We start from the raw sequence: 112188 nt of genomic DNA, 5'->3' as shown, positions 1-112188 counted from the left end.
GCGCTGGCGCCCTATGCCGACTATCTCGTGTGCAACGTCTCCTCCCCCAACACGCCGGGGCTGCGCAACCTGCAGGGCCGTACAGAACTGGCTGGGCTGCTGAAGCGCGTCCAGGACGCAATCGCCGCCAAGCCGGTGCCGCTGGTGGTGAAGATTGCACCGGACGCGACCGAAGACGATCTCGACGACATCGTCGCCGTCTGCCGGGAGCTCAGGCTCGACGGCATCATCGTCGGCAATACGACCTTATCGCGGCCAGCGTCGCTGCAGTCGCCCCGACGCAACGAGACCGGCGGCCTGTCCGGCGCTCCGCTGACCAGCCTGTCGACGGAAGTCCTGCGCCGGACGGCGCAGCGGGTCGAAGGGCAGTTCCCCTTGATCGGCTGCGGCGGTGTCGGCTCCGGGGCCGACGCCTATGCCAAGATTCGTGCCGGCGCGACCCTCGTTCAGCTCTACTCGGCCATGGTTTTCGAGGGGCCGCCGCTCATCCGGCGCATCAAGGACGAACTTGCGGCTCTTCTGTTGCGCGACGGCTTCTCGTCCGTCGAGGCCGCCATTGGCGCCGACCTACGCTGATGCCTCGTCGAGGTACTGGCCCGCATCGAATTTGACGTAGGCGCCTGCTTCGTCGAAGGCGACGCCCATTGGATCGCCACCGCCGGCTACGATGTCGATCTGCTTCTGGAGCAGGATACGGAGCATCGACACGCCCTGATCCGATGACATCAGATGCTCCTCGGAATGGAAGGTGATGGGTCCCTGTCCAACCTGGGCTTCGACATCCCCGGGAAACTTCTGGTGCTCGGCGGCCGTCAGCTCGGCCCAGGCCTTGCCGTTGTAGCGCGACTTGAATTTGGCCAGTTCGCCCTTCTCGCGCACGCGGCCGGCGACATAGATGCGGTAGTGCGTATCGTCGATCGGTAGCGTCCAGCCGATCGACTCGACCATGCCGTACTGCGCCACCCTGGGGTTCGGCACGACGCGCAGGGTCGGCACGACGGCTTCGGTAACGCGGCGGAACCTCTTCCCGTCCGGTCCCGGTCGGATCGACGTCGATTTGACGCCTTGGCGGCCATACTCGAATTTTACCTTGGGAAATGCCGCCATCTGCTCCACGAACTGGGGGCCGCTGAAGGTCCCGTGCAGGATCGGTACATGGTAGGGATCGACAACATTCTCGAAATGCTGCAACCAATTGCACGGCGCGATGACGATGCCGCCGCTGCCGATACTCGAATCGTCGGCTTCGACGAACTCTCCCGGCTCCAACGTCTCGAGGCATTCGTAGCGTGGCAGGACTGGCCTTTTGTCGGGCGGTCCGAGATAGGCGAAAACCAGGCCATAGCGCTCTTCGACCGGATACCAGGGCTGCCGCACCCGCTGGCACTGCGCGCCGGTCGGATTGGGCTCGCACGGCATTTCGAGGCAATGACCTTCGATGTCGAACAGCCAGCCGTGGTAGCAGCAGCGGATGCCGCGCTCCTCGACCTTGCCGTAGTAGAGCGTCGTGCCGCGGTGGCAGCAGCGTGGGTAGACCAGCCCGGCTCGCCCCTGCCCATCGCGGAAGAGGATCAGTTCCTCGCCCAGGATCTTCACAGGCCGTGGCGTATCGGCGGCATCGCTGCTCATGCCGACAGGATGCCAGTAGCGTCGCAGCAATTCGCCCATGGGCGTGCCGCGACCGACTTCGGTCAGCCTCGCATTGTGGGTCGGAGGCTTGAGCGAATAGGCCGAACCGATATCAGTCGTGCTCATGCGGCTTCGCTCCCTACTCGACCTTGGCGCCGGATTGCTGGATCAGCTCCGCCCAGATCGGCGTCTCGCGCTTCAGTACGGCGGTGAGTTCGGCCGGTGTCGATCCGATGGGTGTCTGTCCCTGTTCCACCATCTTCTGGGCGACAGCCGGTTCGTCGATCACGGCCCTGATCGCCTGCTGCATCCGGTCGACGATGTCGATTGGTGTGCCGGCCGGCGCATAGGCGGCAACGAACAGGCTGAGATCGAACCCCGCGACCAGTTGCTCGGCAAAGGTGCTGACGTCGGGTACGGACGCCGAGCGCTTGGCACCGGCAACCGCGAGCGGCTTCACGCGGCCCGCCGCAATCTGTGGCTTGGCGCTGGTCGGGCTCGCCCAGGTAATATCCAAGCCACCATTGGCAACATCCTGGAGCGCCGGAACATCGCCGCGATACGGGACATGGCTATAGGCGCCACCCAGAGCGCGCTCGAACATCAGGCCGTAGAGATGACCGCTCGAGCCGATGCCCCAGCTTCCATAGGTTGCCGGTCGACCGAGCGCCTTCACCCAGGCGCCCATGCCGCGAAGATCGTCGAACGGCGCATCGGCCTTCACCAGGACAAGGATGGTGCCCAGCGATACCAGCGACACCGGGACCAGATCCTTGGCCGGATCGAACGGCAGCTTGGCGTAGAGCGATGGATTGTTGGTGTGCGTCGAGTTGGTCGTGATCAGGAAGGTGTAGCCGTCGGGCGGTGCCTTCGCGACGATCTCCGAACCGACGATGGTATTGGCGCCGGGCTTCGGGTCGACCAGCACCTGCTGGCCGAGCTTCGTCGAAAGGCCGTCGGCAATGACGCGGACCAAGGCGTCGATGGCGCCGCCGGGATTGAACGGAACGACGATGCGGATGGGTTTGGTCGGCCAGGTCGCCTGCGCCCTGCCCGCTGCTCCCAGGAAGGGAGCGGAAAGCGCCGCTCCGACGAAGGCTCGCCGACCGACTGCTTTCCGCTGCATCTTCGCCTCCCTAGATGTCGACGAAGGTGTGGCTTTCCTTCTTCGCCCCGGGATGGGTCACTGCCCCGTCGACCGCGGGGCCGACCAGCTGTGCATACTTCCAGAGCGCGCCCGCCGTGTAGCCGTTCTTCTTGGGCTTCCACGTCTTGGCGCGCTTTTTCAGTTCCTTCTCGGAGAGATCGACCGAAAGCCTGCCCTTCACGGCATCGATGGTGATCATATCGCCATTCTTGAGCAAGCCGATTGGGCCGCCGACCTGGGCCTCGGGCCCGATGTGTCCGACGCAGAAGCCGCGCGTTGCGCCGGAGAAGCGGCCGTCGGTGATCAGGGCTACCTTCTCGCCGACACCCAGGCCGTAGAGCGCGGCCGTCGTCGACAGCATCTCGCGCATGCCCGGGCCGCCCTTGGGGCCTTCGTAGCGGATGACGAGCACCTCGCCTTCCTTGAATTTGCCTTTCACGACGGCATCGAAGGCTGCCTCTTCGCTGTCGAAGCAGCGCGCCGGGCCAGTGAAGACGAGGCGCTGCATGCCGGCGACCTTCACGATCGCACCGTCCGGCGCCAGGTTGCCCTTGAGACCCACGACACCGCCGGTAGGCGTGATGCAATCCTTCACCCGATAGACGACATCCTGGTTCTCCGGGAACTTGATGTCCTTGTGGTTCTCGGCCAGCGTCTTGCCGGTCGCCGTCAGCACGTCGCCGTGCAGCAGACCGGCATCGAGCAGTTCCTTGATGACGACCGGAATGCCGCCGATCCCGTAGAGATCGAAGGCGACGTACTTTCCGCCGGGCTTCAGGTCGGCAATGTACGGCGTCTTCTTGAAGATACGGGCGACGTCGTGCAGGTCGAACTTGATGCCGCATTCATGGGCCATCGCAGGTAGATGCAGGGCGGCATTGGTCGAGCCGCCGGTTGCCGCGACGACGACCGCGGCATTCTCGAAGGCTTCACGGCTGCAGATGTCGCGCGGGCGGATGCCGAGGCGCAAGAGGTTCATCGCTGCCTCACCCGAGGCTTCGGCATACTGATCGCGCGTCTCGTAGGGCGCCGGCGCACCGGCCGAGCCCGGCAGCGCGAGGCCGATCGCTTCGGAGACACAGGCCATGGTGTTGGCCGTGAACTGGCCGCCGCAGGAGCCCGCCGACGGACAGGCGGCACATTCCAGCTCGTGCAGGTCGGCATCGGAGAACTTGCCAGCCGCATGCATGCCGACGCCTTCGAAAACGTCGACGACCGTAACGTCCTTGCCGCGGAACTTGCCCGGCAGGATCGAGCCGCCATACATGAACACTGACGGCACGTTGAGGCGCAGCATTGCCATCATCATGCCGGGCAGCGACTTGTCGCAACCCGCAAGAGTCACCATCGCGTCGTAGCAATGGCCGCGCATGGTGAGTTCGACGGAGTCGGCGATCAGGTCCCGGCTGGCCAGCGAGGACTTCATGCCCTGGTGACCCATGGCGATGCCGTCGGTCACGGTGATGGTAGTGAATTCGCGAGGCGTTCCGCCGCCGCGATCCACGCCGATCTTCACGGCCTGGGCTTGGCGATTGAGCGCAATGTTGCAGGGCGCCGCCTCGTTCCAGCAGGTCGCGACGCCAACGATCGGCTGGGCGATCTGCTTCTCGGTGAGGCCCATGGCGTAGAGATACGACCGATGTGGCGCCCGCTCGGGGCCGACCGTCGTATACCGGCTCGGCATCTTCGACTTGTCGAAGGTCGGATTGGGATGGAGCGTGGGTTGCTTCTTCTTGGCCATTTTCACCTTGTCTCCGCCTGATCTGAACCGGCCGGAACTCTAGCGACGATGGCGGCTGATGCCTAGCTCAGCTCCGTGGCCGCGTATTCCCCTTGAACGAGCAGAACACCAAAGCCACCGCTCCCGAATCACGAACCTGGGCACCATGCTGGGCATAGTCGCTGGGGGTGATGGTTGTCCCACCGGCCGCAACAAAGGAGACCTGGGCCGGCAGGAGTTCTTTCGCTCTCTGACTGGGTGCCGTCGTCACCCTCCCGGTCCGCTCAGATTCCAGAACGGTAATGCCCTGAACCGCGCCGGTACGGTCTACCTGCGGTCCACCTGACATGCCCCCCAGCGACCCGGTTGAGGAAGGCGACCGTGCTTGTTCGGCCCAAACCCAGCCACTGACGATCGGCGTCCCAAGGCGGCCGGGCCGGATCCGTGCCATGCCGACGAAGCGTGTGTAGAGCGACGACGGGATGCCTCGCGGGAAGCCATAGTGAAAGCCTTCCTGGTCCATCACCGGGAGGCGGTCGGTCAGCCCGATTTGTGGCGCGTTGTCGGGTTGAGAGGACGTGATCACGGCCACGTCCGCGACGTCGTGCATCCTGACGCTCTGGATTTCCTGCCACTTGCCCTGCACCCGGATAAACGACCGCTTGCAGGTGTCGACGACGTGCCGCGCCGTTATCCAGGTCCGCGGCGCGACCTGAAAGGCGGTGCCGATCGAGTCGCCCTGCACCGTCGCATCCTGCACACGGATATCGAATGCCGGTCGCTCCGGTGTCCGCCCGGTCGGCGGCGGGGCCGGCGTCGGATTCGACCAGGGCGGTCGTTGCGCCGAAGGTGGCGGCAATGGTCGTCGCGGACCGTCGAGATCTTCGACCTCGACGATCTTTGCAATCGCATAGAGTGCGGCAACGATTGCGATCCAGAGCAGGAACCGCTTCAGCGTATCGCTCATCGCAGCCGGTCACCCGGCAATGGCTGCTGCATTGATGATGGCCACCGAAAGATGCGTCGCGCCCAGCGCTGCGGCCGAGGCCATTTCACCCCTTTCGATACGCGCCACCAAATCGTGAAAGACCAGACGCGCCACGAAGAAGGTTCCGAGCTGGACGATCAACGCGACGACGCCCCAGACGATGATGTCGGGAATGCTGACGCTGCGCGCCAGACACATGCCGAGCGGCAGGGCCAGCGACAGGATGGCTGCGCCGAAGGCGACGCCGGCCGCAGCGTTATTTTCGCGGATCAGCCGACCTTCCTTCTGGGGCGTCAGGGCCTGATAGACGAGCACTCCGGCGACCAGGATAAGCAAGGTCACGGCAAGGTGAGCCGCGAAGACCGGCAATGCACGGATCGCGCTGCTCAGGATCGTGTCGAACATTCTCTCGTCTCTCCCAAGCCCGGCAGCCAGTGTTTGCCGCATCGCGGAAAACTATGCCGCAGACGCGGCGCGAACGACACCATACACTCGCCCGGTTAGGGGGAAACGCCGTGCCGCTCTGGATACCGATCACGATCGCTGCAGCCTTGTTTCAGAATATCCGGACGACGATGCAGCAGAAGATTCGTGGCGTGCTGAGCGTCGATGGCGCGAACTTCATTCGCTACCTCTATGGCGCCCCGCTGGCTCTCTCCATGCTCGCCTTTCTGGTCTGGGGCACGGGCCGGGAGATGCCGCCGCTGTCGCTGGCCTTCCTGGGTCTGGTCACGATCGCGGGCCTCGCCCAGATCATCGCGACGTCGCTGATGATCCACGCTTTCTCGCTGCGCAACTATGCGGTCGGCACGGTTTATTCGAAGACCGAGACGGTGTTCGTAGCGCTGTTCGCGACCTTCATCGCCTCCGAGCCGCTGCATTTCTGGTCGTGGATCGGCATCCTGATCTGTCTCGCCGGCGTGGCCATCCTGAGCGTGCGCGGCTCCTTCACGAACATCCGCAACGTGCTTGCCGACCTCACCCACAAGGGCGCGCTGTACGGCATCCTCTCCGGCCTGTTCTTCGCCATCGCCGCCGGCACCATCCGCGAAGCCTCGAAGTCGCTACCGAGTGGCGACTTCATGACCCGCGGCATCACGGTGCTCGCCTGCATGAACACCATCCAGATCGTCCTGATGGTGGTCTATCTCAGCCGCAGCGATCCCGGCCAGTTCCGCAAGATCGGCGTCAATTGGAAGTCCTCGATCTGGGTCGGTATCTTCAGTGTGCTGGGTTCGGCCGGCTGGGCACTCGCCATGACTTTGGAGAATGCAGCTCTCGTGCGGGCCGTCGGCCAGATCGAGCTCGTCTTCACGTTCATCGCCTCGCATCTCGTCCTCAAGGAGCGTCCGTCCATCGGTGAATGGCTCGGTAGCATCCTCGTGGTGGGAGGCGTCGTTCTCATCCTTGTAGCCAGGTGACATAAATGAAAGAGAGTTCACGGCCGCTCGAAGGCCTGCGTATCCTCGACTTCTCGACGACGATTGCCGGCCCGCATTGCAGTCGGTTGCTGGCCGATATGGGTGCCGACGTCATCAAGGTCGAATCGCCGGAGGGCGACCTGATGCGCAGCCGCCCCGTTCAGCGCGACGGCGCCAGTACGATGTTCGGCCAGCTCAACGCCGGCAAGAAATCGATTGTGCTTGACCTCAAGCGACCGGAGTCCATCGCGGCGATCAAGAAGCTCGTCGCCAGGGTCGACATCCTGGTCGAGAACTATCGGCCGGGCGTGATGAAGCGGCTGGGGCTCGACTATCCGGTCCTCGCCGCCCTCAATCCCAGGCTCATCTATTGCGCGATCTCGGGCTATGGCCAGACCGGGCCGGGCGCCGGCCGGCCGGCCTATGCGCCGGTGATCCACGCCGCCACGGGCTACGACATGGCCCACCTCTTCTATCAGCAGGGCCGCGAACGGCCGGACAATTGCGGCATCTTCGTCGCCGACTATGCCAGCGGCGCCTATGCGATGGGCGCGATCCTGGCGGCACTGCATCAGCGTCACTCGACCGGCAAGGGCCAGATGGTCGACGTCTCGATGTTCGAGACTCTGGTCGGCATGCTGTTGGGCGAGGTCAATCGTGCGCAGTTCGATTTCGAGATGCCGTCGCGGCCGATGTATGGGCCGATCGAAGCCGGCGATGGCTACGTCATGCTCGCAACGGCGAGCGAGCGCACCTTCCAGGATATGGCGACGGCTGCCGGACGGCGCGACTGGCTGACTGATCCCCGCTTCGAAAAATACGCCGACCGGCGCATGAACTGGGGCCTGCTGATCGACGAGCTGGAACAGTGGTCGAAGAAGATGACCGTCAAGGAGGTCGTGGCAGCGCTGGAAAAGCACGGCGTGCCCTGCTCGCCCTACCTCACGGTCACCGAGGCGCTTCAGGATCCGCAGGTCGAGCATCGCGGCTCGCTGTGCAGCATCGAGGACAGTGGCGGATCCTATAAGTCTCCCGCCCCGCCTTTCCGTTTCTCCGGCTCTCCCCTGCAGAGCGGCCCCAAGGTCGCGAGCCTGGGCGCGGACACTGAAAGCGTCCTGACCGAAGCCGGTCTCAGCGCATCCGAAATCGAGGCCCTGCTGAAATGATCGATCCGCGTACCCCCATTCTGGTCGGCGCCGGCCAGCTGACCGACACGACCGGCAAGCCGTCGAGCGAGCGCTCCCGCGTCGCCTTCTCCGCCGAAGTGGCGAAGGCAGCCCTTGCTGATACTGGCGCGGCAATCGGCGCCGATGCGCTCGGCCGCAAGGTCGACGCGCTGGCCGTGATGGAGTTCTTCTCCGACATCAGCCCGCGCTTTGCCTCGCCCTATGGCCGCTCGAGCAATCCGCCAAAGAGCGTGGCCAACCGGCTGGGGGCCACCCCTCGGCAGCTCCTCTACAGTCACTCCGGGGGCAACATGCCCCAATACCTCGTCAACCGCTTCGCTGAGGAGATCGCGCGCGGGGAAACCGACCTGGCACTGGTCTGCGGCGCCGAGCTGCTGCGCAGCACCCAGAACGCGCGCCGTGCCGACATGAAGATCGACTGGAACGAAGATCCAGGTGGTGGCGAGCCGACACGCGTCGGCGATTCCCGCTTCGGCTTCAGCGAAGAAGAAGCGCGCCATGAGCTGCGGGCCGCGATCCATTTCTATCCGCTGCTGGAGAATGCCATCCGCGGCGGACTGAAGCGCGACGTCGACAGCCACATGAAGGCGATGGGCCGCCTTTTCGAGCGCCTCGCTGCGGTGGCCAGGGCCAATCCTCTGGCGACGCGTCGCGAGGGCTATAGCGCCGAAGCCCTGTCGACGATCTCCGACGACAATCGCTGGATCTGCTTCCCCTACCCGCGCCTGATGAACGCCAATGCCATCATCGATCAGGCGGCGGCGGTGCTGGTCACGTCGGTCGAGAAGGCTCGCGAATGGGGCATCCCGCAGGATCGCTGGGTGTTCCTGCATGGTTGCGCCGACGGTACCGACACCTGGGTCGTCTCGGAACGCGACCAGCTCGACGCTTCGCCCGCGATCCGCGGCTGTGCCCGCATCGCGCTCGACATGGCGGGCAAGAAGGTGGCCGATATCGACGCGTTCGATCTCTATAGCTGCTTCCCCTCGGCCGTCGAGGTGGCGATGAAGGAGATCGGCATTCCCGAAGACGACAAGCGGCCGATCAGCGTCACCGGCGGCCTCCCCTTCTTCGGCGGTCCCGGCAACAACTACGTCACGCACTCGATCGCCGAGATGCTGAACGTCGTGCGCCGCAAGCCCGGCTCCTTCGGCATGGTAACGGCCAATGGCAACTACCTCACCAAGCATTCGGCAGGCCTCTACTCGACAGAACCGACGAAAGGCTCGTGGCAGCGCCAGGATCCGAAGAAGTTCCAGGCGGAACTCGATGCCGGCCCGAAGCGGAAGGTCGACACCAAGCCGAGCGGCACCGGCACCATCGAGACCTATTGCGTCACCTACGGCAAGGAAGCGCCGGAGCGGGGCTATATTCTCGGGCGCCTCGATGCTTCGGGCGATCGCTTCGTCGCCATGACGCCGGACGAACCGGCCATCGTTGCCGACATGCTGACGAAGGAGCAGCTTGGGCGTAAAGTCACGATCAGTGAATCGGGCGGTCGGAACGTCTTCCGCCCGTTGTGAGGAAACCATGCCGAACGTCCTGAACGCGGCGCAGGTCGCCGAGTACAACGAGAAGGGCTTCACCTACGCGCGCGGCCTGTTTGCGCCGGACGAGGTGAAGCTGCTGACGCGCGCGATGGAAGAAGACCCTGCCGTACGCGACAGCATTCTCGATCGTCGCGACAGCGAAGGCCGTTCGACGCGCATTGCCTTGTGGAACCGGGCCGGCGACAGCGTCTATGGCCTCGCCGCCCGCACCCACCGCATGGTCGATACATCCGCTGCCCTGTTAGGCGGGCCGGTCTATCATTTCCAGTCGAAGCTCACGGCCAAGGAACCCGAAGTCGGCGGCGCCTGGGAATGGCACCAGGATTACGGCTACTGGTACTATAATGGCTGTCTCAGGCCCGACATGCTCTCGATCATGATCGGCCTCGACCGCACCAAGCGCGAGAATGGTTGCCTTCAGATCGCGACCGGCTCGCACAAGCTCGGCCGCATCGACCATACGCCGCTGTCACCGACCCAGAACGAGGTCGATCCCAAGCGTATGCCGCATATCCTCGAAAAATGCCCGATCGAGTATTGCGAGCTGGAAGCCGGCGATGCGCTGATCTTCCATTGCAACGCGATCCACCGTTCGGACGCCAACCGCTCGGCCAACCGGCGCTGGACCCTGCTGATCTGCTACAACAGGGTCGACAACGATACGATCACCCGGGCCGACGACCGCTACTTCGTGCCGCTTGACGCGGTGGACGACGAAGCCATCCGCCGCGCCGGCCTGCGCTTTGCGCGCGGCGACGGCCAGGAACACTTCACCAGCAAGCCGTACGTACCGGACCTGCGGAAAGCGTCATAGCTGGCCGAACCGACTATCTGCTTGCCTGATCGCCACCGAAGACAGACCGGTAGTTTGGCATTGTGCCGCACCCTCGTCGGCTGGCCACCGATAGGTCACACGGCGAAGGTTCACAGCAGCGACGACCTCGTGGTGTGCTTGCTGGATTGATCTCCCATCAACTCCAGCCACGAGGCGAGCAGCGAAATGACCAACGCGTCGAACCTCATGCGCATGAAGAAGATCGGCCTGATCTCGCGCATCAAGGACTTCCTGCGCCCCTACAACGTCTATCTTCCAGGACGAGCCCCGGTACCGTCGTGGCAACAGTCCTTCCGTGTTCTCGAACGTTACGAGTTTCGTCCCAATACAGTGTTCGACATCGGCGTTGCCTACGGGACCTACGATCTCTATCGCGCCTTCCCCGACGCCTATTATCACCTGATCGATCCGACGCGAGAGTCACTCCACTACATGCGGCTGCTCGAACAGCAACTCCGGTGCGAGGTTCATCACATGGCCCTGGGCCATCACGATGGCAGCGTTGATATCGAGATTCGGCCGGACATCCAGGGAGCCACCCTGCTGGAGGATGTCAGCGAGCGCGAAGTCCTGCGCTACGACCGCGTGCCGATGCGGCGTTTCGACTCGCTGATCGGCGAAATCGACCGACCGTCGCTGTGCAAGATCGATGTCCAGGGGGCTGAGCTGATGGTGCTCGAAGGGATGACCGGGCGGCTCGACAGCATCGACGCCCTCATCGTCGAGACCAGCACCATCGCCAGCCTCAAGGGAGGGCCGGAAGTCCACGACATCGTGCACTTCATGCATGGCTACGGCTTTGCAGTGGCCGACGTCGTCGGCATGGCACGCCGGCCACTCGATGGCGCAACTGCCCAGCTCGACCTGCTGTTCCTGCCAGAAAACTCACCATTGCGTCGCGACAGGCGGTGGGCGGCGACCTGAGCCGCCTCCCATGGCAACGCAGGCTTCTCTCAGCTGCTCAACCGCTCCAGCGCCGCGCTCAACCGAGCGCGGGTCTGCTCGGCCTGGGTGCGGCGTTCGCGCTGCTCCTCGACGACCTCCTCCGGCGCACGCGACACGAAGGCCGCGTTGCCGAGCTTGGAGTCGATCTTGCCGACCTCGTCGGCCAGCTTCTTGATTTCCTTTTGAAGACGCGCGCTTTCGGCCTTGAGGTCGATCACCTCGCCCACCGGCAGCGCGTAGGTCGCCTCGCCAACAACGATCTGCAGCGACGCCTTTGGCGCCGATGCCGCGGCCTCGACGCCCTCGATGCGTGCCAGCCGCTCGATGGCGGCGCGGTGGGTCTCTAGACGGCCCTTGGTCGTGTCGTTGGCGCCGATCACCAACAACTTCAGCTTGGCTCCGGCCGGGACGTTGAGTTCGGCTCGCGCCGAGCGGATATCCTGGATCAGCTTCACCAGCCACCCCATCTCGGCATCGGACGCCGCATCGATAGCGGTCGGCGCGGGCCAGGGCTGGCCGATCAGCGCGCCGTGACGGGCACGATGGCCGAGCTTATCCCACAGCTCCTCAGTGATAAACGGCATCACGGGATGCAGCAGCTTCACAGTCTCACGCAGCACGAAGGCCGTAACCGCCCGGGTCTCGTCCTTCTCGGGTCCGTCGACGCCCTGCAGAATCGGCTTGGTCAGCTCGACATACCAATCGCAGACAACGCCCCAGATGAATTCGTAAAGCGTGTTGGCCGCTTCGTTCAGCCGGAATTCCGTCAGCGCCTTGTCGATGGCGAGATTGGCGCGAGCCAGTTCGCCCAGCATCCACTTGTTGACCGTAAGCTTCGCCGAAGCCGGATCGAAGTCCTCGGGCAGTGCCGCGCCGTTCATCTCGGCAAAGCGCGTGGCGTTCCAGAGCTTGGTCGCGAAGTTGCGCGAGCCCTCGACCCGCGACGTTGCCAGGCGCAGACGGCCTGCCTGCGAAGCGGCGAGCGACGTCATGGTGAAACGCAGCGCATCGGCGCCATACTTGTCGATCAGCTCCAGGGGATCGATCACATTCCCCTTGGACTTCGACATCTTTTGGCCCTTCTCGTCCGTCACGAGGCCATGCAGGTAGACCGTGCCGAATGGCACATCGTCCATGAACTGCATGCCCATCATCATCATGCGGGCGACCCAGAAGAACAGGATGTCCCAGCCGGTGACGAGCACGCTGGTCGGATAGTATTTGGCAAGCTCCGGCGTCTTGTCCGGCCAGCCCAGGGTCGAGAACGGCCACAGGGCGGAGCTGAACCAGGTGTCGAGCACGTCGGGATCGCGCTCCAGGGCAACATCCTTGCCGTAGTGCGCGCGGGCCTCGGCCTTGGCCTCCTCCTCCGACAGCGCCACGAACACTTTCTTGTCCGGCCCATACCAGGCCGGAATCTGATGGCCCCACCAGAGCTGGCGCGACACGCACCAAGGCTCAATGTTCTCCATCCACCGGAAGAAGTCGTCGCGGCCACGCTCGGGCACGAACTTCACGCGGCCGTCGCGTGCCGCCGCAATCGGCGCCTCGGCGAGCTTCTTGGCGTCGGCATACCATTGCTCGGTGAGATAGGGTTCGACCGGCACGCCGCCACGGTCGCCATAGGGCACGGCATGGGTGTGCGGCTCGATCTTCTCGACCAGCCCCAGTTCTTCCATTTCGGCCACGATCTTCTTGCGGGCGTCGAAGCGATCGAGACCGCGATACTTCTCCGGCGCGTTCTCGTTCACGCGCGCGAACTTGTCGAAGATGTTGATGGCTTCGAGCTGATGGCGGCGGCCGACCTCGAAATCGTTGAAGTCGTGCGCCGGGGTGATCTTCACCGCCCCCGATCCCTTCTCCGGATCGGAATATTCATCGGCCACGATGGCGATCCGTCGCCCGACCAGCGGCAGGATCGCGTGCTTGCCGATCAGGTGTTTCCATTTGGGATCGTCGGGATGCACGGCAATGCCGGTATCGCCCAGCATCGTCTCGGGCCGCGTCGTGGCCACGACGATATGCTCGTCGCTGCCTTCGACTGGATACTTGAAGTACCAGAGATGCCCCTTGACCTCGCGCGATTCGACCTCGAGGTCGGAGATCGCCGTCAGCATCTTGGGGTCCCAGTTGACCAGGCGGTTGTCCTTGTAGATCAGACCCGCCTTGTAGAGATCGACGAACACCTTGAGGACGGCACGCGACAGGCCTTCGTCCATGGTGAAGCGTTCGCGGCTCCAGTCGCACGACGCGCCGAGCCGCCGGAGCTGGCTGGTGATCGTGCCGCCGGAATAGGCCTTCCATTCCCAGACCTTGGCCAGGAACTGCTCGCGATTGAGCAGCGTCTTGTTGGCGTCCGCCTTGGCGGCCCCTTCGACAGCAAGGCCGATGCCTTCCTGTTCGAGGTTGCGGACCACGACCATCTGGGTCGCGATGCCGGCATGGTCGGTGCCGGGCTGCCACAGCACGTCGTCGCCCTTCATGCGGCGCCAGCGGATGAGCACATCCTGCAGGGTGTTATCGAGCGCATGCCCCATGTGCAGGCTGCCCGTCACGTTCGGCGGCGGGATCACGATGCAGTAGGGCTGCTTCGGCGATTCCGGATGGGCGCGGAAAGCTCCGGCCTGCTCCCATTCGGGGTAGCGGCGGGCTTCGATCTCCTTGGGGTCGTAGGTCTTGTCGAGCATCTCTTTGCCTTATAACGAAAAACGCCACGGTCGCGGCGCCGTGGCGTTCAATTGACGGGTGGCGCCTGGGGTCAGCGGCGTGTCAGCCGGGAAATTTCGCGTTCAACATAGCGCTCGACCATCGGCGGCAGATTCTTGTCGAGCCATTCCTTCAGCATCGGCCGCAGCATTTCCTTGACCAGATCCTCGATGGTCTTGCTGCCATCGCCGAGTTCGGGGCCAGGCTCAGGCGCCGCGGGCGGCGGAACGCTATCCTGCACGGCCTGGTTCAGGCGGGCAAAGGCGGTGGTCGCAACGCCGGCGACTCCCGGCCCGACCAGCGAGCCATCGGAGGGCCCTTCGACAGACGGCTGTGGCATATCTGCGGCCTTGACTGGATCTATACGCGGTGGGCTCGGCGGGGCACCGGACGAGGTTTCCTGCCTCTTGGTGGGCTCCTCGACGAGGTCCGTCAGCAGCAACACGTCGTCGTGCGGCGGCGACTGACGGGGCACTGGCGCGACGCTGGGCGAATGCGGCGGCGTCCCCATTTTCTGTCCGGAAATCTGTGCGCGCGCTTCGTCGTCGGAAATAATCTTGCGAATGGACGCCAGGATGTCGTCCATCGAGGGATCGTTGCTGGGGTTCTTTGCGGCGCTCATCGTGGCGTATTTGAGCGCGGTGGTGAGCCCTGTGGCGGCGCACTGCCAGCCACACCCGTAGGATTGGCCGATGGCAAAATGTTGCCGGTACCCGATTCGCCGCTGCTGCCCCAGCCGATCCACCGAGAACCGACGTCTTTGTAGTAACGCTCCTCGTCGTAGTACTCGACAGGCAACGCAAGAGTGCGGGCCGTCAGGCGGCCGATGCCGGCGAGCACGCCATAGTAGGACACCTGCGTGTCGCGGCGTGCCTGGATCAGGTTCACCTGAGCGTTCAGAAGTTCCTGTTCGGCGTTCAACACGTCCAGCGTGGTGCGCGAACCGACCAGCGCTTCCTGCCGCACGCCGTTCAAGGCCACTTCGTTGGCTCGAACCTGGGATTCGTAGGACGTCACGCGCGAACGCGCCGAGTCGAGCTGACGCCAGGCGCGAATGACATTCTCCGCCACGGCCCTGCGGGCGCTGTCGAGTTCGTTACGGCGCTGAGCCACCAGCTCCCGGGCCGAACGGATTCGCGACCATTCGCTGCCGTTCTGGAAGATCGGAATCGTCGCCTGCAGGCGCAAGGCATAGGTGTAATACTTGTCGTTGGGCACCTGCAGGTCGAACTGCTGCTGCAGGGCGCCGACGAGGTTGACCTGGGGCATCAGGTCGCCAACGGCGTTGTTCACGCCATAATTTGCAGCCGTTATGCGATACGCAGCCGAGACAGCCCGGGGGCCGGCGTCCATTGCGAGGCTGACCGCCTCCTCTTCCGACGACGGCAGCCCGCCGATCAGCGGGATTTCGCCGAGCTTGCCCGGTCGCTTGCCGATCGTCCGTTGGAATGCTGCCTCGGAAATACGGACGTTGGTCTCTGCCGCGACGAGGTCGGCCTTCGCCGCCTCGAGACGCGCCTCGGATTGCGACACGTCTGTGATCGTGAGCTCGCCGACCCGGAAACGTTCGCGCGTCGCGTCGAGCTGCTGGACCAAGACGCGCACGTTGTTGCGGCGCGCATCGGCGATGCCGATGTTCTGGACCAGGTCGGCATAGGACGTCACCGCGGATAGAAGCGTCGTCTGCTCGGTGTCGGCCAGGGCTGCCCGCTGGGCCTGGATGTTGGCCTGTGCCTGCTTGGTCTCCGCGACCGTCTTGCCGCCGCGAAAGATTGGCTGAGTGACCTGCAATGTCGTGAACTTGCCATTCAGGTCGTAGAAGGTCGGCGCCACGCCCGGGCGCGCCGTGTAGGAATCCTGCTGAACCTTGTTGAATTCGACGTTCAACGTCACGCGGGGCCGCCAGTTGGCGACGGCCTGCGACAGCGTCTCGTCGGTCTGGCGCAGGATCGCCCGGCTCGCCAGCAGGTCGGGATTGCTGTTGTACGTCGTCGAAAGCGCCTCGATCAGGCTCTGCGACCACGCATTGGACGCACCACCGAGCCCGACGGCAAGGGCGCACGCTACCGCGCGGCGGGCGTGCCTCAACCTGGGCCGGATACGCATCATTCTCCCCTCATATCTGGCCAGTACCCTAACATCGGCCTGAAGAGTTTTGATAGTCCCGTTCGATACAGGAATCCGGCGGACTGCCTAGAAAGTGAACCTGGGTGGCGGAGTAAAGCCCGGCAAAAGCGGGGTGCCGGCATCGAAGAGCGGACGCCCCGAAGTAACGCCGCCCTGCTTCACGAAAAGCTGGGCAACGCCCAATGCGCCGCTCGGATCGGCCAAAACCGTTGCCAATCGGCCACCTTCGGCCAATTGGCCCGTGATCGCGGGCGGAACTTCCTGCACGGCACCTTCGATCAAGATGACGTCATAGGGGCCCGAAGCCGCGGCGCCCTGGTCCGGCGGTCCGGCAACCAGCTGGATATTTGTGACCTTCAGGTCACGCAAAGTCTGCTGAGCAGAGGCAGCCAGGTCGGCGTTATTCTCGACAGCCACGACCGAACCGACCAGCCGGGCCAGGATCGCAGCGCCGTAGCCTCGCCCTGACGCCGCCACCAACGCCTTATCCTCAGGCTGCGGCTGCAGACTCTGGATGAGGCGAGCCAGAACCATGGGCTCCATCATGTAGCGGCCACTGCCCAGCGGCACATCGTCGTCGGCATAAGCGACCGATTTCAACGCATCGGGCAGGAAGCGCTCCCGTGGCAGCTCGCCAACGGCCGCAAGAAGCGCGGCATTGGTGACCCGATTAGGCCGGAGCTGGCCATCGACCATATTGCGTCGCGCGAGCGCGAAATCCGTCATGGGCTGCCTCTACATGTAGCGGGTCCTATATAGGCAACGCCCGGTGACGACGCAAAGGGCAGCGAGTCGCGGTCGGCTTGACCGCTCCATCGCAGCACGCGTATAGCACCGACCGCAACTTGTGCGGCCTGGTGGCAGAGTGGCTATGTAGCGGACTGCAAATCCGTCAATGCCGGTTCGATTCCGGCCCAGGCCTCCACAAATTCGCGGTCGAAGGGCCTTGCGTGTCCAAACATGCTCTGCCAAAACACCGCGCCTTCGCGGAGCCTTGCCGTTACCGCGACGAAGTTTTTCCGGAGTAGCTCAGCGGCAGAGCAGGCGACTGTTAATCGCCGGGTCGCAGGTTCGATCCCTGCCTCCGGAGCCAATTAAGGGCCGCTCCCTCCTTGGGAGCGGCCCTTTTCGCTTGCAGGGTGCATCATGGCGATTGTCCCTCTCCCCACCGAAAAAGCCGAACTTATCGAGCGCACCGTCGCTTTCCGGGGCTATTTCCGCGTCGCCCAGTACCGCTTTCGACACACGCTGTATCAGGGTGGTTTGAGTGGTGAGGTGAAGCGCGAGGTTTTCGAGCGTGGCGAGGCCGCGGCGGTGCTGCCCTATGATCCCGTTCGAGACGAAGTCGTCCTCATCCGCCAGTTCCGTGCTGGCTCCTACGCCGCCGGCCGCCATCCCTGGGGTTGGGAGACCGTGGCTGGCATCATCGAGGAGGGCGAGTCGCCCGAAGATGTGGCCCGTCGAGAGGCCGTCGAAGAAGCAGCCGTGACGATCACCGACCTGTTGCCGATGGGCAGCGTCGTGCTGAGCCCCGGCGCCTGCTCCGAGACCTGCACCAGCTTCCTTGGTCGCACGGACACGAAAGGTGTCGGTGGAATCTTTGGCCTCGAATCGGAAAACGAGGACATCCTCGTGAAAGCCGTGCCGTTCGTCGAAGCCCGCGCGATGCTCGAACGTAACGAATGCGACAATGCCGTCGCGGTCATGGCGCTGCAGTGGCTCGCCCTGCATCGTGACGACGTGCGGAACCGCTGGCGCTGATCTTGCCGCAAGCGGGTTGCGTGGCCCCCTGCTCCCTGTCTACCGTCCGCTCGGGAGCGAGCGCAGGGTTAGAAGAGCGAGCAGGTCATGAACGTTCGGATGGGTTTTATCGACAGCATCGGCAATACGCCGCTGATCAAGCTGCGCGCCGCCTCTGCGGCAACGGGCTGCAACATCTATGGCAAGGCTGAGTTCCTCAATCCCGGCGGCTCGGTCAAGGATCGTGCGGCGCTGGCGATCATCGAGGATGCCGAGAAGAGTGGAAAACTGCGGCCCGGCGGCGTGATTGTCGAAGGCACGGCTGGCAACACCGGCATCGGCATCGCGCTCGTGGCAAACGCGCTCGGCTACCGTTCGGTCATCGTGATGCCCGAGACGCAGAGCCAGGAGAAGAAGGACATGCTCCGCCTCTGCGGCGCAGATCTTCGATTGGTGCCCGCCGTTCCCTACGCCAATCCCAACAATTATGTTCGCTACTCGGGCACCCTTGCCGAGGAACTCGCAGCCAAGGAGCCGGCCGGCGCCGTCTGGGCCAACCAGTTCGACAACACGGCAAACCGTGATGGGCACTACCGTACGACCGGCCCTGAAATCTGGGACCAGACCGATGGCAAGGTCGACGGCTTCACCTGCTCGGTCGGCAGCGGTGGCACCCTGGGCGGCGTGGCGCGGGCGCTGAAGGAGCGCAACCCCAACATCAAGATTGCATTGAGCGACCCCATGGGATCGGCGCTCTACAACTGGCACGCCAAAGGTGAACTGAAAGCCGAGGGCAATTCAGTTACCGAAGGGATCGGCCAGGGACGAGTCACTGCCAATATCGAAGGTACACCCATCGACCTCGCCTATCAGATCACCGACGAGGAGGCCCTGCCTATCCTGTTCGACTTGATCCAGCATGAGGGTCTTGTGCTGGGTGGGTCGACGGCCATCAACGTCGTGGGCGCCATGCGGCTCGCGCGTGACCTCGGGCCGGGCAAGACGGTCGTGACCGTCCTCGCCGACGGGGGGCAGCGCTATCAGTCGAAGCTCTTCAATCCGGTCTTCCTGCGCGAGAAGAACCTGCCCCTGCCGCCCTGGATGAAGTGAGTCGCCCATGAGCCGGGTGGTCGTCTGCGGCAGCCTCAACATGGACGTGGTCGTGCAGAGTGCGCGCCTGCCCGAGGCTGGTGAAACGCTGCTGGGCGCCGAAGTTACCTTCCTGCCAGGTGGCAAAGGCCTCAACCAAGCCATTGCCTCGGCTCGGCTCGGAATCCCGACGGCCATGGTGGGCGCTGTCGGCAACGATTCCTTCGCCAACAGTCTGCGTGGATTTCTCGCCGACAACGACGTGGACAGTTCGGGCGTCAGGGAAATCGACGGCCCGGCAACAGGCGTCGCGCTGATCCAGGTTGCCGATGGAGATAACTCGATCACCGTAGCCTCCGGCGCCAACATGCATTTCAGGGCGGAGATGCTGCACCAAGCACCGCGGCGCGATGAAGTCTGGGTCGCCCAGTTCGAAACGCCGCTCGCCGCCACGGGCGAGATTCTTGCCCGGGCGCACAAGGCCGGAGCACGGACGGTGCTCAACCTGGCGCCTTATACGCGCCACCCTGCGCGACTGCTGAAATCGGTCGATGTTGCAGTGCTGAATGAAATCGAACTCGGCCAGGCTACGGAGTCGAAGCTCACTTCGAGTAGTTCGCAGCGCAGCCTCGTTGCGGCCTGCGAGAGCTTACGCCAGCGCGGCGCACGCGCCGTGATCGCAACTTTGGGCGCCAAAGGCGCGCTCGTAGTGAGTGCCAACGGTGTCGAGGCCATCCCCGCCTTCAAAGCCAAAGTCGTCGATACCACTGGCGCCGGCGATTGCTTCGTGGGCGCCCTGGCTGCCCGCATGGCAGTTGGTGCATTCCCCACGGAAGCGGCCCGCTACGCCAGTGCTGCAGCCTCCTGTGCCGTCGAGCGTCTCGGTGCCGCACCGTCGATGCCGACGGCCCGCCAAGTTGCGGCCCGGCTGGCGAAAGCCTAAATCCGGTTCATGGTCGAAGAACTCTTCAGGCAGGATGCCTACCTCAAGGAAGCCGATGCCGTCGTGACCGCTCTCGAAGACCGCGGCGTGCGACTGGACCGCTCGATCTTCTACCCCACAGGTGGAGGACAGCCCGGCGATACCGGCGTGCTGCGCTGGGATAGCGGCGAAGCCAAGGTCGTGGACAGTGTCAAGGCCGATGGCGGCGACGTGCTGCTCGTGCTGGAGCCCGATGCGGCACGCCCGGCTGTGGGGGCCTCGGTGCAATCCGCGCTCGATTGGGAACGCCGTCACCTGCATATGCGCATGCACACCGCACTGCATGTCATGTCTGCCGTCATCAAGGGCAACGTGACCGGCGGCCAGGTCGGCGTGGACAAGAGCCGACTCGATTTCAATCTCGAAGGCGAGGTCCCAACCAAGGAGTGGGTGACCGAAGAGGTCAACAAGCTGATCGCCTTGGACCGTCCGGTCACGCCGCAATGGGTGACCGACGAGGAGCTGACGGCACGTCCCGAACTCGTGAAGACCATGAGCGTGCGCCCGCCGATGGGTGCCGGTCGGGTCCGCCTGCTGTCGATCGAGGGGATCGACCTGCAGGCCTGCGGCGGCACGCACGTCGCGCGAACCGGCGAGATCGGCCGCGTCGAATGCATCAAGATCGAGAACAAGGGAAAGATGAACCGGCGTTTCATCATCTCACTGTCATCCTGAGCGCAGCGAAGGATCTCATGCCGGTTGCGAGCGGCGATGAGGTCCTTCGGCTTCGCCTCAGGACGACAGAAACTAGAGTGCCGCAGTAGAGAGCAGGAAACGGATTATGGATTACGCAAGACCCGATGCCCTCGTCAGCACCGAATGGCTGGCTGCCCGGCTCAACGCGCCCGACGTGCGCATCGTCGATGGCTCATTTTATCTGCCGGCACAAAAACGGAATCCCAAGGCCGAGTTCGCCGAGCAGCATATCCCCGGCGCCGTGTTCTTCGACATCGATGAGATTGCCGATACCGAGAGTCCCCTTCCCCACATGCTGCCCTCGCCGGAGAAGTTCTCCTCGCGCGTGCGCAAGCTCGGCCTCGGCGACGGTTCCAAGATCGTCATTTACGACACGACGCCGATGACCGGCGCCTGCCGCGTCTGGTGGATGTTCCGCGCCATGGGATACAAGGACGTGTCGATCCTGAATGGCGGTTTGCCGAAGTGGCTGGCCGAAGGCCGCCCGGTGACCGACGATCCGACGCCGCCGCGCGATCGGCACTTTACGGCGCGTCTCGACAATACGCTGGTGCGGTCGATCGACGACGTACGCGGCCTGATCGAGAGCAAGCGCGAGCAGATCGTCGACGCCCGTGCTGCCGGCCGCTTCCGGGGTGAGACGCCGGAGCCGCGCGCCGGCCTGCGCGGCGGTCACATGCCGGGCGCTTTCAACCTGCCCTACAATGAACTGCTCGACCCCGAGACCGGCACCATGCTGCCCGCCGACAAGCTGGTGGCCCGTATCGCGGCCTCGGGTATCGATCCGGCGAAAAAGGTCACGGCGAGCTGCGGCTCGGGCGTCACCGCCTGCGTGATCGGCCTTGCCCTGTACCTCACCGGTTCGCCGGAGGCAGCGATCTACGATGGCTCCTGGACCGAATGGGGCGGCCGTGCCGACACACCGATCGTCACCGGCGCCTGACCTGTTCGCGCATCAACCGCCACCGCGTGCCGACGGACACCTCTCCGTCACGATCACCCATCTCGAGATGGCGCCGTCCGACTGGACGCGCCGTGGTTTGCCTCCCCAGGTTGACGTCACAATCGAGCATGCGGCGGCTCCCGCGGCTGCGCTCTATCGCGAACTGTACGATCAGATCGGCCGGCCATGGCTCTGGTACGAACGCAGGCTCCTCTCCGATGAGGCTCTGCAGGCGCTGCTGAACCAGCCAGGGCATGAACTTCACATCGCACGCGATAGCGGCAACCTCGTCGGCTTCTTCGAACTGGGCGACGAAGAACTCGTCTTCTTCGGCCTGACGCTCGACTATATCGGCCAACGCATCGGCCCTTGGCTACTCGACCGTGCCATCGAGCGCGCCTTCGCCCTCGGTTGGCGGCGGCTGCTCCTCAACACCAACACGCTCGATCATCCGCATGCCCTCGCCACGTATCGCAAGGCGGGTTTCCATCCGGTGCGAACCGAGGCGAAAGAGCTGCAGGACCCGCGAGTTCTATGGCCTGACGTCTATCGCTGGCCGCCAGCTTGATGCCTGTGTCATAGTCTAAATCATGACCGCTAAGAAAACTTATACCCGCCCCGACACAGTTTTGGCCGTGTCAGGCCGCGATCCCGACAGCAACTTCGGCATCGTCAATCCGCCCGTCTATCACGCCTCGACGATCCTCTCTCCGACCATGGAGAAGTTCGAGAACCGCATTCCTTTCGAGGGCTTCGGTTACGGACGCAACGGTACGCCGACCCAGAAGGCGCTTGAAGACGCCGTTGCCGCCATCGAAGGCGCGCATCGTTCGATCGCCGTTCAGTCCGGTCTCGGTGCCGTCACAGGCGCCATCGTGGGATTCCTCAAGACCGGCGACCACATGCTGCTGACCGACAATGCCTACGGTCCGGCGCGGCGCTTCGCCAACACGACGTTGAAGAACTTCGGCGTCGAGACGACCTACTTCGATCCGATGATTGGCGCGGGCATCGAGAAGCTGATGCGGCCCAACACCAAGGTCGTCTATCTCGAAGCCCCCGGCTCCCAGACCTTCGAAGTGCAGGATGTCGATGCCATCGCCGCCGTCGCCAAGAAGGCCGGCGCCGTGGTGATGATCGACAACACCTGGGCAACGCCGCTCTACTTTAAGCCGTTCGAGCATGGTTGCGACATCTCCATCCATGCCGGCACCAAGTACATCGTCGGTCATTCGGACGCGATGATGGGCATCATCTCCTGCGCCACGCGACCGCTGTTCGAGGTCGCGAAGACGGCATGCCAATCCTTCGGCTTCCATGCCGCGCCCGACGACTGCTATCTCGCCCTGCGTGGCCTGCGCACGATGGGCGTGCGGCTCCGCCATCACGAGAAGAGCGGCCTCGAGATCGCCCACTGGCTGAAATCACGGCCCGAGGTCGACAAGGTGCTGCACCCCGCCCTCCCCGACTGCCCGGGCCACGACAACTGGAAGAAGCAGTTCAAGGGTGCGTCTGGCCTGTTCTCGTTCACCCTGCGCGACGGCTACAGCAAGAACGCGCTGGCGGCGATGCTGGACGGCATGGACATCTTCGGCATGGGCGCAAGCTGGGGCGGCTATGAGAGCCTGATGATCCCCGCCCATCCCGATCAGTACCGCACGGCCGTGCCGTGGCCGCAGGGCAAGCACCTGCTGCGCGTCCATATCGGCCTCGAGGATGTCGAAGATCTGAAGACGGACCTCGCCGAAGGCTTCGAGCGCCTCAATCGGGCGCACAACGCCTAAGCCGAACTCAGGTCTTCCGGCAGTCGGCGCAGAGGCCGGTTACTTCCAGAGTCATGTCGCGCGCGGCGAAGCCGCGGCGCTGGGCGTCGGCGGTGATGGCCTCGGAGAGACCTTCGCCGTCCAGTTCCTCCGCATTGCCGCAGTCGCTGCAGATCAGGAAGAAGCCGCGATGCGACTCACCTGGATGGCTGCAGCCGATGAAGGCATTCATGCGTTCGATACGGTGGATCAGGCCGTTCTCGATCAGAAAGTCGAGGGCGCGGTAGACAGTCGGCGGAGCCGAGCCAAGATCCTCGTTACGCAGCTTGTCGAGCAAGGCATAGGCGCCGACCGGCTTGTGGCTCGACCAGACGAGTTCGAGCACGCGGCGGCGCAGCGGCGTGAACCGCAGGTCCTTGGCGGCGCAAAGCCTCTCCGCGGCGGCCAGCGCATCCTCGACGCAGTGCTTGTGATCGTGTGCATGGGCAGGAGCATGTCCTGCGGGGGCGGCTTTGGCCGGTTTCTTCACGAGCTTCCCGATTTGCCAAGCGATGTTGTGGCGATTATACGCGCCGTTCCCCTCGAAGGCCAAGGCTCGCCATGTCCACCACCTACGCACAAGCCGAGATCGACGCGGCGCTGGCCGCCATCAAATTCGATGCACAAGGCCTCGTTCCGGCCATCGCGCAGCAGCATGACAGCGGCGAAGTGCTGATGATGGCCTGGATGGACCGCGACGCCGTGGCCGAAACCATGCGCACGGGCCGCGCGTGTTACTGGTCGCGCTCGCGCCGCGCTCCGTGGCGCAAGGGCGACACGTCGGGCCACGTCCAGACGCTCGTCGACCTCCGCGTCGATTGCGACGGCGACACGCTCCTCGTGCTGGTCGAGCAGACCGGCGTTGCCTGCCACACAGGGCGGCACAATTGCTTTTTCCGGGCGATCCGCGACGGCGCTCTCGAAGAGATCGCGCCCGTCATCGTCGATATGGACAAGATCGGGAAGGACTGAGTTTGACCTGCAGTGCTGGTTTTTCGCGACGTGCCCTTCTCGGTGCCGGCCTGCTCCTGCCGCTCGGCGCCTGCGACCAGAACCTCTTCGGTCGCCGCAAATCGAATACGCTGTCGCCGCGCGGCGATCGGCTGGTGCGGCTGATCCAGAACACCGGCACCGACAACATGATGGCGCCCGAGGCTCTGGCGCTGATGGGCATCACCAACGAGGGCCGCGACATCCCGGTGCGCCAGCTCGCCGCCGACGGCCGCGACGGACGCTACGTCGTCAGCCTGGTGAACATCCGGAAGATCCACGAGTTCGTCTTCCACCGCCGTCAGGGCGACATGCTGATCCTTCACCTGAGCGACACGCGCTTTGCCCGTCTGCAGAGCGTGCGCTATCCGCGCAACGGCAAGCCTTCGGTCATCACCGACACCGCCTACGCCGAAGACGACTTCCAGCAACAAGTCGCCTTTTGGTTCGACCGTATCCCGGGGCGCTAGTATTGTGACGGCGAGATGACAGTCGCCGTCTCTTCCTCGCCGACCGCCCGCAGGACGCTCACCGTCTGCGGTGGAGCGCATGCTCTCCACGATGGTTTCACCGACCTTCTGAACGTCCTCTATCCGCTGCTGCAGGCGCAGTTCGGCCTGAGCTATGCCGCCATCGGCGCCCTGAAGACCGTCTATTCCGGCGCCATGGCGACCGGGCAGATTCCCTCCGGCATGCTGGCAGAGCGTTTCGGTGGCGTGCGAGTTTTAGCACTCGGGACAGCGCTGATCGCCGTCGGTTACGGCGTCGCCGGCCTTTCGGGTTCGCTCTACGGTGTGATCGCGGGATTGCTGCTGGCAGGCATTGGCGGCAGCACGCAGCACCCGATCGCGTCGAGCCTGGTTGCCGCCATGTATCACGGCCAGCAGTCGCGCACGGCACTCGGCACCTACAATTTCACGGGAGATGTCGGCAAGGTCCTGCTCCCTGCGCTGTTCGCCATGGTCGCCGCGTCGCTCGGCTGGCAACAGGCTATGGTCGTGATGGCTGCCCTCGCCGTTCTCGGCGCTGGCGTCATCATCGCCTCGCTGAAGCCGATCGTCCTGCACGGCAAAGCCGAACTCTCCAAAGTAGTCGCCGGCCAGAACCGGCCGTGGGCCTACTGGCTCCTGTTCTCGATCCACATCGCCGACGACCTCGTGCGCACCGGCTTCCTCATCTTCCTGCCCTTCCTGCTGCGCGACAAAGGCGCGGACCTGCCGACGATCGGCCTCGGTCTGTCGCTGCTCTTCGCCGGCGGCGCGGCGGGCAAGCTGGTGATGGGCTGGGTCGGCCTGCGGCTGGGCGTCGTCCCCTCGGTCGTGCTCACGGAAGTCGCGACGACGCTCTTGGTTCTCGCGCTTCTGCCCCTGTCGCTGGATATCGCGCTGATCCTGCTACCGGCCGTCGGCCTGATGCTGAACGGCACGTCCTCTGTGCTCTACGGCACCGTTCCGGAGTTCGTGAGCCCTGAAAAGCGCACGCGCGCCTTCGCGATCTTCTACACCGGCGGTTCGGTGGCCGGCGCCACCGGCCCATTGCTGTTCGGCCTGCTGGGTGACGTCGTGGGCCTGGCGACGGCTCTCGTTGCCGTCGCCTGCGTCGCTCTCACCACCGTGCCGATGGTGTGGGCGCTGCGGCCTGCCTTCCGCGACGGCTAGGCGCCGTTCCAGACCGGCCCCATCGGCCGGAGCTTGATGCCCTTGCGCAGGTACTTGTAGGGCATATCGACCGGATCGGTGATGTGCGCGCCGGTCGACCGCACGACGAGGATGGTCTCCGCGATCGGCTGGAAGTCGGCCCGGAAATGGACCGTCGACTTGAGGCCGAGGATCGGCACCTTCGACGGCTCGACGCCGACATGGCGGAACATCTCCTGGTCGGCCGCCTGCACGCGCTTGGCCGCCAGCACGGCCGAAACGCCGCTCGCCTCGTCTGTGACCAGCGCCATCGGCCCGATCTGGAACTTGGCGCCGCCATAGAACGGACCCGTGCCCGTGAACTTGCCGTCGCCGACCTTGACCACGCGCCAGTCGGCCTCGACCGGCGTTTCGCCGCCATATCCCACGACGGCGCCGATGCCGCGTCGCATGATATTGCCTTCACCAGCCTCGGCCGCAGCCTTGGCGGCCTCCTCGTCGACGATCATGCCGATCACCGCGCCCTCTGCCTTGTGGCGCATAAGGGCCGCCAGCAGGCCAACGGTATCCGACGTTCCCCCGGCGCCGGGATTGTCCTGTACGTCCGCCAGCACGATGGGCTTCTTCGCGCCCTTCGACAGCTCGATGGCACGAAGCGCCGCTTGGTCTGGATCCAGCAGCTCGCCGTCGAAGGCCTTTTCGTGCGCCTTTACGGTTGCCGCCAGTTTGTCGGCCGCCGCTTCGACAGCTTCCTTGTCGTGGCCGTAGACCACGAGCGCGGGGCCGCACTGGGCGATGTCGGCGGGCGGGAATCCCGGCGTATGGGTAACGCTGACGATGCCCTGGTTGTGGCTCTTCTCGCCGGCTTCAAGCTCGCCCACGAGATCGAAGATGCCTTTGGCCGGCTCGATGAAGGTGCACTGCCAGACCAACGGGATCAGGAAGTCGAGCTGGCGGTAAGCGCGATAGACCGGCCGCTTCTCCTTCAGAAGCTTATCCAGCAGCTCGATGGCGCGGCTGCCTGTCACCGCCATGTCGATATGCGGATAGGTCCGATAGCCGACCAGAGCGGTGGCCAGCTTCGCCATCTCCGGCGTCAGGTTGGCGTGATAGTCGAGACTCGCCACGATCGGCAGTTCGTTGCCGACGATGCCGCGGATGCGCCGCAGCAACTCGCCTTCGCCGTCCTCTGTGTTCTCGGCGACCATTGCGCCATGCAGGTCGAGGTAGACCGCGTCGAACGGACCATGCTTGCGCAGATCTTCGTCGAACAGCTTCCACATCCGCTCGTAGGCATCCTTGGTGACGTAGGAGGCCGGCGCCGCCGCTGCCCAGGCCAGCGGCACGATCTCGTGGCCAAGCTCCGCGAGCTTCTTGACCGCACCTGCAATCGGAATGTTGTAGCCTTCGACGCCTGCGATCATTTCCTGCCCGCGCAACAACGGCGGCCAGGCGTCGGCGCGGACAAACTCCTCCCAGGTGGCCTGCTGCGGCGCGAACGTATTGGTCTCGTGCTGAAAACCGCCCACTGCAATCCGCGCCATTGCGCTCTTCTCCCCTTCACATGAATTCTGTCGGGGCCGACCATAGCACCAGCAATCGAGCCAAGGAGCGTGCCAAAATTTGCATCTCGCCCGAGCAACATTGAGCCTTGTGACGGTCCTGTGCGCCACAGCCTGCGGACCGCCCGGCTCGTGGCAAAGGGCCGGTACCGGCAGTACCGCGACCGCCGCCGATTGGGCGCAGTGCAAGCAGGTCGCCAAAGAGGAAGCGGACCGGCGCTACGTCTTCAGTTTCCCCTTCCCCTATCCACCGGGCTGGGGCGGACGTCAGCCGAGCTATCTCGAATGGCAGCAGCGCTTCGAGGCGGTCAAATCGCAGGAAGAAAGCCGCCTCGCCGACACGTGCATGCGCGAGAAAGGCTATGCCCGCGCCGCTTCGTGACGAAAGGCCCGACTCGCCGCTTCCGCGAAGGCCTTGAGTGTCGAGGCCTTGGCGCCATCACGTGCCGCCGACGACATGCCTGCGAGGGCAATCACCAGCAGGTCCGCGAGTTCGTCGGCCCGTGTGGGAAACTCCGTCGCGATGAAATCGCGGATGCGGGCGCGGCCGGCCACTTTCAGGGCCGCTACCAGAGCACGAGCCTCCGGATCGGTACTGTTGCGCGCGCCGTCTATCACCAGACAGCCCGCCGTGCCGTCCCGCTCCGGGTAAATCCGGGCTGCTTCGAGCAATGTCCGCTCGATCACCTCCGCCACGGACCCGCCTTCGAGGAGTGCGTTGTTGAAGACATTGGCCTTGCTTGCCGTGTAACGCTCGAGAGCCTGCTCGAAGAGACCAGCCTTGCTGCCGAAGGCGGCGTAGAAGCTGGGCGGCTTGATACCGAGTTCGCTCCCAAGCTCGGCGACGCCGACCGCGTCGTAGCCGCGCCTGTGGAACAGCTTCACGGCCCTGTCGACTGCTTCGTCTATGTCGAAAGAGCGAGGCCTCCCGCGTGGCTGGGCTTTTTTTGTAGCGGTCACTAAAAATAATCCTTGCGTGCCGGTCGCTGGATTAATATATAGCGACCACTAAATAATACAAGGAGGCCGACATGGCCGATTTTTCCGGCAAGAACATTCTGATCCTGGGCGGCAGCCGCGGCATCGGCGCCGCGATCGTTCGCCGCTTCGCGGCAGGCAGTGGCAGGGTCGCGTTCACCTATGCCGGCTCCAAGGACGCTGCCGAGGCATTGGCCAAGGAGACGGGAGCGGAGGCCATCCTGACCGACAGCGCCGATCGCAAGGCGCTGACAGCCACCGTCGCCGGCCGTGGCGCGCTCGATGTACTGGTCGTCAATGCCGGCATAGCTATTTTGGGAGACCCGCTCACCATCGAGCCGGATGCGGTCGACCGTCTCATCGACGTCAATGTACGTGCCCCCTACCACGCAGCAGTCGAAGCCGCGCGGAAGATGAACCGCGACGGCCGCATCATCGTGATCGGTTCGGTCAACGGCGACCGCATGCCCTTTGCAGGTGGAGCTGCCTATGCCCTTACCAAATCCGCCGTCCAGGGAATGGTGCGCGGCCTCGCCCGCGATTTCGGCGACCGCGGCATCACGGTCAACAGCGTGCAGCCTGGCCCGACCGACAGCGACATGAATCCGGCCAACGGACCGATGGCGGGTCTCATGCACAGCTTCATGGCGGTGAAGCGCCATATCCGCGCCGACGAGGTTGCGGAACTGACGGCTTATCTCGCTGGCCCATACGGCGCGATGATCACCGGCTCGATGCAGACAATCGACGGCGGCTTCGGGGCTTAGCCTTTGCCGGCAGCGTCTTCGATGGAGCGCAGCAGGACGGGCCAGTACTCCTCGCCATGGCCCAGTTCCACGGCACGCTCCATCAATTCGCGAGCGACGTCGGCGCCCAACGCCGGCACGCCGGTCTCATCCGCCATTTCGATGGCGTAACTCAGGTCCTTGAGCGCGTACTTCGTCGAGAAGGCACGCTCGGGGAACACGCCCGGCAGCATCGCCTTCATGCCGTGATTGCGCAGCGCGAAGGAGTCCGCCGAGCCTTTGGTCAGGGTCTCGAACAGGACCTTGCCATCGACATCGTTAGCCCGCGCGATAGACAGGGCCTCGCCCAGCGCCACGACGGTCTGGAACAGGATCATATTGTTCAGGATCTTGACCGTCTGCCCGGCACCCGCCTCGCCGCAATGCGTGACCTCGCTTGCCATGTGGCGCAGCAACGGCTCGATGCGCCCGAAGGTTGGCGATGTCGCCCCCACCATGATCGACAGCGTGCCGTCGATGGCGGCTTGCCGCGTGCGGGCGACGGGCGCGTCGGCGAAGGCCGCTGCCCTGCCCTCGAACTCGGCATAGAGCCGCCGCGCCAGACGGGGCGGCGCCGTGCTGAGGTCGACAACGGTCCAGCCGAGCTTTGCCTTGGTCGTGAGCCCGTTCGGGCCGAGACAGATCTCCTCCACTTCCTTGCCCCCCGGCAGCGACAGGAAGATCGTGCGGCAGCTCTCGGCGATCTCGTCGACCGAGGCCGCCTTCACGCCGTCGGCAGCCAGCCGTTTCAAAGGTGCTTCGTCGCGATCGGCCGCCAGGACCGTCATGCCGCTCTTGCGCGCCAGGTTGCGGCACATCGGCTCTCCCATGGTGCCGACGCCGATGAATCCGATCATGTCCGTCATGTCAGTCCACTATGAAAAGTTTGGCGCCCTTGTCGGTGCGCGAACGGTGGGCAAGCGTGCCATCGGCCACCTGGTAGCTCTGGCCGGCTTTCAGGACGACAGTCCGCCCATCCGCCAGTTCGGTCGACAGCTCGCCTTCGAGCACCAGCAGGACATGGCCCTTCTGGCACCAATGGTCCGCGAGATAGCCCGGTGTGTATTCGACCATGCGCACACGGATGTTGTTGAAGTTTCGCGTGCGCCAGAACGCCTTGCCGGTTTCGCCGGGGTGTTCCGTGCGCTCCACGCCGTCCCATTCGGTCGTCCCGAAGGGTATGTCGAACATCAGCATGGCCAAACCTCTAACATGGAATCGACGATCAGCCCCAGTTCGCCAACGCTTGTTTGAGACTTTCCGGGCCGCGATAGAGCATGGCCCGCCAGCCGCAGGCACGCGCCGCGTCGACGTTGGCGGCCGAATCGTCGACGAACAGAATCGACTGAGCCACGGTCACGCCCATCCGGGCCTGGGCGTTGGTGAAGAACACCCGTTCGGGCTTCGGGACCCCCAAGGCCGCCGAATAGATGATCTCGTCGAAATGAGCGCCGAGCCCTACCTGGTCGCGCAGGTAGGCGACGCGATGGTGCTCCTGGTTGGAGGCTGCGAAACAGCGCCCGCCGGTACGCTTCCGCCAAGCATCGGCCTGGGCCAGCACCTCGCGGTCGATGATGGCATCCTTCTCGAACCAATAGGCGACGAACTCGTCCAGGCGATCCGCAAGGCCCTTCGCTTCGAGGTAGTCGTGCAGGGCGACATAGAGATCCAGACGGCCGCGAACGACCTCCCGGAAATCGCGATGGAAGAAATCCCGCGCCATCTCATCGTGATCGAAGCCCCAGTCGGCCTTCAGGGTCGCGTACCAGGGATGAGGGGCGCCGGGGTAGCCGAGCGAAATGACGCCGTCGATGTCGAGGGCGAGGACGGGACTGGAACTCATAGGCGAGCATGCTACAGCAAGGCTTCGGTCCGCAGGAAAGTCCTTTGCAACTCGTCGTCCCCTCCCTGGCCTATCTCGGCGAGTATGTCGCCGCTCTGAAGCGCGGCTGGTCGCCGGACAATATCAACCCTGAAGAAACGGCACGGGATGAACTCGAACTCATCGAGGAAGGTGCTGCGGCGTTCGTCGCCTTGCTCGATGATCGCGACGCCAAGGGTGGCCCGATCGCCTTGCCGGACGGAACGTTCGTGGCCAGACTTCCAGGCTATCGGCGTTGGATGTGGGACGACGGCTTCTGCGGCTCGATCAGTTTTCGCTGGCAACCCGGGACACCAGATCTCCCTGCGCATTGCCTCGGCCATATCGGCTATGCCGTTCCGGCCTGGAAGCGCCGGCGCGGCTACGCGACCAGGGCACTCAGGATGCTGCTGCCGGAAGTCGCCAAGGAGGGTCTGCCCTACGTGGAGTTAACGACGGATTTGGACAATCTGCCGTCGCAACGGGTCATCACGGCCAACGAAGGCTACCTAGTGAAGCGCTTCACCAAGATCGCGGCCTATGGCGACAATGTCGAGGCGCTGCTGTTCCGGATCGCCCTACCTGCCACCTGAGCGCACGACCGTTTCGGCCATGGCGGCGAGAGCCGCGAGGCCGCGCGCCTTCAGGCCACGCGACGAATCACGGCCTCCAATTTCGCCCTCCAGCACGAGGGTGATGAAGCCATGCATCGTTGCCCAGGCAAAATCTCTCATGCGCTGACGGACCTCGCCCGAGACCTGCGTGTCGGCCGACTGAAGGGCAGCGTCGACGGCGGCAGCCTGCAGGCGGCGGATCTCGGAAGCTCCCTCGGCCACCTCGAGGCGATTGGCCTCCCGGCTGAACATCAGCTGGAAGAGGACGGGATTGGCCGCGGCAAAGGCCATATATCCAACTCCCAGGCCGACGAGCTGGGCTGTACCGTCACCGCCGGCCCGTTCGGACTCGGTTGTCATGGAGGCGCTCAGTTCCTTGAAGCCTCGCATCGCGAGCTCCGCCAGAAGGTCGTCCATCGAGGCGAAATGATGCGCTGGTGCTGCATGGGATACCTCGGCACGCCGGGCGCATTCACGCAGCGTGAAGCCGCGAACGCCTTTCTCCTCCAGGAGCTTGCGGCCTGACGCTACCAGCGCTTCGCGCAGGTCGCCATGATGGTAGCCTCGGGTCTTAGGACGGTTCATTCGGCCTCCGGCAAGATCGTAAGCCGATAATCTTGACGATGGAAAGAGGCCAAATTCCGGCTGACGCCTCAATCTATACATGGCTTGATCGCCGAAATCTGTGGAGTGTTTTGCCCATGAGTTTCGAGAGCTGGGCGGCCTTCGCCGCCGCGTCGACCATCCTGCTGGTCATTCCGGGACCGACCGTCCTTCTGGTTGTGTCCTACGCTCTGGGACAGGGCTGGCGTACGGCATTGCCGATGGCAGTAGGCGTCGCCCTGGGTGACTTCACAGCCATGACACTCTCGATGCTGGGACTGGGCGCCCTGCTCGCCACGTCGGCGACCTTGTTCACCATCCTGAAATGGCTGGGCGCCGCCTACCTCGTCTACCTGGGCATCAAGCTCTGGCGTGCTGGCGGGACACTGGACGCCCAGCCACGGACGGATGCCATATCGGCGGTGAAGATGCTGGGGCACGCTTGGCTGGTGACGGCGCTCAACCCCAAGAGCATCACCTTCTTCGTGGCCTTCCTGCCCGCCTTCCTCGATCCGACAGGAGACTTCCTGACCCAGATGCTGGTCTTCGAGACCACCTTCCTGGTTTTGGCCTTCGCCAATGCCTTCGGCTACGCGCTTGTCGCTTCGCGCGCCCGTCGCTTTGCCTCGAACCCTCGGGCGATCGGTGTGGTCAACAAGGTCGGCGGCGGCCTTCTGGTCGGCGCCGGCGTCGCCACCGTGAGCTTCGCAGGCTCGCGCACGTAGCCGATTGGAAGCTAGCGTTCGGGCTCGCTGACGAAGGCCACTTTCGACAGGCCAACCTTGGAGGCGTCGGCTAGGGTCTGGGCGACGTAGCGATACGGCACCGTCTGATCCGCCCTCAGGTAGACCTCGGGCTGCGGCCGCTTCTGGCCGGCCTCGGTGAACCGTGCAATCGCGTCTTCGCGCGTCAGCCGTTCGCCGTTCCAGAACAAGCCGCCCTGGGCATCGATGGCAAACTCGATCTTCTCCGGCTTCTGCAGCTCGGCGTTGGCCGTCGCGCGTGGCAAGTCCAGCTTAACGACGTTCGTGAGAAGTGGCGCTGTCACGATGAAGATCACCAGCAGCACCAGCACGACGTCGATCAACGGCACCATGTTGATCTCGGCCATGGGCTGAGAGGAGGATTTGCGCTCGAAGCTTCCGAAAGCCATGGTCGCCTCCGCTCAGCTTACGGCCGCGAGCGGCGCGCCGGCCGTCCGAGCGCGACCGGCTTGCAAGGCGCGGCCCATCGACAGGAAGGTCAGCAGCTCGAAGGCGAAAGCGTCAAGCTTGGCGGTCAGCACGCGATTGGAGCGGGTAAGCCAATTGTAGCCCATGACCGCCGGCAGGGCGACGGCGAGGCCGATGCCCGTCATAATCAGCGCCTCGCCGACCGGCCCCGCGACCTTGTCGAGCATGCCCGAGCCGCTCATGCCGATGGCGACCAGCGCGTGGTAGACGCCCCACACCGTGCCGAACAGGCCGACGAACGGCGCGGTGGCGCCGATGGTCGCCAACATCGTCAGGCCGTTCTCCAACGCCGTGGTCTCCTCGTCGAGAACCTTCTTGATGGTCCGCGTCAGGAACTCCTGCTCGCTGCCGGCCTCTTCGAGCTTGGCGGCGCCGAACTTGGCATGATGCGCCTGGGCATGCAGCGAATGCGCTGTCAGGTGGCCGAACGGCTCGCGCACGCCATGAACCGTAAGTTCGTTCTGCACGGCCTCGAGCGAGGTCGCACTCCAGAAGAAGTTGAGGAACTTCTTGCTGCGCCCCTGGCGCACAACCTGGCTGATCCCCTTGTAGATGATCAGGTACCAGGAGATTGCAGACATCACCGCGAGTACGCCCAGCAGGACCTTCGCGACGAGGTCCGACTGCGCGATGAAATGGCCGAAGCCCAAACTCGATGCATCGCCCATGAGACGCTCTCCTACTGCAACACGAATCTGATCGGAACGAGAACCCATACCGCCTGTGCCAGCCCGCCTTCCGAATAGGGGCGGAACTGCGAGGCGCGTACGGCGCTGATGGCTGCCTCGTCGAGGGCGGTATGGCCTGACGACGATTGCAACGAAACCTGACTGGGGCGGCCGGTGATATCGACCAGCACACGGACCGTGGCCGTCCCCTGCTCGCCTGCACGACGCGAGCGTGCCGGATAGACCGGATTGGGCGGCACGAGATAACCGAGCTGCGAGGCCTGCACGGTCCGCGGCGCAGCCGGCGCTCTCGGGGCGGCCTGCTGCGGGGTCGTATCGACCGGCGCCTTTGGCTGGGGCGGCCTCTGCACCGGCTTGGGCGGTGGCGGTTTGGGCTTCTCAGGAGGTTTCGGTGGCTCCGGTGGCCTTGCCTCCACCGGAAACTCCGGCGGCGGCAAATCGGGAGGCGGCGGTTCGATGGCGGTCGCCAGCTCCGGCAACGGAATTTCAGGTGGTGGAGGCTCTTCGGCCAGGGGGATCTCCGGCGGCGCAGGTTCGGCGGCGGACACCATGCGCACTTCCATGGGCGCGACATCGCCCACGATCAGCTTGACCGGCTCGACCTGGCTCAGCGCCCAGCCGCCGCCGACATGGAAGAAGATGACGAATGCCAGCAGGCCGCCGCGCATCCAGAGCGACAATGGTTCGCGAGAAGGTCCGGGTTGACCGCCAGCCAATGGCGGAATCGTCGAGGTGGGCGATGCGGTCACGACATGCCCCTAGAGCTGCAATGGGCCGACGGCGAGCGCCATCGTGACGGCAACGGCTACGCCGAAGATCGCAATCCCGACTGTCCGGCGACGATGCGTCTCCCACCACAGGATGGCGCCGCTGATCGACAGGAAGATCATGCTGCCGGCCAGGGTGTCGATCAGCAGGATCCAGGGCACGGGCATGGTTGCGCCCTTATGCAGGTTGGTCAGTGTCGCGACGAAGCCATTCTTCGTCGTGCGCACGTTCGCCGACTTGTTGCCAACCCAGTATTCGACCTGCACGACCTTGTTGGGTCCGCCGAAGTTCAGGGTCCAGCGCTCGGGCTGCATGAGTGGCCGAGCGTCGCTGCCCTGCCCCGCTCCCCGCTCGGCCCACGGCACCAGACGGGCGCGCTCAATGCGCGTGCTGTTGGCCGGGCGGTCGAGTTTGAACGACTTCTGGAGCCAGGCGCCCAGGGCGTCGATGGTCTCCGGACGTGGATCGGGCAGCGCGAGTTCAGTCTGAGCTTGATGCTGGTCAGGCAGCGGCATCTTCAAGGTGGCGCGATGGTTCAGCCAGATGCCGCTGAAACCGAACATTAGCCCGAGCAGTGCACCCCACAGGCCGAACCAACCGTGCGTACGTCTGACCCAGCGCACGAAGGTCAGTCGACGGTTGACCTTGTTGCTTCCCAGGGCAGTAGCGGCGGCGGTGCCCATCAGGTCTCACTCCATTGCCTGACGAGGTTGTGATAGCAGCCGATCAACGATCGCCGCGCGATCTCGTCGGCATCGGTCTGGTTGAGGCGCTGGATGGCGTTGTCCATATCGTGAAGCAGCGCACGCTGGCTGTCCTCACGGATCAGGCTCTGCACCCAGAAGAAACAGGCCGTGCGCGTACCCCGCGTGATCGGCGTGACCTGATGCAGACTGGTCGCCGGATAGACGACCATATCGCCGGCACCGAGCTTGATGCTGTGACGGCCGAACGTATCCTCGATCTGCAGTTCGCCGCCGTCATAATCGTCGGGATTGGTAAGAAACAGCGTCGCCGACACATCCGTACGCAGCTTGGCCCCGGTCTGCGGGTTGATGCGCACGCTACCGTCGACATGCGCCCCGAACTTCATGCCCTCACCGTAACGATTGAACATCGGCGGATAGATGGCGTTCGGCAACACGGCGCTGATGAACGTCGGGTGACGTTCAAGTGCCGAAACGACGATCCGTTGGCATGCCATCGCCACGTCGGAGAGTTCGTCGATCTGCTGGTTGAATTTTACCGGAGCGCCCTGATATCCGGCGGTGACGCGGCCATCCACCCAGGAATTGGCGCGGTCCAGCCGCTCGCGCAGACTGACGATCTGCGCGGCATCGAGCACATTGGGAATGCAGATCAGCATGTCCGAGCGGCCGCCTCCCTCACAGGCGATAGTTGAGGGTAAGCATCGCCGTGATGCCTGCGCCTGGCACCGCGCGGCCGCCATCCGACGCAATGACGCCTTCGTAGTACATCGTGTCGAACAAATTGTAGACGTTGAGGCGCACGTCGTACTTCGGCTGCTTGTAAGCTGCTGTCAGGTCGAAGCGGGTGTAGGCCGGGACCGTTACTGTGTTCTGGTTGTTGGCGTAGCGCGCGCCCATGTAGAACATGCCGCCGCCGATCTCGTAGGTGTCCTTGATCGTGTAGGTCGTCCAGATGTTGCCGGAGTCTCTCGGCGTGTTGAGCGGCACGTTGCCCGTGGTGTTGGCCGCCGTGCCGTTCAGGATCCTGCCGTCGAGATAGGCGTAGCCGCCAAAGATCTGCCATTCGGGGAGGATGCGGCCGGCAAAACCGATACGAGCGCCCTGCACCTGGATCTGGCCGGTCGGCGAGAACGTGCCGTCGGGATTTGTGGTACGGGCATTGTTCTTGACGATGCGGAACAGCGCACCGTTGAGAGACAAGTTGCCCTTCAGCAATTCGTACTTGGCGCCGATCTCGAACCCTGCGTTCGTCTCCGGCGGCAGCGCCGTCGTGCCGGTCGTCGACGTAAGCTGCTCAAGCGATGGATTGAACGAAGTGCTGTAGGAGAAGTAGTAGGACTGCTCCGGTGTCGGCTCAAGAATGATGCCGGCACGCACGCTCGTGTATGTGTCCGTCTGCGTATAGTACGGAACGGCCGTGTTGCCAGGGGTGTTCGCCGAGTTGATCGAGTTGCCGATCTGCGCCGTATAGACGTCCCAGCGCACGCCGCCGACCAGCTTCAGCCACGGCATGACCTGGATCGTGTCGTTGGCGTAGATGCCAGCGCCCCATGCCTGCGACGAAGCATAGTTACCCGGGACCGACGGCACGTTCGCCGGCGTATCCCCGCCCGTCGTAAAGCCGGCGGGCACACAGCCTACCGAGCCGGTCGGCAGCGCGGTGCCATTACAGGTGCCAGTGCGCGAGAAAGCCTTGTTAGTGTAGGACTCGTAGTTCAGATCGACGCCGGCGAGCAGCGTGTGACCGATGGAGCCGGTGTTGAACTTGGCCGTCAGCTCAGTCTGGTTTTCGAGTGTAATGTCGTTGATGTTGCGATCTCGGCTCAACTGGCGAACGTAGAGCGAGCTGAGCGGCAGGCCGCTCTGGACCGGCCCGCCCGGCCAGGCGGCCGGCGCCGCAACGAAGGAGCCGTTTGGCGCAAGCGAGCCCACGAAACCGCCCGATGTCTCTTGGACAGCCGTGTTCACCCACACGAACTCGGTTTGGTTGCGCAGGCTGAGGTTCAGATTGAACTTATGATCGACCGTGGCATTCAGCGCGACGACATCTTGGGCCGTGTAGTCGGAGTTGAAGCCCCAGGCCGTGTTGCGCGGAGCGTTGAGCGGGAAGCCGTTGAGGTTCGGCACGCCATAGGCCACCTGATCCTTTTTATGCTGCAGGATCGCGGACAGGGTGATTTCGGTCGGCGTTCCGATGCCGAGCTTCACCGAGGGAGCGATGCCAAAGTCGAGCACGTTCGTCTGATCCAGGGTCGAGGCCTTGCCGGCCTGAAACATCATCGAGACGCGGGCCGCGTTGGTTTCCTCGAACGGCACGTTGACGTCAGCCGTCGTGCGCACGAGGCCATTCGTCGTGGCAGAGAGGCTGAGTTCCGTCGCCTGCTTCAGGAAGGGCTTCTTCATCACCTGGTTGATGACGCCGCCGGTCGACCCGCGGCCGAACAGCATCGACGACGGGCCCATCAGGACCTCGACCTGCTCCAGGGCGAAGACATCGCGATAGTACTGGCCGCGGTCGCGCATGCCGTCGAGATAGATGTCTGTACGGGCAGAGAAGCCGTTCAGATTGATGTTGGTGCCGATGTTACCGCCTTCGGCCGAGCCGATAGTCACACCTGGTGCGTTGCGGACGGCTTGGTCGAGGGTCGTGACGCCCTGCGATTGCATCAGCGCCCTGTTAATGACGACGACCGACTGCGGCACGTCCATCAGGTTCCCGGCGCCGAGCCGGTTGATCGAGCCACGCGTAACCTGAAAGTCTTCGCTGGGGCGACTGCCGGAGACCGTGATGGTTTGCATGGTGGCCGGCGCGCCGGTGGCCGGGTCGCCAGGCTTATTTTCAGTCGGTGGTGGTGCCGTAGGGTCTTGAGGTGTCGTGCTGGCCGGCGACTGCTGGGCCATGGCGGTTGGGGCTACGAGCAAACCAAGAAGGGCTGTCGTTGCCGGCGTACGCTTCGCCATGAAAACTCCCCCGATAAAAACGCGTCCCCCCTCAACAAGGGCGAATGCAAGTCATTATCATAGAGGAAAGACGATATTGCGAATGAATCGCACACAATTTTCGGACGCAGCCTTGCAAAGGCATGACACAGGCAATGCAAGGAAGAATGGTGCGCCCGGTTGGATTCGAACCAACGACCTACCGCTTAGAAGGCGGTTGCTCTAATCCCCTGAGCTACGGGCGCCTCAGTCAACGCGACACGAGCCCCTCTCCGCGGGCCGGAGTTGAATGCGACGGCAAAATATGCGCGATCAGTGTGTCCAGCGGCCAATGCGTCCGTAGGCGAAATTGTCGGCGTAGGCCTTGGGTCTGATCGGCCGGCTATGCGGCTGCTCGATCGTATACTGCCAGCCATTCTTTTCAGCATGAGCTTTGGCTTCTTCCAATGTCGGGAAGAAGAGCCGGACTTGCTGCATTGTATTGCGCGATCCAGTCCAGCCCATCAGCGGATCGATCTCCTTGCGCGACGGCTCCGGTTCGAGCACCCATTCCAAAGTATTCGCCTGACCGGACTGCATGGCCGTCTTGGCCGGCTTGAAGATACGTACCTGCATGGCCCCCGCTTCTCCGTCGACGGTGTGCTGGTGCTGGTCGGGGCGGCCGGATTCGAACCGACGACCTTCTGCGCCCAAGGCAGACGCGCTACCAGACTGCGCTACGCCCCGTTGCCGACACCGCCACAATGACGCGAGGGTTTCTACCAGCGGGCCGGGCCGCTCGAAAGTGCAATTTCTGGATGATAGAGTGACGCATGTTCGATCAGACGCCTGAAGAAGGCCGCCCAGGCCGCGCGCCGTCGATCAATGTCCTCGGCGGCGTGCTGGAGCCCTGCTCCACAAGCCCGGTAACCGGCTTCTATCGCGACGGATGCTGCAATACCGGCCGCGAGGATGTCGGCCTGCACACGGTTTGCGCCGTCATGACCAGCGAATTCCTGGCCTTCTCCAAGGCAAGTGGCAACGACCTCAGCACGCCGATGCCGCAATACGGCTTCGCCGGCCTGAAGGCGGGAGACCGCTGGTGCCTCTGCGCCAGCCGCTGGAAGGAGGCGCTCGACGCCGACGCAGCGCCGCTGGTCGTCCTCGAAGCCACGCATGCGGCCACCCTGCATGTCGTGTCGCTCGAAGCGCTGAAGCAGCACGCCTTCAAGCCCCACTGACCTAGAGCTCGGCTTCTCCGCGCAGGACCGGAACGCACTGCCCGGCGATCGTCGCACGGATACCATCTGCACCACGACGAGCCACCACCTGCAGCAGGCTCGGCCGGCCCATGACGACACCCTGACGAATGTCGAGCCGCTTCTCGGCATCGCTCGACAGCGAGAGCAGCAATGCGCCGAGCGGCCCTGCCGCACTGCCGGTCGCGGCATCCTCGAACGTACCGCCGAGCGGTGCGAACATCCGCGCCTGAACCCTGCCCTCACCTTCGTGCGCATAAAGATAGAGTCCGAGCCGGCCCTTGAGCGCACTCTCACGCGTCACCGATTTGCGGAAGGCCGCGATGTCCGGCGCGGCGCGCTTCAGCGCCGCCGCCTCGACTTCGGCAATGACGAAAGGGTTGCCGAGCGACGCCTGGATCGGCCTGTGCGACTGAACAATCACTTCGTCTGTCTTCAAGCCGGCACAGGCCGCGATCTCCTCGACAGGTAGCTCGACGCCGAGTGATAGTGGCTGCGGCGCGGCGATCGTCGCACCTACCGGGCCGCCCGATTCATTGCGCTGGATTTCGATCTCGACGAGGCCGGCCAGTTCCTCGAACAGCAGCTTGCCGTTCTTGTCCCTGCCCTGCTGCGCCAGCACATAGCCGGTGCCGACGTTAGGATGCCCGGCGAAGGGCATTTCGGTCGTGCGCGTGAAGATGCGCACCCGCGCCGTGTTGGCAGGATCGTCGGGCGGCAACACGAACGTCGTTTCGCTGAGATTGAACTCGGCGGCGAGCGACTGCATCTCGGCGTCGCTCATGCCGCTTGCATCCGGAAAGACGGCGAGCGGATTGCCGCCGAACCGCTGGTTTGTGAAGACGTCGACCGTAACAAAGGAATACCGGCGCATGTCAGTGGAGCCCGTCGACTTCACCGGAAGCCGTGAGGCGGATGTGTTCGGCGGCGGGAACACGCGGCAGGCCGGGCATGGTCATGATGTCGCCGGCGAGTGCCACGACGAACCCGGCACCGGCCGAAAGCCTCACCTCACGGATCGGCAGCGTGTGGCCCGTCGGCGCGCCACGCAGCTCAGGATCGGCGGCGAAGCTATACTGCGTCTTGGCGATGCAGACAGGCAGCTTGCCGTAGCCCGCCGCTTCCAGCGCCTTGAGGCGTCGTTGTGCCGGTCCGGCAATGGAGAGACCCGATGCGCGATAAATCTCACGCGCCACCGTCTCGATTTTCTGCGAAAGTGGCAGATCGTCGGGATAGAGCGGCTTGAATGCGGCCTTACCTTCGTCGAGGGTCGCGACCGCCGCCCGAGCCAGCACCTCGGCGCCGGCACCACCCTTGGCCCAGTGTTCGCAGAGATGGGCCTGGGCGCCGGCAGCCGCGCACTTCTCCTCGATCAGCTTCAACTCGGCAGGCGTGTCGGTCAGGAATCGGTTGATTGCGACGAGTACCGGCAGCCCGAACTTGCCCAGGTTCTCGACGTGGCGCAGCAGATTCGGCAGACCGCGTTCGACTGCCGCAACATCCTCCTTCGCCAAAGCCTTTTCGTCGGCCCCACCATGGAGCTTCAGGGCCCGCACGGTCGCGACGACGACGGCGAGCCCCGGCTTCAGGCCAGCCTGCCGGCACTTGATGTCGAGGAATTTCTCGGCGCCGAGATCGGCGCCGAAGCCCGCTTCCGTAACGACATAGTCACCCAGTGCCAGGGCCGCACGCGTCGCGATCACCGAATTGCAGCCATGGGCGATGTTGGCAAACGGACCGCCGTGGATCAGTACGGGATTGTTTTCCAGCGTCTGCACGAGGTTGGGCTTGGCGGCATCCTTGAGAACGGCGGCCATCGCTTCGGATGCCTTGAGGTCGCCCGCCGTGACCGGCTTGCCGTCACGCGTCTCGGCGACGACGATCTGCGACAGGCGCTTCTCGAGATCGGGGAGATCGCGGGCCAAGCAGAGGATCGCCATCACTTCGGACGCCGTCGTGATGTCGAAACGCCCCTGGCGCGGAAAGCCGTTGGCAACGCCGCCCAGGCTCACCACCATATCGCGCAGCGCCCGGTCGTTCATGTCCATCACACGCGGCCAGAATACGCGGCGGCTGTCGATGCCCAGCGCGTTGCCCCAGTAGATTTGGTTGTCGAGCATCGCGGCCAGCAGGTTGTGGGCCGTCGTGATGGCGTGAAAGTCTCCAGTGAAATGCAGGTTGATGTCAGCCATTGGCACGATCTGCGCCTGACCGCCGCCGGTGGCACCGCCCTTCTGTCCGAAGCAAGGACCGAGGCTTGGTTCGCGCAATGCGATGGCTGTCTTCTTGCCGATGCGGTTGAGTGCATCGCCGAGACCGATCGTGGTCGTGGTCTTCCCTTCGCCGGCCTTGGTCGGGCTGATGGCGGTGACCAGGATCAGATGCCCTTGTTTGCGGCCTTCGAGCGACTTCAGGAAAGTGCCGTCGAGCTTGGCCTTGTCGCGGCCATAGGGCTCCAGCGCTTCATCTGGGATGCCGAGCCGTCCGGCGACTTCGTTCATTGGCTTCTTGATTGCGCGCCGCGCGATCTCGATATCCGACATTATCGTTCCTCAAGCCCTACCACTCGACAGAGCCAGGACCCTAGCGGGCCAAGCCAGTCGCGCCAACCGGAGAGACCATGAAGAGCTGGCCGAAAATCGAAGGCGCCGTTGCCGACTATGTCGATGCAAACTGGCTACGTGAGCCGCCGCTGCGCCGGCGGCTGCGCGAGGAAACGGCGAAAATGCCGGGCGCAGGCATGCAAATTTCAGCTCATCAAGGCCAACAGATCGGCCTGCTCGCCCGGATGATCGGCGCCCGACGTGCCGTGGAGGTCGGTACCTTCACCGGCTATTCCTCGCTTTGCATCGCCGAGGCTCTTCCGGCCAATGGCAAGCTCTGGTGCTGCGACGTCAGCGCCGACTGGACCAACGTCGCGCGTCGCTACTGGAAGGAAGCGGGTCTCGATGGACGCATCGAACTCACTCTCGGCCCTGCACAGGACACGCTCGACTGGCTGCTGGCACAAGGCCTGACCGAACAGCTCGATCTCGCCTTCATCGATGCCGACAAGGAGAACTACGACACCTACTACGAGCGCTGCCTCAAGCTGGTGCGTCCCGGCGGTCTCATCCTGGTCGACAATGTGCTGTGGGGTGGTTCGGTCGCCGACCCGGGCGATACTGATACCGATACCCAGGCAATCCGCGCGCTTAACGCCAAACTCAAGTCCGACAAACGTGTCGACCTGGTCTTGCTTGCCGTCGGCGACGGGATGACCTGCGCCCTGAAGCGCTGAGGATTCAGATGTTGCCGAAGATCTGGTGTTTGACCTTGTCCCCCGGCTTGATGCCGAGCATCCGGGCACTGCCGCCGTTGATCTCGAGAACGGCACGCACCGGAAACTTGCTGGGAATCGGATCCGTCGAATGCGGCACGGCATTGGCGTGAATACTGCGGATCGTGCCATCGGCAGCGATGAAGAGCATGTCAAGCGGGATCAGCGTGTTCTTCATCCAGAAGCTGACCGGCGCCTCCTGGAAGAAATCGAACAACATCCCGTCGTAAGGGCCAAGCTTCTCGCGGAACATGAGGCCCCGCGCCCGCTCGGCATCGTTGAGTGCCAGCTCGACATCGAACTTGAGCTGGCGGCCGCCGGTTTCGATCAGCAGTGACGAACGCTGGAACTGGATGTCCCCGCTGTTCTGCGCGAGGACGGCGCCGGCCGCCAAAGCGAACGGTGCAGCGAGAAGGAGTCGACGGCCAAGCCGCACTCCGGGACCAGCAAATGCCATAGCCATGGATAGAGCGTGGGCGGCGATTTCGTCAAACGGATGACGCTTGCGTGACCGAGGCTCTGTAACCATAGTGGCCCCGCTCATCGGGGGGAGCCGCTTTGCGGCTGAGAGGTCCGAAAGGACGACCCCGGGAACCTGATCCGGTTAATGCCGGCGTAGGGACTGGTGGCTGTGTTGGTCGTTCCTTCTCTCTCCGTGCGCGACGCGCGCATCGCCTTCGGCGGCTACCTTGTTGCCGATCGGCTATTCTTTGAGGCTCCTGCAGGTCAGACGACTTGCCTGCTTGGGCGCAGCGGCGTCGGCAAGACCTCCCTGCTCCGCCACCTCGCCGGCCTTCTTCCCGGCACAACACGCGCAGCCCCCCTTGCCTACATGGCACAGCAGGATCGGCTGCTCCCCTGGCTCGGGGTTCTCGACAACGTGCTCCTGGGCTACCGCCTGCGCGGCGACGAGGCCGCCCGCCGCGCCGCCGAACCGCGCGCCCGCGCCCTGCTGGCCGAGGTTGGGCTCGGTGGCAGGCTGAATGCCCTGCCACGCACCCTCTCCGGCGGCATGCGCCAGCGTGCAGCCCTGGCCCGAACCCTTTGCGAGGACCGGCCGGTGATCCTCATGGACGAGCCGTTCGCGCAGCTCGATGCCGTGACGCGGCTCGACCTGCAGGATCTTGCCGTGCGCCTGCTGGCCGGGCGAACGGCGGTGCTGGTTACCCACGACCCCCTCGAAGCGCTGCGCGTGGGCCACGAAGTCCGGGTCCTGCACGGATCCCCTTTCACCGTCGGCCCCGCAATCGTCCCGCCGGGCCCTATGCCGCGCGACCCCGCCGATCCGGTTTTGCTCGCCCTTCAGGCACGCCTGATCCGCGATCTTCGAGGCGCGGCATGAGGCCATTCATAACCGCGCTGGGCCTGCTCGCGGCGTGGGAACTCCTCGTGCGACTCACGGGCGTGCCGACCTATATACTGCCGCCTCCGTCGCGGATCGCGTCGATCCTGGTCGATCGCTTCGACCTCCTCCTGGAGCAGGCTCTCTGGACGGGCACCGAGATGATCCTGGGCTTTGCGCTGGGCCTGACCCTCGGCGCGGCCCTTGCCATCGTCTTTGCAGCCTCGGCTGGCTGGCGGCGTTGGGCCTTGCCCTTGGTGATCGTCTCTCAGGCCATACCCGTGATTGCCGTAGCGCCTCTGCTGGTTCTGTGGCTGGGCTACGGCATGGCTTCGAAGGTCGCGATGGCCGCCCTGGTAATCTTCTTTCCTGTCGTCAGCAGCCTTTACGATGGCCTGCGCCGAACCGACGAAGGCTGGCTCGAGTTGGCGCGTACGATGGATGCGCCGCCACGCGCGATCCTCCTGCAGATCAAGCTGCCTGCGGCCTTGCCTGCCTTTGCGTCCGGCGCCCGGATCGCTGCGGCGGTGGCACCGATCGGCGCAGTGATCGGGGAATGGGTCGGCGCAAGCGCCGGTCTTGGTTATCTGATGACCCAGCAGCTCGCACGCGGACAGACGCCGCTCGCCTTCGCCGCCCTGTTCGTTCTCTGCCTGCTCGGCCTCGGGCTTTACACGGCCACCGACCGCCTCCTGCGGCGGTTGGTGCCGTGGCAATCGTTTCAAGGAGACTGACGATGAAACTACTGGTCCAACTGATTGCCACACTGGCCCTAGTCTGCGCCGCGTTGCCTGCGGCTGCGCAGGACAAAGTTCGCCTTCTACTCGACTGGTTCGTCAATCCCGACCATGCCGCGCTGGTGATCGCCAAGCAGCGTGGCCTCTTCACCAAGCACGGCCTCGACGTCGAGATGATCGCGCCTGCCGACCCCAATGCGCCGCCCAAGCTGGTGGCTGCGGGCCAAGCCGACTATGCCGTCTCCTACCAGCCGACCCTGCAGATGCTGGCGGCCGAGGGGCTGCCTCTGGTGCGGGTAGGTGTCCTCGTCGCCCAGCCGCTGAATTCGCTGGTCGCCCTCGAAGACTCGCCCATCAAAACCATCGCCGACTTCAAGGGACGCAAGATCGGCTATTCAGTTTCGGGCTTCGAAGAGGCCGTCCTTGGCGCCATGCTGGAGAGCGCCGGCCTCTTGTTGAAGGACGTCACCCTCGTCAACGTCAACTTCGCCCTGACGACGGCTCTGATGAGCAAGCAGGTCGACGGAGTGATCGGCGCCTTCCGCAACTTCGAACTGAACGACCTCGAGATCAACAAGACGAAGGGCCGGCTCTGGCTCGTCGAGAAGCACGGCGTGCCAATGTATGACGAGCTGATCCTCCTGGCGAAACGCGAGACGGTCGACATCGCCCGCACCAAGAAGCTGCTTGCCGCGATCGCCGAGGCGACTACCTGGCTGAAGGCCAATCCGGCCGAAGGATGGGCGATCTTCTCCAAGTACGGCAAGGAACTCGACAACGAGCTTAACAAGCTTGCCTGGAAGGACACGCTTCCCCTGCTCGCCGACGATCCTGCCGCGTTGGACCGCGCGCGCTACGAAGCCTTTGCCGGCTTCCTTGCGAAGCGTGGCCTCATCAAGCAGGCAGCGCCCCTCGACAGCTACCTGCGAGACATCAGGTGAATGGAAATCAAGTGGCCCTGATCTCGACGACCTGAAGGCCCTTCTGGCCTTCGGCAATCCGGATCATCACCTTCTGGCCAGGAGCTAGCGAATCCATGCCGTGGCGTCGCAAGACTGCGGCATGGACGAAGATATCTCCGTCCTCAGCTTCGCGCGTGACGAAGCCATAGCCGCGCTCATTATTGTACCACTTCACAAGAGCTGCAATGTACTCACCCATGGCGACGCCATCCGGAATCGGTGGCGGCTTGGGCGCAATGGCAACGGCCGTCGACGAGTCGACGTCGAGCACCCTCATGACCTGCCAGCCTTTCGGGCCGCGCACGCCAGCACACACAACCGTTGCCCCGGGCTTGAGATCCTCATGCCCAGACTGACGAAGTGTCGTCACATGCAGGAACGCGTCGCTGTTGTCACTATCGAGGGCTAAGAACCCATAGCCCTTTACAGCGTTGAACCACTTGACCTTACCACGCAGCTCAACCGAACCGACGTCCCCGCTCGTCTCTCCCTGTTGGGTCGTCATTCAACGATCCCGTGTTGTTATGCGGAAATCCTAGCATCCCGGATGGACTAAGCAACAGGGCTTGTGGGGATTCGCGGCTCAAACTAGACGAAATGTTCTTAAGTTTTCGGGAGGTGAGTTCGATGTTCAAAAACGACCTGTTCAAAGGCAAGCGTTTCCTCGTCACCGGCGGCGGAACGGGCCTCGGTCGCATGATGGTGGAGAAGTTCGTCGAGCTGGGTGCAGACTGTGTGATATGTGGCCGGCGCGGTGGCGTCCTCGAGGAAACCGCCAAGCAGGTGATGGAAAAACACCCCGGCCGGCGAGTCGATGTGCACACCGTCGATATCCGCGTCGCCACGGCGGTCGAGGAGATGATCGAGCAGATTTGGGCAACGGGCCCGCTAGATGGCTTGGTCAATAACGCCGCCGGCAACTTCATCTCGCAGACCAAGGATCTGAGCCCGCGCGCCTTCGACGCGATCGCCAACATCGTCCTGCACGGCACGTTCTACATGACCAACGCTTGCGGCAAGCGCTGGATCGCCGAGAAGCGGAAGGCGAGCGTCCTCAGCATCCTCACGACCTGGGTATGGACCGGCAGCCCCTTCGTCGTACCCTCGGCGATGTCTAAAGCCGGTGTCGCCGTCATGACCCAGAGCCTCGCCGTCGAATGGGCGCGCCACGGCATACGCCTGAATGCCATCGCGCCGGGCCCCTTCCCGACCGAAGGCGCTTGGGCTCGCCTCAATCCGCTGCAGGAAGGCAACGACAGCCGTTACAACACCCGCAACCCGATGGGTCGAGTCGGCAAGCCGCACGAGCTTGCCAACATGGCCGCGTTCCTGATGAGCGAGGAAGTCGAGTACATCAACGGCGAGGTCATCGCCATCGACGGTGGCATGGGCATCATGGGGAACGGCACGTTCTCCAACATGATGTCCTATAGCGAAGACGACTGGCGCCGCATTCGCGAGCAGATCCAGTCGACCAATGCCGCCGACAAGGTGAAGCGCGGCTGAGCCGCGGTCTACGTTGCGGAGAGCGCCGTCGTCAGCGTCCGGTGGAAGTGGACGATGGCGCTCTCGAAGTGGCCGAACGTGAAAGCCTCGTTGGCGCCACTGGCAAGGCCGCGCTGGATGGCATGGACGACGGCGCGGTCTTCCAGGGCACCGGTGTTGCCAACAAACTCGGCGTCCCGCTTTGCCTCCGCGATCGCCGCCGGATCGTCGCCACCGCCGTTGCTCAGCGTGTAGGTGAATTGGCGCGTGCGATCGACCGCCAGCGGCTCCAGGATGATCACGTTGGTATGCCGTGACAGCACGGTCACCAGCACATTGGGAAACAGGTGATAGACATAGGTAAGGAGCCCTTCGACGCGGCGCTCCCGCGGCGGCACCTTGGCCAGCTTCTTGATGCGCTGGAACGGATAGGTAACCCGGCTGTTGCGGCCGAACAGGTCGATGACATTTAGATTGTCGAACCCGTACGGCAGGAAGCTGTCCGGGTGAGTCGACTTGATGTGATAACCCTCGATAAAGCTCTCGAGGAAGATCTTCCAGTTGACGTCAAAGTCCCGTTCGGCGGTCGCGAACAACCGTTGGTCGGGGTTGATCAGCCTGTCGAGCCCTTCGAGCGGATCGCCGCCTGCGGCAGGTTCGTCCTGAGTCACGAAGACGAGACCAAGGCGCTCCGTCGCCGTGACTGGCATCAGCGGATGCGCCTCCTTGTCGAAGCCTGGGAAGCCGCCTTCGTGCGGGATATGGCGCAGGCGTCCTTCGAGATTGTATGTCCAGCCATGGTAGCGGCAGACGAAGGCGCGAGCACACCCCGCCCCTTCGGCGATCTGCATGCCCCGATGTCGGCAGGCGTTGCGGAACGCACGTACCTTGCCGTCAACGCCCCGCGTTACGACCAGCGGCACGCCTGCGGCTTCGCGGGCGATGTACGAGCCGACTTCCGGTAGCGCGGCCGAAGGACAGAAAGGAACCGGAGAGCGACGGAGCACTCGCTCCATCTCGGCTTTCATTCGATCCGTCGAACGATAGTTGGCGACAGGTTCCCGCCAGACCTCGTCACCGAGATCGGTCGTGCCGTTGGCCATATGATCGAGGACGCGCTGCGCTACCGATTGATCATCCATTCCCGGCTTCATGCTGGTGTTCCTTCTCATTCTGCTTGGTCGAGCATAGGTGAGGCTCAGGACAGGACAAAAGAAAGCAACGGACCGACGCTTGAGCGAGATTCAACTGTTGGCGGCCAACCCGGCGATCAGCCAGCGCTTGAAGCCCCGTAATGCGGCGTTGTGGCTTTCTTCCGGACGATGCAGCAGCCAATAGGCACCGGTTGGATTGGTGAGGGCTACGGGTCGGCAGAGCGTTCCGGCCGCCTCGCGGTCTGCGAACAATGGCGTCAGGCCGAGCGCGACGCCGGCGCCGCGTTCCGCGAGTTGGAGGGCCGCTTCGAAGCTATCGACCCATACCGCTTGCTTTGCCTTGCTGGCTCCCGCTCCGGCTCGGCGGAGCCATTGCGGCCATGCATACGGAAATGACACGACGTGGATCATCGGTGCCCGCACCATGTCGGCCGGGCGGCGCAATTTCAATCGCCGCACCAGCTCTCGCGTCGCCACGGGAACGGCGTGCAGGTCGAGCAGATGCTTGCCGACCAGCCCCGGCCAAGTGCCATCGCCTGCTCGGACCGCCGCGTCGAACGGTTCATTTTCGAGATCGAGAGGCCCGACGGAATTCTCGATGACCAGCTCGATGTCTGGATGGCGTGCCATGAAATCCGCGATACGCGGAAGGAGCCAGGCCGAAGCAAAGAGCGGCGAGACGCTCAATCTTAGCCGACGGCTGGCTTCTACCCCGACCAGCGGCGAGGTTGCCCGGACGAGCTCGCCGAACGCCCGTCCGGTCGCTCTCGCCAGGGTGCGTCCTGTCGGGGTTACCTCCACCGCACGATGCGCCCGGACGAACAGCGCCCCACCCATCGCCCTCTCGAGATTGCGTATGCGATGGCTGATCGCTGACGGCGTGAGATGCAAGGCTTCGGCAGCTTCCTTGAAGCTGCCCAGCCGCACGGCTGCATCGAATGCCTGCAAGGACAGAAGCAGGGTCGGTTTCAATCGGCTTGCGGCAGGCAGAGGTTGGGCCGCTCGCAGGAAGCGCGGCGCGACTGCGGTACGGACGGCCATGCTGTCGAGTGTGGCGCCCGTTCCGCTTCCTGTCACGCCGGCACCGAGCGCGCATCGCCCGCCTGAAAGGACCCTTTGCAGGCATGCTTCGCCGCCGATTGGCCACAGCCAGGCCATGGACATCGGTTGCAGCTCGCTCGTCAACTCGCCCCACGATCACGGGCGGCCTTTCGCGCCGATTGCCTGTCGGCGATAGCGATTAAGGATTCAATCCGACCTGTTGCATTCGTGCAACAGGCCCAAAAACATTGATACGAAAGGCTTTGCCGCCGCGAATCTGCCGAGCATTATAGTTCACGTTCCGTGAGTGCAGTGCGGCAAAGGCTGCGCCTCAATTGAGCCAAAGTGTCATGGTGTTTAGCACCGTCACAACAACCAGTTTTCGGGTCCCTGCGAGATCCAATCGTGCCGTTCATTAGCAAGCCGGTCTCCCAGGTGTTTCACCATTTGCCGCGGCGGCGACTGCTGACGATAGGCGTTGCGTCGGCCGGCGCGCTGTTGGCCACCGCGCCTACAATCGCCCAGACCATCGAGGCTCGTCAGTGGCAGGGCGCCACGGCAGTGACTCGTCAGCCCGAGCATGTCGTCGCCAGTACAGTTGCCGAATGGCGCAGCCTGTGGAGCCGTGTCGGCAGTCCGCCGCCAGACATGTTCGAGGCTGGCCGCATGAATGCCGTCGGTATCTTCCTCGGCCGCCGCGCCAGCGAAGGCTATGCTGTCAATGTGCTCTCGACAGCACGGCGGCGCGACCGCATCGTGGTCGTGTTCGAAGAGCGTATGCCGATGGAGCAGATGATGGCTCAGCGTACGGCTCCGCGCCCTGTTTCCAGTGCACCGCCGACCGCCGCCACCTCCTCCTTGCCTTCCGGAGCCTCAGGCTTTGCCGCGCCCGGTGCGGCCGCAAGCCTCGGCCCGCCGCCGGTACGCCCTGTGAGCCATCCGACGTCGCCTTGGGCGATCATCTTGATCAATCGGGCCGACCTGCCGGTCTCCGTCGAGCAGCGTCTCTTCCGCTGACGGTCAGTGGGAGTGCCGCGGCACTCCCTTGGTCTCGGATATCCGCTGATAGTTGACCGCGAAGTCGAGGCAGGCCCCGCTTGCAAGCTGGCCCACGAACTTGCGCTGCAGTTCCTGCCAGGGCGTCTGGCTCTCCTTGACGTTCGGCTTCCAGGCAACCTTGCGCTTGGCGAGTTCGGCATCGCTGATCAGGATGTCGGCGCGGCGCTTGCCGATATCGATGCGAACCTTGTCTCCCGTCTCGAGCAGCGCCAGGCCGCCGCCGACGGCCGCCTCGGGCGAGGCGTTGAGAATCGACGGGCTGGCCGAGGTGCCGCTTTGCCGGCCGTCGCCGACGCACGGCAGCAGCAGTATACCCCCCTTCACCAGCCGGTCCGGTGGCAGCATGTTCACCACCTCGGCTGCGCCCGGGTAACCGACGGGGCCGGTATTGCGGATGAACAGGATACTGTTCTCGTCAATCGGCAGTTTCGGATCGTTGATCCGGTGGTGATAATCTTCCGGCCCCTCGAACACGATGGCCGTGCCCTCGAAGGCATCCTTGTCGCCTTTTCGTTCGAGGTACTTCTCGCGAAATTCGGCCGAGATCACCGAGGTCTTCATAATCGCCGAGTCGAACAGGTTTCCGCTCAGCACGGCAAAGCCCGCCTGCCCCAACATCGGCTTGTCGTAGGTCTTGATGACTTCCCCATCTGCCGGAAGAGCACCCTTCAGATTCTCCTTCATCGTCTTGCCGGTGACGGTGAGCGCATCGCCATGGACCTTCTTCTTGGCCAGAAGCTCGGCCATTACCGTCGGCACGCCGCCGGCCCGATAGAAGGCCTCGCCAAGGTATTTGCCAGCCGGCATGCAGTTCACCAGGAGCGGAATGTCGTAGCCGATCTTGTCCCAGTCATCGTTCACCAGGTCGACGCCGGCATGACGGGCAATCGCATTGATATGCGGCGGACAATTGGTCGAGGCCCCCAGCGCGCTGGCTGCCACGATGGCATTCTCGAAGGCCTTGCGCGTCAGGATCTTCGAGGGGCGAAGGTCCTCCCAGACCATGTCGACGATGCGCTTGCCGGTTTCGTATGCGATCTGGCCGCGCTGCTTGTAGGGACCCGGAATGGCTGCGCAGCCGGTGAGCGACATGCCGAGCGCCTCGGCCATGCTGTTCATGGAAAGCGCGGTGCCCATCGTATTGCAATGGCCGACACTGGGCGCGCTCGACGCCACCATCTCGATGAACTGTTCCATGTCGATGCGGCCAGCCGCGAGTTCCTGCCGGGCGTACCAAACCATGGTGCCCGAGCCTGAGAGGCCACCGGCGAAATGGCCGTCGAGCATCGGCCCGCCGGACAGCACGATGGCCGGAATGTCGACCGTCGCCGCGCCCATGATCATCGCAGGCGTGGTCTTGTCGCAGCCCGTGGTCAGGACCACGCCATCGAAGAAGTAACCGTAGAGGCTTTCGACCAGGCTGAGATAGGCCAGATTGCGATCGAGCGCTGCGGTCGGCCGCTTGCCCGATTCCTGAATGGGGTGGACGGGAAACTCGATCGGGATGCCGCCGGCGTCCCGAATGCCGTCGCGGATACGCCAGGCAAGGTCGAGGTGGTGCCGGTTGCAAGGCGAGAGGTCGCTGCCGGTCTGGGCGATGCCAATGATCGGCTTGCCGCTGCGCAGCTCCGCCAGGGTAAGGCCAAAGTTCATGTACCGTTCGAGGTAGAGCGCGGTCATGGTCGGATCGCTCTTGGAGTCGAACCACTCGCGGCTACGCAGGCGGCGCTTACCGCCCTTCTCGTCGGACTTGTCCTTCTTGTCGGCCATCCGCTTCCTCCAGATTTGTTAACGCAAGCCTGGGAGAAGGCGTTCCCGAAGTCCAGCGTCTCGCTGGGGCGCCCTCTTGAGGTTCGAGGAGGCCCATGACAAATCTCGGTCATGGCAAACTCTCCTGCGATCGTCAGCCTCGGCGAACCCCTGATCGAGTTCAATCGGCCCAAGGAAGGCGACGGCCGGACCTGGCTGCAGGGCTTTGGCGGCGATTCGCAGAACGTGGCGATTGCCGCGGCGCGACAGGGCGCCAGCGCAGGTTATCTCACCAGCGTCGGGCAGGATTGGATGGGCGATGCTTTCCTGGATCTCTGGAAAACCGAAGGCGTCGATGCTTCCAGAGTCATGCGTCATCCGACAGCGCCCACCGGCGTCAGCTTTGTGACGCACAGTGATGCCGGTCACAAGTTCGACTATCTGCGGAAGAACTCGGCCGCCTCACTGATGACGCCGGAAACGCTCGCCGCCGATTACATTGCCGGCGCCAGGTACTTCCATCTCTCGGCCATCGGCCAGGCCATCAGCGAGAGCGCCCGCCTCACCTGCGCTGCCGCGGTTGCGGCCGCGCGCAAGGCTGGCGTGAAGGTGTCCTATGATACAAACCTGCGGCTTCGGCTCTGGGAGCTCGACCAGGCGCGTCAGGTGATCGACGCCACAATCGCGCAGTGCGACATCGCCCTGCCGAGCCTCGACGACTCCCAACAGCTCACCGGGCTCACCGCCCCCGACTCCATTGCCGACTACTATCTCGGGCTCGGTGCGCCGCTGGTCGCCTTGAAGATGGGAGCGGAAGGATCGTTGATAGCGACCAAAGACAGGCGCACGCGCGTGCCGCCCTTCAAGGTCGAAGCGGTGGATGCCACGGGCGCCGGCGACACTTTCGATGGTGCCTTTCTCGCCCGTCTCCTGGCTGGCGACACGCCCGACGTGGCGGCGCGCTATGCCAACGTCGCGGCCGCCCTCTCGACCACTGGATACGGCGCGGTCACGCCTATTCCGCGGGCGGACGCAGTCCTGGCTGCATTGAAGACCGCCTGATTCCCGGCACCAGCGCCCGGACCAGACGACCAAGAACGGTTACCTGCTGGGCAAGCCAGCCACGCCCATTGTCGGCATCGACGACTGCATCGTCGACGCCCGTCGGCCGGTGCTTGCCGTCATAAATTGCCGTGCCGAACAGGATGTCCCAGATCGGGAAAACCGGCGCGAAATTGTGATCCTGAATGTGGCGCTCCTCCGGCGTGGAGAGAGCATGGTGCAGACGATGGAAACGCGGACCGACCAGCAGCCGTTCGCCCACCCGGCCAAAGCTCATGTCGACATTGGCATGCGACCAGCTCTCGATGAGGCGGCCAATCATCAGGATCATGACGTATTCGCCGGGCTGCACGCCAACGACCTGCGAGAACAGAACCAGCGCCAGGTTGATCAGCAGGTCGTCGACCACGTGGTTGCGGTCGTCGGTCCAAACGGTCATGCGCCGCTGGCTGTGGTGCAGGCTGTGCAGGGACCACCACCAGGCAAAACCATGCTGGGCGCGATGCAGCCAGTAGGCGGCGAAATCGTAGAGAAAGAAATAGACGAGGAACGATGCCAGCGCGTTGTCGCCCAACCAGGGCAGAATGCGTTCCAGCCGTGGCGGCGCGAATCCCCAGGTGCGCACCAGCAGCTCGATATGCTGGACCAGCGGATAGGTGACGATGAAGATGGCAAGCGGGACGATGCCGAGCTTGTTAAGCACCGTATAGACTTGATCGACGCGGATCAGCCGATCGTCCGGGCCAGACTTTTCCAGCGGCCAGCGACGCTCGAAGAAACGCATGCCGAGCGCGATGATCGCGATCTGCACGACACCCAGCATCAGGAATTCGACGGCGCTGTATCCCGGTTCGTACCAGGCCATCAGGCCGAAATGAAAAAGAACCGGGCTAACGATAGTCTCGAACAGCCAGGCCTGGATGTCGACCCAGAAATCGGTGAGTTCCCGCATTGGCGCGGGCCGCTATTTCCGGTCGCTCGCCGTCGAGGCAGCGCGCACCGGCTTGTCCGTCAACAGTGCCGTACCCTGCAGCATGAACACGCCATGGGGTGATTTGCCGACGTGAATGCTGGCAACGACCTTGAGCTGCTCGATATCGACGATCGCCACGCGGCGCAGGAAGCGCTGTGTGACCCAGAGTTCCTTACCGTCCGGCGTGATGTCCATGCAGTCCGGACCGCCCGGGATGCGGATGTTCCCGACGACGCGCATTTCGCCGGTCGTGTCGATCAGCGACACCGTGCCCTCGACGCGATTGCTGACAAAGTACTGCTTGCCGTCGCCCCTGGGCCAGAAATTGTGCGCACCTTTGCCGGTCTGGAGATGGCCCTGCACCGCACCGTCCTTCGGATCGACGACGGCGATGCCGTCCTCGCCTGTCAGGGCAACCAGAAGCCGCTTGTTGTCCGGCAGCATGACGACGCCGGCCGGCGTGTTTCCGACAGGCATGTTCCACTTCAGCGACTGGGTCTCGAGGTCGAACGCCGCGAGACGGCCACTTTGCTGCAAGGTCACGAAGACGGTCTTGGACTCGGCATCGAACGCCATATGGCTCGGCAGACCATCGATGAAGATGCGGCCAGCCAGGCGGAAGCCGTCGGCATGGAAGATGTCGACGTGGTCGAGCCTGTAGGCCGCGGTGACGAACCACTTGCCGTCAGGGCTGAAACCCAGGTGATAGGGATCGATGATGTCCTTGACGATGCGCTTGCGCTCGCCGGTCTTGATGTCGAGGCCCAGCAGCTCGTTGGTCGCAGTCGAGCCGATCAGCACCTCCTTGCCGTCCGGCGTGATGATCAGATGGTGTGGCTCGCGGCCGACCGGGAGGCGCGCAATTTCGGTGCGCGTACTGCGGCTCAGGATACTGTAGGAGGCTTCCTCGGAATTGAGGATCAGCACGGAATCTGCCCACGCTGCGCCGCCTGCCATCACAAGCGAAAGCGCCAACGCCGCGAACGACAGTTTATTCATTGGAGATGCCCGCACCACTAGATGCTTGACTTGAAGCACCTTTCGAGTTCGCGCGCTAGGGGCGTTTGAGATTCGAGGCCGCGGCAGCCAGTCGCTCGACCCTGCCCCAGTCGCCACCTGCAACAGCATCCTTAGGGGCAACCCAGGAGCCCCCTACGCAAGCGACGTTCGCAAGCGCGAGATAGGTTGGCGCCGTTTCCGCTCCGATCCCGCCGGTGGGGCAGAACCGCAGCCCGGCCAGCGGCGCCGACGCCGCCTTCAGCCAACCGACGCCGCCTGCAGTGTCCGCCGGAAAGAATTTCAGGAGGTTGAAGCCTAGATCAGCCAACCTCATTGCCTCAGAGACCGTCTGCACACCCGGCAGGAACGGCAGCCTCGCCGCCCTGACGGCCGCCGCGAGCTCCTGCGTGCAGCCAGGGCTGACACCGAAGCGAGCCCCCGCCTTTTGCACCTGTTCGACCTGCCTTGCATTGAGCACTGTGCCTGCGCCGACCACCGCGTCGGGCACTTCACGCCCGATGAGCTCCAGTGCCTGCAAGGCAGTTTCGGTACGAAGGGTGATTTCGAGGACAGGCAACCCGCCCTTCACCAGCGCCCGTGCCAATGGAACGGCCGTTTCCACTCGATCGATGGTCAGAACCGGGATAACCGGCGCCCGGGCGGCGATGGCCGCAATATCCACGGTCAGACGCTCCAGCCGCCGTCGATCACGTTGACGGTCCCCGTCGTGAAGGCAGCTTCGTCGCTGGCGAGATAGGTGGCCAAGGCAGCTATCTCCTCGGCCGAGCCAAAGCGCCCGGCCGGCTGGCGCTGCAGGAAGAACTGCTTCGCATCCGCACCGCCGCCCAAGGCCGAGATACGTTCGTCGAGTGACGGTGTCTGAACGGTGCCAGGACAGATCGCGTTGCAGCGAACACCCTTGGCGACATAGTCCACGGCTACCGACTTGGTGAGCCCGATGACGGCAGCCTTGGTCGTGCCGTAGATGCAGCGCAGCGCCGCCCCTTTCACCGAAGAGGCAGCGGAAGACATGTTGATGATCGAGCCGCCGCCCTCGTCCAGCATACCCGGCAGGAAGGCTTGGATCGTCCAGAACATGCTGCGGACGTTCAGATCGAAAGCGAACTGCCACTGATCGTCGGTCGCGTCGAGGACCGTGCCGTGATGGACGAACCCTGCGCAGTTGAACAGCACGTCGACCGCTCCGGTCTGGCCGGCCAGGTGGCCGATGGCGGCCTTGTCGAGGACATCGAGCCTGTATGTGGTCACGCCGTCCAAGCCTTCGAGCGTCTTGAGCTTTGCGGCGTCGACATCCGTCGCCCAGACCTTCGCGCCTTCTCGGGCAAAGGCGCGGGCCGTGGCGGCGCCGATTCCCTGTCCGGCGGCCGTCACGATGCAGGTCTTCCCTTTCAAGCGCATATGCGTTTATTCCCCCGGATCGGCGGCCTTACTTGATCAGGCCCTTTTCCTTGTAATATTTCTCGGCGCCCGGATGCAGGGGGATGCCGATGCCCTGGAGCGCCGTGTCGAGCTTGATCGATTTGCCCTTGGCATGGCCCGAGTCGAGCAGTTTTCGCGTGCTGGGCTCCCACAGTGCCGCCGTGACCGCGTAGATCAGTGCATCGGTCTGTTTCGTTGACGTTGTCCAGATGGCGTTCACGCTCACAGTCTTTACACCCGCTACATTCTTGTAAGCACCGTCAGGGATCTCCTCCGTCCCGAAGAAGCTGTATTTCTTCACCAACACCTCTGCCTCGGGACCGTCGATCGGTACCAGATTGATGGGCGTGGTCGCCGCGAGCTCGGAGATCGCGCCGTAGGGCCAACCGCTTACGCTGAAGAAGGCATCCAGCGCACCGTCCTTCAGCTTGTCCGCCGCCTGCTGGGTTTTCAGGTACTCGGCCTTGAGGTCCTTCTCTGTCAGCCCATAAGCGCCGAGGATCAACCGGGCATCGACCAGCGTGCCCGAACCCGGCTCGTCGAGTGACAGGCGTTTGCCCTTGAGATCCTTCACCGACTTGATGCCCGAGCTCTTGCTCGCGACGAGATGAAAGCTCTCGGGATAGAGGCTTGCAATGGCTCGCAGCGTGTCGGCCTTGGGACGTCCCTCGTAGATGCCCGTGCCGGTGAAGGCCCAGTAGCCGACGTCCGACTGGACGAATCCCGACTGCATCGTGCCGGCGACAATACCGCTGGCGTTCGCCACTGAACCGTTCGATGCAACCGCGGTCGCCACCAGCCCGGGAACGCCGCAGGAACCACCGTCGGCGCAGGAGCGCGAGCCCGGCGGGTTGGAGATCGCATTTGCGATCAGGCCACCGATGGGGAAGTAGGTGCCAGCCGTGGCGCCCGTGCCAATGCGGAAGAAAGTGATGTCCTGCGCGCGGACAGGTGCCGTGCCGAATGCGGCAGCCCCCAGGCTGCCCAACAGCGCGGCCCTGCGATTGATCAGCATTGTCAGGCCTCCATGACGGGTTCGATTAAACCGTGTCCCGAGAAGACCTGCAACGATGACCACTCAGTTCACGCCGATCGCTTTGCTGAGAGTCGGGCCGATCTCGTTGTGGATCACCAGATCGGCATCGTCGTCCTGGTCCGTCGGATCGCGATTGAGGATGACGAAACGGGCACCGTTGCGTTTGGCCATTCGCGGAAAACCAGCGGCGGGGTAAACGACCAGCGAGCTGCCGAGCACGATGAGCAAGTCGCAGGCGAGCGTCTCCTCCTGCGCGCGTATCATCGGAATCTCCGGCATCGCCTGGCCGAACGAGATGGTCGCCGTCTTCACGATGCCTTCGCACTTCTCACAAAGCGGTAATTCGCCCTTCTCCAAGAATGCCGTGCGGATTGGGGCGAGCTCATGGCGATGGCCGCAGTCGAGGCAGCTTGCATAGGTGGCATTGCCGTGCAGCTCGATCACCTTCGCATCGGGAACGCCGGAGCGCTGATGCAGCCCGTCGACATTCTGGGTGATGATGGCGCTCATACGCCCCAGCTCCACCAGCTTCGCCAGGGCGCGATGGCCGGCGTTCGGCTCGGCATTGAGCATGGTTTCGTCGGTAGCGAACTTCCGCCGCCAGGATTCGCGGCGCATTTCGTCCGACGCCATGAAATCATCGAAGTAGATGGGCTTGTACCGCGTCCAGATGCCGCCCGGAGAGCGAAAATCCGGAATGCCCGACTCGGTCGAGATGCCGGCTCCCGTAAAGGCCACGATCCGCTTGGCAGCCCCGACGATCTCCCGCAACTGCTCCACGTCGTTCATCAGGCCTCCTTGCGGCGTCAGGGCGCCGGCATTGCGGGGTTGTGGGCGGCACAGCCGATATAGGTCCGCCCTTCGCTATGTACCTCGACAGAATAGGCGAAGAGCGCGCCGGACATCGAATCGACGCAGCGCCGCTCGTCGAGTGTCACCGAAAAGTCCGGGCCTTCGGTGGCGGCGTAGGAAATCGAACCGCCCTGCCGCGAGAGACCGGCATGCGGCGCCCGTTGCGGCAGGGCGCCGCCGAGAACGTTCAGGAGCATGTCCCGGGAGGTGATTTCCAGCCGCCACGATGGCTCATTGCCCAATCCGATCCACTCACGCTGATCGAAACGCTCGCGACAGCCTGCCGTTTCGACGGCAGCCCGTCGGACCTCGAGGGCGCCGACGCCTGCCCCGGGTCCGCTCTCGCGCCCACCGTATAATTCTACGAACATGGGCCGCCCTTCCTGGCCCGCCGTCAGCTCGCGCAACGCCCGGCTCAGCTCCTGGCCGGGCGTGCGATCTTCGAGAGCCAGCGGTGCCCCGTCGCAGGGCGAGAATTGCAGCTTGCCGCCGATGTCCCGGACAAGACCGCGCAGCCGGATCGCGCCGGCGGGCAGCGGCGGACGCCGAGCCTCGGGAGCCGCCAGCGGCACGGACGGCTGGCGGGCCGGCGCTTGCTGGGCGGGTTGCGGGGTCAAGGCCATGACCGACTGCGACGCCGACGCGCCCGGGCCTCGTCCGAAGGGGGTCGGCGCGGCACGGGTGGTCTGGACCGGCAGGGCGTAGAAGAACAACGGCTTCTCGGCAACATCCAGCATGCAGACGAACTGGGTTTCGAGGGGGCTGCGGTCGCGATAGGTCAGCCGTCCGCGAAAGGTGAGCACGGCAGCAACAGCCTGCGTCCCCGCATTGGCGCCGATCCTCTCCAGAGTCGGCGGCGGCACCTCCTGGGCGGTGATACGTTCGATCGAGGGATCGAGCTTGCGGTATTGGCCTTCGCCAAACGCCACGCATTGCTGCGCGAGACGGGTCTGTGCCGTAGCCGGGAGAGCGGACACCAGGGCGAAGCAGGCGAGAAGCGGAACAGCGTGGCGCATCAGACGCCTAGGATAGCCAGCGCTTGCGCCTCTTGTAATGCTTGGTGTCGCGGTAAGACTTTCGCGTGCCGCCTTCGTTCAGGCCCAGGTAGAATTCCTTGATGTCGGAATTGTCGCGCAGCTTGTCGGCTGGTCCTTCGAGCACGATGCGGCCGTTTTCCATGACATAGCCATGGTCGGCCACGCCCAGCGCCATCGTGGCATTCTGTTCGACCAGCAGGACGGAAAGCCTCTCCTGTCTCACGAGCTTGTCGACGATTCCGAAGATCTCTTCGACCAGCATGGGTGCCAGGCCGAGCGACGGCTCGTCGAGCAGCACGACCTTGGGTTTGCTCATCAGCGCGCGGCCGATCGCCAGCATCTGCTGCTCGCCTCCGGAGAGGTACCCCGACTGCTGGTGTCGGCGCTCCTTCAGCCGTGGGAAGTAGGAATAGACAAGGTCGATCCCCTGCCTCACCACCGCGCCTTCCTTCTGGACGTGACCGCCGGCGATCAGGTTCTCCTCGGTCGTCAAATGCTCGAACACGCGTCGTCCCTCGAAGACCTGGACGAGGCCCAGCCGCGTGACATCGTGAGCCCGCATGCCGTCGATGCGATGCTCGCCAAGCTGGATTGTTCCTTTGGTGACCTCGCCACGCTCGCCGCGCAGGACGCCCGAGATCGCCTTCAAAGTTGTCGTCTTGCCGGCCCCGTTGGCCCCGAGCAACGTCGTAATGGCGCCCTCGCGCACGTCGATCGACACGCCCTTGAGGACGAGGATGACACGATCGTAGACGACTTCGATATTGTTGATAGCCAGCATGGCCTGTCGGGTGGCGATTGCTCGCCACCCGCCCATCGGTTCGCTCAGGACTTCTTCGCTTCGGCGTCGAGATGCTTCTGAATCACAGAGCGATAGCCCTGGAACCAGTCCTTGGTCTTCGTGAGCTTACCGCCCTTCACCGTCCATATCTGGACCCAGCCTCCGCCTTCATGGTCGGCCGGCGTGATCTCCATCGGCGGCACCAGCCCGCCCAACGTGAAGCCCTTGATCGCTTCCATGCCGTTCTTGACTTCTTCGGATGTGGGCGCCGCGCCGTTCTTGGCCTTGATGGCATTGCGCACGGCTTCGACATGCAAGGCCGCGATCAAGACGCCGCGATTGTAGTAAACGGTCGAGTCCATTTCCTTTGGCGAGGCCTTGCCCTGCGCCTTGTACATGGCCTCGATATCCTTCAGCACCGGGAAGTCCTTGCCGACGCCCGCAAACTGGATGGTGTTGTAGCCTTCGGCTGCCCCCATGCCGCCCGCAGCGGCGATGTCGGCTTCGGCACTGCCCCACACGAAGGCCACCACCTTGCTGAGCGGAAAGCCCTTGCCCTTCAACTCCTTGATCGAGACCGACGGCGCGCGGCCGAACAAGTGGGTGATCACGAAGTCGGGCTTGAACCGGCCGGTGATATCGAGGATCTGGGCGCCCATCTCAACGCCCGGCGCCGGGACCGCGAAGGTCCTCATCTCGAAACCTTCCGCCTTGGCCAGATCCTCGAGGATCGGCAGCGGCTCCTTGCCTGCAGGATTGTCATAGAACAGGTAAGCGATCTTCTTGCCCTTGAGACTACCACCCAGCCGCTCCTTGGCGAAGGCGACGGCGGCGCCAGCCTGTGACCAGTAGCTGGCGGCAATCGGGAATGTATAGGGGAAGCGCTTGCCGTCGGCCGCCGAGGCCGTCCCGAAGCCCGGCGAGGTGCCGAGGATCTTGTCTTCCTCCAGCTTCTTGTTCAGCGCCGCCGTTTGCGGTGTCCCGTACAGGCCTTCGAGGACGGCCCCTTCCTTCTTGAAGCGCTCATGAGCTTCCATTGCCGGCGGCACCTTGTACTCGTTGTCGATCTCGAGAACCTTGATCTTGAAGCCCTCGACCCCGCCCTTGCTGTTCACCAGGCCGATATAGTCGTGATAGCCCGGACACAGGTTGACGCCGACCGTCGCTGTCGGTCCGGTGCGGTCGCACTGGAGGCCGAACACGAGTTCCTTCTGCGCGAAGGCCTGCCCTCCGCCGAACACAAGGGTTGCGGTGGTCGCCGCGACCCCAAGCCAACTCCTTACGAACCTCGTCATGGGTTCCTCCCTTCGCTATTGCGCCCCTCTAGTACGAGAAGGGCCAGACCCGGAAATAGCTCCGGATATTGCGCCAAAGCCTGTTGAGCCCCTCCGGCTCGACGATCAGAAAGAAGATGATCAGTCCGCCGAACACACCCAGCCGGAGGCCTGAGACGACATTGGCCATTTCCGCCGTGGTGAAGAACAGCGAGCCCACGTCCTCCATGAAGAGGCGGATCACGATGGGCAGCAGGGTCACGAAGACGGCGCCGAAGATTGAGCCCAGTACCGATCCCAGCCCGCCGATGATGATCATGGCCAGGTAGTCAATCGAGACGATGAGCTGGAACTGCTCGTAGTTCGCGATGCCGAAATAGTAGGTGTAGAGCACGCCGCAGACACCGGCGTAAAAGGACGAGATCGCGAAGGCGAGCAGCTTATAGCGGTAGATGTTGATGCCAATGATCTCGGCCGCGATGTCCTGGTCGCGCACGGCGACAAATGCTCGGCCGATGCGGCTGCGGGCCAGATTCAGGGTCGCAACGATTGCCAGCACGGCGAAGAACAGCAGGAAGAAGTAAAGGCTGCCCTGGGTGTTGAAGCTGAACCCGAACAGGCTCGGCCGATCAACCTCGATGGATGCCTGCGCACCGCCCGAAATCGCCGGCACGCGATTGATCGTCCACTCGATGATGAGCTGGCCCGCCAGGGTGGCGATAGCGAGGTAAAGTCCCTTGATGCGCAGGCTGGGCATGCCGACGATCACGCCGATTGCTGCCGCCATGAGACCGCCGGCCGGCAATGTGATCCAGAACGGCAAGTTGAGTTTCACGGCGAGATTGGCCGCGGTATAGGCGCCGACCGACATGAAGGCGGCATGCCCGATCGATATCTGGCCGGTGTAGCCCACGAGAATGTTGAGCCCAAGCGCGCCGACAATGGCGATGAAGATCAGGTTCAGGATCGACAGATAGTATTCGTGGACGGTGAGCGGGACGAGCACGACGAAGATCAGCGCCAGCGCCGCCACCGTCCATTTGGCGATGGGCAATGGATAGAGCGCCGCATCGGCCGCGTAGGTCGTCTTGAAGATCCCGGATTCGCGATGGAACATGGACGCCTACACGCGCTCGATCTTGCGTTTGCCGAAGATGCCGTAGGGCCTGATCATGAGGACCAGAATCATGAGCACATAAGGCGCGAAGTCCTTGGTGCCGCCGCCGACATAGGGGTCGAGGTAGCCCGCCGCGAGACTTTCGACGATGCCGATGATCAGCCCGCCGACCAGCGCCCCACCGATCGAATCGAGGCCGCCCAGGATCACCACCGGGAACACCTTGAGGCCGACCAGCGCCAGATGGACGTCGACGCCCAGCATGCTGCCCCACACCACGCCGCCCAACGCCGACACCACCCCCGCCATCGCCCAGGCAAGCGCAAAGTAGCGCTCGACATTGATGCCCATGGCCTGGGCCACCTGCTGGTTGTCGGCGACGGCGCGCATCGCCACGCCCATGCGGCTCTTCTTGAAGAACCAGCTGAATGCCAGGAAGAGCAGGATGGCGACCACCGCGCCCAGGACCTGGATCGGCGGCAGGCTGGCCGGCCCCAGCACGATCGGTTCGTCGCCGATCGGCAACGACACCGCCCTGGTCTCGCTGCCGAAGATCACCGGCCCCAGGCCACGCAACATGGCGGCCAGACCGATCGTCGCCATGATCACGGCCACCACCGGGCGGCCAAGTAACGGCCGCAGCACGACACGCTCCAGACCGAAGCCGAAGCCGATCATGACGGCCACGACGATGACAATGGCGGCAACAAGCGGCGCACCTTCAAAACCCAGCACCACAGCCACGATCAGCCCCGCCAGCATCACAAACTCGCCCTGAGCGAAGTTGATGGCGTCGGTCGCCTTGTAGACCAGCACGAATCCAAGCGCGATCAGGGAATACATCAATCCGATCGATGCGCCGTTCAGGACCAGAGCGAGAGCGAATTCGAGATCCTCGGACATCCCCTGCTCCCTCAAGCCGCGCGTTGTCCGGGCCGCGCAGCGCCTGCGTCGTGGAGGGCGATGGTCGAAACGAGCGTCGACCGGCGACCGTCCTCGAACGTGATCTCCATGGTCACGTCGACTTCGCCTTTGCCGCCGTAGAAGGCGTCGACGACATTGGCGTACTTTTCGGCAACGAACCGTCGCCTGACCTTCCGCGTTCGGGTCATCTCCGCGTCGTCGGCGTCGAGTTCCTTGTTGAGCAGCAGATAGCGTTTGACCTGCTGCATATCCGGCAAGGTGGCGTTGGCCTTGGCGATCTCCTCGCCGATCAGAGCCGCAACTTCCGGCTTGCGGCTGAGGTCCATGTAGCTCGTATAGGCAAGACCGCGCTTTTCGGCCCAGGTTCCTACCGTCTGCATGTCGATGGCGATCATCGCCGCCACGTAGGGTCGCTGATCGCCGAACGCCACGGCCTCGCGGATGAACGGACTGAACTTCAGCTTGTTCTCGATGAATTGCGGCGCGAAGGCCGAGCCGTCGTTCAGCTTTCCGACATCCTTGGCACGGTCGATGATGACCAGATGGCCCTGTTTGTCGAAGAAGCCCGCGTCGCCGGTCTTGAGCCAGCCGTCGGATGTCATCGTCTCGCGCGTCACGTCGTCCTGCTTGAAGTAGCCCTGGAAGACATTCGGCCCTCTCAGCATGACCTCGCCGCGGTCGTCGATCTTGACCTCGATGCGCGGGATCGGTCGTCCGACGGTGTTGGGATTGGCTTCTGCGTCCGATTGGCAGGAGATCATCGCCGACGCCTCGGTGGCGCCGTAGACCTGCTTCAGGTTGATGCCGAACGAACGGAAGAAGCGATAGGTATCGGGGCCGAGCGGAGCGCCGCCGGTGTAGCACCAGCGCGCATTGCGCAGTCCGAGCTGGTCGCGCACGGGCCCGTAGACCATGACCTCGCCGACCGCGAGCCCCAGCCGATCCGCAATCGACAGCGCCTCGCCGTCGGAGCGCTTCAGCTCGCAGCGTTCGGCCAGTCCACGGAACAACTCGAAGACCCATCGCTTGAGTGGCGTCGCGTCGCCCGCCTTGACCTGCATCGTGGTGAGCATGTTCTCCCAGATGCGCGGCGGCGCCAGCATCGTGTCGGGCCCCAGTTCACGCAGGTCTCGCTGCACCGTCTCGGGATTCTCAGGGCAGTTGGCAATCAGTCGCGCCATCAACGCCATACCCAGTGTGAAGGCCGCGTCACCGACCCAGGCCATCGGCAGGTACGAGAGCCAGTTGTCACCCTGCTTGACGTCGTTTACTTCGATGAAGGCTTCCGCCGTGGCGATCATGTTGCGATGACTGAGCATCACCCCCTTGGGGTTGCCGGTCGTGCCCGACGTGTAGGCGATCATCGCCGTATCGTCGGCGGAACCCTTGGCGAGTTCGGTCTCGTAGAACTGAGGGTTCGAACTTGCGAAGGAGCGCCCCTCCTCCAGCACGCTTTCGAACGAGCGCAGGATCGGATCGTCGTAGAAGGAAAGGCCGCGCGGATCGTCGAACACGATCCAGCGCAGTCGAGGCAGCTTGTCTTTGAGCGACAACGCCTTGTCGACTTGCTCCTGGTCTTCAGCGACGATTACCGATGTCTCCGCATGGTTCAGGACATAGACCAGTTCCGAAGCGATCGAGTCCTGATAGACCGGCACCGACACGCCGCCCAGCGCCTGCGCGGCGAGTTGCGCAAAGTAAAGCTGCGGGCGGTTGTCGCCGACGACCGAAAGCTTGTCGCCTCTCCGGAAACCCATCGCCGCCAGGCCGAGGGCAAAATCGCGGACATTGTCGCGATAGGCCGCCCAGCTGTACGTCTGCCAGACGCCGCGCGTTTTCTCGCGCATGCCCGGCCCTTTGGGATCTTCCGTTGCATTGCGTTGCAACAGCTTGGGCAATGTCGAGGTTTCGACAGCGTCGACCACGCTCATACCCGCCCTCCGCCCTTGCCCGTCCCGAGATAGGCTTCGATCACCTTGGGGTCGCGCTGCACTTCTTCCGGTGTGCCGGCCGCGATGCGCCGCCCCCGGTCGAGCACAACGACGCGATCGGAGATATCCATGACAACGCCCATGTCGTGCTCGATCAGGACGACCGTGACGCCGCGTTCCTGATTCACGTCGAGGACGTAGCGCGCCATGTCCTCCTTCTCGTCCTGGTTCATCCCCCCCATAGGCTCGTCGAGGAGCAACACCTTGGGTTCGAGCGCCAATGCCCGTCCGAGTTCGACCCGCTTGCGCAGCCCGTAGGCCAGCGCTGCCGTGGGCTGTTTGCGCAGATCCTGGAGCTTCAGAAACTCGATGATCTCCTCGATCGCTTCGCGATGGGCGATGTCCTCCTTCTGCGCCATCCCCCAGTAGATGACGCTCGACAGCACACCGGCCTTCATGCGCACGTGCCGGCCAAGCATCAGATTGTCGAGGACGGTGAGACCGCTGAAGAGCGCGATGTTCTGGAACGTGCGGGCGATGCCCAGTGCCGCAATATCGCTCGGCTTCTTCTGCGTGATATCCCGGCCTTCCAGCACGACCCGGCCTGTGTCGGGCTTGTAGAAGCCCGAAATCATGTTCAGGAGCGATGTCTTGCCGGCGCCGTTGGGACCGATGATGGAAAGGATACCGCCACGGGGCACGTCGAGGGAAACGTCTTGCACAGCAGTGACGCCGCCGAATCGCTTCGACACCGCTTCGACCACAAGCTGGCTATCGCCCTCATGCGCAGCCATGCGCTGGGCGGACGTCCCCACCATGAACCCTCCCTAAACTCAGACCTCTTGTTCGCTTATAGTTGTAGGCATCATGCAGATTCCGTAGAGCGGACGCAACCTGCCGGGAGTTCGGTCCATGCCACGTCACATCGTCTGTCTTACCTTCGACCATGACCATGTCTCCGGCCTGATCGCCCGCGGCATGACTTCCCCCACGGCGATTTCACGCGGCGAGTACGACATCGTGGTCATTCCGCGCCTGATCGCCCTGCTGGAGCGCTACGGAATCAAGGCGACCTTCTTCACGCCCGGCCATACGATCGACAGCACGCCGGGGGCCGTCACGCCCTATGTGGAAGCCGGACACGAGCTTGCCCATCACGGCTGGACGCATCGCCTGCCGGTCAACCTTTCGCGCGACGAAGAGGAAGAGGAGATCGTTCGCGGCAACGAATCGATCAAGCGCATCAGCGGACGGACGGCGCGCGGCTATCGCTCCCCGGCCTGGGATCTCTCCCCTCACTCCATCGATCTGCTGCTGAAGCACGGCATCCAGTACGACAGCTCGCTGATGGGCAACGACTACGAATGCTACTATGCCCGGCAGGGCGACGTTGCCGAGCTGATGAAGCCGCTGGTGCGCGGCCACGAGACCGCGCTGGTCGAGATGCCGATCAGCTGGTCGCTCGACGACTATCCCGCCTTTGAATATATGCGCCTGCCCAATGGCTCCGTTCAGCAGGGCCTTATGAACGCGACGGCCGTACTCGAGAACTTCGTCGACGATTTCACCTACATGACGCGGGTCTGCGACTACGGGATCCTGACCTACACCTTCCACCCGCATGTCATCGGCCGCGGCCATCGCATGATGATGCTGGAGCGCCTCATCCAGCGTCTGATCGAAGGCGGCGCCGTCTTCATGACCATGGAGGCCGCCATGCAGGACTGGCTGGCGCGACGACGCGGTATCGCCAAGGCTGCGGAGTGACCTAGGGCAACGAGCCGCGCGCCACCCGAATAGACCGGCAGATCGTCACCATCTTGCCAATGGCGTGATCGACGAAAGCCTGCACGCTCTTCTCGATATCCGTAGCCAGACGTGGCCGCTCCGCCACGACCGCCCGGGCCAGGACCGAGGCTCCCGCTCGCGCCGTTGCCTGGTTCGCCGCGATGGAGCGATCGAGCGAGCCGTCGGCCTGAACGGGTGCCAGCGCCCCTTCGATCCGCTCCAGAAAGGACGGTGCGTGGGCGAGATGCCTGTACATACTGGCAAGGATCAATGGCTGCGAGCGGTCTCCGAACTTGTTCAGGCGCAGCACGCGCGCCCAGGTCTCGGGGGCGACGTCATCCTGCACGGCGAGCTTGGGCAAGGTGACATCGGGAGCAACCAATCGCGGCCCCGGCTCCGCCGTACCTGTGGCGGCGGCTTCGCCGCGCAGCCACACCGCGAGCGCCGCTAGTGCGAAGAGATTTATGGTGTTGGAATGGTCGTAGCTCGCCAGCACGGCGTCGACGCTGGCCGGCTCGTCGCCCGCGAGCGAGCCCAGCCGCGGGAGCTGCATCTTTTGCCTGAAGCGAACCGCCGCGGTATCGGCCATTCCTTGCAGATAAAGCGGCTTTACCGCCGTCCAGGCCCAAGGCAGTGCGCCGTCCATGGTCGCGAGATGGCGCCAGACGAGGTTGACGACCCTGACGCCTACGGTGCTGCGGATATCGGCAAAGAGGTCGGCGACTTCTCCCGTCGCCGTCGCTTCGGCAACGGCCGGAAACGGATCGTTCACTCGGCCGCCTGCTTTGAGTCCTGGCCCAGCACGGTGAAGAAGGAAGCGGTCTTCGGTTGCTTCGGCAGCTCGACGAGTCCTTCCTTCAGGCGAGCGAACCGCGCCTCCTTGCCGCGCACGATGCGGCCCTCGTTCAGGCTCGGCATCGGGTTGCGCGCGATCGGCACCGCGTCGGCGGCCGTATAGACGCAGATGTAGAGGCCGCGCGACTTGTCCGCCCCGTTGGCAGCCGAGCCGTGCAGCAGCCGTGTGTGCATCAGGCAGACGGCACCCGCCTTGCCGACGCAGGGCAGCGACTGCGCCAGGGCCTTCTTCTCCTCGTCGGCCGCGACGGCCCCCGTGAAGCGCTCGCCCTCGAACAGCGAGAGCACCGGCCCCTTGTGCGAGCCAGGCACGACGGTCAGGCAGCCGTTGCTCTCGTCGATATCGTCGAGGAACAGCAGCGCCGTCACGATGTCGTCGTTGGTGTGCGGCGTGTAGGCGAAGTCCTGATGATAGTTCACCTCGGTCTTGGCGCCGGAGAGCTTGAGGTTGATCTTGCAGTGGTGGAACTTGACGTCCGGTCCGATCAGGTCGGCGACCATGTCGACCATGCGGGCGTCGAGCATGACCTCGCGATAGGCGTCGGAAATGTCCGAAGGATTGTTGATACGCCGCAACGCTGGCTTCTCCGCGCTGTGCTCGGCGCCCATGTCGAAACGGGCCCGGCCATCTACCGTCGGCGGACCGAACGGCGCGGTGTGCACCCGGCTCTCTTCCACCCAGCTCGCGATCTCGCCCTTGAGGGCGGCGAGTTGGGCCGGTGTCACAGCCTCCTCGACCATGAGGTAGCCGTCACGCCAGAACGCATCTCTTTGTTCCTGTGTCAGCACCGTCATGGTCGCCTCCTTCTAGACAACGCCGCGTTTGCGGAAATCGGCGATGGCCGCCGCGTCGTAGCCGAACTCCTTCAGGATGGCGTCGGTATGCTCGCCCTGCTCCGGCGTCGCCGACTTCATTTCGAACGGCGTGCGGCTCATGTTGATCGCCTGGCCGATCAGCTCGATGTCGCCGAGCTTCGGAGACTTCACAGGATGCGCCATCTTCAGGTGCTTGACCTGTGGATCGGCGAACATCTCGTCCATCTTGTAGATCGGGCCGGCGGGCACGCCCGCCTTGTTGAGCTTCTCGACCAACTCGGCACTGCCGTAGGTCGCAACGCGCTTGTCGATCTCCGCGTTCAGGGCATCGCGATTCTTCGCGCGTCCCTTGTCGGTGCTGAACCGCTCGTCGGTCATCAGCTCCGGCGCGGCGATGCACTCGCAGAAGCGCTTGTAGATGTGGCCGCCGGAGGCCGCGATGTTGATGTAGCCGTCCTTGGTCTTGAAGACGCCGGTCGGGATCGAAGTCGGGTGGTTATTGCCGGCCTGGCCCGGCACGTCCTTGGCGATGGTCCAGCGCGCAGCCTGGAAGTCGCACATCGAGATCATCGCCTGCAGCAGCGAGGTCGAAATCCACTGGCCCTGGCCCGACGTCTCGCGCTCCAGCAGAGCGATCAGGATGCCGATGGCGCAGTGCAGGCCTGCGCCCACGTCGGCGACGGCGATGCCGGCACGGACCGGACCCTGCTCCGGCATGCCGGTGACCCACATCAAGCCGCCCATGCCCTGGGCGATCTGGTCGAAGCCAGCACGCTCCGCATAGGGGCCGTCCTGGCCGAAACCCGAGATCGATCCCAGGATGATCCGCGGGTTCACCTTCTTCAGGCTCTCGTGGTCGATGCCCAGGCGGAACTTCACGTCGGCCCGATAGTTCTCGACCACGACGTCGGCCTTCTCGACCATCTTCATGAAGATGGCCTTTCCGTCGGGTTCCTTGAGGTTGAGCGTCACCGATCGCTTGTTGCGATGCAGGTTCTGGAAATCGGGTCCGTGGCGCGGCCCGCCCATGTCCATCTCGCCGGCCGATGGCGGCATCTCGATCTTGATGCAGTTGGCGCCCCAGTCGGCCAGGTAGCGCACGGCGGTCGGCCCGGCGCGCACGCGCGTCAGGTCGAGGACGGTGAAGCGGGAAAGCGGTCCTGCGGTCATGCTCTCACTCTGCGTTGCCAATTACTCGACCCGTACCATGGCGGCGGGATCGATCTCCAGCCAGACCCGGCTGCCGACCTCGAACACCTGGCTCGGGGCGGTCGAGACGCGGATCTGCTTGGACCCTGCCAGGGGACGCACCTGATAGTCCCAGTACTCGCCGAGATAGGAACGGCTGGCGATCTCCGCCTCGACGGCCAGAGCCTGCCCGGAGGGCTGGGCGGTGGCCAGCCCGATGGCCTGCGGTCGCAGGGAATAGAGCAACGCGCCGCCGCCATTCACCCCTTCCAGGGCGCCGGCCTTGGCTGTGAAACCGTCGAACCGGACCTCGTTCCCCTGGTGAGCCCCTTCGAGGAAGTTCGTGCGGCCGATGAAGCCTGCGACGAACCGGCTCTTCGGCCGGCCATACAGCGTATGGGGCGCGTCGATCTGCTCGATCTTGCCCTTGTTCATGACCACGATCCGGTCCGACGTCACCATGGCCTCGGACTGGTCGTGCGTCACATAGACCGTCGTGATCTTGAACTCGTCGTGCAGGCGGCGAATCTCGAAGCGCATTTCCTCGCGCAGGTTGGCGTCGAGGTTGCTGAGCGGTTCGTCGAGCAGCAGCACTTCCGGCTCGACGACGATGGCGCGGGCCAGCGCCACACGCTGCTGCTGGCCGCCCGACAACTCTGCAGGATAGCGGCCCTTGAGATTGCGCATCTGGACCACGTCCAGGATCTTGTCGACGCGGCGGTCTATCTCCGACCGTGGCAGCTTGCGGACCTGCAGGCCGAAGCCGACATTCTCGCCCACCGTCATGTTCGGCCAGATAGCATAGCTCTGGAAAATCATCGACATGCGGCGATGTTCCGGCGGCACGACGCCGGATGCAGAGGATATCTGCTTGCCGTCCATCTCGATCGTGCCGCCCGACGGTGGCATGAAACCCGCGATCATGCGCAGCGTCGTGGTCTTGCCGCAGCCCGAGGGGCCCAGCAGCGAGACGAACTCGCCTTTCACCAGTTCGAGGGAAAAATCGGCAACGGCGTCGAAACTGCCGTAGCGTTTGGCGACGTTCTTCAGGACCAGCTTGCTCATGTCGCGTTACGCCTCAGCATGAAATCACGGCCGAGCGCCTTCTGCCCGACCCACAGCAACGGCAGGGTAAGCACCTGCAGGATCAACGCCAATGCGGCGAGACGCTCGAAATTGCCCTCCTCGCTCATGTCGAAGATCATGACCGACGCCACTTTCGTGTTGGGCCCGTAAAGGAAGATAGCGGCCGACAACTCGCGCGTCGCCGGAATGAAGATCAGCAGCCAGGCCCCCAGCAGGTTGCGTTTCAGGAGCGGCGCCACGACGCGGCGCAGCGCCGTCAGACGGCTGCCGCCAAGGACGCGGACGGCCTCCTCCATCTCCGGGTTGAGGCTGCGGATCGCCGCACTGGCGTTGACGTACCCCACTGGCAGGAAACGCGTGGTAAAGGCCAGGATCAGGATCAGCGCGGTGCCGTAAAGCGCCAGCGGCGGCGGCGCGTAGGCGGCATAGAAACCGATGGCTAGCACCACGCCCGGGATTACGAAGGGCGCCACGCAGAGGAAACCCAGGACGCCACCGAACGGTACGAGCTTGCGAGCGACGATGTAAGCCACACCCAGGGTCAGGAAGACAGCCACCGTCGCACTGGCCGCTCCGTAGAGAAAGCTGTTCAGCACCGATTCCATCGCTGTCGCATGCTCGAACAGGATGAAGCGGAAATTCTGCAGCGATATGTTGTCCAGGGAAAAGCCACGTCCCCAGGCTTTCGCAAAGGCCGACTGGATCAGGAAGATGTACGGCAGGAATACCGCCAGTGCCGCGACGAACATCGCATAGCCAAACACGGCCCAGCGCCAGCGGCCGAGCAGGATGGGACGCCGTTCGCCTCCCTTACCCGTCAGTGCGACGAAACCCTTGCGGCGGGTGATCAGACGCTGCACCAGCACCAACAGCACCGTGATACCCAGCAACGGCATGGCATAGGCCGCCGCCACTTCGACCCGCACCGGGTTGCCGAAGAACTGGAAGAGCTGTGTCGTCACGACATTGAAGCGCGCCGGAATGGCGATCATGGCCGGAGAACCGAACAGCGCGATCGCCTCCAGGAAACAGATGATCACGCCGCCCAGGATTGCCGGCAGCGCCAACGGCAAGGTCACCCGCCACATCGTCCGCCATGGGCCCGCGCCCAGGATGTTGGCGGCGTCCTCCATCTCCGACGAGACGAGCTCCAGGGCCGCCGTCGTGAAGATGAAGATATAGGGGAAGGAATAGAGCGCGATGACGACGGCAAGGCCCGTGAAGCTGTAGATGTTGAACGGACCAGCCTCGGCACCCGTCGCCAGCATGTAGAAGCGGTTCAGCCAGCCGGCGTTGGGACCCGCCAGCAAAATCCAGGCGACCGCGCCGGTGTAGGGCGGCGTGATGAAGGTCGCCAATACCAGCATGCGCGTGAACCCGCGGCCGGGCATGTTGGTACGCGCGACCGCCCAGGCCAATGGCACGGCGAATACGCCGGCCAGAAGGGCTGATACTACGCCAAGCTTCAGCGAATTCAGCAGCGCATCGATATAGCGCGCGCGCCCGTAAGCCGTCGCGTAGTTGGCAAAGGTGAATTCGCCCGTCCGCTCCGTCTGAAAACTGGTGATCACCAGGTAGATGAACGGACTCACCACCAGGAACAGCAGGACCGCGATAATCGCGATCCACAGCAACCAGGTTGAATCGAAGGAACCGGCGCGCCCTGGGCGCGCCGGCGCGGCATCGAGAGTAGAAACAGTCACTGTCACGTCGGTTGCCGCTCTCTCGTCAGTTACCGAACGTATCGCGCCACTGTTCGATCACCTCCGGAATGCCCTTGTCTACCTCGGCAACCGTCGGACGGATCACCTTGATCTCGCTGATCGGCTTGGCACCCCGAGGGGATGCCACTTCGGGGCGCAGCGGGATGCCGAAGTGCTTGGCGTTGATCTTCGAAGCTTCGATTGAATAGAGATATTCCATGAAGAGCTTCGCCGCGTTGGGGTTCTTCGTGCCCTTCATGATGGCCGAAGGCGCGATAATCAGCACGGCGCCGTCGCTGGGATAAGACACGGCCAGCGGATTGCCGCGCGCTGCACTGAACAAGGTCGAGCCGTCGGCACCTGCTGCCACCTGCCGCTCGCCGGCATTCAACGCCGTGACCGTATCGTTGATCGAGCGCCCGATCTGCGGCTTGTTCTTCTCCAGCTTCTCGAAATACTGCCAGCCATAGAGCTTCTTCATCGACAGGACCCAGGTTCCGACATAGCCGGAGAAACCCGGATGGCCGGTCGAGACCTTGCCCTTCCACTTGATGTCGAGCAGGTCCTCCCACTTCTTTGGGGCATCCTCCGGCTTCACCTTGGAAGTGTTGTAGGTCAGCACCACCAGTCCGGCCGCGGTCGGGTGGTAGTAGCCGTCCGGATCGAAATTCTGGAAAGTCGGCGAGATCTTCGGCGTCGTCTCGGGGATGTACTTGTCGAGGCGGCCTTCCGCCTTCAGCCGTGCATAGTGGCCGAGATCGGTCGATGAGAACACGTCGCAGATCGTCTGGTTGTTCTTGATGTCCTGAAGGAGACGCTGATAGGCGACCTGCGCCGTCGTGCGGACGACATTGACCTTCACACCGTACATTTCGGTGAAGCCCCGCCCCAGATCTTCCGCCCCTTCGGATGTATAATGGGCGATGTACCAGGTGAGTTCGCCCTCTTTCTTGGCTGCTTCAGCGAGAGCTTTGATGTCCGCTCGCGCCGTTACAGGTGCCAGAAACAGTGCAAAAGCAAGCGCAAGGCGTCCCAACCCCTTCATGATTCCCTCCCGGCTCGTTACTTCATTCCTATTGAAGTGCGATACGATCACACGTAGCGCCACCCGACAAGCTTTAGAGACTCAGAGAACGCGCATGACGGAAAGCCTGCGGTCAAAAAACTGGTCCGCTTACTATCAGCAGCTTCGCGATCGTCCGCCGCGTCGCACATTGCTCGCTGCGCTCGATGCGTTCGGCACGCCACCGACTGACGCACTCGTCATCGATCTCGGCTGCGGCGACGGCCGTGACGTGATCGAGATGCTGCGTCGCGGCTGGCGCGTCATAGCCGTCGATTCGGAACCCGAAGCGCTGCGCCAGTTGCAGGCACGACCGTTGCCGGAAGGCAGCGACGTGACGCCGATCAACGCCCGCCTGCAAGACGTGCCCATTCCCCTCGGTGTTCATCTGGTGAATTCGAGCTTCGCGATGCCTCTCTGCGAACCGGAAGACTTCTTCCGTACCTGGGCACGCATTCGCGAAGCCCTGCCCTCTGGTGGGCGTTTCTCCGGCCAGTGGTACGGGCCGCGCGACAGTTGGGTTGGGCGGCCCGGCATTACCTTTCTCAGCCGCGAGGAAGCCCTCGCCCATCTCGATGGGCTTCAGCTCGAGATGTTCGAGGAGGAAGAAGCCGACGGCGTCACGCCGCGTGGCAACGCCAAGCACTGGCATATCTTCCATATCGTTGCGCGGAAGCCCTAGGGGCAGTCGGCGTGGACAAACGGCCGGCTGTTGGCCGACACTCCCGCACCGCATTCAACGGAGGGAAACATGGCCTCCCCGCAACCTTCCAGCCCGTCGCGCGATGTCCCGGTCACCGCCGAAATCGCCAAGCGAGCCGCCTCTCTCGCCTGGCATGACCTGCCTGGTGATCTCGTGGAGCGCACCAAGCAATGCCTGCTCGACTGGTTTGCCGTCACCATCGCCGGCGCGCAGGAAGAGCTGACGGACATTCTGATCCGCGAAGCGCTCGAAGACGGCGCCAAGGGACCGGCCACGCTCGTTGGCCGTTCGGAGACGGTGCTGCCGTCGGTCGCCGCCCTCATCAACGGCTCCGCCAGCCACGCGCTCGACTACGACGATGTGAATTTCTCGATGGGAGGCCATCCGACCGTTACCGTCGTTCCGGCCCTGCTGGCGCTCGGCGAGCAGATGAAAGCCTCCGGTCGTCTGTTCATCGAGAGCTTCGTCGCCGGCTACGAGACCTCCGGCCGCGTGGGTCGGCTGGTCGCTCCCAGCCACTATCAGAAAGGCTTTCACGTCACCGGCACTGTCGGCTCCTTCTCGGCGGCCGCGGCCGCCGGGCGGATGCTGGGGCTGACCGACGCCCAGCTCGCGGTCGCCTTCGGAATTGCCGCCACCCAAGCCGCCGGCCTCAAGTCGAACTTCGGCACCATGTGCAAGCCGCTCCATGCCGGCACGGCGTCGGAGCATGGGCTGCGCGCCGCGCGCCTCGCCGCCAAAGGCTTCACCGCGCGCAGCGACTCTCTGGAGTGTGACCAGGGCTTCGCCTCGTCGCAGAGCGACCACCTTGAAACCAAAGCCGCGCTGGGCGAACCGCCGCAGGGCTGGCACCTGCGCAACAACCTCTTCAAGTATCACGCCGCCTGCTACCTGACGCATGCCCCCATCGAATGCGCCAAGGAAATCCGGCTGAAGAGCAACTTCCCGCCGGAGCGTGTGCAGAAGATCCTGCTCAGGATCGACTCGGGCGCCGACCGGGTGTGCAACATCCCGCATCCGACGACGGGTCTCGAAGCCAAGTTCTCGCTGCGCCAGACCGTGGCGATGGCGTTGACCGGCGTCGATACGGCCAACCTCGATTCCTACAACGAGGCAGTGACGCAGGATCCGCGGATCAAGACCCTGCGCGACAAGATGGCGATCGAATTCAAGCCCGGCTGGACGCATTCGTTCGCCGAGATGGCCATCCAGCTCGACGATGGCACGACGATCGAGGTCGCGCACGATTCCGGTATCCCCTGGGCCGATCTCGCCAAGCAGCGCCAGGCGCTGGAAACGAAGTTCGACAGCCTGGTGACGCCGCAGCTCGGTGCGCCGGGCACGCGTCGGCTGCACGACGCCATCGAGCGTGTCGACAGCCTCGCCGACATCGGCGAGCTGGTCCGCGCCTCGGCCAAAAGCTAACGGAGATCAACACGAGAATGACTGAAGATTTCAGGGCGCGCGCCCGGCTGGTGCCCAAGGGCAACCGCTATGAGGATTTCGAAATTGGACGGGTCTTCAGCCACCATTGGGGGCGCACGATCACCGAGTCCGAAACTACCCTCTTCTCGACGCTGACGCTCCACTTCAACCCGCACTACTACAATGCGGCCTATGCGAAGGCGCATGGCCATCCCGGCATCGTCGCCAATCCGCTACTCATCTTCACGACGGTGTTCGGCCTTACGGTCGAGGATCTGAGCGAAGGCGGCGGGCCGTTCCTCGGCGTCAACGAGCTTACCTACCATCAGCCCGTCTACCCCGGTGATTCACTCCGGGCCGAATCGACCGTGCTCGACCGGCGCATCTCGGACTCCCACAAGGGGTTCGGCATCGTCACCTGGCACACCAAGGGCTTCAACCAGCGCGAAGAACTCGTGATCGACTTCAAGCGCACTAATCTCGTCCGCCTCAGGAATCCGTAAAGATGCCTTTTCTTACTGAAGAACGCCGCATGATCCAGGAGCAGGCGCGCGAATTCACGCTGAACGAAGTCCTGCCCGTCGCCAACAAGCTCGACCCCGAAAAGGGCGAGATCCCGATGGATCTCCGCGAGAAGATGGCCGCGCTGGGCTATTTCGGCATCCTGATCCCCGAACAATATGGCGGCCTGGGCCTCGGCTGCTCCGAGTACTGCCTCGTCACCGAGGAACTGTCGCGCGGCTGGATGAGCGTCGCCTCGATCATCGCACGCGGCAATCTGCTGATCGGCTCGCAGGTAATGAGCGAGGAGCAGCGCAGCCGCTACCTCCCGCGCATGGCCAAGGGTGAATTTCTCGGTGCCTTCTCGATGTCCGAGCCAAACGCGGGCTCCGACATTTCCAACATCTCCTGCCGCGCCAAGAAGGACGGCAACAGCTACCTGATCAGCGGCAACAAGTACTGGTGCACGTTCGCCGATGGTGCGGACTTCATGATCATCATCGCGCGTACGTCCGACGCCCCGCCGGGCAAGCGTCATCTTGGCCTTTCCATGTTCTTCGTCGAGAAGAAGCGCGGCGAGCTGCCGAAGGGATGCAGCGGCGCGCCCATTCCCAAGATCGGCTACTTCGGCTGGAAGACATGGGAACTGGCTTTCGACAATTTCCGTGTCGATGCCGCCGACCTGATCGGCAAGGAAGGCGAGGCTTTCTACTACGCCACTTCGGGTCTGGAGACCGCCCGCGCCCACACCGCCGCACGCGCTATTGGGCTCGCCCAGGGCGCGCTCGACGATTCGATCCAGTATGCCAACGACCGCAAGCAGTTCGGTCACTCGATCTCGGACTTCCAGGCAATCCGCTTCAAGATCGCCGACATGGCGACGCAGATCGAAGCGGCACGCCAGCTCATGTATTTCGTCTGTGAGCAGATCGACACCGGCCAGCGTTGCGACAAGGAAGCTTCCATGGTGAAGCTCTTCGCTTCCGAGATGGCCGAGCGCGTCACCAGCGAGGGCATCCAGATCCACGGAGGCGCGGGCTACACGACGCTGCACGCGGTCGAACGCCATTGGCGCGATGCACGCCTGACCAAGATCTTCGAGGGCACCTCGGAAATCCAGAAGCGCATCATCTCCGATCGTCTGCTGGGCCGCGGGAGGAACTGATGAAGGTCTCCGCACTTACCGGCAAGGCCAACTACTTCGAGGACTTCACCGTCGGCGACGTGATGAAACACGCGCGCGGCAAGACGGTGGAGCCGATGGAGCAGGTTTGGATCACCAACGTCACCATGAACACGGCCGAAGCGCACTTCAATGAACACCTGACCCAGTCGACGCCCTACAAGCAGCGTCTGGGCTTCGGCGGCGTCACCATCTCCATGTGCATCGGCCTTGCCGCCGAGGACACGGCCGAGAATGCATTGCTAGAACTCGGCATGGACAAGATCAGGCTCAAAGGCCCCCTCCACCATGGCGATACGCTCTACTGCTACACCGAAGTGCTGGAGAAGACCGATGCCAAGCAGGCCGACGCGGGCATCGTCCGCTTCAGGCACTACGGCGTAAACCAGGACGACAAGCATATCTTCGAGGGCGAGCGCACCGTGCTCATCAAGCGACGCAGCCACTGGGGAGACAAGTGAGCGCCGAGGCACCGCTCGGCGCCCTCGATGGTGTCCGCATCATCGACCTCACGCAGATGCTGGCCGGTCCCTTCTGCACCATGCTGCTGGCCGACCAGGGCGCCGAAGTCGTCAAGGTCGAACCGCTCGACGGCGATCACACGCGCATCATCGGCCCCTACCATGCCGACGATAAGTTGAAAGCGTTCGGCGGCTACTTTGCCTCCGTCAACCGCAACAAGAAGTCGATCGCCATCGACCTGAAGAAGCCGGAAGGCCGCGATCTCGTCATCCGTCTGTGCAAGGACGCCGACGCCATCGTCGAGAACTCCCGCGCCGGCGTCATGGAACGTCTGGGCCTCTCGTATGAGACATTACGCGAGAGCAATCCCAGGCTGGTCTACGCCACCATCCGCGGCTTCGGCGACCGCCGCACCGGCGCCAGCCCCTATGCCGACTGGCCGGCCTACGACGTCGTCTCGCAGGCTTTCGGCGGCGTCATGGCCATTACAGGCCCCGACAAGCATACGCCGATGAAGGTCGGCCCCGGCATCGGCGACCTCATGCCGGCAACCATGTGTGCCGTCGGCCTGGTGAGCGCCATCTTCCGCGCCCACAAGACAGGCAAGGGCCAGTTCGTCGATGTCGGCATGGTCGATGCCATCCTCTCGATGTGCGAGCGCATCGTGCACCAGCACGCCTATACCGGCGGCGTGCCGGTGCCCGAAGGCAACCATCATCCCCTGCTCTGCCCCTTCGGCATGTTCCCCGCCAAGGACGGCTTCATCACCATTGCCGCTCATGCAGACGCCCACTGGCCGATCCTGTGCCGCCTCATTGGCCGGCCCGAACTCGGCACCGATCCGCGCCTGGCCACGGTGCAGGACCGCCGCGCCAACCAGGACGAGATCATCGCGACGGTCTCGGCGTTCACCAGCCAGCGCACCAAGCAGGAGCTGCTGCAGCATTTCGGCGGCCAGGTACCTTTCTCGCCGGTGAACGACGTGCGCGATGTCTTTGCCGACCCGCACTTCGCTGCCCGCGATATGGTGGTCCGGGTTCCGCATCCCGGGCTCGACATCGAAACCGCGATTGCCGGTGTCGCCATCAAGATGACCGAAACCCCCGGCCGTGTGCGCCATCGCGCCCCCTTGCTGGGCGAGCATACGGACGAGTATCTGGGGTCGATCGGCTGCGGCGCCGGCGATATCGCCCGCCTGCGCGCCGACAAGATCGTTGCCTGAGGAGAATAGAATGACCGACCGCCAACCCCGCCGCGCCCGCCGCGTTCAGCTTTCGACGCCCGGCTCCAGCGAGAAGATGATTCAGAAGGCGTCGGAGTCGAAGGCCGATCATGTCTTCCTCGATCTGGAAGATGCCGTGGCCCCCAACCAGAAGCGCGATGCCCGCAAGAAGATCATCGCGGGCCTGAAGTCGCTCAACTGGAAGGGCAAGACGCGCTGCGTGCGCATCAACGACCTGACGACCGAGTACGCTTTCGAGGACATCATCGAGGTGGTCGAGGGCGCCGGCGAGCATCTCGACACGATCATGATGACCAAGGTGCTGACGCCGGCCGACGTGCTGTTCGCCGACAAGCTGCTGCACCAGCTCGAGAAGAAGCTGAAGCTCAAGCGCCGCATCGGCCTCGAAGCCCTGATCGAGGAAGTCGAGGGTATGCAGAACGTCGACGCGATCGCCAAGTCGACGCCGCGCCTCGAATGCCTGGTCTTCGGCATGGGTGACTTCTCCGCATCGATGGGCGTCACCAACAAGAACGTCGGCGAGACCGACGGCTATCCGGGCGACATCTGGCACTATGCCCGTTTCCGGCTGATCATGGCCTGCCGCGCCGCCGGCATCGATCCGGTCGACGGCCCGTTCGCCGATTTCAAGAACCCGGACGCCTATCGCGAAGAGTGCCGCCGCTCGATGACCTTGGGCGCCGTCGGCAAGTGGGCGATCCATCCTTCGCAGATCGACATCGCGCTCGACGTCTATTCGCCCAAGGCCGAGGACATTGCCCGTGCCCGCAAGCTCGAGAAGGCCTATGCCGAGGCCGAAGCGCAAGGCCTGGGGGCTATCAACGTCGATGGTATCATGGTCGACGTGGCCTCGATCCGCATCCTGCGCAACACCATCCTGAACAAGGCCGACCTCTTCGGGATGTAAGCCTGCTGCCATGAGGCGCGCGATCATCCCTGTGGCCACAATGTTGGCCATCCAGGTGATGGTCTCGCTCTCCGTGCTTTCGCTCAGCGTGATGATGCCGGCTGTGGCCAAGGATCTGGCCATCGACCCCAAGCTGGTCGGCATCTTCACTGCGATCATCTATGCGGTCGCCGCGACCATGGCGCTCGTGGCGGCGGGACCGATCCTCCGTTTCGGCTCGGTGCGCATCTGTCAGGCCGCCCTGCTGATGGCGGCGATCGGCCTCGCCCTCAATGCTCTGGCACTGGTCGCCGCGACGATACTGGCCGTGGTCTTCATTGGCGCAGCGCAAGGGCCGCTCAATCCGGCTTCCGCTCATGTGCTGGCCCAGCGCGTGCCCCGCGAATATTTCGGGATGGTCTTTTCGATCAAGCAGACCGGCGTGCCGGTCGGCTTTGCGCTCGCCGGCCTGCTCTTCCCTCAGCTTCTGGAATGGGTCGGCTGGCGCGGGGCCAGCTTGATTGCGGCCGGCGGCGCTCTGCTGGCAGCCCTTGCGATTGAGCCGCTACGCCGCGATCTCGACGTCGTCGCCAGCGCCAGCAAGCCCGCTGGTAGCATCTGGAGGTCGATCCGCTTCGTGCTGAGTCACGACCAGCTTCGTGTGCTCGGCTGGTCGGCCTTCGTCTATGTGGTCGCCCAGCACACCTTCACTTTCTATCTCGTCACCTACCTCTACGAGCATTGCCGTCTCAGCATCGCCCAGGCGGGCTTCCTGCTGTCGCTGTCGCAGATCATCGGCACCGGCGTGCGGCTCGTGAGCGGCGGCCTCGGTGATCGCCTGCCACGCATGCAGCTTCTCGGCTGGACGGGCATCCTCATGACGGCGGGCTGCATCGCCACGGGACTGCTGGCCCCCGACTCTCCCTTCTGGCTAATCACCATTGTGGTCGTGGCCTATGGCGGCGTGGTCATCAGCTGGAACGGCACGTCGCAGGCCGAGTTCGCCCACCTCGCACCGCCCGGCGAAGCGGCGGCGGTTGCCTCTGTGCAGACGGCGCTTGCCTTCTCCGGGGCCGTCTTCGGCCCGCCGATCTTCGCCCTGATCGCGTCCGTCGCTAGCTACCGTATGGCCTTCTTCGCGGTGGCCGCCTGTGTCTTCGCCGCGGCCGTCTGGCAGATTGCTGCCGCGCGGAGGACTACGGCTCCTTCATCCCCGCAGTAGTCACGATCTCTCCCCACTTCTTCGTCTCCGCCGCTTGGAAGGCCGCGAGATCCTCGGGCGAGCCGGTGAACGACGTCCCGTAGGTGGTTTTCACCAGGTTCCTGTAAGCCGTCGACTCGGTCGCCTTGCGGACAAGCGCATTCAACTTGTCGACGATCGGCTTCGGCGTTCCCGCCGGCGCGTAGAGCGCGGTCCAGGCGAAAATCTCGAAGCCCGGCACACCACTCTCCGCCACGGTCGGAAACTGTTCCAACCCCGGGATCTTCTCTTTGCTGGTGACGGCAAGACCGCGGGCGCGTCCGTCCAGCACCGGCGGCAGGCCGGCGGTGAAGTCCGAAAAAATCACGTCGATCCGGCCACCCAGGAGATCGGCAACGGCTTGCGGCTGCGTCTTGTAAGGGACGCCCAGCAAATCGACTTTAGTCATGATCTTGAAAAGCTCGGCACCGCCACGGCTCGAACCGTTGCCGCTGCCGAAGCTCAGCTTGCCGGGCTGCGCCTTGGCCAGGGCGATCAGCTCGCCGATGGTCTTGGCCGGCAGGTCGTTGCGCACCATGACGATCTGCGGCCCTTGGGTGATACCAGCGATTGGCGTGAAGCTCTTCACTGGATCGTAGGCCAGCGTTTTGTAGACATGCGGATTGATTGCCTGCGTGGTCTGGGTGGTGAAGAACAGCGTGTAGCCATCTGGCGCTGCGGCGGCTGCAGCCTGCGCCGCGATCTGCCCCTCCGCGCCCGGTTTGTTCTCAATCACGACCGATTGACCGATCTGCGAAGCAATCTCCGCCCCGATCACACGCGCCGCGACATCCGTTGCCGTCCCCGCTCCAAAGGCGGTGATGATCCGGATGGGCTTGTTCGGATAGTCCTGCGCGGCAGCCGGCAGCGCGATGATCAGCGCCACCAGAAAACTCAAGAGTTTCATCGTTCGCCCCCCGCCTAACCGAGGTTTCGACGATAAAGCGCGATCAGCCGCTCCCAGTGTCGCTCCGCCGCTGGCTTGTCGTAACACCAGCGCTGCGGGAAGGCGAAGCCGTGATGGACTGTCGGGTGGACTTCGAGTTCGCCCTTCGCGCCCGAAGCGTCGAACAGTTTCTTCAGTTCCTTCACCATGTCGGGCGGCGCCAGGTCATCGTGCTCGGCGCAGGAAATGTAGAGCTCTCCCTTGGCCTTGCCCAACGTGAGGTGCGGGCTCTCGACGGCATCGCTGACCAGCCAGGTACCGTAGAAAGAAGCTGCAGCGGCGATACGGTCCGGGTAGCGGGCGGCTGCAGCCAAGGCATAGGGCCCGCTCATGCAATAGCCATGGGCGCCGACCGGCCCCTTCTTCGCTTCCTTCTGTTGATCGGCATAGGCGATCAGGGAAGCGACATCGTCCATTACTGGCGGGATCGTCATCTTGGTCCGCACCGCCCGCATGCGCTGATGCTCGGCGCTGCCGTGGGTCAGGACATCGGCGCCGTACTTCGTATCCTTGCCGGCGCGATAGTAGAGGTTGGGTAGCAGCACGTAGTAGCCGACCGTCGCCAGCCGCCGGGCCATGTCGTACAGCTCCTCGCGGATGCCCGGCGCATCCATCAGGAACAGGACGGGCGGATAAGGTCCACCGCGTTCCGGATGGCAAATGAACGTTTCCATGCCGCCGCTCTGGGTCGGGATGTCCAGAATTTTCTCGATCATCTATCGGCGCTCCTCCTGCTTTCCGCGACGCGGCCACCTTGCTAGGCTTGGCCTAACAATAACGCTTCCCGGGGTGAAACGATGAGACGAGCTTTGTTTGGCACGGCCGCATTCTGCCTTGCGGCCTGGTCGCTGCCGGCTGTTGCCCAGCTTTCGGACAATACAGTGAAGGTCGGCGTCGCCACCGATCTGTCGAGCCTCTACGCCGACATCAACGGTCCCGGGGCCGTGCTGGCGACGCAGATGGCGATCGAGGATTTCGGCGGCACGGTGCTCGGCCAGAAAGTCGAGTTGGTGTCCGGCGACATCCAGAACAAGGCCGACATCGCCGCCACCATGGCCGGACGCTGGTACGACAACGACAAGGTCGACATGATCCTGGGCGCCGGCGCCTCCTCTTCATCGATCGCCATAGCGCGCGTCGCCGGCGACAAGAAGCGCGTCTTCATTGCGCCGGATCCGGCCTCGTCCGATCTCACAGGCAAGCTCTGCACCCCCTATTCGATCCACTGGGTCTACGACACGACGGCGCTCGCCAACGGCACCGGCTCGGCGGTCGTGAAGGCCGGCGGCAAGAGCTGGTTCTTCCTCACGGCCGACTATGCCTTCGGCTATGCGCTGGAACGCGACGTTTCCGCGGTCGTGAAGAAGGCCGGCGGTACGGTGCTTGGCAACGTCAAGCATCCGATCAACACCAACGACTTCTCGTCGTTCCTGCTGCAGGCGCAGGGCTCCAAGGCACAAGTAATCGGCCTCGCCAACGCCGGCGGCGACACGATCAACGCGATCAAGCAGGCCGGCGAGTTCGGTATCGTCAAGGGCGGCCAGAAGCTTGCGGGCCTCCTGGTCTTCATCTCCGATGTCCATTCGCTCGGCCTCGAACGGGCGCAGGGGCTGAACCTGACCGAGGCCTTCTACTGGGACCTCAACGACCGCACGCGCGACTTCTCCAAGCGCTTCGGCGCGCGCTTCAACGGCAAGATGCCGACCAGCGTGCAGGCTGGCTTCTATTCGGCCACGCTTGCCTATCTGAATGCCGTGAAGGCCGCTGGAACAGATGATCCCGACAAGGTCATGGCTGCCATGAAGTCTGCCAAGTGGGACGATCCGATCTTCGGGCCGAGCTACATCCGCGCCGACGGCCGCAAGATGCACAACATGTACCTCTTCGAGGTCAAGAAGCCTTCCGAATCGAAGGGCCCGTGGGATTACTACAAGCTTCTCGCCACCATCGCCGGTGAGGAAGCCTTCCGCCCCATGGAACAGGGCGAATGCCCGATAGTTGCCAAGAAGAACTAGCCGAGGAGTACCTGCTCATGGTCGAGCAATCGAACCTCTTTGCCGGGGTTGCTGGCTACTTCGGAAAGACCGAACAGAAGGGCCGCGTCGGAGTCTTCCGGCGCGCCACGGCCGGCGGCGATTGGCAACACGTCCTGGGCAGCGTCCAGGCCTTCACCGTCTTCGTGCACCCGTCGAACCCCGAGATGGTCTTCGCGGGAACCAACGACGGCGTGTGGCGCAGCACGGACCGCGGCGCCACCTTCCGGCGGACCGCCTTTCCCGACAACAAGCGGGAAGTCTGGTCCTTCCTGGTGGATTCGCGCGATCCCAACCGTATCTTCGCCGGGGCCTCACCGATCGACGTCTATCGCAGCGACGACGGCGGCGCTTCGTGGCGGCGACTGCCGTCGCCAGGCGTCGATATGCATTGCAAAGGGCCTTTCGCTTCGCGCGTGATGCGGCTGGTACAGCATCCCAAGCGGCACGACGAGATTTACGCCGCCCTCGAAATCAACGGTGTCATGCGCAGCATCGATCTTGGCCAGACCTGGAGCGATTGCAGCGCCGGCCTTCTGAAACTCGCCGAGCACGAGCACCTCAAGAGCAAGATCGTCAGCGACACCACGGCCGAGGGCATGCTCGACAGCCATGCCGTCACCATCAACCCGGCCGACCCCGACAGCATCTGGCTCGCCGTCCGGATGGGCTTGTTCCGTAGCTGCGACCAGGGGCACACCTGGAAGGACATGGAAGTCGGCCGTTTTTCGCCCACGACCTACGGCCGCGATATTCGCGTCTCGCCGGTCGAGCCCAACACGCTCTACTCCGCGCTTTCCGTTGCGGCGGCCAGCCACGACGGCGGGCTCTATCGCAGCGAAGACGGTGGCGAGAGCTGGAAGCGCTTCGACAAGGTCCAGGTCCACGGCACCATCATGTCGATCGGCCTGCATCCCACCGATGCGGCACAAGTCTATCTCGGCGCCCGCTACGACGGTGAGATCTACGGCACGCGCGATGCCGGCAAGAGCTGGCAGGCCATACCCCTGCCCGGCGACGTCCAGCACATCTATTCGCTGGCCTGCGGCTGAGGTTCGACCGCTACTTCGATTGCGCCGTCACATCGTGTGGCGGCGACGGAGGGCTTTCCTTGCCGCCCGCCGGGACTCGCGTGATGCCGGTCAGGCTGCGCTGACGGCCCGTATCGATCGACACGGTGGCCGTCATGCCAGCCCGCAGCGGCGGCTCCCCGACATGCGGCAGGAGCCGCAATTTAACAGGCAGGCGCTGCACGACCTTGACCCAGTTCCCGCTGGCATTCTGCGGCGGCAGGATCGCGAACTCCGCGCCGGTCGCCGGGCTGACGCTTTCGACCAGCGCCTCCCAGGTCACGTCGGGATAGGTGTCCAGCACGACCGTCGCCTTCTGGCCGACCCGCACGTGGGTCAGCTCGGTTTCCTTGAAGTTCGCCTCGACCCACGGCCGGCTCAGCACCACCAGCGCGAACAGGGGCGTCGCTGCCTTGATCTGCTCGCCCTGCTGCAGACGCATATTCACCACCACGCCGTCGACCGGCGCGCGGACTGCGGTGCGTGCGAGGTCGAGAGCCGCCCGCTCCCGTGCGGCCATCTTCTCGCGCACCATCGGATGCTGGTCGGCCGGCAGCTGCGGATCTCCATTCAGGGCGGTCAACACCCGCTGGAGCTTCTCCTTGGCGGTCCGCACGCGATCGGCCGCGCCACGCGCCTCGTTGAATGCCTCGTCGCGTTTGCTGGCCGAGGCCACGCCCTTGGATGCCAACTCCTCCTGCCGCTGCCACTGCCTTTCCTGATAGGCTGAACGAGATTCGGCTTCCGCAACCTCGGCAACGGCCTCTCGCCAGATGCCGCGAAGACTTTCGACATGGGCACGTGCCGCATCGAGCTCGGCATCTGCGCTGTCGAGCGCCAAACGGAACGGCCGGGATTCGATGGTGAGCAGTGTCTCGCCGGCAGCAACGTTCGCGTGATCCCGCGTCAGGACGCGGCGCACCTGCCCCGACACCTCGGAGGAGATCTGCACGATATGGGCCTTCACATAGGCGTTGTCGGTCGAGACATAGCGGCCGCCCGACATCCACCACCAGCCTGCCCCCGCAATCGCCGCCAGCGGCACCGCAAACAGCAGCACCAAACGCAAGACAGGAACCGGGCGCCGGCTCACGAGCCGTTGCTCCCGGCAAGGCCCTGTAGCCGCCCCTTCACCCGGGCGGCCAGACGCGTGAACTGATCGCGTTCGCGTTCCGAGAGCGGCGCCAGCGCATCGTCCACGGTCGCCTCGGCAATCGCCCACATTTCCTTGTGCGCCCGCCGCGCCTCGTCGGTGAGATAGAGGCGGTTGATACGCCGGTCTTCGCTGTCCGCGCGGCGCTCGACCCAACCGTTTTTCTCCATTCGGTCGAGCATGCGGCCGGCACTGGCGCGATCGATTTCGAGCATGACTGCAAGTTCGGTCTGGCTGGCCCCCGGCCGTCGATAGAGCCGGGTCAGGACAAGCCATTGGGCGCGGGTAAGACCGATGCCGCGGACACGGCGGTCGAACACCGTCCGCATCAGACGCGCAACGTCCGACAGCACGTAGCCGATATATTCGTCGTCGTCTGGCCCCAAGGCGCTGGTCTCGTCGAGAATTGTTGCCTAGGCTACAATAGTCTAGGCAATGAGTTCAACAACCGCCGCCGACACCTTTCCGGAAAGCTCCGAGGAAACCTCGCTGGGCAAGCGGGTGTTGATTCTCGTAATGGTGGTGCTGGGCTCGACCCTCTACGCCACCACCCTTCTGATCGCCTCGACGCTTCTGCCCCAGATGCAGGGCACCATGTCGGCCACCCAGGACGAGATCGCCTGGGCGATGACCTTCAACATCCTGGCCACCGCGGTGGCCACGCCAATGACAGGCTGGCTGGCCGCACGGTTCGGCCGGCGCGAGACTATGGTCTGGTCGGTCTTCGCCTTCACGGTTACGACCCTGATGTGCGGTCTCGCCAATTCCCTGGAGACGCTGATCCTGTGGCGCGTCCTGCAAGGGGCGCTGGGGGCCCCGGTGATCCCGTTGTCGCAGACCATCCTGCTCGACACCTTCCCCAAGCGACAGCAGGGGCTGGTGACCTCGATCTTCGGCATGGCCGTGGTCATCGGGCCGGTGATCGGCCCCACGGTGGGCGGCATGCTGTCGGAGATCTATAGCTGGCGCTGGGCCTTCTACATGATCGTGCCGGTGGGTCTGGTCTCCTTCGTGGGCCTGCGGCTCACCCTCCCCTACGACCGCCCCACCGGGCGCATCAGCCTCGATTGGACAGGCTTCCTCTCTCTATCGGTCTCCATTGCCTGTGTGCAACTGGTACTGTCGCGCGGCCAGCGGCTCGACTGGTTCGAGTCGACCGAGATCATGATCGAGGCCTTCGTTGCCGTCGTCGCGTTCTGGGTCTTCCTCGCCCACAGCCTCACGACCGACCGGCCGTTCCTCAACCTGCGTCTCCTGCTCGACCGCAACTATGCAATCGGCCTCGTGCTGGTGCTGATCTACGGCATGCTGAACTTCACCCCCATGGTGCTGCTGCCCCCGCTCCTGCAGCAGCATGCCGGCTTTCCGGATGCGTTGATCGGAGAAGTCATCGCCGCACGCGGCGTCGGTGCCACCATCGGCTTCTTCCTGGCAATCTTCGTCGGCCGCATGGACCCGCGCATCGGTTTGATCGGGGGCTTTGCCGTGCAGACGCTCTCGGGCGTCTGGTTGATGGCCATCGACCTCAATGTCGACATGGGCACCCTGATGTTGAACAGCTTTCTGCAGGGGATCGCCGTCGGCGTCATCTGGGTGCCTCTCACGCTGGTCACCTTCTCCAATGTCAGCGCCGCCAACCTGGCCGAAGGCACAGCGGTCTATCATCTGCTGCGTAACATCGGGTCGAGCTTCTTCATTTCGATCTGCGTCGCCGAGATCGTGCGCGCGACCAGCGCCAATTACAGCCGCATGGTGGAGCTGGTGAACCCCTTCAACAGGGCCCTGGCTCTGCCATGGGTCACGGGCGGCTGGGATTTCGACACGATGCAGGGGCTGGCTCGCCTCTCGAAAGAGATCGGCCGGCAATCGGCAATGATCGGCTACATCAACGCCTTCGGCCTCTATACTGCCTGCTCGGCGATGGCCATTCCGCTCATCCTGCTGATCGGCCGCCGCACCCGGCGATAATGGACAGCCACGGAGGGGCCGCATGCCCATCAAGGTTCTGGAGATCCACCACACCGGCTACCGCCTCGACGACAAGGGCGAGATGGTCGACACGGTGGCCAACTTCTATGCCGAGGTCCTCGGTCTCGAGCGCGACAGGGGCCGGCCGACCATTCCCGGCATCCCGGGCCTTTGGATCAATGTCGGCGAGGTTGGCCAGATCCACCTGTTCGGCGGCCAACAGCCTTCCCCCGTTGCCAAGGGGCCGGGCATGGACCCAACCCTGCCGCACATCGCGCTGGCCGTCGCCGACATCCAGGAAAGCCGGCGCGAACTCGAACGCCTGGGCGTCAAGTATTGGGCGATCGAAGGACTGACGAGCCCGGACTCGCTACAGCTCTTCATGAACGATCCTTGCGGCAACATGGTCGAGCTGCATCAGGTCGACAAATGCCGCTGCACGATGAGGAATCGCACCTAACGCCGGCGCATCATCTCCTTGGCAACCAGCCGTGCCGCCGGGCCGCTGCGGGCGGCGCTGTTCGGCTTCACCAGGTTGCCGATCTCGAAGCGCAAGCGATGCACCTCAGGATGCTCCTCGGCCGCCCGACGCATTGCCTCCGAGCCCAGCACCATCTTGTCGAAACCGGCCGGCCTGTCGCCCGCGGTCAGCGGGTACTCCAGGTCGGCCATTGCCGCCATAGCCCAGGCCTGCTCGCTCACGGCCGCTGCGCGCGGCAGGTAGGCCGCCGCCACACCGTCGAGGTTGTCCGCCCCCATGGCAGCCAGCGCCTCGCGTAACGCCAGGGCATGGCCCGCGGCGACCGACATGCCCTGCCCGAAGGTCGGGTTGAAACTGGATATGCAGTCGCCGATGGGGAGGACGTGCGGCGGCAAGCCGCTCGCACGCTCGAAGTGCCGCCAGGTCGCGTTGGCGATGCGATAGCTGCGCAACGGCCCGAGAGGCACGGCCTCGCCCAGCCGCTCGGCAATGTCGGGAATGGGCAGCGCCGCGGCATAGGCACGGAAGCCTTCGAGATCCGTCGGGACCTTGTTGTCGAACCGGCTGCAGAGCGTGATCAGCCATTCGTCGTTCTCGACCGGACAGACGAGCCCATACCGATCGTCCGGCGGCTTGGGGATACAGGCGATGAACCGGCCCTCGCCGCGATAGCGCTCCGGCTTGGCAAAGCGCGCCGAAGTGTAGGTGACTTCGATGCCGAGGGTGGTCGTCGGGACATCGACGCCGGCAAGCAATTGATCGCCACGTCCCGTCGCGATCACGGTTAGACCTCTGCCCTCCGAAGGCAGAGCTTGAATCGGCGTGCGATCCTGGATCGTGACGTTGCCCAGCGTCAGGACTTGCCGACGCAGCACATGCTCGTAAGCAGGCCGGCTCATCATCAGCTGGCTGTGGCCAAGATCGCGACGCGCGTGCCACTCGTCGCGCTCCCAGATCAAAACGTCCTCGGTCTGTCGCACCTCGACCGCACCGGCCGCCAGCAAGGCAGCGCGCGTGCCGGGCATCAGCGCCTCAAGGGCCAGTTCGCCCCCCTTGAGGAGGATATGGACCTGCAGATCCTGCGCCACGCCTTTGCGCGGCAGCGGCCGGGCCGGCAGCGCATCCTTGTCGAAGATCGTGACCGCCTCGAAGAATGGCACCGTGGCAGCGGCTGCCGCGAGGCCGGCTATCCCTGCGCCGACGATAACGGCTTTACTCATGCCCCGCCCCTTGCCGCCTTCCGAGCCCTTCGATAGGCGGCGCGAGCCTCCTTGGCGGCCGCGAGCGCCCTGTCCCGCCGGTCCGCGGCTCTGGTGTCCAGGGCATACATAAGCATCGCGATCACGATGAAGGCACCGCCCAGGATGTAGTAGTGCCAATCGACGAGATAGAGCCTGAACAGCACGACGACCAGCGGCACGGGAATGAACGTTGCGGCGAAACGAATCCAGGAGGCTCGACCATAGGCGCGCACCGCCGCCCGCGCCTCGGCCTGGCGATCGAAGGCGCGTCGCTTCAACGTCTCGATATCGCTGCCGGGCATCGAGGGATCAGGAGCCAGTCCTGCGCGAGCGCGCCCGCGACCGTGTGGAGCCCGCCTTCTGCCCCGGCATGGCCCGAATCCGCACCGTCCGCCCTTCCGTTTGCTCGACCTCGAAAGCGCCGGTCTTGCGGACAAGGTCGCTCAGCTTGCGGTAGCCATAGGTGCGCGGATCGAAATCCGATGCGATGTTGGCAAGGCGCTGCCCGACGGCCCCCAGCCGGACCCAACCATCCTCGCTTTCCATCTGTTCGATCGCCCGGCTGAGAATCGGAACCGCGGCACTGGGCGGCTGCAGGGCCTGACGAGGCCCATCTTCCTGCTCGGGGGCGGCTACCGCCACTTCGGGCAGCAGGTTTTCGGTGTAGACAAAGCGGCGGCAGGCTTGCCGGAAGCTCTCCGGTGTCTTCTGCGCGCCGAAGCCATAGACGTCAGCCCCTTCCTCGCGAAGCCGCGAGGCCAGGCGGGTGAAATCGCTGTCGGACGATACCAGACAGAAACCGTCGAACCGGCCGCTGTGCAGGAGATCCATGGCATCGATCACGAGAGCGATGTCGGAGGCATTCTTGCCGGACGTATAGGCAAACTGCTGGTAGGGGTCGATTGCGTATTTCTGCAGGATATCGGCCCATGACTTCAGGCGCGGGCTGGAGAAGTCCCCGTAGATGCGTCGCACGCTCGCCTCGCCGAACTTGGCGATCTCTTCGAAAAGCCCAGCGACGATCCTGGGCGACGTGTTGTCCGCGTCTATGAGCACGGCGAAGCGCCGCAAACGGGTTTCGTCAGCCATACTGTGCTCCCTCGAAGCCAAGACCTGCGTTCCGCAATGGAACGAACAGATTCTGAGCATGTGACGCGCGGTGCGCCCAGTGATTTCCGGCCATTGTGAAGTGATTAGCCTCAGGGACCACCCTACTGCCGGCCCCTACCGCCGCCACGCCGTTCCCTCATTGTGCCTGCTTCCCGGTGCGGACAAGGTACCAGCTCAACGCGACGACGAGCAGTGCTACCACGATGCCGGCGCGAACAAACAAATCGCCGACGAAATATCCCAGCCCCCACAGAATGGCGGCCACGATCAATACGTGTGCGGACAACGCAGCCCAGGGCATCGGAACATGGCGCGGCCACAGAACCAGCAGATGGACCACCTGAAACAGGTTCCGGCTCCCGCCATGCCGAGACTTCTCATCTGGCGCGGCATTCAATGCTTCGGCGACCTTGGCGGCACCGATGAAGAAGTATCCCAGAATCATCGCAATCGACCAAAACACCAGAATATCTCCCCAAGCTTCCGCCAATTGCGACAATCCGGCAGAGGCGGCGACACCCCCTCTCCAGACCTCGCGATCTCCTGAAGCATCACACAGCCTGTACTGGCCACGTGTTGCACATGGTGTCCGCCTTGGAAACACCCGTGCAATCGACCGCTCTTGCAGCTTCGCCATGGTCCTGGCGTTGACGCTGATTCCAGGGAGGAGAACATGGCAAGAGTAAAGGCCCGCAAAGGCATGCCGAAGACCGAACTCGGCAAGGATGAGTTCGAACACCGTCTGCGGCAGCGCTTCTACGATCCTGCCTTCAGCCCGGTCGACGCATCGGTCGAAGCTACTCTCCCGATCGCCTGGGAAGCCTACAAGGATGACCGAAAGGCGCCCCGGACGCGTCGCGCCGGCAGAGGCTTTGCCGACCCCAACTATAAAATTTCCGTCGAATGGCTTGCGGCGCGAGCTGCCATTGCCAAGGCGGAACGTCAGCAGAAGTCGCGTCGATCCTTGTCACGCATCCTGCTCATCAACGGTTCGCCGCGGAGCGACCAGACCTGCCCTGGCGAAATCTCGAAGACCTGGCGGCTGGTCAAGCTCGTGGAGCGGATCTTCAGGCGGCAGCCCGGCTTCGACGTCGAACTACTGGACCTCAGCCGAATCGTATCTGAACGCAGCCTGCACATTCATCCCTGCAAGGCCTGCGTTTCGACCGCCATGCCGCTCTGCCACTGGCCCTGCTCCTGCTACCCCAATCATGCCTATGCGCAGATCAACGACTGGATGAACGATATCTACCCGATGTGGGTGGCAGCGCACGGCATCATGATCGTGACGCCGGTGCACTGGTATCAGGCGCCTACCGTGCTGAAGGCCATGATGGACAGGCTGGTTTGCGCCGATGGCGGCAACCCCGATCCAACCTCGACAAGCGGGAAAGATCCCGACAAGGCCAAGGCGATCGAGTTGAAAGGCTGGGCCTTCCCGCGTCATCTTGCAGGGCGCGCCTTCTCGGTCGTCGTTCATGGAGACGCCGCAGGTGCAGAGACTCTTCGTCGCTCGATTTCAGACTGGCTGAACGACATGGGCCTGATTGGTGCCGGACACCATGCCGAAATCGACCGATACGTCGGCTATTACGAGAGCTACGCGACCAGTCACCAGGCCCTGGACACCGACCATGCCTTCCAGGAAGAGACGCGCAATGCCGCTCGTACTCTCATCAACGCCGTGAAACGGTTGCGTCGCGGCGACCTCGTCGAAGCAGGCAGGAAAATCACCGAGCCGCGACCGAAATGACCCAACTCCTTGGAGACTACTCCCTAAGAACAATCGCTTCGCCTTATGCGAACACGGGCACACCGAAGGCATCCGCTATGTAGGTGACAGGCCTCCGCTTCTCGCCGCCAGCGGCACGGAGGTCACGTTTCCGGACAGAGTGGAATGTGACCATGGACACGCGTGCAGAAGACCTACACTGGCAGGATCATCGCAGCGACGCTCCCACAACGACCGACAAGTCTTCCGACAGCAAAGAACAAAGCTCCCGCCAGGCGTCCGAACCATCTAACGGCACTGGATCGCTTGAGACGCGGCACCCTCCGCAGCCGGGCGATGGTTCGCTGGAATCCATCGAGCTTCTGGGAACGCAAGTCGCCTGCGCCACCTATGATTCGGCGCTGGAGCGGATAAAGGCACTCGCGCTGGAGCAGCGGCCAACGGCGGTCTGTCCTTCCAACACTCATATACTCGGCGAAGCCCGTCACAATCCTGAGTTCGCCCAAATTCTCGACCGCTTCGATCTGGTGTTACCGGACGGCATGCCGGTCGTCTGGGCGCTCAACTTTCGCGGAGCTGGTCTGAAGGACCGTGTGTACGGCCCCTATTTCATGCGGCACGCGCTGCGAAGCACACCACGGCCGTGGCGCCACTTCTTCTTCGGCGATTCCGAGGCGTGTCTCTCCGAGCTGCGACACGTCCTGCTTCAGTTGCAGCCGGACATCGAAATTGTCGGCATGCTGAGCCCCCCCTTTCGGCCGTTCATCGAAGCCGACGAGGTGTCGTTCGCCGATACCATCAATCGCGCCGACCCGGATTTCGTATGGGTCGCATTGCCCGGCGTGCGAATGGAGCAATGGATCATGGACAACCAGTGGCGATATCGGCGCGGGGTATTCCTTGCCGTGGGCGATGCGTTTTCGCTGCTGAGCGGTCGCCGGTCGTTTGCGCCGGCATGGATGCAACGGACAGGCTTGACTTGGGCATATCGACTGAGCAAAGAGCCGCTCCGACTGGGGCCGCGCTATCTGCAGTACAATCTGACGTTCGTTCTCTACTGGCTGTGGGACGTTCTGCGGTGGCGCGCCGGGGGAAAGGCTCGACCATCCGCCCAAGGGTAGTTACGCCGCCCACGGAGAGCCAGGCCTCCAAGCTCGTCGCACCTCCGACGTCAGGCGGCTATTGGTGCGTGCCCGCGAGGTGATCGGTGTTCGGCTGAATCGCGGACAGCGGCTGCGAGACGGACCGGGTTGTCGTTGCCGTCAGGAAAGCGTCTACGGACGCAGCCGTGGCCCTGGGGTCCTCCTCCATAGGGTCGTGGCCGAGCTGATCAAAGATCTGGACCTTCGAACCCTTGATGTCGCTCTCGAACCGAAAGGCATCAGATACAGGGACCCAACGGTCCTTTGCGCCCCACAGGATCAGAGTGGGCACGACAAGCTTCTTCAGTGGTGCTGGATCGAGCGGCTCCTGCGTGCGTGCACGTTGCAGGGTGGCTTCGCGGTTGCCGGGAAAACGCTGCAGCTCGGCCGTGCGTTTCACGCGTTCGTCGGTCACCATCGCCGGATCGGCGTAAGCTTGGCCGAGTTTCCGCCGCACCCATATTTCGGGCTTGAAGTGGATTCCGATGTCACCCACGACCGGCAGGCGTGCGAATCTCGTCGGCAATGCCGCTTCACGGTTCTCGCCTGCCGCATCCACCAGGATGATCTGGGTTACCCGGTCCGGCCATCTCGCCGCGAAAGTCCATGCGACGGCGCCTCCCAGCGAATGTCCAGCCAGTGCTACGCGTTCGATCTTCAGCGTATCGAGCAACACTTCGATGAAGTCGGCATAGGCTTCCACGGTGTACGCGCCACGCGGCCAGGCTCCGGTGAGCCCATGGCCGGGCAAGTCGACCGAGATCAGCCGCCTCTTCGATCGGAGCTCGTAGGTCCACCCCTCCCATACATGCAACGAGCCACCCGAGCCATGGATCAGCACCAGCGGAATGCCGTCGGGATTTCCCTGGTCGCGTACATGGGTCTGTGCGCCCCCTATATCGATGAACTTCGAATCTTCGTTGGCATACCGTGTCTTCAGCATCTCCGCCGGCAGCGAGGGCGTATAGGCCCACAGCGCCACACTCAGCAGCGCGCCCAGCATGACCCACAGGCAGAGCAGCCAGGGCCGCCCTCGGTCGGCGGCGCCATATTTGGCCTCTCTCAGCACGTGAAGTCTCTCAGATGGGCCGGCCGCAGGTCCGTTCGTGACCACCCGGAACCACCGAGATCGCCGGTGCTTGGAACATTCCTCAAATAACGCATCGTAGTTCTTTGAATCGACAAAGCTCGCTGCCTCCTCTTGGAAGGGACGTCTCTTGCTATGTCTGTCAAAAGAGGCAGTGCCCGCGGGTTGAACGATGCGTCGACTTTGTGCGACGCAGCGGTCGGGATCAACAAGCGCCGGTGCGGTACCTCTTTGTTGATTGCTCCCGGCACAATCCGGCTCACACCGACTGTCAAAGAGGGATCAGGCGGCCGTTCCGCTCCTGACCCTTTCGTCGGAAGCCGTCCCAGCCGGTGACGTCATGTCCCCACACGAAGCGGCTTGCTCCACTCTGCCGTCCGACGCGGTAGGTATTGCCGTCAAACAGGTTGTTGCCGCTCGTGATGATCCCGAAATTCTCGCTGCCTGGCTTGGTATCGGAAGTCCCCCCCGCACAAGCCGCGCCTTCGAAGGTCATCTCATTGGCACGGACGGTATTGTTGCGCGTTTTGTAGAACTTGCCACTGCTGTTCCGACGTCCCTGGTCGATCAGCATGATCCCGCATCTTCCAGGTGCGGTGGTCAGTGTATTGTCCGACACCACGACATCCTCGGATGCGGAAAGGAGAATGTCGGTACCCCAGAACCATCCCCTGTTGCCGAGGCCATTGCGCCGCAGCACGTTGTTGCGAATCACTGCCTTGAATGAAATCTCGTGGAAGATGCCGACATCCTGGTTGTTCTCGACGAGGTTCTCTTCATACAAGACATTGCGACAGTCGATGTCGCACCACAAGCCGGGGCCGTCATTGTCGTAGACGTGATTGCCGCGGAACGTGACCCCGTCGCTCAGCGCGATCTTCACGCCGCCCGCCTCCCAGGTGGCATCGAAGCCGTGGATGTTGTTCGACCAGATACGGTTATTCTCTATCCGGATATCATTGCCGTTGCCTTCGATGCCGATCTGGCCATTGTGATGAATATCGCAGTTCCGGACATGACTACCCGTTCCCACGCTGATTCCGGCTCCGCTGTTCAAGCGGGCCTCACATTTTTCGATGGTCCACCCGCTGCCTTCGCGGGAGTGGATCGCCCCCTTTTGCGCAGCACTTGCGAACTTCTCCACGGTGATATTGCTAATCAGCACGTCGGCCGCCGTGCTCTCGAACGCAAATGCGGCGACCGTCAGTTCGACCGTTCGATTGGTCGGATCGTCGCCCAGATAGATCTTGCCAGCAGCGTAATCGATGAAGAACTTGCCGCTCGCCAAACCGTTCTTGCCCGGCAATCGGATCAACGGTCGGTCATCGATGAACACGGCCTCCGGCTGATTGCAGATCGGAGCGCTCGGCAGGCATTCGCCGTGCTTCCGGCTGCGCTGGAGCGCGATGTTCATTACCCAGAAGCTCTCCTCGCGCCTGAATCCGGTGAGCACTCGGCTCCCGTTCAGGACGCTCTGGCCTTCCCCGTAAAATTTCTGCTTTGCCAGCGGTCGAACCGCCTGAGCCCTGTGAATGCCATTCTTGAGGCACAACAAAGCGCCGATACCGGCGCGATCCGCAGCCATCTGGATCAGCGTGCCGGGCTCGACGGCGATCGCATTGGAGGGGCAGCGCGCGTCATCGACGCCTGCCCTTGCCGCTCCCCCCGTGATCAGGAAGCCAGTAAGCACTAGTGAGCCAAGCAGGCTCCTGCGTAGCGCCCACTTTGAAATCCAGCTCATCATCGCAGCCGGCCTACGGCTTCATCGGCAACCTGTGCGCGATAAACCATCACCGATCCAACGCCGAAGCCGAACAGGCACCAGAACCAGATACCCTGCATCGGCCCCTCGAGCGTAACGTCAAACGTCGCGTTGATGACGATCGCGGTCACGTAACAGAAGATCCATAGGAAAAGGTTTCTCCACTGCGTATGTCCGCGGAGATATGCGATCAGCATCGCGCGCAGCATCAAGCCACTCCAGGACAGGAGCACGAGCGACCACAACACCACGCCGGGAACGCCGGCCCGCGCCAGGAGAGTCATGTGTGCGTTGTGCGGGCTTCGCGTCGGGGGGCGAGACGTGTTGGCATCGCCAGTGCCGGCAAACCCATCGGCATCGGCAAGATTCAAGCCAAACCCGCGGCCGGTCCAGAAATGCGGCCCATGGATCGTATCGCCAATGATGATATCCCACCAATCGAGACGCCACTTCTTCGTTCCTTCCGTCTGCGATCCGGACTGACCGATTACGCTCCTGATGTTCTCCAATATCTGATGCGCGCTGACGGGGCGGTCGATGGAATCCTTGACTTCCTCGTAGTCGAGAAACGTAGCCTCAGCCGTGAGCAAAACAACGAAAAGCCCTACGCCCGCGACGGCGGCTGTCAGCATCATGCGAAGCCGTCCCAGCACAAGCATCGCAAGCATGATTGCCACGGCGGCGGCAAGCGTTGCGCCCCGATTGGACGCGCCGATCATCGCCAACGCCCCGAACCAGATCAGGACCCAGAACCACGACACCTTCCGATAACCGATCAAGACGAAGACCGCAGCACCGGCCAGATGCGTGCCGAGCGCACTCGCTCCGATCTCCACGATCGGTATGTTCGGACCGTATAGCCTGGGGATATAGTCCCCCCAATATTTGGTCAGCCAGAACGCCAAGGGTATTATGGGAAAGGTCACGAGCGACGCGGCGTAATAGCGAAGAACGGTATCGATCCTGCGAGCGTCTTCCAGCAGCAATCCAATGACGATGAAGGCAAAGGCGCCGTACAGGAGAATGACGCTATCCCGCAGCGCATCGATCCCGTAGACGGCTATGTACGGGACGGTACGCACCACGACCCACATCATTGTCGCGATCAGCAAAAGGCTTGGAAGTGTCGTGACAGAGGCGACGAGCGCGCCGGATCTGACGAGGACGACGATCCCGGTGAGGAACGCGATCTCGCCGATGTAGAGCGGTGGAATGCCGATATAGGCGAAGCCTTTTCCCAGCAAGGCATAGCCCAGCAATACGATTGCCAGGAACGTCAGATAGCGATCGCCCCAGAGAAGCGTGCGTCCGGAAACGTGTCTGACCGCGTCCGACATCGTCACACAGTGGTGCTGGGCTTCATGGCCGGCTACTCACTGCTTCGCAGGGGCGCCAACGGCGGGGTTGGTCGGCGCCATGCCGCCGGCCGAAGTACCATGGGCCTGGTTCTTGGCTTTCTCACGGGTGATCAACCACGTGATCGCCGTCACCGCCCCTACGGCACGCACCAGGTTGGCGATGAGCAAAGCCAGGCACGCACCGAAGACTCCCATCGGTCCGATGAGTACAAGGGCGAGCGCCAGCGCCACACCGACAGCGACGACGTTGACCAGAAAGGCCAGCTTGCCGGACTGAACGCCGAGCAAGGTCTTGCTGATCATTTCGGCGATGTAGTCGAAGACGCCTGCGACCACGAGAAGCTGCAGCCCGATCACAATGCCGACATACGGTGATGAATCCCCGTAGACGGCTCTCAGGAGAATGTGAGGCACCACCAGTCCGGCGGCGCAGATGAGCAGAATCGGCCCCAATCCGAAGAGCACGTAGCGATAGGCTGCACGCGATGCCGCCAAGACACCGCCCGTGTGGTATGCATGAGCGGCAACTTGAGGAATAGCATTCCCGATACCAAAGATGATCGGGTTCATGGTGTTGGCGAGATTCAATCCGGCCTGAAGCGATGCGGTTGCGGTAAGCCCGGCAAAGACCGCGAGCAGCCAAGGAAAGATCTGTGCGCGGATAAGCACCAGCTCGTAGTTCACAAGCGACCATTTTCCTACCGAGATGTACTCGGCAGCCAACTGACGAATCTGGGTAAAGTCCGGTCGGGCAAACTTCAGCTTCGACGCATGTACAAGCGCCCCGAAGACGAAGGTTGCCGACATCGAATAGAGAGCGGTTGCCAGAGTAACGGAGCCCGCCCACAGCACGAAGGCAATTACGAGAACCTGCCCGACATAGGCGATGCCGTCTCCCGCTACCGCCGCTCGGTAGCGAAACTCGGCGAGCAGGAATCGGCGCGACGTCTCCTGAGCCTGCCAGCAGAGATAGCAGAGACAGGCCGGCAACAGGATACTCTCTTCGTCCAGTATTGTCGTCCCGATCGCCATGGCCACGACCAGAACCAGGCTCAGCGCCACGGTGAGCAACACCGTGTTTCCCAGCAAGGTGCCGCGTTCTTCTTCCTTCGCGACACACAGCCGGACAGATAGCGGATAGGAGATCAGCGAATAGTCAATCGCTCGCAGGAGGAAGATACCACCCAGGAAAAGGGCAAACTCGCCGTAGTCCTGCTCGCTGAGGACGCGCGCGAGCAAAACATTGAGCAGGAAGTTGCCGCCGCTCACCACGCATTGATCGACGAGCGTCCATGAGGCTCTTTCGAAGAACTGCTTCCCTTCCATGGACTGCCCCAATCGTCCTGCCGTTAGATGATGCGTTTCGACCTTCCGGTCGAACGGCGACGCAATTGCTCATCCTGTCGGCGCCCCCGCTGCCCGATCAGGCCGCCACCATGACGGACCGGAGCGAATGCACTCTGAACCAGCGAGGAAAAGCCCGTACGAAGGCGCCGCCACTTGTCCGCGGTCCATCCAGTTCGAGAGTTTGAAATCTGAACGGATGTCGCTCCGCTTCCCACATTACGGCCGCCCGCAATCTGGTGGCCATAACGCCGTCCGGTCGACAAGAGATCGAGAAGGAACTGCCGCGGCTCGAAACCAAGTCGGTCGCGCCAGACCGCCAGACAGACGCCGATCAGCAAGCTCACGATGAACGAAAGGCCCAGGATCACGAATCCCTTCGGGCTGGTCGGCGTCCTGTTTGGTATCGCCAGCTTGACTCCCTCATCGGCTGCGAGGGCTTCCTGAGCGGCATCGTCGGTTGTCAGGATGGCATTCAGTTCGGCGCGCGCAGATTCAAGCCCGTCAACGCTCTGCAGCACCTTGGGATGCCTTTCGCCGTTGACTGACAGCTGACGCTGCAGTTCGGCCTCCGCTGCCGCGACGGCGCTCTGGCTGCGAAGGATCTTCTTGTCGCGGATGTATTCGAGCGCAATGGCGTTGACCACCGCTGCAGCTTCGTCTGCGGAATGCGCGGTGAAGGAAATGGAAATGAGATACGAGCGCGTGTCTTTCGCCACATCTACACGGCTACGCAGCAACGCTACCTGGCGATCAAAAGGCGAATGATTACGGGTTTCAGGCAGGATCAGGGTTCGGATCCAGCTCGTAATTCCAGATCCCCATGATCCCGCCCCCATGACCCCGGGTCTTTCGTCCAGCTTGAGACGTGCCACGACCGCCTGCAGGATCGCATCGGAGACGATCAGCCGCGCTTCGCTGGTGACGAGCGACGACGCATCGATGCTCCCTTTAGGGGTGAGCTTTGCCTGTTCGACGGAGAACAGATTCGGGTAGACGAGCGCGGTCGCCGAGTACTGGCGCGGGATCAGCGGGATGACGAGGCACGCAAGCGTCATCGTCACCACAACGATGGAGGCGATAAGACGCCATTCCCTCTTGATGGACGACAAGGCGCGAGCCGCCACCATCTCATAATACGCTCGCAGATCGGTGCGCTCGAGCTCCAGAGGCGGAATCTGCTGTTTAAGACTCTCCGGCCCCAGCCGCTCGGGGTTTCGTAGTGCCTTGTTGGTGGCGAGACCGGCCCCCCCTTGGGCGAGGCCGGTTCTCCCCTTGGAGAGGTCGGTCCCGGCAAGCGGCTTGTCGCTATTGAGTTCGAGAATACTCATGGTGGAATCCATACCTGATCGGCCCGCGGAACGGGTGACCCTTTGGACGGCGTGATTTCCTCAAACGGGCTAACCCTTAGGAAGCAGCGCGATCCCGGGCACTGCTGTCGCTTCGGCAGAAACGCACCAACGGGACTACCCTTGGCGCTTCGTTGACTCGTTGCGGCTGCGCGCACAGGTTCCATCCAGTAGCGATGGGCGCACGTGTGACCACAAGGCAAAAGCATTGTGACCTCAGACGCAGTGCCGACGCACAGAGCATACGATCCAAAGGCTGCTGCCATGAAAACAGTTCTGTTCTGCGGCGGTCTCGGTACGCGTATACGAGACGTGTCCGAGAGTATTCCCAAGCCGATGATCCCGATCGGGGACAAGCCGATCCTGTGGCACCTGATGCACTACTACAGTCAGTTCGGCCATAAGGACTTCGTCCTGTGCCTCGGCTACAAGGCAAACGTCGTCAAAGAGTTCTTCCTGAACTACAGGCCGCAGACCTACGCAGACTGCGTCGTCTCGGGCTTCGGCGACAATGTGGAGATCCTTGGCGATCCGCAGCAGGACTGGCGGATCGCCATGATCGATACCGGCATCTGGCGCAACATCGGCCAACGGCTGTGGTCCGTCCGCGAGCACGTCGCCGGGGAGGAGATGTTCCTGGCCAACTACAGCGACGGCCTGAGCGACGTGAACCTGGATGAGATGATCGAAGCCTTCCGCGCCAGCCGTAAGGTCGCCTGTTTCCTGGCGGTTCGGCCGTCATTCAGCATGCACCTCGTCGACATGCGGCCGAGCGGAAAGGTAAACCGCATCCGCGCCAGCCAGGAGGCCAATCTCTGGATCAATGGCGGCTTCTTTATCTTCCGCAACGAAATCTTCGACTACATGAAGCCAGGCGATGAACTGGTCGAAGCGCCCTTCCAGCGCCTGATCGACGCCGACCAGCTCATGGCATTCAGGCACGAAGGCTTTTGGCGTCCGATGGATACGTTGAAGGACAAGCAGGTCCTTGAGGATCTCGTCGACAAAGGCACGATGCCCTGGCGCTTCGACGGAGCCGTCAGAGTGGCCCCGAGTGATCCGGCAAGGAAGGCCGGATGAAGCCTCTGGGCCTTGCGGGATCGGGTGATCGTCTTTCAGTGCTTTGTATCGGCGCCCACTCCGACGACATCGAGATCGGCGCCGGCGCCACAATCCTGGGCTGGATCGAGCGCGGCGTCTGCCTGAACGTGCACTGGGCGGTACTTGGCGCCGTCGGCCCCCGCGCCGACGAAGCGCGCGCGTCCGCTCAGGCATTTCTCGGCAATGCCGTCAGTGCTGTCATCGACCTGGCGACCTTCAAGGATGGGTTCTTTCCTCATCAGGGCGCCGAGATCAAGGTCTGGTTCGAAGCGCTGAAAAAGCGAACTTCGCCCGATCTGATCCTGTCCCACTGGCGTCAAGATGCTCATCAGGACCACCGCGAAGTATCCCAGCTGACGTGGAATACATTTCGCGATCACACGATTCTCGAATACGAGATTCCCAAATGGGATGGCGATACGGGTCAACCAAACGTCTACCTGCCGACCACCAGAGCGCTGATGGAGCGTAAGACGAAGCTGCTCCACGATCATTTCGGCTCCCAGCGCGCCAAGGACTGGTTCGACGATGATATCTTCATGGGCCTGGCGCGCCTGCGCGGCATGGAATGCCGTGCCCCCGGAGGCTTCGCCGAAGCCTTTCACGCAAGAAAGCTCACGGTGCAGTGACGTCCGATACCTCCGTCTCTCAAATAGACGGCTGAGCTTTCCCTAATCTTGCGGTCTCGGCCAGCCGCTCAATGGACGGCCGCACTGATCTTCCTCGAAGCCCTGGAATGGCACAGGCTCTCGGAACCAGAAACAGCCTGGGCAACCTCCGCTTCGGGAATTCTCTCCAGCCATATTTCACGCCACCACAAGAATACGGCGCGAGGACAGAGTATCCGTCGTCCGCTGTAGAGCGACTGACAGTGCACGCCGTCGAGTATGACAGCCGGCGTCTTCATATGCAGCATCTTGCCGGTCTTTTCGTCGATGAAGCGCTCTATCCGGGTACGTACCCTGAATACCTTGCCGCAATAGGGAACGAGCTCGGCATCAAAACTAAGACCGCGGTTGGACGCCGACGTGCTCAGCGTCTCCAGTATCTGCTCGTACGATTTGACCCGCACTACTTCTCCCGGCTGCAGATCCAGATCGAGCCTGGGAGTCGGGCCCATTGCGATCTTGCCGGCTTTTCTGGGGAATGGGATGCCTCCCCAGACCGCCTGGAAGCGGTCGTAGAACCAGCGAGACGCCACGCCCCAGCGCGGGGAACGCGCCATCGTGCCGTAGTAGTAGAGCACGTACACGATGGCCTTCAGAACAGTACCTAGAGAATTGTTTCCGGAACGATAAGCCTCGACGTACTGCCGGGCGTCCCACAGGCTGAGGGGGGTGCTGGCTTCCATCAACTGAGTGGCTTGGCACGAGTACCGTACGTCGCCTTCCGGCGTTCGATAGATGGCTGCCGCACGAACCTGGTCTTCGGTGCAGCCGCTCATGGCCCCGGCGATGGACGCTCGATCGACAGACGATCCGGATGCTGGATACCCCGGTCCATCGCCATTGGCGTGCTTGAGCCACGCCTCTTTCCAGAAGATGAGGCAGCCAGCCTGACACCCGCCGTATGCCCGACCATCGCAGCGGTGTTCGAGATGAACCGCGTCATGCAGCCGTCGGCTGACGTAAGTAACACCCGACGGCCCGTCTATCTCGCTGCAGGTCTTTCCTGCCCTCTTGAATACCTGGAAGCGCTGACCGCAATACTGGGTCATCTGCGGCATGAAGGGCAGACCTTCAAGGCGCCCATGTTCGTCCAGCGTCGCAAGAATCTCTTCCTTGCTCCGCACCTCTACCCAGTCCCCTGCCCCGATCGTCATGACCAATACTCTTTCGGAGATGAACTTTTCACTGCCTAGACGAGAACCTTTTCCCGTTGCGCCGGCGCCATCGCGCCTCGCACGTCGGCCTTGTCCAGCAGATCCTGGAGCCAGGTCTCTCCTCGGAACTTCCGGTATTGCTCGGCTCTCAGCCGGTCCGCCAGGCGCCCGGCCGGCAGGACGACGTCGTCGTAGGTGATGACGGCATCCTTGGCGATGTCCCGCAGCAGCTTGCAACCTTCGACGAGACCCTGGGGTAGATATCGGCCACCGGACATCTCCTCGACATTGGCTGCCTCGCCGTACGTCATGTACATGCCGTAGTCGTCCAGTACTTCACCCGCCTTGAGATCGCGCTTGGCCACGGCGCACACCTCCACCACCGGGCCGCCCAGCGACCTCGATACCGGGTCACGGAACAGGCACGTCCGCGCGATGGCGGTCGGCACCTCCAGATTGCAGAGGTGATACGGCACGAAGAACGAATAGAGCGGCCCTGGGCCCATCTTGTACAGGTTGAGATAGTGGGCCTGCTTGGGATCGGGATGTTCGGCCAGACAGTAGACCTTGGTCAGCGGCGTCCCGACCACATAGTCGATCGCCCCGCCGAGCCTGCGCAGCTCTTCGAGATCGTAGATTTCGCCGATCTTCAGCACATCGCCGTGATAGTCGAGGCCGCGCGACATGCCGCGCGTCAACACCTTGAATCCCGTGGCATTGGCGACGACGGCCTGCTCGAAGCTCACCTTCGATCCATCCGCGAAGCTCGTCACCATCGTGGGATTCTGCCCCCACTTCTCGGCGAAGCCCTTCTGTGTCGTCGGATTGCGATAGCGATCCTGAAGGCCCTTCACGTTGCCAAGCAGCCGGGGCGTCATGCCCAGCCCCTTGACCCAGCGGTAAAGGTTCATCTGGATGCCCGGCTCGTCGCCCTCGCAGGCCGTGAAGATGACGCCGTGCGCGTCGGCATAGGTTTGCAGGATTGGCCCGATCGTCGCGTCGAGCTCGGCGTTCATCAGCACGACGTCCTTACCGTACTTAAAGGCTTCGAGCGCGACGCGGGCACCGAACTCCACCGAGCCGGTGACGTCGACCAGGACATCGATGAAGTCGCTACGCGCGATGAGCATCGCATCCTCGGTTGCCACGGGCGTCGAGCGCTCGACTGCAGCATCGAATCGCAATTGCGAATCGGCTACGACGACATCATTAAGGCCAGAGTAGTGAAAGACGTCGACAGCCCTTCCGACCCGACGGTTCGATATCGCCGCTACACGCATTCCCGGCGTGCTGTGCGTGATCTGATTGGTCAGGCCCTGGCACATGAACCCCGCACCGATGATGCCGACGCGAATGGGCTTGTTCGTATCTGCCCGCTCCTTGAGCGCAGAATCGACGATCCACATGACTCACTCCTTCCGAATTGCGCCAGTACCGAAACTCCAGCGCTATGACAGAATGCCAACGGCTTCCGGCCGAGCCGGAGACATTCGTGCAGCGAGCTTGCCTTCGAGTGTCTCCAGGAGATCGAAATTGCTGTCCTTGTCGGAAACAGCGGCGACGGACAGCGGCCATGCAATGTTCAGCCGCGGGTCATCGTATCGCAGGCCACCTTCCGCGCCCGGCGCATAGAAGGTACTCGCCTGGTAGAGAATGGCGGTCTCGTCCTGCAATGTCTGATAGCCGTGCGCGAAGCGGCCCGGAATGTAGAGTGCACGCTGGTTCTCGCCGCTGAGTTCGACGGCCACGTGCTCCAGGAAGGTCGAGCTTTCGGGCCGCAAATCCACGATCACGTCGAGAATCGCCCCGTGCATGCATCGCACGAGCTTCGCTTCGACGGCCGGCGGATACTGGAAGTGCATGCCCCGGACCGTTCCGCGCTTGACGCTCACGCCCACGTTCGTCTGGGCGACATCGGCTTCCAGTCCTAGGTCCTGGAACTCGTGCCGGCAGAAAGCACGCCCGAAGAAACCGCGATCGTCTCGCCGGCGTTCGACGTCGACGATAAAGGCACCTTGGAGCTTGGTCTCGGTGAAGATCACAGGCGCCTCCGTCGAGGCCAACGGTTCGCACCGCCCCTCTCTTGCGGACCGCGGATCGCGCCCATCACGCGCCGACCCTTTCGGGGCGCCGCCCCGGCGCCAGCAGCATCGTTCCCTCGTGACGGCGATCGGAGGACACGACCTGGCGCCCGTCGAAGACAATGGGAGAGCGCATACGCGAGGTGATGTCGTCCCAGTCGAGCTGGCGATAGGCATCCCAGCCCGTGGCGATCACGATTGCATCGGCGCCGCTTGCCGCCGTAGCGACGTCGTGGGCCTGAGTGATGTTCGCCCCCAGTTGATCCCGCACCGTGTCGACCTGGACCATCGGATCGTGCAGCACGACGTCTGCTCCTCGCTGCAGCAGGAGTTTCGAAATTCGCACGCCAGGCGATTCGCGGACGTCGTCGGTCTCCGGCTTGAAGGCCAGTCCCAGTACGGCAATGCGCTTGTCGCGCAGCGTGCCGACCTGGCTGGCCAACAGCTCCACCACACGGCCGGCTCGTTCTTCGTTGACCTGGAGCACCGAGTTCAGGATCGGTACGTCAGCACCTTCTCCATGCGCAAAGGCGCGAAGTGCTCGAAGATCTTTCGGGAAGCAACTCCCGCCAAAACCTATGCCGGCTCTGAGATAGCTCACGGCGCCGGCGAAGCGGGATTTGCCATCATTGCCCGGCGCGCCCCAACACTTGTCCAGATGAACGCCGCGCATCACGGTTGCCTCGTCCAGGCCGGCAACGGACTCGCAGATGCCGGCAATCTCGTTGGAGAAGGAAATCAGGGTCGCCTGCAGCGCATTCGCGGCATACTTGACCATCTCGGCATTGCGCGGCGTTGTCTCCAGAACCGGGCACTCGAAGGCCGCATACATTTCCGCCAGCACCGCGCTCGCCCGCGCGGTATTGGCGCCGATGACGATGCGATCGGGCTTGGTGAAGTCCTCGACGGCACGCCCTTCGCTCAGAAACTCGGGATTCATGGCCAGGCCGAAATCGCGGCCGCCAACCATGCCGGACGCAGCCTCGAGCTCTGCCCGAACGACCGTATCCGTCGTTGTCGGTACGACCGTGCTCTTCACCACGACGACGTGGTAGCCAGCGATCGCCGGCAGCTGCTTGCCGATCGCCCGCGCCGCCTGGCGAATATAGCTGAGATCTATGCCTATCTCATTGGAAGGTGTGCCGACGGCAATGATCGACACATCGGCATTGCGCAGGCTGTCTTCGAGACAGGTCGACGCCTGCAGGCGTCCCGAGGTACGTTGCTCGACCAGCAGCTCGTCGAGTCCCGGCTCGTAGAATGGCGCCTTGCCGGTGGCAATGGCGGCAATCTTTCGCTCGTCGTAGTCTACACACGTTACGGTATGACCGATCGCAGCCAGACCGACGCCAGTCACGAGGCCAACATATCCTGTGCCGACAATGGTGATCTTCATGGATTGCTTCCACGCGATCTCAAGCCGCCACCGTTTCGTGCCGGCGCTCATGGTAAAATTCGAAAGTCCGGGCAAGGCCGGTACGCAGATCCACGCTTGGTTCATAGCCGACATCGGCCCTGACTTTCGTCAGGTCCGGACAGCGGCGGCTGGGATTGTCGACGAGGTACTGGGCATCGTCGCTCTTGCGAAACTGCACGTCGAGTGGTCGGCCTGGATGGCCGGCGATCTCGGCCATCATGCGGGCCACGTCGAGCATCGAGCGTTCCTCGGCATTGCCGACATTGTAGGGCTCCGCCGGCTTGCCGAGAACGAGCACGCCAAGGCTTCCGGCAATAAAGTCGCGAACGTAGCAAAACGAACGCGTCGGACTTCCGTCGCTCAGCAGGACGATCGGACCACCGTCGAGCGCGGCGGACATCATGTCGGGAACCATGCGTCCGTCATTCAGCCGCTGCCCCGGGCCATAGACGTTGAACGGGCGCACGATCTTGGAGGGAACCTTCCGCTGTGCCCAGAAGCTGATGCAGAGCGTCTCCCCGAGACGCTTCGATTCGTCGTAGCAGGCACGCGGTCCCGTGCAGGACACATATCCCCGATAGTGTTCCGGTGTGGGAATGAACCGAGGATCAGGATCGCCGTAGATCTCGCTCGACGAGAAGAAGAGCATGCCCTGTGCGCCGTGCGCTTCTGCAAGGTCCAGCATGCGCCACGTGCCGTTGACGTTCGCGTCGATCGTTTCGAGCGGCCGCGGCCGATAGTAGATGGGCGACGCCATACTTGCGCAATGGATGATCCAGTCGAACTTCCGGCCCCAATCCGTTTCGTCGACCACATTCGCCGTCCGGAGCTCGACGAAGGGATCGGTTTTCAGATGGACAAGGCGGTCGACGTTCGTGGCGATGAAGTTGTCGGAAGCGACGATGTTGGCGTTCAGGCTCGGCGAGGCGTGATTGAGCACCGAGAGAATGTCCACGATGTAGCTGCCCAGGAAGCCAGAGGCGCCGGTGACGAGGATGTTGCTGTTGGCCAGCCGGTCGAACACGCCGGGAATGGTCGCTCGCATCACCTTGGCGTCTTCGTGGATGATCCTGCTCGCACTACTCATGTACCGTGCCTCTCATTCGAGGTGAGTGATTGCGAGGACGAGCGCTTCTGCAGAACCGCCCTGATGTCACTGATTTCCTCGCAATCTTCGACAACTGCGACTGTCAGGTATCAAGGAAATGGGGCCCTGTAGCGAAGGCAAAAAGGGTGGCGCTTCCTAGCTCTGCAGGGTTACCACCGCAGACCCGCAGAACGGCTGCAATGACGGCAATAAGTTGTCGCGAACACTCTCCTCACGACAGTCGCTGCCTCCGATGTCCCGTTGGTATCACCCACGACCTCGTTCATCGTTTCGGCCTCGAAACGGGAACCGCGGCGTAGTCGCCAACTTCTCTGGCTGAATGGCTCGCCGCCTACAGTGCGGACTCCAGTACATGACCCTCTCCACCCAGCATTCTCCACGGCTTTCGATCGGCTTGCCGGTCTACAATGGCGAGCGGTATCTGGCGGAAATACTCGATTGCTTCCTGACGCAGACCTTTCAGGACTTCGAGATCATCGTCTGCGATAATGCCTCGACCGACCAGACGGCGGAAACGTGCCGGTCCTTCATGGAGCGCGACTCGCGCGTTCGGTACCATCGTAATGAGAAGAATCTCGGCGCGATCCCCAATTTCAACAAGGTCTTCCAACTCTCCCGAGCGCCCCTGTTCAAATGGATAGCCCACGACGATCTGTACCATCCCCGCTATCTGGAGAGCTGCGTTCGCATACTGGATGAAAATCCGGACGTCATTCTGGCTCACTCCAAAACCGCGTTCGTGGACGATCGCGGCAAGCCCTTCCCCATCAATCCGGCGACGGGAAGCTATGTCGATCCGAGAACGGGCATCCTGCAGACAGCCGACAGCCCCATGGTCGCCGACAGCCCAACCGCCATCTTGCGTTTCTGGCAGGTTCTGTCGGGCGCCTGCTGGGGCACGCACATGTTCGGTGTCATGCGTCGCTCAGCCTTGCAGAGGACGGGGCTCATACCGAACTTTTCCGGCGGAGATCGCGCGATGCTGGCAGAGCTGGCGCTACTCGGCCGGTTCCAATGCTCAGAAGAGGTACTTTTCTCGAAGCGCTTCCACGAGGATGCTTCCTGCCATCTCGACGAGAAGGAAATCGTGGGTTGGTTGAGCACGGACGGTCAGGCCTATTCCCGCAGGATGCGGCAGCTCAAAACCTATTTCTCGACGCCACTCGGAAAGCCTGTCGGACTGTTTACAAAGGCGGGCTGCATGGGGCTCGTCGCCGTTCATTCCGCGAAAGTCGCGGCCCAGGCAATCGGTGGCAAGGATGCGCGCCGTGCGGTCCAGGGAGTGGCATGGCGCACAAGCAAGTCAGCCCGGGCATAAGACGGCTCGCGTTGCAGGATCGGTGTGTAAGGCAGAGCCTTGGTGAAGGAGTCAGCCGGAATGCAGCACCAGAGGGCTGAATCTTTGGATGGCCTCACCGACGATCGAGCCAATCCCTGGACTGTGCACCGGGAAGAAGAGCGCTTTGCTTGCTCCTATTTCTCGGTTCGGAGCGACACCGTCGCCCACGGGGCTCGTCTTCCGCGCGTCTACAACAGCATCAGGATGAGGACATTCGGCGTCAGCGTCGTCCCGATCGATGACGAAGGCTGCACAACTCTGGTCGGCCAGTATCGCTACGTCGTCGACCGATTCACTTGGGAAGCCCCCGGCGGGGGCTGCAAGCTGGATCAAGCACCGGTGGAAGCGGCTCAAATGGAGCTGAGCGAGGAGACGGGATATCGTGCCGACCACTGGCTTCAGTTGTTCGACGCCAGCCTAGCCCCCGGCACCATCGATGGGCGTACGCAGTGCTTTGTTGCCTGGGGTTTGCAGGCCGGTCTCCCCCATCCTGAACCGGAAGAACGACTGCAGCAGCGCCGGATGCCGTTTGGCCAAGCCGTTTCGATGGTGTTGTCCGGTGAAATCACGAGCTTTTCGAGTATTACGGCGTTGCTGGGCATTCAGGTCAAACTGGCGCGTGGAGAATTGCCGACAGACTTAATGAAACTACTGCGGCAGCATCCGCGATGAAGGGTGACGAGCCCCCCGCTCTCGACTTCACCTGCAATTCGCCACAATTTCCCTGGAACAATGTCAATGCGCTGAGCATGGGCGGCTCCGCATAGTGGGTGTCTATGCGGAGCCTGACCATTCGCTCTCGTGGGATGGGGCCCGCGAATGGCTGCTCTCAGAGTAGCGCCGATCTTTGCCTTTCTGGTGGAGCATTGGGGCAGCTACTCCGAGAGTGTCCGTTCTTCGTCAACGGTGGTCTTACAGGGATGGTTTTGACTCATCCAAGGGGTACTCCCTAAGCAACGGCCCCGCTTCCATGGGAGAAGTGCTTTCAAGCGCTTGATGGCCTAGTGTCGGGGC

At 63.4% G+C, this 112188-nt stretch carries 114 protein-coding genes, 4 tRNA genes and 1 riboswitch (1 of these 119 only partly in view); of the genes, 49 read left to right on the top strand and 69 right to left on the bottom strand.

Annotation, left to right across the window (positions count from 1 at the left end; all coding sequences use genetic code 11):
• Positions 1-576, top strand: partial view of a quinone-dependent dihydroorotate dehydrogenase gene (locus BN60_RS10235; protein WP_020695946.1) — the 3' portion only. 471 nt of this gene lie to the left of the window's left edge; only the last 576 of its 1047 coding nucleotides appear in the window; its start codon lies off the left edge, out of view; its stop codon occupies positions 574-576.
• On the opposite strand, the gene BN60_RS10230 is transcribed toward BN60_RS10235, so the two are convergent.
• The 5 genes from BN60_RS10230 to BN60_RS30320 form a co-directional block, all read right to left on the bottom strand.
• Entirely contained in the window at positions 568-1755 is a 1188-nt protein-coding gene (locus BN60_RS10230) for a Rieske 2Fe-2S domain-containing protein (protein ID WP_020695945.1), read from the bottom strand. The two genes, BN60_RS10235 and BN60_RS10230, sit on opposite strands and share 9 nt — an antisense overlap.
• 13 nt (positions 1756-1768) lie before the next feature.
• Positions 1769-2755 carry a Bug family tripartite tricarboxylate transporter substrate binding protein gene (locus tag BN60_RS10225; RefSeq protein WP_020695944.1) on the bottom strand — a complete coding sequence of 329 codons (987 nt, stop codon included), beginning with the start codon at positions 2753-2755 and terminating at the stop codon, positions 1769-1771.
• Positions 2756-2765: 10 nt separating this feature from the next.
• On the bottom strand, positions 2766-4517 hold the full coding sequence (gene ilvD, locus BN60_RS10220; protein WP_020695943.1) for a dihydroxy-acid dehydratase: 1752 nt from the start codon (positions 4515-4517) through the stop codon (positions 2766-2768).
• 67 nt (positions 4518-4584) lie between these two features.
• Positions 4585-5463, bottom strand: a complete 879-nt coding sequence (locus BN60_RS10215; protein WP_083856051.1) for a S1 family peptidase — start codon at positions 5461-5463, stop codon at positions 4585-4587.
• 9 nt (positions 5464-5472) lie between these two features.
• Positions 5473-5889, bottom strand: a complete 417-nt coding sequence (locus BN60_RS30320) for a DUF350 domain-containing protein (RefSeq protein WP_020695941.1) — start codon at positions 5887-5889, stop codon at positions 5473-5475.
• 110 nt (positions 5890-5999) lie between these two features.
• On the opposite strand from BN60_RS30320, the gene BN60_RS10205 reads away from it, so the two are divergent.
• The 5 genes from BN60_RS10205 (at position 6000) to BN60_RS10185 (ending at position 11401) form a co-directional block, all read left to right on the top strand.
• Complete coding sequence (locus tag BN60_RS10205; protein WP_020695940.1) at positions 6000-6905, top strand: DMT family transporter; 906 nt, start codon at positions 6000-6002, stop codon at positions 6903-6905.
• A 5-nt stretch (positions 6906-6910) separates the two neighbouring features.
• Positions 6911-8071, top strand: a complete 1161-nt coding sequence (locus BN60_RS10200; protein WP_020695939.1) for a CaiB/BaiF CoA transferase family protein — start codon at positions 6911-6913, stop codon at positions 8069-8071.
• Positions 8068-9615 (top strand): acetyl-CoA acetyltransferase, encoded by a 1548-nt coding sequence (locus BN60_RS10195; protein WP_020695938.1) that lies wholly within the window; start codon positions 8068-8070, stop codon positions 9613-9615. The genes BN60_RS10200 and BN60_RS10195 overlap by 4 nt, the downstream gene beginning before the upstream one ends.
• 7 nt (positions 9616-9622) lie before the next feature.
• Complete coding sequence (locus tag BN60_RS10190) at positions 9623-10456, top strand: phytanoyl-CoA dioxygenase family protein (protein WP_020695937.1); 834 nt, start codon at positions 9623-9625, stop codon at positions 10454-10456.
• Positions 10457-10642: 186 nt separating this feature from the next.
• Entirely contained in the window at positions 10643-11401 is a 759-nt protein-coding gene (locus BN60_RS10185) for an FkbM family methyltransferase (RefSeq protein ID WP_083856049.1), read from the top strand.
• 29 nt (positions 11402-11430) lie between these two features.
• Here the strand turns inward: BN60_RS10185 and BN60_RS10180 are convergent, their stop codons facing one another.
• The 4 genes from BN60_RS10180 to BN60_RS10165 all read right to left on the bottom strand — a co-directional run bounded on the left by BN60_RS10180 (position 11431) and on the right by BN60_RS10165 (position 16981).
• Positions 11431-14109, bottom strand: coding sequence for a valine--tRNA ligase (locus BN60_RS10180; protein WP_020695934.1), 2679 nt, complete (start codon positions 14107-14109; stop codon positions 11431-11433).
• A gap of 71 nt (positions 14110-14180) precedes the next feature.
• A complete protein-coding gene (locus tag BN60_RS10175) occupies positions 14181-14714 on the bottom strand; it encodes a DUF2497 domain-containing protein (protein WP_177324796.1) in 534 nt (177 codons plus the stop codon).
• A 32-nt stretch (positions 14715-14746) separates the two neighbouring features.
• Positions 14747-16237, bottom strand: a complete 1491-nt coding sequence (locus BN60_RS10170) for a TolC family outer membrane protein (protein WP_020695932.1) — start codon at positions 16235-16237, stop codon at positions 14747-14749.
• A gap of 84 nt (positions 16238-16321) precedes the next feature.
• Positions 16322-16981 carry a protein-L-isoaspartate O-methyltransferase family protein gene (locus BN60_RS10165; RefSeq protein ID WP_020695931.1) on the bottom strand — a complete coding sequence of 220 codons (660 nt, stop codon included), beginning with the start codon at positions 16979-16981 and terminating at the stop codon, positions 16322-16324.
• Between the two features lie 125 nt (positions 16982-17106).
• Between BN60_RS10165 and BN60_RS10160 the strand changes: the two genes are divergently transcribed.
• From BN60_RS10160 to metC, 9 genes are all read left to right on the top strand, one after another.
• Positions 17107-17180: transfer RNA gene (locus BN60_RS10160), tRNA-Cys, on the top strand.
• A 93-nt stretch (positions 17181-17273) separates the two neighbouring features.
• Positions 17274-17348, top strand: a tRNA-Asn gene (locus BN60_RS10155).
• Positions 17349-17401: 53 nt separating this feature from the next.
• Positions 17402-18016 carry an NUDIX domain-containing protein gene (locus tag BN60_RS10150; protein ID WP_020695930.1) on the top strand — a complete coding sequence of 205 codons (615 nt, stop codon included), beginning with the start codon at positions 17402-17404 and terminating at the stop codon, positions 18014-18016.
• Positions 18017-18103: 87 nt separating this feature from the next.
• Positions 18104-19105: a cysteine synthase A gene (locus BN60_RS10145; protein WP_043283812.1), complete on the top strand. Its 1002-nt coding sequence runs from the start codon at positions 18104-18106 to the stop codon at positions 19103-19105.
• A 7-nt stretch (positions 19106-19112) separates the two neighbouring features.
• Entirely contained in the window at positions 19113-20027 is a 915-nt protein-coding gene (locus BN60_RS10140) for a ribokinase (protein ID WP_020695928.1), read from the top strand.
• Positions 20028-20036: 9 nt separating this feature from the next.
• Complete coding sequence (locus tag BN60_RS10135) at positions 20037-20741, top strand: alanyl-tRNA editing protein (RefSeq protein WP_020695927.1); 705 nt, start codon at positions 20037-20039, stop codon at positions 20739-20741.
• 106 nt (positions 20742-20847) lie between these two features.
• Positions 20848-21705 carry a 3-mercaptopyruvate sulfurtransferase gene (gene sseA, locus BN60_RS10130; RefSeq protein ID WP_020695926.1) on the top strand — a complete coding sequence of 286 codons (858 nt, stop codon included), beginning with the start codon at positions 20848-20850 and terminating at the stop codon, positions 21703-21705.
• Entirely contained in the window at positions 21674-22273 is a 600-nt protein-coding gene (locus BN60_RS10125) for a GNAT family N-acetyltransferase (RefSeq protein ID WP_020695925.1), read from the top strand. The genes sseA and BN60_RS10125 overlap by 32 nt, the downstream gene beginning before the upstream one ends.
• Before the next feature lie 22 nt (positions 22274-22295).
• A complete protein-coding gene (metC, locus tag BN60_RS10120) occupies positions 22296-23489 on the top strand; it encodes a cystathionine beta-lyase (RefSeq protein WP_043283810.1) in 1194 nt (397 codons plus the stop codon).
• 7 nt (positions 23490-23496) lie between these two features.
• Here the strand turns inward: metC and BN60_RS10115 are convergent, their stop codons facing one another.
• The gene (locus tag BN60_RS10115; protein ID WP_051150256.1) at positions 23497-23997 is read right to left on the bottom strand and encodes a transcriptional repressor; all 501 of its coding nucleotides are present in this window, start codon (positions 23995-23997) and stop codon (positions 23497-23499) included.
• Between the two features lie 71 nt (positions 23998-24068).
• Here BN60_RS10115 and hisI point away from each other — a divergent pair, with 71 nt between their 5' ends.
• The 3 genes from hisI to BN60_RS10100 are packed head-to-tail and all read left to right on the top strand — an operon-like array spanning position 24069 to position 26155.
• Positions 24069-24479: a phosphoribosyl-AMP cyclohydrolase gene (hisI, locus tag BN60_RS10110; protein WP_020695922.1), complete on the top strand. Its 411-nt coding sequence runs from the start codon at positions 24069-24071 to the stop codon at positions 24477-24479.
• A 2-nt stretch (positions 24480-24481) separates the two neighbouring features.
• Positions 24482-24967 (top strand): hypothetical protein, encoded by a 486-nt coding sequence (locus BN60_RS10105; RefSeq protein WP_020695921.1) that lies wholly within the window; start codon positions 24482-24484, stop codon positions 24965-24967.
• Positions 24968-24982: 15 nt separating this feature from the next.
• Positions 24983-26155 (top strand): MFS transporter, encoded by a 1173-nt coding sequence (locus tag BN60_RS10100; RefSeq protein WP_020695920.1) that lies wholly within the window; start codon positions 24983-24985, stop codon positions 26153-26155.
• On the opposite strand, the gene BN60_RS10095 is transcribed toward BN60_RS10100, so the two are convergent.
• Positions 26152-27678: a M81 family metallopeptidase gene (locus tag BN60_RS10095; protein ID WP_020695919.1), complete on the bottom strand. Its 1527-nt coding sequence runs from the start codon at positions 27676-27678 to the stop codon at positions 26152-26154. The two genes, BN60_RS10100 and BN60_RS10095, sit on opposite strands and share 4 nt — an antisense overlap.
• A gap of 100 nt (positions 27679-27778) precedes the next feature.
• Here BN60_RS10095 and BN60_RS10090 point away from each other — a divergent pair, with 100 nt between their 5' ends.
• Positions 27779-28078: a hypothetical protein gene (locus BN60_RS10090; RefSeq protein ID WP_020695918.1), complete on the top strand. Its 300-nt coding sequence runs from the start codon at positions 27779-27781 to the stop codon at positions 28076-28078.
• On the opposite strand, the gene BN60_RS10085 is transcribed toward BN60_RS10090, so the two are convergent.
• Positions 28057-28581: a TetR/AcrR family transcriptional regulator gene (locus BN60_RS10085; RefSeq protein WP_020695917.1), complete on the bottom strand. Its 525-nt coding sequence runs from the start codon at positions 28579-28581 to the stop codon at positions 28057-28059. The two genes, BN60_RS10090 and BN60_RS10085, sit on opposite strands and share 22 nt — an antisense overlap.
• A gap of 146 nt (positions 28582-28727) precedes the next feature.
• On the opposite strand from BN60_RS10085, the gene bdcA reads away from it, so the two are divergent.
• On the top strand, positions 28728-29441 hold the full coding sequence (gene bdcA / locus BN60_RS10080; protein WP_020695916.1) for an SDR family oxidoreductase: 714 nt from the start codon (positions 28728-28730) through the stop codon (positions 29439-29441).
• Here the strand turns inward: bdcA and BN60_RS10075 are convergent.
• Genes BN60_RS10075 through BN60_RS10065 form a run of 3 tightly spaced genes read right to left on the bottom strand, consistent with a single transcriptional unit; the run spans position 29438 to position 31302 of the window.
• The gene (locus tag BN60_RS10075) at positions 29438-30325 is read right to left on the bottom strand and encodes an NAD(P)-dependent oxidoreductase (RefSeq protein ID WP_020695915.1); all 888 of its coding nucleotides are present in this window, start codon (positions 30323-30325) and stop codon (positions 29438-29440) included. The genes bdcA and BN60_RS10075 overlap by 4 nt on opposite strands.
• A gap of 1 nt (position 30326) precedes the next feature.
• Positions 30327-30656 carry a DHCW motif cupin fold protein gene (locus BN60_RS10070; RefSeq protein WP_020695914.1) on the bottom strand — a complete coding sequence of 110 codons (330 nt, stop codon included), beginning with the start codon at positions 30654-30656 and terminating at the stop codon, positions 30327-30329.
• Between the two features lie 28 nt (positions 30657-30684).
• Complete coding sequence (locus tag BN60_RS10065) at positions 30685-31302, bottom strand: HAD-IA family hydrolase (protein WP_020695913.1); 618 nt, start codon at positions 31300-31302, stop codon at positions 30685-30687.
• A 44-nt stretch (positions 31303-31346) separates the two neighbouring features.
• Between BN60_RS10065 and BN60_RS10060 the strand changes: the two genes are divergently transcribed.
• The gene (locus tag BN60_RS10060) at positions 31347-31913 is read left to right on the top strand and encodes a GNAT family N-acetyltransferase (protein WP_020695912.1); all 567 of its coding nucleotides are present in this window, start codon (positions 31347-31349) and stop codon (positions 31911-31913) included.
• On the opposite strand, the gene BN60_RS28775 is transcribed toward BN60_RS10060, so the two are convergent.
• The gene (locus tag BN60_RS28775; protein ID WP_020695911.1) at positions 31899-32519 is read right to left on the bottom strand and encodes a TetR/AcrR family transcriptional regulator; all 621 of its coding nucleotides are present in this window, start codon (positions 32517-32519) and stop codon (positions 31899-31901) included. The two genes, BN60_RS10060 and BN60_RS28775, sit on opposite strands and share 15 nt — an antisense overlap.
• 116 nt (positions 32520-32635) lie before the next feature.
• Here BN60_RS28775 and BN60_RS10050 point away from each other — a divergent pair, with 116 nt between their 5' ends.
• Positions 32636-33262 (top strand): LysE family translocator, encoded by a 627-nt coding sequence (locus tag BN60_RS10050; protein ID WP_020695910.1) that lies wholly within the window; start codon positions 32636-32638, stop codon positions 33260-33262.
• 11 nt (positions 33263-33273) lie between these two features.
• Here BN60_RS10050 and BN60_RS10045 read toward each other — a convergent pair whose 3' ends face one another.
• The 9 genes from BN60_RS10045 to BN60_RS10005 form a co-directional block, all read right to left on the bottom strand.
• Complete coding sequence (locus BN60_RS10045; protein ID WP_020695909.1) at positions 33274-33690, bottom strand: ExbD/TolR family protein; 417 nt, start codon at positions 33688-33690, stop codon at positions 33274-33276.
• Positions 33691-33702: 12 nt separating this feature from the next.
• Complete coding sequence (locus tag BN60_RS10040; RefSeq protein WP_020695908.1) at positions 33703-34437, bottom strand: MotA/TolQ/ExbB proton channel family protein; 735 nt, start codon at positions 34435-34437, stop codon at positions 33703-33705.
• Positions 34438-34448: 11 nt separating this feature from the next.
• On the bottom strand, positions 34449-35207 hold the full coding sequence (locus tag BN60_RS10035; protein ID WP_148283370.1) for an energy transducer TonB: 759 nt from the start codon (positions 35205-35207) through the stop codon (positions 34449-34451).
• 9 nt (positions 35208-35216) lie between these two features.
• Complete coding sequence (locus tag BN60_RS10030; RefSeq protein ID WP_020695906.1) at positions 35217-35909, bottom strand: PepSY-associated TM helix domain-containing protein; 693 nt, start codon at positions 35907-35909, stop codon at positions 35217-35219.
• Positions 35909-36592 carry a Fe2+-dependent dioxygenase gene (locus BN60_RS10025; RefSeq protein ID WP_020695905.1) on the bottom strand — a complete coding sequence of 228 codons (684 nt, stop codon included), beginning with the start codon at positions 36590-36592 and terminating at the stop codon, positions 35909-35911. Before BN60_RS10025 ends, BN60_RS10030 begins: the two co-directional genes overlap by 1 nt.
• 19 nt (positions 36593-36611) lie before the next feature.
• The gene (locus BN60_RS10020) at positions 36612-38897 is read right to left on the bottom strand and encodes a TonB-dependent receptor (protein ID WP_043283803.1); all 2286 of its coding nucleotides are present in this window, start codon (positions 38895-38897) and stop codon (positions 36612-36614) included.
• A 147-nt stretch (positions 38898-39044) separates the two neighbouring features.
• Positions 39045-39121, bottom strand: a tRNA-Arg gene (locus BN60_RS10015).
• Between the two features lie 67 nt (positions 39122-39188).
• The gene (locus BN60_RS10010; protein ID WP_020695903.1) at positions 39189-39491 is read right to left on the bottom strand and encodes an ETC complex I subunit; all 303 of its coding nucleotides are present in this window, start codon (positions 39489-39491) and stop codon (positions 39189-39191) included.
• Between the two features lie 34 nt (positions 39492-39525).
• Positions 39526-39602: transfer RNA gene (locus tag BN60_RS10005), tRNA-Pro, on the bottom strand.
• 86 nt (positions 39603-39688) lie between these two features.
• Here BN60_RS10005 and BN60_RS10000 point away from each other — a divergent pair.
• Positions 39689-40096 (top strand): DUF2237 family protein, encoded by a 408-nt coding sequence (locus BN60_RS10000; protein WP_020695902.1) that lies wholly within the window; start codon positions 39689-39691, stop codon positions 40094-40096.
• Position 40097: 1 nt separating this feature from the next.
• Here the strand turns inward: BN60_RS10000 and BN60_RS09995 are convergent, their stop codons facing one another.
• A complete protein-coding gene (locus BN60_RS09995; protein ID WP_020695901.1) occupies positions 40098-40988 on the bottom strand; it encodes a PhzF family phenazine biosynthesis protein in 891 nt (296 codons plus the stop codon).
• A 1-nt stretch (position 40989) separates the two neighbouring features.
• Positions 40990-42657: a formate--tetrahydrofolate ligase gene (locus BN60_RS09990; RefSeq protein ID WP_020695900.1), complete on the bottom strand. Its 1668-nt coding sequence runs from the start codon at positions 42655-42657 to the stop codon at positions 40990-40992.
• 77 nt (positions 42658-42734) lie between these two features.
• Here BN60_RS09990 and BN60_RS09985 point away from each other — a divergent pair, with 77 nt between their 5' ends.
• Entirely contained in the window at positions 42735-43394 is a 660-nt protein-coding gene (locus BN60_RS09985) for an O-methyltransferase (protein WP_020695899.1), read from the top strand.
• Between the two features lie 4 nt (positions 43395-43398).
• Here the strand turns inward: BN60_RS09985 and BN60_RS09980 are convergent, their stop codons facing one another.
• Positions 43399-43896, bottom strand: coding sequence for a DUF192 domain-containing protein (locus BN60_RS09980; RefSeq protein ID WP_245539824.1), 498 nt, complete (start codon positions 43894-43896; stop codon positions 43399-43401).
• A gap of 73 nt (positions 43897-43969) precedes the next feature.
• Positions 43970-44073, top strand: a riboswitch (TPP riboswitch).
• Here BN60_RS09980 and BN60_RS09975 point away from each other — a divergent pair.
• The 3 genes from BN60_RS09975 to BN60_RS09965 all read left to right on the top strand — a co-directional run bounded on the left by BN60_RS09975 (position 44059) and on the right by BN60_RS09965 (position 46453).
• Positions 44059-44775 carry an ABC transporter ATP-binding protein gene (locus tag BN60_RS09975; RefSeq protein WP_083856046.1) on the top strand — a complete coding sequence of 239 codons (717 nt, stop codon included), beginning with the start codon at positions 44059-44061 and terminating at the stop codon, positions 44773-44775. It overlaps the preceding riboswitch by 15 nt.
• Positions 44772-45509 carry an ABC transporter permease gene (locus tag BN60_RS09970; protein WP_020695896.1) on the top strand — a complete coding sequence of 246 codons (738 nt, stop codon included), beginning with the start codon at positions 44772-44774 and terminating at the stop codon, positions 45507-45509. Before BN60_RS09975 ends, BN60_RS09970 begins: the two co-directional genes overlap by 4 nt.
• Before the next feature lie 2 nt (positions 45510-45511).
• The gene (locus BN60_RS09965) at positions 45512-46453 is read left to right on the top strand and encodes an ABC transporter substrate-binding protein (RefSeq protein WP_020695895.1); all 942 of its coding nucleotides are present in this window, start codon (positions 45512-45514) and stop codon (positions 46451-46453) included.
• 7 nt (positions 46454-46460) lie between these two features.
• Here the strand turns inward: BN60_RS09965 and BN60_RS09960 are convergent, their stop codons facing one another.
• Positions 46461-46979, bottom strand: coding sequence for a cold-shock protein (locus BN60_RS09960; protein WP_020695894.1), 519 nt, complete (start codon positions 46977-46979; stop codon positions 46461-46463).
• 122 nt (positions 46980-47101) lie between these two features.
• Here BN60_RS09960 and BN60_RS09955 point away from each other — a divergent pair, with 122 nt between their 5' ends.
• Complete coding sequence (locus BN60_RS09955; RefSeq protein ID WP_020695893.1) at positions 47102-47980, top strand: SDR family oxidoreductase; 879 nt, start codon at positions 47102-47104, stop codon at positions 47978-47980.
• A gap of 8 nt (positions 47981-47988) precedes the next feature.
• Here the strand turns inward: BN60_RS09955 and BN60_RS09950 are convergent, their stop codons facing one another.
• A complete protein-coding gene (locus BN60_RS09950) occupies positions 47989-49101 on the bottom strand; it encodes an aromatic ring-hydroxylating oxygenase subunit alpha (protein ID WP_020695892.1) in 1113 nt (370 codons plus the stop codon).
• A 102-nt stretch (positions 49102-49203) separates the two neighbouring features.
• Positions 49204-50277 (bottom strand): LysR substrate-binding domain-containing protein, encoded by a 1074-nt coding sequence (locus tag BN60_RS09945; protein WP_245539823.1) that lies wholly within the window; start codon positions 50275-50277, stop codon positions 49204-49206.
• Positions 50278-50559: 282 nt separating this feature from the next.
• On the opposite strand from BN60_RS09945, the gene BN60_RS28770 reads away from it, so the two are divergent.
• On the top strand, positions 50560-51171 hold the full coding sequence (locus tag BN60_RS28770; protein WP_020695890.1) for a hypothetical protein: 612 nt from the start codon (positions 50560-50562) through the stop codon (positions 51169-51171).
• Positions 51172-51174: 3 nt separating this feature from the next.
• On the opposite strand, the gene BN60_RS09935 is transcribed toward BN60_RS28770, so the two are convergent.
• Complete coding sequence (locus tag BN60_RS09935) at positions 51175-52983, bottom strand: IlvD/Edd family dehydratase (protein WP_020695889.1); 1809 nt, start codon at positions 52981-52983, stop codon at positions 51175-51177.
• A gap of 111 nt (positions 52984-53094) precedes the next feature.
• Here BN60_RS09935 and BN60_RS09930 point away from each other — a divergent pair, with 111 nt between their 5' ends.
• Entirely contained in the window at positions 53095-54024 is a 930-nt protein-coding gene (locus tag BN60_RS09930; RefSeq protein WP_020695888.1) for a sugar kinase, read from the top strand.
• Here the strand turns inward: BN60_RS09930 and BN60_RS09925 are convergent.
• The 13 genes from BN60_RS09925 to BN60_RS09865 form a co-directional block, all read right to left on the bottom strand.
• Positions 53978-54976 (bottom strand): sterol desaturase family protein, encoded by a 999-nt coding sequence (locus tag BN60_RS09925; RefSeq protein WP_020695887.1) that lies wholly within the window; start codon positions 54974-54976, stop codon positions 53978-53980. The two genes, BN60_RS09930 and BN60_RS09925, sit on opposite strands and share 47 nt — an antisense overlap.
• Before the next feature lie 12 nt (positions 54977-54988).
• Positions 54989-55996, bottom strand: a complete 1008-nt coding sequence (locus BN60_RS09920; protein ID WP_020695886.1) for a YncE family protein — start codon at positions 55994-55996, stop codon at positions 54989-54991.
• A gap of 55 nt (positions 55997-56051) precedes the next feature.
• Entirely contained in the window at positions 56052-56678 is a 627-nt protein-coding gene (gene eda, locus BN60_RS09915; protein ID WP_020695885.1) for a bifunctional 4-hydroxy-2-oxoglutarate aldolase/2-dehydro-3-deoxy-phosphogluconate aldolase, read from the bottom strand.
• A 2-nt stretch (positions 56679-56680) separates the two neighbouring features.
• Positions 56681-57415 carry an SDR family oxidoreductase gene (locus BN60_RS09910; RefSeq protein WP_020695884.1) on the bottom strand — a complete coding sequence of 245 codons (735 nt, stop codon included), beginning with the start codon at positions 57413-57415 and terminating at the stop codon, positions 56681-56683.
• Positions 57416-57443: 28 nt separating this feature from the next.
• Complete coding sequence (locus BN60_RS09905) at positions 57444-58451, bottom strand: TAXI family TRAP transporter solute-binding subunit (RefSeq protein WP_020695883.1); 1008 nt, start codon at positions 58449-58451, stop codon at positions 57444-57446.
• Between the two features lie 63 nt (positions 58452-58514).
• Positions 58515-59261 (bottom strand): SIR2 family NAD-dependent protein deacylase, encoded by a 747-nt coding sequence (locus BN60_RS09900; RefSeq protein ID WP_020695882.1) that lies wholly within the window; start codon positions 59259-59261, stop codon positions 58515-58517.
• Positions 59262-59278: 17 nt separating this feature from the next.
• A complete protein-coding gene (locus BN60_RS09895) occupies positions 59279-60340 on the bottom strand; it encodes a hypothetical protein (protein ID WP_020695881.1) in 1062 nt (353 codons plus the stop codon).
• Between the two features lie 7 nt (positions 60341-60347).
• A complete protein-coding gene (locus BN60_RS09890) occupies positions 60348-61142 on the bottom strand; it encodes an ABC transporter ATP-binding protein (RefSeq protein WP_020695880.1) in 795 nt (264 codons plus the stop codon).
• 44 nt (positions 61143-61186) lie between these two features.
• A complete protein-coding gene (locus BN60_RS09885; protein WP_083856045.1) occupies positions 61187-62437 on the bottom strand; it encodes an ABC transporter substrate-binding protein in 1251 nt (416 codons plus the stop codon).
• 28 nt (positions 62438-62465) lie between these two features.
• Positions 62466-63533, bottom strand: coding sequence for a branched-chain amino acid ABC transporter permease (locus tag BN60_RS09880; protein WP_020695878.1), 1068 nt, complete (start codon positions 63531-63533; stop codon positions 62466-62468).
• 6 nt (positions 63534-63539) lie between these two features.
• Positions 63540-64436, bottom strand: a complete 897-nt coding sequence (locus tag BN60_RS09875) for a branched-chain amino acid ABC transporter permease (protein WP_020695877.1) — start codon at positions 64434-64436, stop codon at positions 63540-63542.
• A gap of 11 nt (positions 64437-64447) precedes the next feature.
• Positions 64448-66388 carry an AMP-binding protein gene (locus tag BN60_RS09870; protein ID WP_020695876.1) on the bottom strand — a complete coding sequence of 647 codons (1941 nt, stop codon included), beginning with the start codon at positions 66386-66388 and terminating at the stop codon, positions 64448-64450.
• Entirely contained in the window at positions 66385-67206 is an 822-nt protein-coding gene (locus BN60_RS09865) for an ABC transporter ATP-binding protein (protein WP_215905898.1), read from the bottom strand. Before BN60_RS09865 ends, BN60_RS09870 begins: the two co-directional genes overlap by 4 nt.
• 94 nt (positions 67207-67300) lie before the next feature.
• On the opposite strand from BN60_RS09865, the gene BN60_RS09860 reads away from it, so the two are divergent.
• The gene (locus BN60_RS09860; protein WP_020695874.1) at positions 67301-68155 is read left to right on the top strand and encodes a polysaccharide deacetylase family protein; all 855 of its coding nucleotides are present in this window, start codon (positions 67301-67303) and stop codon (positions 68153-68155) included.
• A 1-nt stretch (position 68156) separates the two neighbouring features.
• Here BN60_RS09860 and BN60_RS09855 read toward each other — a convergent pair whose 3' ends face one another.
• Genes BN60_RS09855 through BN60_RS09830 form a run of 6 tightly spaced genes read right to left on the bottom strand, consistent with a single transcriptional unit; the run spans position 68157 to position 74869 of the window.
• Positions 68157-68948 (bottom strand): hypothetical protein, encoded by a 792-nt coding sequence (locus tag BN60_RS09855; RefSeq protein WP_020695873.1) that lies wholly within the window; start codon positions 68946-68948, stop codon positions 68157-68159.
• Positions 68945-69826 carry a phytanoyl-CoA dioxygenase family protein gene (locus tag BN60_RS09850; protein WP_020695872.1) on the bottom strand — a complete coding sequence of 294 codons (882 nt, stop codon included), beginning with the start codon at positions 69824-69826 and terminating at the stop codon, positions 68945-68947. Before BN60_RS09850 ends, BN60_RS09855 begins: the two co-directional genes overlap by 4 nt.
• A 12-nt stretch (positions 69827-69838) precedes the next feature.
• Complete coding sequence (locus tag BN60_RS09845; protein ID WP_020695871.1) at positions 69839-71017, bottom strand: CaiB/BaiF CoA transferase family protein; 1179 nt, start codon at positions 71015-71017, stop codon at positions 69839-69841.
• Between the two features lie 21 nt (positions 71018-71038).
• Positions 71039-72100, bottom strand: coding sequence for an ABC transporter ATP-binding protein (locus BN60_RS09840; protein WP_020695870.1), 1062 nt, complete (start codon positions 72098-72100; stop codon positions 71039-71041).
• A complete protein-coding gene (locus BN60_RS09835) occupies positions 72097-73830 on the bottom strand; it encodes an ABC transporter permease (RefSeq protein WP_020695869.1) in 1734 nt (577 codons plus the stop codon). Before BN60_RS09835 ends, BN60_RS09840 begins: the two co-directional genes overlap by 4 nt.
• Before the next feature lie 19 nt (positions 73831-73849).
• Positions 73850-74869 carry an ABC transporter substrate-binding protein gene (locus BN60_RS09830; protein ID WP_020695868.1) on the bottom strand — a complete coding sequence of 340 codons (1020 nt, stop codon included), beginning with the start codon at positions 74867-74869 and terminating at the stop codon, positions 73850-73852.
• A 94-nt stretch (positions 74870-74963) separates the two neighbouring features.
• Here BN60_RS09830 and BN60_RS09825 point away from each other — a divergent pair, with 94 nt between their 5' ends.
• The 8 genes from BN60_RS09825 to BN60_RS09790 all read left to right on the top strand — a co-directional run bounded on the left by BN60_RS09825 (position 74964) and on the right by BN60_RS09790 (position 82512).
• Positions 74964-75569: a class I SAM-dependent methyltransferase gene (locus BN60_RS09825; RefSeq protein ID WP_020695867.1), complete on the top strand. Its 606-nt coding sequence runs from the start codon at positions 74964-74966 to the stop codon at positions 75567-75569.
• A gap of 69 nt (positions 75570-75638) precedes the next feature.
• Positions 75639-77015 carry an MmgE/PrpD family protein gene (locus BN60_RS09820; protein WP_020695866.1) on the top strand — a complete coding sequence of 459 codons (1377 nt, stop codon included), beginning with the start codon at positions 75639-75641 and terminating at the stop codon, positions 77013-77015.
• Positions 77016-77032: 17 nt separating this feature from the next.
• On the top strand, positions 77033-77518 hold the full coding sequence (locus tag BN60_RS09815; RefSeq protein ID WP_020695865.1) for a MaoC family dehydratase: 486 nt from the start codon (positions 77033-77035) through the stop codon (positions 77516-77518).
• Between the two features lie 2 nt (positions 77519-77520).
• Positions 77521-78681: an acyl-CoA dehydrogenase family protein gene (locus tag BN60_RS09810; RefSeq protein ID WP_020695864.1), complete on the top strand. Its 1161-nt coding sequence runs from the start codon at positions 77521-77523 to the stop codon at positions 78679-78681.
• The gene (locus tag BN60_RS09805) at positions 78681-79160 is read left to right on the top strand and encodes a MaoC family dehydratase (protein WP_020695863.1); all 480 of its coding nucleotides are present in this window, start codon (positions 78681-78683) and stop codon (positions 79158-79160) included. Before BN60_RS09810 ends, BN60_RS09805 begins: the two co-directional genes overlap by 1 nt.
• Complete coding sequence (locus tag BN60_RS09800) at positions 79157-80383, top strand: CaiB/BaiF CoA transferase family protein (RefSeq protein WP_020695862.1); 1227 nt, start codon at positions 79157-79159, stop codon at positions 80381-80383. Before BN60_RS09805 ends, BN60_RS09800 begins: the two co-directional genes overlap by 4 nt.
• Positions 80384-80393: 10 nt before the next feature.
• Positions 80394-81311, top strand: coding sequence for an HpcH/HpaI aldolase/citrate lyase family protein (locus tag BN60_RS09795; RefSeq protein ID WP_020695861.1), 918 nt, complete (start codon positions 80394-80396; stop codon positions 81309-81311).
• 40 nt (positions 81312-81351) lie between these two features.
• Positions 81352-82512 (top strand): MFS transporter, encoded by a 1161-nt coding sequence (locus tag BN60_RS09790; RefSeq protein WP_020695860.1) that lies wholly within the window; start codon positions 81352-81354, stop codon positions 82510-82512.
• Here BN60_RS09790 and BN60_RS09785 read toward each other — a convergent pair.
• On the bottom strand, positions 82487-83437 hold the full coding sequence (locus BN60_RS09785; protein WP_020695859.1) for a Bug family tripartite tricarboxylate transporter substrate binding protein: 951 nt from the start codon (positions 83435-83437) through the stop codon (positions 82487-82489). The genes BN60_RS09790 and BN60_RS09785 overlap by 26 nt on opposite strands.
• A gap of 14 nt (positions 83438-83451) precedes the next feature.
• On the bottom strand, positions 83452-84192 hold the full coding sequence (locus BN60_RS09780; protein ID WP_020695858.1) for a dienelactone hydrolase family protein: 741 nt from the start codon (positions 84190-84192) through the stop codon (positions 83452-83454).
• Between the two features lie 81 nt (positions 84193-84273).
• Here BN60_RS09780 and BN60_RS09775 point away from each other — a divergent pair, with 81 nt between their 5' ends.
• Together BN60_RS09775 and BN60_RS09770 are read left to right on the top strand one after the other, a co-directional pair.
• A complete protein-coding gene (locus BN60_RS09775; protein WP_043283793.1) occupies positions 84274-85491 on the top strand; it encodes an ABC transporter substrate-binding protein in 1218 nt (405 codons plus the stop codon).
• 17 nt (positions 85492-85508) lie between these two features.
• On the top strand, positions 85509-86561 hold the full coding sequence (locus BN60_RS09770; protein ID WP_020695856.1) for a WD40/YVTN/BNR-like repeat-containing protein: 1053 nt from the start codon (positions 85509-85511) through the stop codon (positions 86559-86561).
• A 10-nt stretch (positions 86562-86571) separates the two neighbouring features.
• Here BN60_RS09770 and BN60_RS09765 read toward each other — a convergent pair whose 3' ends face one another.
• Together BN60_RS09765 and BN60_RS09760 are read right to left on the bottom strand one after the other, a co-directional pair.
• The gene (locus BN60_RS09765; protein ID WP_051150112.1) at positions 86572-87672 is read right to left on the bottom strand and encodes an HlyD family secretion protein; all 1101 of its coding nucleotides are present in this window, start codon (positions 87670-87672) and stop codon (positions 86572-86574) included.
• Positions 87669-88118 (bottom strand): MarR family winged helix-turn-helix transcriptional regulator, encoded by a 450-nt coding sequence (locus BN60_RS09760; protein ID WP_020695854.1) that lies wholly within the window; start codon positions 88116-88118, stop codon positions 87669-87671. Before BN60_RS09760 ends, BN60_RS09765 begins: the two co-directional genes overlap by 4 nt.
• 49 nt (positions 88119-88167) lie before the next feature.
• Here BN60_RS09760 and BN60_RS09755 point away from each other — a divergent pair, with 49 nt between their 5' ends.
• Both BN60_RS09755 and BN60_RS09750 read left to right on the top strand, forming a co-directional pair.
• Positions 88168-89700: a DHA2 family efflux MFS transporter permease subunit gene (locus BN60_RS09755; protein ID WP_020695853.1), complete on the top strand. Its 1533-nt coding sequence runs from the start codon at positions 88168-88170 to the stop codon at positions 89698-89700.
• A 22-nt stretch (positions 89701-89722) separates the two neighbouring features.
• Complete coding sequence (locus BN60_RS09750; RefSeq protein ID WP_020695852.1) at positions 89723-90160, top strand: VOC family protein; 438 nt, start codon at positions 89723-89725, stop codon at positions 90158-90160.
• Here the strand turns inward: BN60_RS09750 and BN60_RS09745 are convergent.
• The 4 genes from BN60_RS09745 to BN60_RS09730 all read right to left on the bottom strand — a co-directional run bounded on the left by BN60_RS09745 (position 90157) and on the right by BN60_RS09730 (position 92995).
• Positions 90157-91401, bottom strand: a complete 1245-nt coding sequence (locus tag BN60_RS09745; protein WP_020695851.1) for a hypothetical protein — start codon at positions 91399-91401, stop codon at positions 90157-90159. The two genes, BN60_RS09750 and BN60_RS09745, sit on opposite strands and share 4 nt — an antisense overlap.
• Complete coding sequence (locus tag BN60_RS09740) at positions 91398-91724, bottom strand: hypothetical protein (protein ID WP_020695850.1); 327 nt, start codon at positions 91722-91724, stop codon at positions 91398-91400. Before BN60_RS09740 ends, BN60_RS09745 begins: the two co-directional genes overlap by 4 nt.
• A gap of 7 nt (positions 91725-91731) precedes the next feature.
• Entirely contained in the window at positions 91732-92511 is a 780-nt protein-coding gene (locus BN60_RS09735; RefSeq protein ID WP_020695849.1) for an NYN domain-containing protein, read from the bottom strand.
• A 157-nt stretch (positions 92512-92668) separates the two neighbouring features.
• Positions 92669-92995 (bottom strand): hypothetical protein, encoded by a 327-nt coding sequence (locus BN60_RS09730; RefSeq protein ID WP_020695848.1) that lies wholly within the window; start codon positions 92993-92995, stop codon positions 92669-92671.
• Between the two features lie 210 nt (positions 92996-93205).
• On the opposite strand from BN60_RS09730, the gene BN60_RS09725 reads away from it, so the two are divergent.
• On the top strand, positions 93206-94285 hold the full coding sequence (locus BN60_RS09725; RefSeq protein WP_043283791.1) for a flavodoxin family protein: 1080 nt from the start codon (positions 93206-93208) through the stop codon (positions 94283-94285).
• A 152-nt stretch (positions 94286-94437) separates the two neighbouring features.
• The gene (locus tag BN60_RS09720) at positions 94438-95385 is read left to right on the top strand and encodes a WecB/TagA/CpsF family glycosyltransferase (RefSeq protein ID WP_020695846.1); all 948 of its coding nucleotides are present in this window, start codon (positions 94438-94440) and stop codon (positions 95383-95385) included.
• A gap of 58 nt (positions 95386-95443) precedes the next feature.
• On the opposite strand, the gene BN60_RS09715 is transcribed toward BN60_RS09720, so the two are convergent.
• The 5 genes from BN60_RS09715 to BN60_RS09695 form a co-directional block, all read right to left on the bottom strand.
• The gene (locus tag BN60_RS09715) at positions 95444-96409 is read right to left on the bottom strand and encodes an alpha/beta fold hydrolase (RefSeq protein WP_148283369.1); all 966 of its coding nucleotides are present in this window, start codon (positions 96407-96409) and stop codon (positions 95444-95446) included.
• Positions 96410-96764: 355 nt separating this feature from the next.
• Positions 96765-98237: a right-handed parallel beta-helix repeat-containing protein gene (locus tag BN60_RS09710; RefSeq protein ID WP_043283789.1), complete on the bottom strand. Its 1473-nt coding sequence runs from the start codon at positions 98235-98237 to the stop codon at positions 96765-96767.
• The gene (locus tag BN60_RS09705; RefSeq protein WP_020695844.1) at positions 98234-99592 is read right to left on the bottom strand and encodes an O-antigen ligase family protein; all 1359 of its coding nucleotides are present in this window, start codon (positions 99590-99592) and stop codon (positions 98234-98236) included. The genes BN60_RS09710 and BN60_RS09705 overlap by 4 nt, the downstream gene beginning before the upstream one ends.
• A 36-nt stretch (positions 99593-99628) precedes the next feature.
• Entirely contained in the window at positions 99629-100939 is a 1311-nt protein-coding gene (locus tag BN60_RS09700) for a lipopolysaccharide biosynthesis protein (RefSeq protein WP_020695843.1), read from the bottom strand.
• Positions 100940-100962: 23 nt separating this feature from the next.
• Positions 100963-102288, bottom strand: a complete 1326-nt coding sequence (locus BN60_RS09695; protein WP_020695842.1) for a Wzz/FepE/Etk N-terminal domain-containing protein — start codon at positions 102286-102288, stop codon at positions 100963-100965.
• A 282-nt stretch (positions 102289-102570) separates the two neighbouring features.
• On the opposite strand from BN60_RS09695, the gene BN60_RS09690 reads away from it, so the two are divergent.
• Both BN60_RS09690 and BN60_RS09685 read left to right on the top strand, forming a co-directional pair.
• Positions 102571-103386, top strand: coding sequence for a sugar phosphate nucleotidyltransferase (locus BN60_RS09690; RefSeq protein ID WP_043283785.1), 816 nt, complete (start codon positions 102571-102573; stop codon positions 103384-103386).
• Positions 103383-104036, top strand: coding sequence for a PIG-L deacetylase family protein (locus BN60_RS09685; RefSeq protein ID WP_020695840.1), 654 nt, complete (start codon positions 103383-103385; stop codon positions 104034-104036). The genes BN60_RS09690 and BN60_RS09685 overlap by 4 nt, the downstream gene beginning before the upstream one ends.
• Before the next feature lie 68 nt (positions 104037-104104).
• On the opposite strand, the gene BN60_RS09680 is transcribed toward BN60_RS09685, so the two are convergent.
• The 5 genes from BN60_RS09680 to BN60_RS09660 form a co-directional block, all read right to left on the bottom strand.
• Complete coding sequence (locus BN60_RS09680; RefSeq protein ID WP_020695839.1) at positions 104105-105229, bottom strand: hypothetical protein; 1125 nt, start codon at positions 105227-105229, stop codon at positions 104105-104107.
• A gap of 35 nt (positions 105230-105264) precedes the next feature.
• Complete coding sequence (locus BN60_RS09675; RefSeq protein WP_020695838.1) at positions 105265-106635, bottom strand: NAD(P)H-dependent oxidoreductase; 1371 nt, start codon at positions 106633-106635, stop codon at positions 105265-105267.
• Between the two features lie 42 nt (positions 106636-106677).
• Positions 106678-107271 carry a dTDP-4-dehydrorhamnose 3,5-epimerase gene (rfbC, locus tag BN60_RS09670; protein WP_020695837.1) on the bottom strand — a complete coding sequence of 198 codons (594 nt, stop codon included), beginning with the start codon at positions 107269-107271 and terminating at the stop codon, positions 106678-106680.
• Positions 107272-107335: 64 nt separating this feature from the next.
• Complete coding sequence (locus BN60_RS31295; RefSeq protein WP_020695836.1) at positions 107336-108706, bottom strand: UDP-glucose dehydrogenase family protein; 1371 nt, start codon at positions 108704-108706, stop codon at positions 107336-107338.
• A gap of 19 nt (positions 108707-108725) precedes the next feature.
• Positions 108726-109814: an NAD-dependent epimerase/dehydratase family protein gene (locus BN60_RS09660; protein WP_020695835.1), complete on the bottom strand. Its 1089-nt coding sequence runs from the start codon at positions 109812-109814 to the stop codon at positions 108726-108728.
• A 373-nt stretch (positions 109815-110187) separates the two neighbouring features.
• Between BN60_RS09660 and BN60_RS09655 the strand changes: the two genes are divergently transcribed.
• Positions 110188-111153: a glycosyltransferase family 2 protein gene (locus tag BN60_RS09655; RefSeq protein WP_020695834.1), complete on the top strand. Its 966-nt coding sequence runs from the start codon at positions 110188-110190 to the stop codon at positions 111151-111153.
• Positions 111154-111213: 60 nt separating this feature from the next.
• The gene (locus BN60_RS09650) at positions 111214-111846 is read left to right on the top strand and encodes an NUDIX domain-containing protein (RefSeq protein WP_020695833.1); all 633 of its coding nucleotides are present in this window, start codon (positions 111214-111216) and stop codon (positions 111844-111846) included.
• The last annotated feature ends 342 nt before the right edge of the window (positions 111847-112188 follow it).

The sequence above is a fragment of the Reyranella massiliensis 521 genome (assembly GCF_000312425.1).
Lineage (GTDB): Bacteria > Pseudomonadota > Alphaproteobacteria > Reyranellales > Reyranellaceae > Reyranella > Reyranella massiliensis.
The sequence above is the reverse complement of the archived record's forward strand: the minus strand, read 5'-3'. Positions and strand labels throughout refer to the sequence as shown.

What these genes read in the sequence shown, in the direction of transcription:
- BN60_RS10230 (WP_020695945.1), bottom strand. Translation starts at nt 1,755, where the DNA reads ATGAGCACGACTGATATCGGTTCGGCCTATTCGCTCAAGCCTCCGACC.
- BN60_RS10225 (WP_020695944.1), bottom strand. Translation starts at nt 2,755, where the DNA reads ATGCAGCGGAAAGCAGTCGGTCGGCGAGCCTTCGTCGGAGCGGCGCTT.
- ilvD (WP_020695943.1), bottom strand. Translation starts at nt 4,517, where the DNA reads ATGGCCAAGAAGAAGCAACCCACGCTCCATCCCAATCCGACCTTCGAC.
- BN60_RS10215 (WP_083856051.1), bottom strand. Translation starts at nt 5,463, where the DNA reads ATGAGCGATACGCTGAAGCGGTTCCTGCTCTGGATCGCAATCGTTGCC.
- BN60_RS30320 (WP_020695941.1), bottom strand. Translation starts at nt 5,889, where the DNA reads ATGTTCGACACGATCCTGAGCAGCGCGATCCGTGCATTGCCGGTCTTC.
- BN60_RS10200 (WP_020695939.1), top strand. Translation starts at nt 6,911, where the DNA reads ATGAAAGAGAGTTCACGGCCGCTCGAAGGCCTGCGTATCCTCGACTTC.
- BN60_RS10195 (WP_020695938.1), top strand. Translation starts at nt 8,068, where the DNA reads ATGATCGATCCGCGTACCCCCATTCTGGTCGGCGCCGGCCAGCTGACC.
- BN60_RS10190 (WP_020695937.1), top strand. Translation starts at nt 9,623, where the DNA reads ATGCCGAACGTCCTGAACGCGGCGCAGGTCGCCGAGTACAACGAGAAG.
- BN60_RS10185 (WP_083856049.1), top strand. Translation starts at nt 10,643, where the DNA reads ATGACCAACGCGTCGAACCTCATGCGCATGAAGAAGATCGGCCTGATC.
- BN60_RS10180 (WP_020695934.1), bottom strand. Translation starts at nt 14,109, where the DNA reads ATGCTCGACAAGACCTACGACCCCAAGGAGATCGAAGCCCGCCGCTAC.
- BN60_RS10175 (WP_177324796.1), bottom strand. Translation starts at nt 14,714, where the DNA reads ATGGACGACATCCTGGCGTCCATTCGCAAGATTATTTCCGACGACGAA.
- BN60_RS10170 (WP_020695932.1), bottom strand. Translation starts at nt 16,237, where the DNA reads ATGATGCGTATCCGGCCCAGGTTGAGGCACGCCCGCCGCGCGGTAGCG.
- BN60_RS10165 (WP_020695931.1), bottom strand. Translation starts at nt 16,981, where the DNA reads ATGACGGATTTCGCGCTCGCGCGACGCAATATGGTCGATGGCCAGCTC.
- BN60_RS10150 (WP_020695930.1), top strand. Translation starts at nt 17,402, where the DNA reads ATGGCGATTGTCCCTCTCCCCACCGAAAAAGCCGAACTTATCGAGCGC.
- BN60_RS10145 (WP_043283812.1), top strand. Translation starts at nt 18,104, where the DNA reads ATGAACGTTCGGATGGGTTTTATCGACAGCATCGGCAATACGCCGCTG.
- BN60_RS10140 (WP_020695928.1), top strand. Translation starts at nt 19,113, where the DNA reads ATGAGCCGGGTGGTCGTCTGCGGCAGCCTCAACATGGACGTGGTCGTG.
- BN60_RS10135 (WP_020695927.1), top strand. Translation starts at nt 20,037, where the DNA reads ATGGTCGAAGAACTCTTCAGGCAGGATGCCTACCTCAAGGAAGCCGAT.
- sseA (WP_020695926.1), top strand. Translation starts at nt 20,848, where the DNA reads ATGGATTACGCAAGACCCGATGCCCTCGTCAGCACCGAATGGCTGGCT.
- metC (WP_043283810.1), top strand. Translation starts at nt 22,296, where the DNA reads ATGACCGCTAAGAAAACTTATACCCGCCCCGACACAGTTTTGGCCGTG.
- hisI (WP_020695922.1), top strand. Translation starts at nt 24,069, where the DNA reads ATGTCCACCACCTACGCACAAGCCGAGATCGACGCGGCGCTGGCCGCC.
- BN60_RS10100 (WP_020695920.1), top strand. Translation starts at nt 24,983, where the DNA reads ATGACAGTCGCCGTCTCTTCCTCGCCGACCGCCCGCAGGACGCTCACC.
- BN60_RS10095 (WP_020695919.1), bottom strand. Translation starts at nt 27,678, where the DNA reads ATGGCGCGGATTGCAGTGGGCGGTTTTCAGCACGAGACCAATACGTTC.
- bdcA (WP_020695916.1), top strand. Translation starts at nt 28,728, where the DNA reads ATGGCCGATTTTTCCGGCAAGAACATTCTGATCCTGGGCGGCAGCCGC.
- BN60_RS10075 (WP_020695915.1), bottom strand. Translation starts at nt 30,325, where the DNA reads ATGACGGACATGATCGGATTCATCGGCGTCGGCACCATGGGAGAGCCG.
- BN60_RS10070 (WP_020695914.1), bottom strand. Translation starts at nt 30,656, where the DNA reads ATGCTGATGTTCGACATACCCTTCGGGACGACCGAATGGGACGGCGTG.
- BN60_RS10065 (WP_020695913.1), bottom strand. Translation starts at nt 31,302, where the DNA reads ATGAGTTCCAGTCCCGTCCTCGCCCTCGACATCGACGGCGTCATTTCG.
- BN60_RS28775 (WP_020695911.1), bottom strand. Translation starts at nt 32,519, where the DNA reads ATGAACCGTCCTAAGACCCGAGGCTACCATCATGGCGACCTGCGCGAA.
- BN60_RS10050 (WP_020695910.1), top strand. Translation starts at nt 32,636, where the DNA reads ATGAGTTTCGAGAGCTGGGCGGCCTTCGCCGCCGCGTCGACCATCCTG.
- BN60_RS10045 (WP_020695909.1), bottom strand. Translation starts at nt 33,690, where the DNA reads ATGGCTTTCGGAAGCTTCGAGCGCAAATCCTCCTCTCAGCCCATGGCC.
- BN60_RS10040 (WP_020695908.1), bottom strand. Translation starts at nt 34,437, where the DNA reads ATGGGCGATGCATCGAGTTTGGGCTTCGGCCATTTCATCGCGCAGTCG.
- BN60_RS10030 (WP_020695906.1), bottom strand. Translation starts at nt 35,909, where the DNA reads ATGGGCACCGCCGCCGCTACTGCCCTGGGAAGCAACAAGGTCAACCGT.
- BN60_RS10025 (WP_020695905.1), bottom strand. Translation starts at nt 36,592, where the DNA reads ATGCTGATCTGCATTCCCAATGTGCTCGATGCCGCGCAGATCGTCAGT.
- BN60_RS10020 (WP_043283803.1), bottom strand. Translation starts at nt 38,897, where the DNA reads ATGGCGAAGCGTACGCCGGCAACGACAGCCCTTCTTGGTTTGCTCGTA.
- BN60_RS10010 (WP_020695903.1), bottom strand. Translation starts at nt 39,491, where the DNA reads ATGCAGGTACGTATCTTCAAGCCGGCCAAGACGGCCATGCAGTCCGGT.
- BN60_RS10000 (WP_020695902.1), top strand. Translation starts at nt 39,689, where the DNA reads ATGTTCGATCAGACGCCTGAAGAAGGCCGCCCAGGCCGCGCGCCGTCG.
- BN60_RS09995 (WP_020695901.1), bottom strand. Translation starts at nt 40,988, where the DNA reads ATGCGCCGGTATTCCTTTGTTACGGTCGACGTCTTCACAAACCAGCGG.
- BN60_RS09990 (WP_020695900.1), bottom strand. Translation starts at nt 42,657, where the DNA reads ATGTCGGATATCGAGATCGCGCGGCGCGCAATCAAGAAGCCAATGAAC.
- BN60_RS09985 (WP_020695899.1), top strand. Translation starts at nt 42,735, where the DNA reads ATGAAGAGCTGGCCGAAAATCGAAGGCGCCGTTGCCGACTATGTCGAT.
- BN60_RS09980 (WP_245539824.1), bottom strand. Translation starts at nt 43,896, where the DNA reads ATGGCTATGGCATTTGCTGGTCCCGGAGTGCGGCTTGGCCGTCGACTC.
- BN60_RS09970 (WP_020695896.1), top strand. Translation starts at nt 44,772, where the DNA reads ATGAGGCCATTCATAACCGCGCTGGGCCTGCTCGCGGCGTGGGAACTC.
- BN60_RS09965 (WP_020695895.1), top strand. Translation starts at nt 45,512, where the DNA reads ATGAAACTACTGGTCCAACTGATTGCCACACTGGCCCTAGTCTGCGCC.
- BN60_RS09960 (WP_020695894.1), bottom strand. Translation starts at nt 46,979, where the DNA reads ATGACGACCCAACAGGGAGAGACGAGCGGGGACGTCGGTTCGGTTGAG.
- BN60_RS09955 (WP_020695893.1), top strand. Translation starts at nt 47,102, where the DNA reads ATGTTCAAAAACGACCTGTTCAAAGGCAAGCGTTTCCTCGTCACCGGC.
- BN60_RS09950 (WP_020695892.1), bottom strand. Translation starts at nt 49,101, where the DNA reads ATGGATGATCAATCGGTAGCGCAGCGCGTCCTCGATCATATGGCCAAC.
- BN60_RS09945 (WP_245539823.1), bottom strand. Translation starts at nt 50,277, where the DNA reads ATGTCCATGGCCTGGCTGTGGCCAATCGGCGGCGAAGCATGCCTGCAA.
- BN60_RS09935 (WP_020695889.1), bottom strand. Translation starts at nt 52,983, where the DNA reads ATGGCCGACAAGAAGGACAAGTCCGACGAGAAGGGCGGTAAGCGCCGC.
- BN60_RS09930 (WP_020695888.1), top strand. Translation starts at nt 53,095, where the DNA reads ATGGCAAACTCTCCTGCGATCGTCAGCCTCGGCGAACCCCTGATCGAG.
- BN60_RS09925 (WP_020695887.1), bottom strand. Translation starts at nt 54,976, where the DNA reads ATGCGGGAACTCACCGATTTCTGGGTCGACATCCAGGCCTGGCTGTTC.
- BN60_RS09920 (WP_020695886.1), bottom strand. Translation starts at nt 55,996, where the DNA reads ATGAATAAACTGTCGTTCGCGGCGTTGGCGCTTTCGCTTGTGATGGCA.
- BN60_RS09910 (WP_020695884.1), bottom strand. Translation starts at nt 57,415, where the DNA reads ATGCGCTTGAAAGGGAAGACCTGCATCGTGACGGCCGCCGGACAGGGA.
- BN60_RS09905 (WP_020695883.1), bottom strand. Translation starts at nt 58,451, where the DNA reads ATGCTGATCAATCGCAGGGCCGCGCTGTTGGGCAGCCTGGGGGCTGCC.
- BN60_RS09900 (WP_020695882.1), bottom strand. Translation starts at nt 59,261, where the DNA reads ATGAACGACGTGGAGCAGTTGCGGGAGATCGTCGGGGCTGCCAAGCGG.
- BN60_RS09895 (WP_020695881.1), bottom strand. Translation starts at nt 60,340, where the DNA reads ATGCGCCACGCTGTTCCGCTTCTCGCCTGCTTCGCCCTGGTGTCCGCT.
- BN60_RS09890 (WP_020695880.1), bottom strand. Translation starts at nt 61,142, where the DNA reads ATGCTGGCTATCAACAATATCGAAGTCGTCTACGATCGTGTCATCCTC.
- BN60_RS09885 (WP_083856045.1), bottom strand. Translation starts at nt 62,437, where the DNA reads ATGACGAGGTTCGTAAGGAGTTGGCTTGGGGTCGCGGCGACCACCGCA.
- BN60_RS09880 (WP_020695878.1), bottom strand. Translation starts at nt 63,533, where the DNA reads ATGTTCCATCGCGAATCCGGGATCTTCAAGACGACCTACGCGGCCGAT.
- BN60_RS09875 (WP_020695877.1), bottom strand. Translation starts at nt 64,436, where the DNA reads ATGTCCGAGGATCTCGAATTCGCTCTCGCTCTGGTCCTGAACGGCGCA.
- BN60_RS09870 (WP_020695876.1), bottom strand. Translation starts at nt 66,388, where the DNA reads ATGAGCGTGGTCGACGCTGTCGAAACCTCGACATTGCCCAAGCTGTTG.
- BN60_RS09865 (WP_215905898.1), bottom strand. Translation starts at nt 67,206, where the DNA reads ATGGTGGGGACGTCCGCCCAGCGCATGGCTGCGCATGAGGGCGATAGC.
- BN60_RS09860 (WP_020695874.1), top strand. Translation starts at nt 67,301, where the DNA reads ATGCCACGTCACATCGTCTGTCTTACCTTCGACCATGACCATGTCTCC.
- BN60_RS09850 (WP_020695872.1), bottom strand. Translation starts at nt 69,826, where the DNA reads ATGACGGTGCTGACACAGGAACAAAGAGATGCGTTCTGGCGTGACGGC.
- BN60_RS09845 (WP_020695871.1), bottom strand. Translation starts at nt 71,017, where the DNA reads ATGACCGCAGGACCGCTTTCCCGCTTCACCGTCCTCGACCTGACGCGC.
- BN60_RS09840 (WP_020695870.1), bottom strand. Translation starts at nt 72,100, where the DNA reads ATGAGCAAGCTGGTCCTGAAGAACGTCGCCAAACGCTACGGCAGTTTC.
- BN60_RS09830 (WP_020695868.1), bottom strand. Translation starts at nt 74,869, where the DNA reads ATGAAGGGGTTGGGACGCCTTGCGCTTGCTTTTGCACTGTTTCTGGCA.
- BN60_RS09825 (WP_020695867.1), top strand. Translation starts at nt 74,964, where the DNA reads ATGACGGAAAGCCTGCGGTCAAAAAACTGGTCCGCTTACTATCAGCAG.
- BN60_RS09820 (WP_020695866.1), top strand. Translation starts at nt 75,639, where the DNA reads ATGGCCTCCCCGCAACCTTCCAGCCCGTCGCGCGATGTCCCGGTCACC.
- BN60_RS09815 (WP_020695865.1), top strand. Translation starts at nt 77,033, where the DNA reads ATGACTGAAGATTTCAGGGCGCGCGCCCGGCTGGTGCCCAAGGGCAAC.
- BN60_RS09810 (WP_020695864.1), top strand. Translation starts at nt 77,521, where the DNA reads ATGCCTTTTCTTACTGAAGAACGCCGCATGATCCAGGAGCAGGCGCGC.
- BN60_RS09805 (WP_020695863.1), top strand. Translation starts at nt 78,681, where the DNA reads ATGAAGGTCTCCGCACTTACCGGCAAGGCCAACTACTTCGAGGACTTC.
- BN60_RS09795 (WP_020695861.1), top strand. Translation starts at nt 80,394, where the DNA reads ATGACCGACCGCCAACCCCGCCGCGCCCGCCGCGTTCAGCTTTCGACG.
- BN60_RS09790 (WP_020695860.1), top strand. Translation starts at nt 81,352, where the DNA reads ATGTTGGCCATCCAGGTGATGGTCTCGCTCTCCGTGCTTTCGCTCAGC.
- BN60_RS09785 (WP_020695859.1), bottom strand. Translation starts at nt 83,437, where the DNA reads ATGAAACTCTTGAGTTTTCTGGTGGCGCTGATCATCGCGCTGCCGGCT.
- BN60_RS09780 (WP_020695858.1), bottom strand. Translation starts at nt 84,192, where the DNA reads ATGATCGAGAAAATTCTGGACATCCCGACCCAGAGCGGCGGCATGGAA.
- BN60_RS09775 (WP_043283793.1), top strand. Translation starts at nt 84,274, where the DNA reads ATGAGACGAGCTTTGTTTGGCACGGCCGCATTCTGCCTTGCGGCCTGG.
- BN60_RS09770 (WP_020695856.1), top strand. Translation starts at nt 85,509, where the DNA reads ATGGTCGAGCAATCGAACCTCTTTGCCGGGGTTGCTGGCTACTTCGGA.
- BN60_RS09755 (WP_020695853.1), top strand. Translation starts at nt 88,168, where the DNA reads ATGAGTTCAACAACCGCCGCCGACACCTTTCCGGAAAGCTCCGAGGAA.
- BN60_RS09750 (WP_020695852.1), top strand. Translation starts at nt 89,723, where the DNA reads ATGCCCATCAAGGTTCTGGAGATCCACCACACCGGCTACCGCCTCGAC.
- BN60_RS09745 (WP_020695851.1), bottom strand. Translation starts at nt 91,401, where the DNA reads ATGAGTAAAGCCGTTATCGTCGGCGCAGGGATAGCCGGCCTCGCGGCA.
- BN60_RS09740 (WP_020695850.1), bottom strand. Translation starts at nt 91,724, where the DNA reads ATGCCCGGCAGCGATATCGAGACGTTGAAGCGACGCGCCTTCGATCGC.
- BN60_RS09735 (WP_020695849.1), bottom strand. Translation starts at nt 92,511, where the DNA reads ATGGCTGACGAAACCCGTTTGCGGCGCTTCGCCGTGCTCATAGACGCG.
- BN60_RS09725 (WP_043283791.1), top strand. Translation starts at nt 93,206, where the DNA reads ATGGCAAGAGTAAAGGCCCGCAAAGGCATGCCGAAGACCGAACTCGGC.
- BN60_RS09720 (WP_020695846.1), top strand. Translation starts at nt 94,438, where the DNA reads ATGGACACGCGTGCAGAAGACCTACACTGGCAGGATCATCGCAGCGAC.
- BN60_RS09715 (WP_148283369.1), bottom strand. Translation starts at nt 96,409, where the DNA reads ATGCTGGGCGCGCTGCTGAGTGTGGCGCTGTGGGCCTATACGCCCTCG.
- BN60_RS09710 (WP_043283789.1), bottom strand. Translation starts at nt 98,237, where the DNA reads ATGATGAGCTGGATTTCAAAGTGGGCGCTACGCAGGAGCCTGCTTGGC.
- BN60_RS09705 (WP_020695844.1), bottom strand. Translation starts at nt 99,592, where the DNA reads ATGTCGGACGCGGTCAGACACGTTTCCGGACGCACGCTTCTCTGGGGC.
- BN60_RS09700 (WP_020695843.1), bottom strand. Translation starts at nt 100,939, where the DNA reads ATGGAAGGGAAGCAGTTCTTCGAAAGAGCCTCATGGACGCTCGTCGAT.
- BN60_RS09695 (WP_020695842.1), bottom strand. Translation starts at nt 102,288, where the DNA reads ATGAGTATTCTCGAACTCAATAGCGACAAGCCGCTTGCCGGGACCGAC.
- BN60_RS09690 (WP_043283785.1), top strand. Translation starts at nt 102,571, where the DNA reads ATGAAAACAGTTCTGTTCTGCGGCGGTCTCGGTACGCGTATACGAGAC.
- BN60_RS09685 (WP_020695840.1), top strand. Translation starts at nt 103,383, where the DNA reads ATGAAGCCTCTGGGCCTTGCGGGATCGGGTGATCGTCTTTCAGTGCTT.
- BN60_RS09680 (WP_020695839.1), bottom strand. Translation starts at nt 105,229, where the DNA reads ATGACGATCGGGGCAGGGGACTGGGTAGAGGTGCGGAGCAAGGAAGAG.
- BN60_RS09675 (WP_020695838.1), bottom strand. Translation starts at nt 106,635, where the DNA reads ATGTGGATCGTCGATTCTGCGCTCAAGGAGCGGGCAGATACGAACAAG.
- BN60_RS31295 (WP_020695836.1), bottom strand. Translation starts at nt 108,706, where the DNA reads ATGAAGATCACCATTGTCGGCACAGGATATGTTGGCCTCGTGACTGGC.
- BN60_RS09660 (WP_020695835.1), bottom strand. Translation starts at nt 109,814, where the DNA reads ATGAGTAGTGCGAGCAGGATCATCCACGAAGACGCCAAGGTGATGCGA.
- BN60_RS09655 (WP_020695834.1), top strand. Translation starts at nt 110,188, where the DNA reads ATGACCCTCTCCACCCAGCATTCTCCACGGCTTTCGATCGGCTTGCCG.
- BN60_RS09650 (WP_020695833.1), top strand. Translation starts at nt 111,214, where the DNA reads ATGCAGCACCAGAGGGCTGAATCTTTGGATGGCCTCACCGACGATCGA.